The organism is Asticcacaulis sp. AC466, from assembly GCF_000495815.1.
In the GTDB taxonomy this organism is placed as follows: Bacteria; Pseudomonadota; Alphaproteobacteria; order Caulobacterales; family Caulobacteraceae; genus Asticcacaulis.
Map to the genome: position 1 here is coordinate 286530 of NZ_AWGE01000001.1, position 114561 is coordinate 401090.

Here is a 114561-nt window from a genome sequence, read left to right on the forward strand (position 1 = left end):
CGTGGTGACTTCCCACAGGCCTTCATGCTCACCCTCTTCTATCTTGCGCACGGCCACGGCCATTTCACCGAGGTGATATTTGGCGCCGAACGGATGAATCTGCTCGAGCAGGCGCTTGGTCAGGTCGTCGCCGGAAATGATCGGCCAGGCCGGAATGTCGTAGATCGGCTTTTCCGGATACAGTTCGGCGCATTGGCCGCCGACCTTGTCGAGAATGTCGATCAGGTGGCATTTGATATCGAGAAGACCAAGCTCAAACACGCTGAACAGGCCCACGGGCCCTGCGCCAATGACCACCACGTCGGTAGTCCAGGTCTGGCCGGCTTCCAGCGCATCGATGTGATGAAGCGGATTGGCTTCGGCATTCAGGGTCATTTTTTTCTCCACATAGTATCAGGGATTAGTTTTATTAAACTTGAAAACGCTATAAAGAAGCGCTCGCTTAAGGGCAACTGAGGCTAAAGAGGCCAAGTCTGGGGCCAAATCGGGAATAGTTATGTCGCGTGATCGTTTGCCGCCGTTGTCGGCGCTTCGGGTGTTCGAAGCCGCTGCCCGGCATGAAAGTTTCAAGCAGGCGGCCGAGGAGCTGTTTGTCACGCCGGGCGCCGTGTCCCAGCAAATCCGCTTGCTGGAAGAGCATGTCGGCGTTGAGCTGTTTGTGCGCGACGGGCGCCGTGTCGTTCTGTCCGAGGCGGGTAAGGCGTCGGCCCAGATTCTGAAGGAAGCCTTCGAAAAAATGTTCGAGGCGACGCGCCTGATGAAACAAGGCAACCAGAAGGGCCGCGTTACCGTGTCGGCCGCCCCAAGTTTCGCCGCCAAATGGCTGATGCCGCGCCTGTATGACTTTAGTGCCGCTAATGCCGATATCGATATCTGGGTCAGTGCCGATATGGCGCCGGTCGATTTCGCCGTTTCCGACATCGATCTGGCCGTTCGCTACGGCAACGGTCATTACAACGGTTTGAACGTCGAACACCTGCTGGCCGAAGCGGTCGTCCCCGTCTGTTCGCCGCTGTTGTTCGAAGCCGCGCCGATTAAGCGGCCGGTTGACCTCAGCCATCATGTTCTGCTGCACGACGTGGGATTTGAAACCGATCCGTCGTGCCCGGACTGGGCGATGTGGCTGAAGGCGCATGGCGTTGACGGTGTCGATGCCTCGCGCGGCCCCCGTTTCAACCAGTCGTCCATGGTCATCGAGGCGGCGGTTGCCGGTCGCGGCGTCGCCCTGGCCAAGCGCACTATTGCCGAAGCCGACCTGCTGGCCGGCCGGCTGATGGTGCTGTTCGATGAAAACGACAAGCCGCTGGAATACGGCTATTACCTCGTCTGGCCGCAAACCCGCGAACCGACCGCGGCGCAGCTGCGTTTCATGGAGTGGCTGCGTGCCGAAGCCCGCCGCGACGCCAACACGCCAAAGGCCCAGGCGGAAACGCCGGTCTTTGCGGCTCAGGATATTTAAGGAAGCGGCCAAGAGAGAGCACTTTCCAAAGGTGTGACGCACGTTTCGGAGCAAAAGGTGCGTTAGAGTCAAAAAAAGCCCTAGTCGGCCGCCATCCATGGCGGGACCGGCAGGCCCTTTTCGCGCAAGAACGGTGGGTTGAAGATCTTCGAGGCATAACGGTTGCCGTAGTCGCACAGGACGGTGACAATCGTCTTGCCTGGGCCCATGTCCTTGGCCATCTTCATGGCGCCGACAATGTTCAGGGCCGCAGACGTGCCGAGGCACAGGCCTTCGTTCTGGATAAGATCGTACAGGACGGGCAGCCACTCACTGTCGGCCACCTGATAGGCGCGGTCGATGGCGATCCCTTCGAGGTTGGCGGTGATGCGTCCCTGGCCGATACCTTCGGAAATAGAGGTGCCCTCCGATTTCAGTTCGCCGGTGGTATAATAGCTATACAGCGCCGCGCCGAATGGATCGGCCAGGCCGATCTGGATGTCTTTGTTTTTGTCCTTGAGATAGAGGCTGAGGCCGCCCAAGGTGCCTCCCGACCCGACGGCGCAGATAAAGCCATCGATCTTGCCGTCCGTCTGCGCCCATATTTCCGGGCCGGTGCTTTCGATGTGGGCCTGGCGGTTAGCGACATTATCGAACTGATTGGCCCAGACTGCGCCCAATTCCTGGGCCAGCGTTCCGGAATAGCGCACATAGTTGCCGGGATTGGCGTAGGGCAGGGCATCGACCTCGATTAATTCGGCCCCAAAGGCGCGAATGGCGTCCTTCTTTTCCTGCGCCTGCGTGCGCGGAATGACGATTGTGGCCTTGTACCCCAGGGCATTGGCGACGAGCGCCAGCCCGATTCCGGTATTTCCGGCTGTGCCTTCGACGATGCGGCCGCCGGGCTTCAGATTGCCCTTCTTTTCGTGATCGCGAATGATCCATAGAGCGGCGCGGTCCTTGATGGACTGTCCGGGGTTCAGGAACTCCGCCTTGCCATAAATCTCGCATCCGGTCGCCTCGGACGCGGCTTTCAGGCGGATAAGGGGCGTATTGCCGATCAGATCGACAACGGAAGTCACGGTTTTGGCCATAGCGGAAGTCCTTTTGAGGCTTGGCTTGCTATCAGATCGGGACCGCAGACCCAAGCGATGGATTCTAAGCCGGCGATTTAGACATTCTGGTTCAAGCCGACAAGGAAAAGCTTTTGGCGATCACGGCTTTATGTCTATATGGCGCCACCGCCGAAGCGGCCGCGACAACGATTTGAGGACCAGGACAGAAGGCGAATGGCCGTTTTTACCCCCGTATCCCTGGAGGACGCCCGCGCCTATTTGACCGCCTATGATATAGGCGAGCTGATTCATCTTGAGGGCATCGAAGAAGGTGTATCCAATACCAATTTCAAGGTCGAAACGACCTCTGGCCTGTATGCCTTGACCTTGTTCGAGGCGGCGACACCGGAAGACGGCCTCCCGTGGTTTATGGACTATACGCTCTACCTCGATCGCAAGGGCTATCCCGCGCCGGGGCCGGCCCTGACGCGCGAGGGGCAGTCGCTTGGGCGGATAAACGGTAAGCCATGCGCCCTGATCAAATGGTTGCCCGGACGCTGGCCGCGCAACCCGGATGTGCGCCATGCCGCTTCGGCGGGGGAATATCTGGCCAGGCTGCATCTGGTCGGCGGCGACTTTCCTCAGCATCGTGAAAACGCCATGGGGTTGGCCGCCTGGCCCGGCCTGATCGCGCGCTGTGAACCCGGGGCGACCCGGTCAGAGCGTGCTCAGGACATATTGGCCGATTTCCGTGAGGAACTAGCATTTCTTCAAGGCAATTGGCCGTCAGGCCTGCCGACCGGCGCGATCCATGCCGACTATTTCACCGACAATGTGCTGATGAATGACGATGGCCACGTCACCGGCGTCATCGACTATTATTACGCCTGTACGGACGCCTATGCCTACGATCTGGCCGTCTCGCTCAACGCCTGGGGCTTTACGCCCGGCGGGCAAGCCATGCCGAATATGATCTCCGCCTTTTTGAAGGCCTACAATGACACGCGTCCGCTGTCGGAAGCCGAAATCAGTGCCTTGCCCCTGTTTGCGCGCGGCTCCGCCGTACGGTTTACGCTGACCCGACTATACGATCTGCTCAATCACGATCCCTCCTGGGTGGTGAAGCCCAAGGATCCGGAAGCCTTTTACCGGCGGCTCGACTATCATCGTGGCATTCAAACGGGCCACACCTATTTCTGATGGTTTTTTGTTGCCAATTTGTCACGCCAAGTGGTGTTTTGGCAAATTTTCCACGTTCCGTGTTGCGCTGTGCAACGCGGGGCGGTAATGGGGCGCTGTCGTTGCTTTTGTAACGACAGGTTTGGTGGCGAAGACAACGACTTCATCGATCATAACGAAGGTGTCGCCGGTTCGAATCCGGCCATGAGGCGCAAGCATCATGTAGCTCAGTCCGGTAGAGCACTCGTCGTTGTCGCCTGTTCCCCGAACGCCTGCCGGTGGCGCAGATATCGCTTACTTCTTTGAAAACGACAGCGATATCGTTTTTCCCCGGCTATAGGTATTCGAATACTTCGCTGTCACCGATGGCCCGACCTTACACCTAGGCCAGTCGGATACCGGATATTCCCGGAGCGCGAAAATAATTTAGAATTTTGTTGCATTACGCAACAAGTTGCCGTAGTAACCAAATTGTCGCCGGACAGGCCCGCACAGGGAACCATCCGGCAACATGATCAAGTGGCGATAGAGAACGTATTCATCGATCTGGAGAAGCCCGAAAGGGCCGGGGTTCGACTCCCCTTTCCCAAATCCGGTTCCGGCTGGAGGCGGGAGCTACGTCTTCGCAGGTTCCCTTGATTTCACCGGCAGCAGTCGGGCAGCGTACCAGCCCCTCCGGCCGCCTATACAAACACCGCGACTTAGAGCGCCTTTTCGGATCGTGCGACGCACATCCGGATGAAAAGCGCAAAATCGCCCTAAACCCCAGTATTTTAACCCCATTATTCCGGCATGAAACCGGCCGCACGTGGTGTGCGGCATTGGCTGATTTATGCCCAAACGTCACAGGAGAAGGTGCCGGTCATGCGACTGAACATTTTTACCAAGCGCGCCCCTTTGATGACGCATCAAGGGGCCCCCGCCGCGGCTATCTCAGCGGAACAGGCCCTGCGCCGTTCCGTCCTGTCCTGCCTGCTGTGGGAAAACGAATTTTATGAGGACGGCCAGTCCATAGCCGATCGCATCGCGGCTCTGGCCGCCGACGTCGCGCCCGAAACGGTTGCGGCCTTGGCGGTCGAAGCACGCGAACAGTTCAAGCTGCGTCATGCGCCGCTGATGCTTATCTGCGCCCTGGCAAAAGCCGGCGGTCCTTTGGTTGCCGACACGATCGTGCGCGTCATTCGACGTCCCGATGAACTGACGGAACTGGTCGCCCTCTATTTCCGCAATGGCCGCAAGCCTTTGTCGAAGCAGATGAAGCTGGGCCTGGCTCGGGCGTTTACGACGTTCGATGCCTATGCTCTGGCCAAATACGACCGGGCGGGGCCTGTGCGTCTGCGTGACGTTTTGTTCCTGTGCCATGCCAAGCCCAAGGACGCCGCGCAGGCTGCCGACTGGAAGCATCTGGTCGAAGGCACCTTGCCGTCGCCTGACACCTGGGAAGTGGCGCTGTCGGGCGGTGCGGACAAGCGCGAGACGTTCGAACGTTTGTTGGCCGAGCGCAAGCTGGGCTACCTGGCGTTGCTGCGTAACCTGCGCAACATGGATCAGGCCGATGTCGATGAAGGCCTTGTGCGTGAAGCGATCATCGCGCGGCATGGTGCCGATCGCATCTTGCCTTTCCGCTATGTGGCGGCGGCGCGGGCGGCGCCCCGGTTCGAGCCGTTCCTCGACCAGGCGCTGAGCGAGACCATACTCGAAGGTCCGGTCCTCACGGGCCGTACCCTGGTGCTGGTCGATGTGTCGGGATCCATGAACGCGCGGCTGTCGGCGAAATCCGACCTCACGCGGATGGATGCGGCCGCCACTCTGGCCTCCATCATCCCTGGGGACGTGCGGGTTTTCACCTTCTCCGAACAGGTGAAGGAAGTTCCCGCGCGTCGTGGCATGGCGGGGGTAGATGCGGTCATTCAGTCACAACCCCATAGCGGGACCTGGCTGGGCAAGGCGATGGACAAGGTGAACGCGATCAAACACGATCGTCTCATCGTCATCACCGATGAGCAGAGTCAGGATAAGGTTCCCGATCCTGTGGCCGGCAAGGCCTACATGATCAACGTCGCCTCCGCCCGCAATGGCATAGGCTACGGCAAGTGGACCCATATCGATGGCTTTTCGGAAGCGGTGCTGACCTACATCCGTGCAAGTGAGGCAACCGCTCCGGAGTCCCAGGACTTCGGTCCGGGTGAGTCCAGGCTGATGCAAAGGGGCAACCAAACGCCCCAGCGCGAAGGCCAATAAAATGGAGCCGGAGACACTGAGGCAGGCGGCAATTCTTTTGTTCGGTGAGCGTGGCTGGCAGTCGCGTCTTTCCGAAGCCTTAGGGGTTGACCGTTCCTCGGTGTCACGCTGGTTCGCCGGCCTGCCGGTTCCAGGACCGGTAGCGGCGGCCGTCCGGGCCTGGCTGAAACTCTACGAACTGACCGGCGAAAAGCCGTTCGAAATAAATGATTTAATAGACAAGACTTAGCCCTGCCGGCAATCCGGCCAAAAAAGCGGAGATCGCGGGGCCGGAGGTGAGATATGCAAGTTTTTCAAGGGGCCCGGGGCGGGCTCATCAAGGCCTGGATCGATGGCGTTGCTGTTGAGGATCAGGCTCGGCGGCAGCTCGACAATATCGCCGCCATGCCGTTCATCCATAAGCACGTTGCCATCATGCCGGACGTTCACTGGGGCATGGGGGCGACCATCGGTTCGGTGATCCCGACCAAGGGGGCCATTATTCCCGCTGCCGTTGGCGTCGATCTGGGGTGCGGTATGATGGCCGTGCGGACGACCTTGACCGCCGCCGACCTGCCCGACAACCTGGCGGGGCTGCGGACGGCGATCGAAGCACGGATTCCGCATGGCCGGACCGACAATGGCGGCCGTAACGACCGGGGCGCCTGGGGCCAGGTGCCTGAGGCGCAGACTGAGGTTTTCAAAGGCCTGTCCGGCGAATTGCAAACCATCGTCGACAAGCACCCGAAGATTTCCCAATCGGCGGCACGGGCGCATTACCATCTCGGCACCCTTGGGACCGGGAACCACTTCGTCGAAGTCTGTCTTGATGAAAACGATGCGGTCTGGATCATGCTGCATTCCGGTTCGCGCGGGATCGGTAACCGGATCGGGTCCTATTTCATCGAGCGGGCCAAATTCGAGATGAAGCGGTGGTATATCAACCTGCCGGACGAGGACCTGGCCTATCTGCCGGAAGGTTCAGATCTGTTCGGTGACTATATGGGGGCCGTGTCGTGGGCCCAGCGGTTCGCCCGCGCCAATCGGGAATTGATGATGATGGCGGCGCTCGAAGCCCTGTCGGCATCTGTGCCCAAGCGGTTCACCTGCGACTGCGAGGCCGTCAACTGCCACCACAACTATGTGGCACACGAACGGCATTTCGGTTCGGACGTCCTGGTCACCCGTAAGGGGGCCGTGCGGATCACGCCGGAAACCTTGGGTATCATTCCTGGATCGATGGGCGCCAAATCGTTCATCGTACGCGGGATTGATGGCCAAGCCGCCGCGGAAGCCCTGTGTTCATGTTCGCATGGCGCAGGACGGGCGATGTCACGGGCAGAGGCCAAGCGCCGGTTTACCCTGGACGACCATGCGCGCGCCACGGTGGGGGTGGAATGCCGTAAGGATGCTGAGGTAATCGATGAAACCCCGGCCGCCTACAAGGATATCGACGCGGTGATGAAGGCCCAGGCCGACCACGTTGAAATCGTCCATACCCTGAAGCAGGTCGTCTGCGTGAAGGGATAAAAGGCAGCGCCTGCGACTCCGGTCGCAGGCGCTTGTCTGTAGGCTAAGCATCCTGTTTCTGATTTCAGGCAACAATGGTACTTTAGCTAAAAACGGGGGGAAGCACGTGCGAGAAAGCTTGAAAAACGGCGTGTGCTGCATGCTGGCGGTCTTGATGCTGGCGACCGGCGCTCCCGCGATGGCGCTTAGTACTCCGGCACACTCCACCGCCAAGATGCGCCAGCTCAAGGCTGAGGCGCGTGCGGGTGATGTGTCCGCCATGTTGGCTTTGGGAGAGGCCTATCATTATGGTCGTGCGCCGGGCTTTACGTCTGACCAGGCTTGGGCGGTCTATTGGTACGGGCAGGCTGCGCTGACTGGAAACGCCGAGGCGGAAACCCGGCTGGGCGATATTTATTCTGACCCTGAAGACAAGTTTTACAACGAAGCTATGGCGTTTGCCTGGTACGAAAGCGCGGCCGGGAAGGGCTATCTGCCGGCGCAAAGCGCGCTTGCCCGACTATGGGAGCACCCGATTTCTGTCGCGCCCGATTACATCAAGGCCTACGGCTGGTATGTGAAGGCGGCGCAACAGGGCGATGAATCGACTTGGGAGGCGCTGGACGATCTTTATGTCTATGGCGACGCCGTGACCTCCTATGCCGAGGTTTATGACCGGCTGGCGCGAGAAGCTGCGGCCGGTGACGCCGAAGCGCAATGGCGGCTGGGCAGGCGCTTTTTGTTCAGGGAGCCCCAGCCGGATGTTGCTCAGGGTTTGAAATGGCTGGAAATATCGGCCGGGAATGGCAGCGCAAAGGGGTTATATTATTTCGGCGCGGAACTTATTATGGGCCAGAGATTGCCGGAAGACAGCGCGCGCGGCATGCAAATGGAAAAACGCGCCGCTGATATGGGTTTCATTCCGGCGCAACTCTATTGGGCCCATAACTATCCGCCTGAAGGTCAGGCGCCGGACACAGAGATTGAAACCATGATCGCCGACTGGTGGCTCGCCGCAGCGGAGAAGGATGTCTCCGAGGCCCAGGAATCGCTGAGTTACTATTACTTGGCCGGCGCTTTCGTCAGGCAGGATCGCGCCGAAGCCTGGAAATGGCACCTGCTCTCTTTCCGTAGTCCCTATCGCCAGTTGTCATGGCAAAGGGACATTTTTCCAGGGCCTTCAGAAGATGAAAAGGTCGAAGGTCGCCGCCGCGCCGATATCTGGCTTGCGGCTCACCCCGGTCCCTATTGGCCACGCCCCCATTGATCACAGGCCGGGGACTAATTGGCCGCCACCGGGAAGGGTATAGGTCGCGCCGTTAAGGCTTGGATTGCGTGATGTGTCGTAGTGCAGAGTATGGCCCTGGCTGTCGATGCGGGACCGATCGCCGTTCAGCGTTCCGACGGCACTGTCCGCCGTCAAGGTCCAGGTGCTGGTGGCGTCCAGCGTCATGTCGGTGTTATGCGTCGCAATGCCGGTAAAGTGCGAGTCGTCGTTCAGATTGACTGCAATGTGACTTATGGCGTCGGTGACGAAATCGCCGGTCAAGGTCTGATGACGGGCATCAAGCGTGGCGTCGCCACCATTGCGGCCCAGTTCTCCCCATTGATCAGCCGCCGCACGCAGGATAACGCCGCTGGTACTGCGCAGCTCCACCGTGTCCAGCGCGATATGGGCGTGCATATTGGTGACGTAAAACACCGCCCGTCGTCCGTTCGCGGTTCCGCCTTTAAGGCTTAGTCCGTCCCTGACCTGTTCGGCCGTCGCCATCATGTCGGTTACCGGTCGCACGCTTGCGGCCTGGTCTGCCCCGCCATTTGCCGCCCGAGCCCGGCCGTGGTGGCCGTCCATCTGGCCTCTTTCGCCCTGCTGACGCCAGCCAGGCCTGTCGTCCTTGGGTTGGCGACCACCGAATTGGCCGCCATCGGGCTGGCCGTCATGCTCCGACGCATCGCCGGGTTCGGCAGGGCGATACAGCATGACGGCGTAGTCACCGGACAGGTGGCTATCGGTGAAATGGATTGGGTGTGAACCTGTGATGACAACAGCTTCGGCGCGCCGGGCCTCTACGGAAACGCCCGATGCTTCAAGGGGGCGGCTGAGTAAGAACGTAGGTGATAACGGTCCGGCCGTCGTGAAACGTCCGCCGGTTAACCGGACGGGTGGGCCATGCGCCTCAATGGATAAGGCGATAGCATGATCGGATTGCGTCGCAACCGATATATCCGTCGCTTCAAACGAACCGCCTGGGCGGATTTCAATACCGTAGGCGCCGCTACCCGCCGTCGTGAGGTTGGCGCCGGTTGCGCGCAGGCTTGCGCCGTCATCATGGACATAGGCTGCCGTGGCGCCTTGCCCGCGCGTATCGATGCGTCCACCCAGCAGGGTCACGCTGGCGCCGCTATCGATAAGCAGGGCGGAATTCATGCCATACTCGCGGGTATTGTCGACCAGGGTCGCCGCCCCCGAGGTGGTGATTGTCACCGTATCCAGTGTCACCTGGGCATTTCGCAGGGCGTACAGGCCGGACATGTCGGGTTTGTCGGAGGGAATGCTGGTGGCCTTGAACGCCTTGGTTTCACCGGCGACACTCACAACGCCTTGAAGACGCGTGGCCACGGACACGACGGTAGGTGCGGGCCGTGCTATGCCCGGGCTATCCTGTGCGGGCGCCTGCTCGCCCTGACCGCGTTTTCCGCGATGACGTCCGCCGCCCCGGCCTCCGCCTCCGCCCATACCTTGACCCATACCGTCTCCCATGCCCTGGGCCATGACTGACGAGGCCAGTATCAGGCTTGTAAGCGTAAGACCGGTGAGTGCGAGATAGGTGGATGCGCGCATGAAAAAGCCCCTGTTAAGGGGCTTCGCTTATCAGACCATCTGGGCAAGAGTTTGCGGTAATTGTATCAAGGCTGACGCTTAAGCCCGTTGTTAGGCGCGGCGCTGAAACGCCTTGACCGCCTCCATGGCCGCGAACTCATCATTGCGGATGGGGTGGATGGTTTCCTTTTGGCCATGCAGTTTTTGGATCGCTTCCGGAACTTCGGGCGCAAAGCCCAGGGCCGATGTCACAAACGCCGGGAACTTGGCAGCATGGGCGGTCGACAGGGCGATCTGTGGTATAGCCTGGTCCTTGCCGCGCTTGAGGGCGGCGGCCACGGCCACGGCGGTGTGCGGGCAGATGACCCGGTTCCATTGCTTGTAGGCATAGGCGATGGTTGCCTTTGTCTCGTCTTCGGAAATGGAGCTGGCCGTCACTTGAGCGTTGAGCGCGTCCTGGAGATCCGGCGCGATAAAGGCGTTGCCGGTGGCGTTGAAATTGTCGAACAGCCCCTTGGTGCCTTCCGCCTGACGGCCGGAGGCTTCGAAGATCAGGCGTTCAAAATTCGACGGCGCCTGAACGTCCATTGACACCGACGCCGTTTCGACGGCCGGACGGCGGACATAGTGGCCGGTATTGATGGCCTGGGCGAGGGCGTCATTGCTGTTCACGGCGGCGTGGATATGGCCGACATTCCCACCGATCTTGCGGCCGACCCAGCCGGCGAACGCGTCGCCGAAATTTCCGGTCGGCACCACGAATTCCGGATGGTCGGCGCCCGATGCGGCCGCGGCGGCGAGATAATAGGGCACCTGACCCAACAGACGGCCCCAGTTGATCGAATTGACCGACGAAATCAGGCCGTACTGCTTCAATTCCTCTTCGCCCAGCAAGCGTTTGACCATGCGCTGACAGTCGTCGAAATCACCTTCGACGCCGATATTGAGGACATTGTCGGCCTCTACCGTGGTCATTTGCAAGCGCTGGACCGGCGAGACGCGGCCAAGCGGATGGAAAACGACCAGCCGGACATGTTCGGAACCCGCAAAGGCGCGCACGGCCGCCGCGCCCGTGTCACCGGAGGTGGCGGTCACGAGGGTCAGCTTTTCGCCCCGTTGCGCCAGGGCCGCATCGGTCAGGGGGGCAATCATCTGCATCGCCATGTCCTTGAAGGCCAGGGTCGGCCCGTGCCATAGCTCAAGAATCCACAGATTGTCTTCGACCTGGACCAAAGGTGTCTGCCCTGCGCTGTTCAGGAAGGCGGCCCGGGTGCGCGCGGCGGCCTTTTGCACGGCATCTGCCCCCAGGACATCGACGCCGAACAGAGTCAGGAGCTTTTCCGTCAGCAGGCCGTAATCACCGGCCGAAGCGGCGTTCAGGTCGAAATCCGGAACAGGATAGGTTTCAGGCACATAGAGGCCGCCGTCGGGCGCCAGGCCATCGAGCAAAGCGCCGGCGAAGGTCCGGGGTTCACGAAAACCGCGTGTGCCTATATAGTTCATTTTGTTACCATTTTCCCGCTGAACAATCGCTTGCTTAAGCCGGTCCTTGTCCGTAAAAGCGCGCCCTAACACTTTACGTCCGGTTAGAAAACCCCTGATGACATCCGAGGCTTTAAAATCCGTGCTGGCAAATGCCCGCCGCATCACGATCAAGGTCGGTTCGGCCCTGGTGGTCGACAGCGCGACCGGCGTGGCGGATGCCGCCTGGATGCTCGGTCTGGCGCGCGATATCGCCGACCTACGGGCCGAGGGCCGATCGGTTCTTTTGGTGTCGTCAGGTGCCGGCGCGCTGGGGCGTCGTTATCTGGGTCTGAAGCGGGCCAAGCTGAAACTGGACGAAAAGCAGGCCGCTGCTGCTGCCGGGCAGCCCCGTCTGATGAGCGCGTGGGAGGCGGCCTTTTCTCAGGTCGGGCTAAAAACCGCTCAGGTTCTGCTGACGCGCGAGGATACCGAGAAGCGCCGACGCTGGCTCAATGCGCGCGCCACGGTTGATACCTTGTTCGATATGGGGTGCGTGCCGATCGTCAACGAAAACGATACGGTAGTGACCGAAGAAATCCGCTACGGCGACAATGACCGGCTGGCCGCGCGGGCGGCGCAACTGATCCGCTCCGAAGTGCTTATTCTCCTGTCGGACATCGATGGTCTGTATACGGATGATCCACGCCGCAATCCGGACGCGCAGCATATTCCTGTGGTGGAAAAACTGGATGCGTCGATCGAAGCCATGGCCGGAGGCGCCAATGAGCAGGCCGGGGTGGGAACGGGCGGCATGGCCACCAAGATCGCCGCCGCCAAGATCGCCGGGTCAGCCGGTTGCGCCACCCTTATTGCCTTCGGCCAAACAATCCGCCCGCTGTCGAGCATCGAAAAATTCACGGTCATCCGGCCTCAGTCGTCGGCGACGGCGGCCTATAAGTCGTGGATCGCCGGAACGGTGGTCCCGGCGGGCAAGCTGATGCTCGACGAAGGGGCGGTGCGCGCCCTGCACAACGGCAAGAGCCTTCTGCCGTCCGGTATCGTCGATGTCGTCGGCGCCTTCGACAAGGGTGACAGTGTATCGATTGTTTCGCCATCGGGAGCCGAAGTGGCGCGCGGCATCGTCACCTATTCCGCCGCGGCCATCCGCCTGATCCGGGGGCGGACAAGCAAGGATATCGAAAGTCTGTTGGGGTATACGGCCGGGGATGAAGTTATTCACCGCGACGATATGGTGCTGGTCTAGCCACCCGCCGTTGCCGGCCGCGACGGATGATATCGCATGAAACGGTCGTAATTATCAGCATTTGCGCTATATAGGCCCTGAAGAAGGAGCCTTCCGATGGACGACCAAAGCGCCGTATCCCTGACCGACCTGATGACCGCCATGGCCTCGAAAGCCAAGGCCGGCGCGGAAGCCTTGCGTCTGGCCGGCCCGGAGGTCCGCACAAAGGCCATTCTGGAAGCCGCCCGGTCGATCCGTAGCCGTGAAGCGCAGATACTGGCGGCAAACGCGAAAGATCAGCAGTTCGCCCGCGACAAGGGGCTGACCGATGCCATGATTGAGCGCCTTATCCTCAATCCGGCGCGCGTTGAAGCCATGGCCCGGGGATTGGAAGAGGTCGCGGCCCTGCCCGATCCGGTGGGGCGCGAGCTGGCGCGCTGGACGCGGCCCAACGGCCTCGATATCGCGCGCGTCTCCACGCCCATCGGTGTCATCGCCATCATTTACGAAAGCCGCCCCAATGTCACCGCCGATGCGGCGGCCCTGTGCATCCGATCGTCCAATGCGGCCATTCTGCGCACCGGCTCGGAAGCGCTGAATTCGGCCCTGGCTATCTATGCGGCCTTCGAAGACGGGTTCCGCGCCGCCGGTCTGCCCGACACCTGCGTGCAATTGGTGCCGACCTCCGACCGGGATGCGGTAGGCCTCATCCTAGGCGGGCTTGATGGCGCCATCAACCTGATCATTCCGCGTGGCGGCAAGTCCTTGGTGGCCCGAGTAAAGAAGGAGGCGCGTGCGCCGGTTCTGGCCCATCTGGAAGGGCTCAACCACACCTATATTCACGCCGACGCTGATCCGCAAAAGGCCGTGAGTGTCACCCTGAACGCCAAGATGCGTCGCGTGTCGGTCTGCGGCGCGACGGAAACCCTTCTGATAGACGCGGCCGTGGCGAATGTCTTGTTGCCCCAGGTGGCAGAGGCTCTCGCGGCGGCGGGTTGCGAACTGCGCGGCGATACGACGGCGCAGAGCCTGTATCCCATGGCGGCGGCAACCGAAGAGGATTGGCGTACGGAATATCTGCTGCCGATCATCGCCATCCGGGTGGTTGACGGGATCGATGGCGCCATCGCCCATATCAAGACCTATGGGTCCGGCCATACCGAAGCGATCATCACGGAAAATGCTGTTGCGGCTGAAACTTTTCTGAACGCGGTCGATTCCGCTATTGTCATCTGGAATGCCTCGACGCAGTATGCCGATGGCGGCGAATTTGGGTTCGGCGCCGAAATCGGCATCTCGACGGATCGTTTGCACGCGCGCGGGCCCGTAGGTGTCGAACAGTTGAACACCTTCAAATATGTTGTTCGGGGCGACGGCCAAACCCGCCCCTAGTTCCGGTGGCCTTTAGTTCCTGTGATTCTGACGGATGAAAATCGCGATCGTATTGCCGCCGGTCTATGCCTTTTGTGCGCTTTACCCGCATTCCATTGAAACCGTGATCAGGACGCTCGCGGCCGGATTGCCCGCGGAAGATCAGTTGCTGGTCATCTGCGACACGGGCGCTAAGGCCCGGTGCAACATCCCGGTGGTGGAGGTCGCCAATAGCTGGCACCGCTCACGCGACATCATTGCCGCCCTTCGCGCCTACGATCCGGACATTATCGAATTTCACCAAAGTGCCGCCATATTGCGTCCGGTCGCCAAGGCGTTCCGCGACCGGGCAACTGTTTTTTACCGTCATAACTACGTCAAGCCACCAAAGAACCGTATCGATGCATGGCGCGTGACGCGCCGGCTGCGCTATTTCAAGACATTGGTCTTTGTCAGCGACGATACACGCGAAGATTTCTTGAGCCATTTCAGGGGACTGGCCGACAAAAGCGTCACTATTCATAATCCGATCCAGATCGACCAATGGAGCGGCAATCCGGACGACAAGGACAGGACCATCCTGTTTTGCGCGCGCACCGTGCCTGAAAAAGGCCTATCGCCAATGATCGACGGTCTGCTGGACCTGTTGCCGCGCTATCCGCAGTGGCGCGGTGTTTTGTTGCTTGGCGATTTTGCCGCCGGAGGGGCATGGGCAGGCGCACAAGTCGCGCGGCTGGCGCCCATCGCGGACCAGGTGTCGATTCTGAAAAACCAGAGCCTGGAAGACGTGCGCCACCATACGCAGCGCGCGGCGATTGCGGTTATTCCGTCTATGTGGCGTGAGCCGTTCGGCCTTACCGCACTCGAAGCCCACGCGGCCGGCTGCGCCGTCGTGTCGTCGGGCAGCGGCGGCTTGCGTGAAGTCAGCGGCCCCCATGCGGTCTTCCTGGATGAGGTAAGCGGTAGCGCGATAGCCGCCGCCGTCGCAAGCTTGATAGACGCGCCGGACGAACGCAAGGCCTTGGCACGAAATGGGCAGGCGCACGTCAGGCATGCCCACGCCCTGCCGACACGCATGGCCCAGATAGCTGACGTGCGCCGGCGCATGACGGTAAATCGCTAAAGATTTGCGGTCGAGGAGGCTGTCATTTAACTGTCTTGAAATCCCTTTATGGACAGGGTTCTTTCTGTCACAATCAGAACGTTTAACAGGTTTTTGGTTTTGCCGCGCTTTCTGTCCGAAGACCGGGCCATTGGCGCGGTAGTCTCACCTTATCGGGAAGCGCTCTAAAGTTCGGCTTATTTATGGACAAGCGTCAAAGCGTCTGGAAGTTCATTCCACTGGGTACCGTCTTGGGGTGCGCTGTCCTGATTGCGATGGCTTTTTATCCTTCGCTTCATATCTTTCTGGTTTTTGTCGCGCTGCTGATCATTGGCTACACAATGATCAAGTATCTGGTGATGATTGGGGATGCCGAAGAGCGTATCAAGGCGCTGAAGGCGCCGGAAAAGCAGGTTAAGGTCCAGCCCGAAGGGCCAAGTTTTCAGGAAGTGCTGCGCGCGGTCCCCGACCCGGTAATGATCGTTTCGGGCCATGAACCCGACGATATCGCCGCCCGGCGTGTCATCTTCGCCAATGCCGCTGCCCAGATCGTGTTTCATTTGCGCGCCGATGGCGGACCTCTGGTCGGTGCCATTCGTGTGCCGGAAGTGCTGGAATGCGTCGATGAGGCGCTGTTCGGCGGCATCAGCGGTTCCGTCGATTTCGAAACCAGCGGCGGCGCCCGTGATCAGTTCTGGCGCGCGTTTTCCTCGCCGCTGCCTATGGAAAACGTCACCGATGGCCAACGTCTCGCCCTTCTAGTCATCCGCGATGAAACCGATGCGCGGCGCATGGAACGGATGCGGGCCGACTTCCTGGCCAACGCCTCGCATGAGCTGCGCACACCCTTGGCCTCCATCACTGGCTTCATCGAGACCCTGCGTGGCCCTGCAAAGGACGACGAAAAGGCACGTGACAAATTTTTGACAATCATGAGCGCCCAGGCTGACCGTATGGGGCGGCTGATTCAGGACCTTTTGTCCCTGTCGCGCATCGAAATGAGCGAACACGTGCCGCCGTCGGGCGAAGCAGACCTCGTTTCGGCGGTCAAGGATGTCACAGACAGCCTGTCTTTGATCGCCCAGCAGAAGCATGTCCGTCTACATGTCGATGCGCCGCGTCCAGGCCTTTATCCCATTATCGGCGATCGCGATCAGATCCTTCAGGTCGTGCAAAACCTGGTCGATAACGCGCTGAAATACGCGCCCGGCGAGTCTCAGGTCAGTATATCGGTCTGCTTTGACGTGCCCCTGCCGCAGGTTACTTCGCTGAGCGACAAACAGGCGGCGAAGCTGGTGCTGCTGCGGCCGGACCGCAATGTGCATGACCACTATGCCCGCATTACCGTGCGCGACGAAGGGCCAGGTATCAAGCGTGAATTCCTGCCGCGTCTGGCGGAGCGTTTTTATCGTGTCGAAGGTCAGAAAAGCGGCGACCGCCTGGGCACCGGCCTGGGGTTGGCCATCGTCAAGCACATCATCAACCGCCACCGCGGCGGGTTGGTGGTGGAAAGTCAGGGGCCGGTTTCGGCGAACCACGACGATATCCTTGAGCGTGATGGCAAGGTGGCCGCTATTGCGCAACCGACCCCCCGCACATTCACCGCTTTTAGTGCTTACTTCCCCCAGATGCGCGCCTTTGGCGACGCTCCTACGCCGCGTCTGGTCGCTTCAGAAACCGCTGTCGGGCTTAAGGATGCGGGTTAACCCCCTTTTTCAGTCGCCCATTATAAAACTGTCACAAAAACCGCCTAATGGGCTATAGTTCCTGACAATTCAGGCGCCATGGCGTCAGGCTTCAGATCAGGGAATATCAAGGTGCCGATCAAGATGAACAATCATATCGTCAAGACTTACGGCGACGAACTCGACCAGCTTTCCGCTGAGGTTGTCCTGATGGGGGGGCTGGCCGAGGCTCAGGTTGCCGAAGCTGTCGAAGCTGTTGCCCGCCGCGATGTCGCCTTGGCGCAAAGCGTCGTCGGTCGCGATCACAAGCTCGACGAACTGGAAAAAGACATCGAGCGCAAGTGCATTCGATTGATCGCCCTGCGTCAGCCTTTGGCCGAGGATCTGCGTAAGACCGTCGCCGCCATGAAGCTGGCGACCGCTCTGGAGCGCACCGGTGATCTGGCCAAGAATATCGCCAAGCGGTCCTTGGTCATTTCCGAAGCTGAACCGATGACACCGCTGACGCGTTCCATCGAACGGATGGGTAAGCTTGTGTCGTCACGTCTGCGCGACGTGCTGGACGCCTACAAGGGCGGCAAGGCCGACCTGGCCCAGAGCGTCTGGGCTTCGGATACCGAAGTCGATGAACATTACAACGCTCTGTTCCGCGAACTGCTGACCTACATGATGGGCGATCCGCGCACCATCTCAGCCTGCACCCACCTGCTTTTCATGGCCAAAAATCTGGAACGCATTGGCGATTACGCGACCAACATGGCCGAACATATCAATTACGAGCTGACGGGCGAAGACTATGTCGAAAGCCGCCCGAAGGCCAATACGCTGAGCAATCTGGAATAGATTAGAGTGTTATGAAGCCCTACATCATCATTGCCGAAGACGAAGACGCGCTGGGGACCCTGCTCAGCTATAATCTTGAGAAGGAAGGCTACGAAGTCGGTCTGGCGACGGACGGCGACGAAGCCCTGGTGATGATCAAGGAGCGTGTGCCTGATCTTCTCGTCTGCGACTGGATGATGCCGAAGGTATCCGGCATCGAGGTCTGCCGCCGCGTGCGTCAGCAAACCCAGACGCGCAACCTGCCCATAGTCATGCTGACCGCACGCTCGGAAGAGACCGATCGTATCCGGGGCCTGGATACCGGCGCGGACGATTATGTCGTCAAACCGTTCTCCATGGTCGAGCTGATGGCGCGTATTCGCGCAGTCCTGCGCCGCATTCGTCCGGCCCTGTCGGAAGACCGGGTCGAATTCGGCGAGATCAGCGTTGACCGCCTGTCTCATCGTGTTCAGCGTGCCGGCCGCGACATCCATCTGGGGCCGACGGAATACAAGCTGCTCGATTATCTGATGCAATATCCCCGCCGCGTTTTTTCGCGTGAACAATTGCTCGACGCCGTCTGGGGTAATGATGTCTATGTCGAAGCCCGCACGGTTGACGTCCATGTCGGTCGCCTGCGCAAGGCACTGAACAATGGTGCCGATTTCGACCCGATCCGTACGGTTCGCTCAGCCGGCTACTCGCTCGACGTTCAGGGCTAAGGCCCACCTAATTCGTCCCGAGGGCCGTGCGGCGTAGGATCAGGTCTGCCGTCTGTTCTGGCTGGTCCCACATCGGAAAATGCCCGCACCGTTCGAACCAGTGCAGCGTGGCGTGCGGAAATGCGGCCAATGCCCGCTCGGCCTGGGCGGGCAGGCACAGGCGATCCTGGCGTCCCCAACCGATGGTGACCGGACCCGATGATGCCGCCGATGGTCCCGTTTGCATCGGGCTGTTGTACAGGTCGGTGACGAGAGCGGTACAGGTTCCGGTGTTGGCGAAATGCTTCAATTCATCGGCTGCGAAATCGGACGGGAGAGACGAAGCGCGCGCCGACAGTTGCAGCAGGAGCAGGTTGCGCAGGACGGTATTTTTTGCCAGGGCCGGCAGGCCTGCTTTCAATCCGCGCAATAAAAGCCCTGACGCCATCAGACTGGCGTCGAAATAGTTGCGCTCCCATCCTTGCCAAAAGCCGCCGGGATCAAGCGCGACCGCGGCGCCAACCAGACCCCGCCGCGACAGTTCCAGCACCATGCGCCCGCCCATCGAACTGCCAACCACATCAACTCCTTGCCAGCCTTCCCGGTCTAACAAACGTTCGACCGATGCGGTCAAGCCGTTGAATGTACCGCTGTCGCCCTCTGCCGGTGCATCTCCATGGCCGGGCAGGTCAATCACGATCACCTCTCGCGCAGAGGTCAGTCGGGGCAGAACCAGGCGCCAGGATTGCCAGGTACCGCCCAGACCATGAATGAGCAGCAGTTTGGGACCGTTGCCTTGACGATATCGGATCATCGATCTGTCTTGTGGCATTGATCGTCTGGCCTGGTGTGTATTTAGACATGAACCGGTTCGAGGCGTTTCGCGGCCCGATTTGCGCGAAATCCAGCATTATGGCCGCACGCGTAAGGTTTCGATATCTCTATCAGGCCGTGCGGTCTATTTTTACGCCCGGCAGAAGTCTGGGCGGCGCGAGGCTGAGGTCGAAGCGGATTTCCTTACTGCGGTAGTCGATAGTCACGGCCGAAAATTGCCGCAGGTAATCCATGCCGATCAGCAGGGCAGGGCGTTGCCGCAGTTTCCAGACACTGAAATCCGGCACGTCGGCGATCACCAGCGTGCCGTCGGTAAAGGTCAGGTCCTGTAGTCGGATACGTTTGACCGGCAATATATCGCCGGTGAATTCGCCGCCCGTAACGCCGGTCAGCGTCATCGTGCCGCGTGAGCCAAGCTGGCGGTTGCGCGCCTTCAATGCGGTCATCAAGGCGACATTGCCGACCGAAACCTCGGCGCCGGTATCGATGAAGGCAGTGGCGGACATGTTATCGACCAAGCAGTCTATGATACGCAATCGGCCATCGCTGCCCTTGGTGTGTATGTGTGTCGATTCCACGCCGCGTCCGGGTGTGTTGGGCTTTGATTTCGGCTGTTCTATACGCATGAGGCGGTGCTGGAAATCGAAGGTGACACGCGTCCCATTGATGACGTCCAGGCCAAGATAGCCATCGGCGAACAACGAGGTGCGCGGCAGCACGGGCAAGTCTAGACCCGTACGGTTGAATGGCCCAAAGGAGAGGCTGTCTATATGACTGCTCGGGACCTCGATGCGCTTCGATATGCCATCGATGGTCACCGGCCTGCCGGCAGGCAAGGCGAGACGCATGGCGACATTATCCGCGATGACCGATCTTTCGGCGCCGGTGTCGACCACGAAGTGATACGGGCCTTGGCCATTGATTTGCACGTCGATTGTCAGGTGGTTGGCGAGGTCCCTACCGGCCGCTAGATTGGCCGTGTCATGGTCGGCATCCGTGCCCGGTGGTGGCGCGGCCGTTATCGTCTGGGGGAAGGCGTGGCTCGCGCGCAGAGCACCGGCAATGGCCACAGCGCCCGTACAGCCGATCAGGCCGCGTCGCGATGGATGGCGGAATAGGCTGGTCATGGACGTTTCCCCGGCCGGGTTATATTTTCAGGCCAGGGATTAGCATAACGCTGTTTTTCAGACGTGCAATCTCCGCATGTGTCAGAGCCCCAATCCGGCGCGCTGGCGGGCGGCATAGAGGTCAGTGCCCGGCGTGGTATAGGCCTCAAGCACGGCTACGGCATCCAGTCGGTGAACGTCGGTTATTACGTCAATGCCGCGCCCGCGGTAGGTGTCAGCCCAGTCGCCGCGCTTGTCGCCTTCGTCGAACTGAACGCGGCGGTCGTCGGCGGCGCGGGCGGAGCAGACAAGACGCCGAACCCCCGTCCAGGGAATGGCGCCGCCACACATGGCGCAGGGTTCGGAACTGCTGACCAGCTCACAGGCGCTGATCGGCACGTCGCCATTGGCCAGCCGACGTTCGGCCAGGCAGATCGCGACCATTTCGGCATGCAGGATAGACGACTTCTCACGCAGGGCCAGGTTGACGCCAAGCGCGACAAGGCGACCGGTGCTCATTTCGAACACCGCAGCGGCAAAGGGGACGCCTGTGCCTTCCATGACCGTGCGTCGAGACATCTCGATCACGAAAGCCGCGCGTGCCTCGATGGTTGCGAAAATTGGCGCGGCTTCATTGATCTCATCGACCCAGGCGGGCGTGGAAAAGCTGAAGCCGGCCATGATTTACAACCCGACCAGAAAGGTTTTGGAGCAGTACTCGCAGGTGATGTGCACCTTCCCGTCGGCTTCGAGCATTTCAGCCTGTTCCTCGGGGCTGAAGGACTGCACCAGACCTTCGACACGGTCCTGGGAGCAGCGGCATAGCTTATGTATGTGCTTCGGGGCCGATAGCCGCACGCCGTCCTCATGGAACAGGCGGTAGAGCAGGCGGTCGGCGGACAGGTCGAAATCAGTCAGCTCTTCCTCGCCCAGGGTTTCGAACAGGGCGCGGATATGCTGGAAGGACTCTTTGGTTTCGCCACGGGTTTCATCGGCGGCGATGGCCTGGATCATGGCGCCGGCGGCGCGCCAGTGACGCCCGTCCAATCCGGTTGTCTCGCTGACGGCCAGCTTGATCTGGGTCGGGACCTGCTCCGACTGGGCGAAATAATGTTCGGCACACAGGGCGAGGCTTTCCCCTTCGATCGGAGTAATGCCCTGATACCGCTCACCATGATCTTCCGGATCGAGAGTCATGATGAAGGTGCCCTTGCCCAGAAGGCTTTGGGCGCCGAGGCTTTGGAACTTGTTTTCATTATTAGCGATAAGGGCATCCAGTTCGGCGCGGTCGAAGCGGCAGAAGCCCCGCAGGCCGCCGCGCGTATCGTAGTCGGCCACGACATAGCGCACAACGCCATCGCCCTGGGCCTGAAGGATCAGCCGGCCCTCGAATTTCAGCGATGCCCCGACCAGCACGGCCAGCACGCAAGCTTCGCCAAGCAGGTTGGCGATCACCGGCGGATAATCGTGCGCCTTTAGGATCTGGTCTATCGTGTCGCCCAGCCGGACCACACGCCCGTGGACAGGATGCGCCTCGATGACGAAGCGGGCGGAATAGTCTTCGGTGGGGTCGATGGTATCAGGCATGAATTCAGTAGATTTCGTTGCAGAATTTACGGGTTTTGCAGGCTTTTGGGTCATTGGACAACAGTTTTAAAGAATTAAGCCGCCACATGCCATAATAAATGGCGAAGGCGGTTGTGCGGGGGGCACTTTTATCTTATTTGGCGCGCGACTGTAAAAGCCGGGCGAACGGCTCCTGTGAGCCTTTGACGCCCTTAGATAGGCGTGACCGCTATGAATGCAAGCTTCCCCCAACCGACCCTCGCCACCCTGGTGCTCGATTTTGATTCGACCTTCACCTCGGTCGAGGCGCTCGATATCCTGGCGGAATTGCTGTCTGCGGCTGATCCGGCCCGGGCGGCGGATGTCGCCCATATCAAGAGCCTGACCGATCAGGCGATGTCCGGCGAAATCTCCTTTGCCGACGCGCTCAACCGCCGCGTCCAGATTCTCAAGCCGACGCGCGATGACATCGCCGCCCTTATCGAAGTGCTGAAAACCAAGGTGTCGGTGTCCATCGAACGCAACCGGGCGGTTTTCGGAGAAAACCCGGGCAAGTTCCGGATTATTTCCGGTGGCTTTCACGACTTTATCGACGCGGTCGTCGCCGATTATGGCATCGCCGCCGAATATGTGCTGGCCAATCGCCTGATCTGGAATGAAGACGGTGTCGCGACGGGTGTCGATCAGACCAACCCGCTCAGTCAGGATGGCGGCAAGATTACCGCTGTCGGCCAATTGGGCCTGACCGGCGATATCGTCATGATCGGCGATGGCTGGACCGATTTCGAGGTGTACAAGGGCGGCGCGGCCTCGCGTTTCTATGCCTTCACGGAAAATGTGGCGCGCCCGAAGGTGGTTGCCGCCGTCACGGGCGATACCGCACATGTCGCCGTGTCGTTCGACGAAGTCCTACACGCAGAAGGATATCAGGGCCGCTACAGCTTCCCGCGCTCCAAGTTGAAGGTGCTTCTGCTCGAAAATATTCACCCCGAAGCGATACGCGCCTTCCGTGAGGAGGGCTATGATGTGACCACCGTAAAGGGTGCGTTGGACGAAGACGACCTTATCAAGGCGTTACAGGGTGTGCACATTCTGGGCCTGCGGTCGAAGACCAACCTGACGGCAAAGGCGGTCGAAGCCGCAGACAAGCTGATGGCTGTCGGCGCCTTCTGCATCGGCACCAATCAAATCGACCTTGAGGCGTGTTCGAAAAAAGGGATCGCGGTCTTCAACGCCCCCTATTCCAATACACGGTCCGTGGTGGAAATGGTCATGGGCCTGACGGTCATCCTGACACGGAATATCTACGACAAGTCGGTACAGATGCACGGCGGCAAGTGGGACAAGTCGGCCACCGGCGCCCACGAAGTGCGCGGCAAGACCTTGGGCATTATCGGTTATGGTGCCATCGGCTCGCAATTGTCGATCCTGGCCGAAGCCTTCGGCATGCGCGTCATCTATTTCGATCTGGCGGAGAAGCTGACGCTCGGCAATGCGAAGCGTTACCGTTCGCTGGACGCGCTGCTGGCCGAAGCCGATGTGGTGTCGCTCCACGTCGACGGTCGCGCGGAAAACAAGAATATATTCGGCGCGGCGCAATTCGCGCGCATGAAGGACGGGGCGCTGTTTATCAACCTGTCGCGCGGTCATGTCGTCGACATCGACGCTCTGTCTCAGGCGCTGCAATCGGGTAAGATCTATGGTGCCGCCGTCGATGTGTTCCCGGAAGAGCCGCGCACCAATGACGATCCCTTTGTCAGTTCGCTGATTGGCCTGAAAAATCTTATCCTGACGCCGCATATCGGCGGTTCGACCGAGGAAGCACAGGAAGCCATTGGCCAGTTTGCGTCCGAACGCCTGCTGAATTTCCTCAATCGTGGGGATACTACCTTCAGCGTGAACATGCCGCATGTTCAGTTGTCGGAAGTTGATGGCCGCCATCGTTTGCTGCACCTTCATAAAAACGTGCCGGGTGTGCTGGCTGCCATCAACCAGATCATGGCCAAGCATGATCTGAACGTGCTGGCTCAGCACCTGAAGACCAACGAAACTCTCGGCTATGTGATCGTCGATGTCGACCGCGGCTATCCGAAGGAGGCCTTGGACGAATTGAAAGCAGTCAACGGCACGCTGAAGTTCCGCTCATTGCAATAGTCGGCGTCGGCTGATCGGTGGGCCCACGTTCAGGGTGCAATTAGGTCTGCTATCGTCCTGTGGGCGATAGATTGGGCCAACACATCATCAGTGTTCGGATGGACTGTTATTCACAGTTCAAGAGTGGACGGGGGTTTGCCGTTCGTCGCGTCACGTTTAAACGGTTGTGTCTATCGCGCGGTTTGGCGCAGTGTAGATGCGTAAGGACTCAATCGAAATAGAGCACTTCGTCCGGTTCTTCGGGCTTAGGCACTTCCTGGATTACCGCTGCGGGGCCATTCGTCACACGTAGCCATGCATCGTACACTTCCTGAGGCACCTTTGCGGGACGCGCGTCGCCCGGTGCCAGTTTTTGAATGAAGTTAAACTTCAGACCCATGCGGTTCGCCATCGACCAGGCAGCGGACCCGCGTTTGACCATTTGGCTGTTCAGGTCGATCAGCCAAATTTCGGATGGAATATGCGACAGGGCTTCCATGGCAACACGGGCGCCGGTGGCGCTCGAATCCAGGATGCGGCAGTTGATGATCTGGTGGTCGGAGAGAAACAGCAACACCCCGGTGTCGTCCCGCACATGACGGGGTTCAGACCGGCGATCACTATATTGATCTGGCATGATCACTTCCACCCCATCGCTCGATTGCGGTCGGCCGGAGAAGCTTGGCGTTGCGGACTTTACCGTCGAAGGTTGGCGCGAGGGTGTGTTCATGGGCATCAGTCTGAATGTATAAATATTTAGCGCCACGGCATGTGCACATGGCTGATCGATAAGCGGACGCATTACAGATACTGAGCAATGCCAATGGATTTGGCTGGAGCTCACACGACGCCTGGTGTTTTCACATTGGCGCATGTAACCTTGCTGTGCGGAACTTTAACGCCTGATAGTTTATAAAAAATGAGTCGGTGCCCAAAAGAGATGCGGCGCATGCAAAATGCCTGTGGATTTAAATCTATGGCGACCCTTGACTTTTCATAGGACAACAGGCATTTACCGGCTCTCGCTTATGCGAAATAACTATTTCGGCATTTTCGCCGTTAATCTGGCCGCGTGAGGTATGCCTTTTTGAAGGTACATACCGCCAGTTCCCAAGAACGGTTTACCAAACCTTCTGCCCCTAACAAAAATACCGAAGTCCGTGACACGCGAACGCTTCGACCCTCACCTCCCGATCTGTGATGGCACAGATGCGGGTAAGGGCCGTTGTGAAGGCGTGTGCTTTCGCGAAGCCCGAAGCTTTTGAAAGATCTACGTGACCAAAACCTTTTCCGATCTCGGCCTGTCCGCCACCCTGCTGCTGCAACTGGAACGTTCCGGCTATACCACGCCGACGCCGATCCAGGCCCAAGCCATTCCCCACCTGCTGAACGGCCATGACCTGCTGGGCATCGCCCAGACCGGCACTGGCAAGACGGCCGCCTTCGCCTTGCCCATCCTGCAAAAGGTGCTGTCCGAGCGCAAGATGCCCGTGACGCGCCAAACGCGCGTCCTGGTTCTGTCGCCGACGCGCGAACTGGCTTCGCAAATCGCCGACAGCTTTGCGCAGTATTCGCGCGGCACCGGCCTGCAGATCGCCACCATCTACGGCGGTGCCAAATATGGCCCGCAATATAAGGCCCTTAACAACGGTCTCGATATCCTGGTGGCCACGCCCGGCCGCCTGATCGACCATATCGAACAAAAGACCGTCGATCTGTCGGCTGTTGAATTCTTCGTTCTGGACGAAGCCGACCAGATGCTCGACCTGGGCTTCGTCAAGCCGATCCGCCAGATCGCCTCGCGCATCAAGGGCGCCCGTCAGAACCTGTTCTTCTCGGCCACCATGCCGAAGGAAATCGGCCTCCTGGCCTCCGAACTGCTGAAAGACCCGAAAAAGGTCGAAGTCACACCGGAAGCGACGACAGCCGAACGCGTTGAGCAAAGCGTCATTTACATCGAGGCGGTGCGCAAGCGCGCCCTGCTGACCGAACTGTACGCCGAAGACAAGCTGTCTCGCACCCTGGTCTTCACCCGCACCAAGCGGTCGGCTGACAAGGTTGCCGCCTATCTGCAAGCCGGTGGTATCGAAGCCGCCGCGATCCACGGCGACAAGTCGCAAGGTCAGCGCGAACGCGCCCTTCAAGCCTTCAAGGCTGGTAAGGTACGCGCCTTGGTCGCCACCGATATCGCTGCGCGCGGTATCGACGTCGACAGCGTCTCGCACGTCATCAATTATGAGCTGCCGAACGTGTCGGAAGCCTATGTTCACCGCATCGGCCGTACTGCCCGCGCCGGCAAGACCGGGATCTCTATCAGCTTCTGTTCGGACGACGAACGCAAGATGCTGAAGGATATCGAACGCATGACGCGCCAGCGCATCCCGTCGTTCGACCGCCGTAAGGACCAGGCTTTGAAGCTGCTTGACGAAGCCATGCTGGCGTCCGGCGTTGCTGAAAAGCCGACCACTCCTGACCGTATTCCGGCCAAGAAGGAAGCGCGCCACATTGATGGCGATGCTGAATTCGTCCATAAGCGTCAGCGCAGCCGTCCGGGCCGTCCGGAACGCACCGACCGTCGCGAGGGCGGTTCGTCCTTTGGCGATCGCAAGTACGGCGCCAAGAAGCGTGATTTTGCCGAACGCCCCGCCAACTATGATCCGATGGCGGCCGAACGTCCGGCGGCTCCGGCTGGCGCGAAGAAGCCTTTCGTCAAGAAGGATTTCTCCGAGCGTCCGGCTTTTGGCGGCCAGAAGGATTTCGCCGATCGCAAGCCCCAAGGCCGGAAGAAGCCGTGGGAAGACCGCAACGCCGATGCGCCGCGCGAATTTAAGCCCCGTGAAGACAGGCCCCGTGAAGACAGGCCGCGCGAAGAGCGAGCCGAACGTGGGGCGCATTCGTCGGAACGCCGCACCGAGCGTGGGCCGAAGCCCGAATTCCGTGGCGACCGTCCGGCCAAGCCGGCCGATTTCCGTGGCAAGAAGCCGCAGACCCGCAAGGACAATGCCAGTGGCAAGAATGCCTTTGGCGGAGACCGCAGTCACTACAGCGAAGCGCCACGTCCGAAGTCCGAAGGCGCGCAGTTCAAGCGCCGCAATCGCGCTTAAGACTCGTCGCCTGTCGAATTTGTAACGCGGCCAAAACGCGTGACAATTCAATTTGTTCATCAAGAGCCGTCCGGCGGTTGCGCCGGGCGGCTCTTGTGCTATTTTCACGGTTGTGTGATGTATGGTTTTCGCCTTTAATAGACATGTGCGGATACGCCGTACGCAATGCTCTGAGGACATCCGCCCCATGACAGCCAAAGCCGCGAAGGCCCTGTTCGCAAGCCTTGCCGTCGTCATGACATTGGGCGCTACTGCCATCTTGACCTCGTGCGATCGCAAGGCCCCGGAAGACAACGCGCCGATGGCCATCGTGGCCAAGACCGTTGATCCGCATTCCTATGCTCGCCCGCAGGAGGCGCGGGTCAGTCATGTCGATCTCGACCTCACGGCCGATTTTCAGACCAAGACTCTGGCGGGTACAGCGACTCTGACCCTGATCACCGAAGCCAATGCCAAACAGGTCATACTCGACACGCGCGCGCTGGATATTGAGGCTGTCACAGATGCTTCCGGATCGCCGCTGAAGTTCACGCTGGGCAAGGGCAATGCCATGATGGGCAAGCCGTTGACGATCGAATTGCCACAAGGGGCGCAGAAAATTGTCGTCAAGTATAAGACGACCAAGGACGGGACGGCTCTGCAATGGCTGTCACCGGAGCAGACCGCCGGCAAGAAGTTGCCCTTTCTGTTCAGCCAGGGCGAAGAAATTCACACCCGTACCTGGATCCCGACTCAGGATTCGCCGGCCATTCGTCAGACCTACACCGCGCGCATAGTGGTGCCGCGCGACCTGATGGCGGTCATGAGCGCCGAACGCCTGACACCTGAGGGCGAAAAAGTACAGGGCCATGCAAATCAGCGAGCGTATCGCTTCGACATGAAAGAGCCGGTGGCGCCCTATCTGATCGCCATTGCGGTCGGCGACTTGGGTTTCGCGCCTGAAGGGTCGCGTACAGGCGTCTATGCCGAAAAGGCGACGCTGGCGGCGGCGAAGGCCGAATTCACCGATATGCAGGCTATGCTTGAGGCGGCGGAAAAGTTGTATGGACCGTATAGGTGGGGCCGTTACGATGTCCTCGTCCTGCCACCGTCCTTCCCATTCGGCGGCATGGAAAACCCGACCCTGACCTTTGCCACCCCAACCATTCTGGCGGGTGACAAGTCCCTGGTGTCACTGATTGCGCATGAACTGGCGCATAGCTGGTCAGGCAATCTGGTCACCAACGCGACCTGGGAAGACTTCTGGCTCAACGAGGGCTTTACGGTCTATTTCGAAGGCCGCATCATGGAAGAGGTTTATGACAAGGACCGCGCCGACATGCTGCGCGTGCTTGGCTGGCAGGACCTGCAAGCGACGCTCAAGGACCTCAACGACAGCGGCAAATCAGATTTCACGCGGCTGCATCCCGACCTGCGCAATATCGATCCTGACGATTATTTCAGTGATGTGCCCTATGAAAAGGGTGCGGCCTTCCTGCGCATGTTAGAGGCCCATTTCGGCCGCAAGAAACTGGATGCCTATCTCAAGGGTTATTTCCAGCGCTTCGCCTTCCAGAGCATGACCACCGACGCTTTCCTGGTCGATCTGCGCACGCATCTTCTGCATAACGACAGTGACCTGGAAAAGCAGCTCAAGATTCGCCAGTGGCTATACGACAAAGGGATGCCGGACAACGCGATCCCGCCAACCTCAGAGGCGCTCAACGAAGTATCGGCGCAGGTAGCGGCCTTCATGGAAGGTGCGTCGGCGAAATCTCTTAGCGTCCAGGGCTATAGCTCTCCGCAGTGGCAATATTTCTTGACGCACCTTCCGGACAATCTGTCTCCGGACCAGATGGCCGATTTGGACGCCGTCTACGGGTTCAGCAAGTCGCACAACTCGGAGATTCTGTTTGCATGGCTGCAACAGGCAATCAAGCATCAGTACCAGCCCGCCCTGCCGGCGGTGCGTGAGTTCCTTGTCTCGCAAGGCCGCCGCAAGTATGTCGTGCCGCTTTACAAGAGCCTGATGGCACAGCCGGGATGGGGCGTCGATATGGCCAAGTCGGTCTATGCCGAGGCAAGACCCGGCTATCACGACGTTACGCGCGGCACTGTGGACGATATCGTGAAATAGACGCCGGGCGTGCGCGGCGGTATAATCGCTAGAGCTTTCGTCGGCTCAGTTGAGCCGCCTCATGCCGAAAAATGGGGTCCACTTTTCGGCATGAGGCTCTAGCGCTTTACATCGAAGCCATCGTCGCTCAGGAAGGCTTCCAGGTCGGCCGGGGTCGCCAGGCTGGCGTCACCCGGTTGGGCGTGTTTCAGGCAGGCGCAGGCAATGCCGTAATCCAGAGCCTTTTCATCCGTCGCACCGGTCAGCAGGCCGTGCATGACACCGGCGGCAAACGCGTCGCCGCCGCCTATGCGATCGACGATGCGCTCAATGCTATAAGTGTCGGTTTCCAACGACCGGTCGCGCAGATACATCAGGCCGGTCAGGCGGTTATGATCGACATTGACCTGCTCCCGGCGGGTGCATATCAGACGCTCCAAATTTGGAAAACTGGCGAAGGCATGATCGGCGGCGGCGCGTTCATCAGCAAAGCGCTGGCCAGAGACCAGTTCGATATCGCGGTAGCCGCCGAAGATTAGATCGGCCTGGGCCATCAGCTGCGTAATATAGGCCGGCGCATCGCCGCCCCAGTCGGCCCAGAGTTTGGGGCGGTAATTGCAATCGAACGACACCTGAACGCCCAGCGTGCGCGCCTGCTGCATGGCGTTGAGCGCGGCGGTAACGCAGTTTTCCCCCAATGCCGCCGTCACGCCCGAGACGTGGAGCCAACTGGCATCTTGTAACAGGGCGGGCCAGTCGAGCTGGCTGAAGTCGGCGACCGCAAAGGCGGAGCCGGCCCGATCATAAACGATATCTGACGGGCGATGAATCGCGCCGGGCGTCAGGAAATAAAGCCCCATGCGTTGCGGCCCGCGGGTGATGTTTTGCGTGCCGACGCCCCATCGGCGCAATTCGTTGATTGCCGCCGTACCCAGGCCATTTTCGGGTACCCGGCTAACCATCCGGGTATCATGGCCCAGACGGGCCAGGCCCACGGCGACATTGGCTTCCGCCCCGCCGACAACCGGTTGAAGCGGCGCCAACGCCTCCAGGACATGCCCGCCGGTAACGCTCAGGCGGATCAGCAGTTCGCCGAAACAAACAAAGCTCTTGGACATGCGGGTTCCTCGATCAGGCGATTTCAGTGTGGCGGGTGGTCAGAGGTTCGACACGCAAACGGATTTGCGCCTCTTTGATGCCCGAGAACGTAATAACAGAAGTTTGACCCGCTGCAATGCTGTGCACGCCCGTAGTCTGGCCGGTGGACACCAGTTGCCCCCGTTTGAGCGGACGGCCGCGTTGCGCCAGGTGTCCGGCCAGCCAGGCCAGCGCCTGAAACGGGCCACCGGGCATGACGAACAACCCGCCTTCGCCAACAATCTGGCCGTCGATTTCGGTCTTCGATTTGAAATTTTTCAGCGCGTCCGGCGACACAGTATCTAGCGTGGTGTCGGAATCGATTTCCAGCAGCTTGGGGCCGAGGATTTCGCCGAAATTGTTGCCGAAATCCGACGCGGTAACGGTCGGGCCTAATTCATTGATCTTGGGGAAGGGGGAGCCCGCCACTTCGACGCCGGCGAACAGGGCGTCGCAAAGGCGCAGGGCCTCTTCTTCGCTATATTCTGTTTTTTCCGGATCGGCGTCGTGGTCGATGCGCAGGACAAATTCGGCTTCGACCGCCGCGAACCCGCCGGTAAATACGGGATAGACCAGTTCTTCGCCGGTGTAGTCTTTCAAGGTGTTGGCAAATATGGGACCGGCCATGCGTTCGCCGTGCCGGGCCTGAAAATCGGGATGGATGCGGGCGATCTTCCAACCGACGAGCGGTTGGTGCCAGGCGTCGAGGGCGGCGTCCTGGATGCGGTAGGAATCAGCCATCGCCTCAGGGATATCACCAGGATATTCGACCAGGGCCGCCGCGGTCTTGCGGGCGGTAACAAAGCGGTGGGCGATATCTGCGTGCGTCATCTGGCTTACCTTACTTTTCTGGTGGGGCGGAACCTATGTGATACCGGTGTCATGATCAACAGCAAAAATGCCAACCAGGACCTGTGTCCCTAGCTGATTACAAAAAAATAGCGGGCGATGTCACACCGCGACCGGCTGGCTCGTCTCTCTTTCACCCACACAGGAGAGACTATCATGAATTTCAATCGTCTGAATATCGCGGCCTTGGCTGCCGAAGGATATAACGGCATGACCGCCGTCGAAACCTATCTGCACGGTGCCCTCGATGCGAAACTTATCAGCTTGGTCAAGCTGCGCGTCTCGCAGATCAATGGCTGCGCCTTCTGCCTGCACATGCATCGCGAAGAGGCGTTGAAGGCTGGCGACACGGATGTCCGCCTCAACATTCTCAATGCTTGGCAGGAATCACGCATGTTCACAGCCAGGGAGCGTGCCGCTCTGGCCTGGGCGGAAGCTCTGGCGCGGATTGCCGAAGATCGCGCCGAGGACGCCACCTATGCCCAGGTAAAGGCAGAGTTCAGCGACAAGGAGATGGCCGATCTGACCTTGTGCATCGCCATGATCAACGCCTGGAACCGGATTGCCATCTCCATGCGCTTCCTGCATGCGGCGGATAAGGCGGCGTGATATCCGTAGCGGAGTCCAGTCTTCAAGGAAGGAGCAACCATGGACGTCGACTGGTTTGAAAGTGAGCGCAGATACCTGCTCGGCGTCGCCTATCGTATGCTGGGTACGATGGCCGAAGCGGAAGACGCCGTGCAGGATACGTTCCTGCGCATCCGCGATACCGACCCGGCTGGGATCGCCTTCAGGCGTGCCTATCTGACCCGTATTGTCACACGTATCTGCCTGGATGTGCTCAAGTCGGCACATCGGACACGTGTCGACTATGTCGGTCCGTGGCTGCCCGAACCGCTGCACGACATCAGTGATTTCACCGGAGCGTCATCGGCCTCGGAGCTGGCCGACGACTTCTCCATGGGCCTTCTCTATGCCCTTGAACGCCTGACGCCGCTGGAACGCGCCAGCTTTCTGCTCCACGACGTGTTCGATATCGGCTTCGCGGATATCGCCGCGACTCTGGACCGATCCGAGGACAGCTGCCGCCAACTGGCCTCGCGCGCCCGGGCCCATGTGCGGTCCAGCCGTCCCCGTTTCAAGGTGGCGCCGGACGATGAACGGCGCTACCTCGAAGCCTTTGTCACGGCTTCGCAAAAGGGAGATGTCGCCGCGCTGGAAGCCATGTTGGCCCAAGACGTTAAGCTGTATTCCGACGGCGGCGGCAAGATATCGGCCGCCATAAACATCCTCGAAGGACCGCGTCGCGTCGGCGCCTTCATGGCGGGCATTTATCAGAAATTCCGCAATCATACGACGGCGCGGCTGCGTTACGACCGTGTCAATGGCGCGATGTCGTTGCTCACGACGCACGCCGATGGCTACACGGACGTCATGAGCCTCGAAATCCAGGACGGACAGATTCAGGCCATCTGGTTCCAGCGGAACCCGGATAAGCTGACCCGTGTGAATTAGCGTGGAAGGCAAGGAAACCCAGACGCTAGTTGCCCAGGAGCGAACTGGCGTCAATCCGGTGGCTTTAGAGCTTGTAGGCAGCCTTCGGCAGATTGTAGGTCAGGTCCTGTATAACGTCGCTTGCGTCCTCAATGGGCAGGCGATGTTCGGCTACCAGGCGTGCCAGGAAGTTGGCGTCGATGCGGCGGGCGACATCGTGGCGGGCCGGAATGGATAGGAAGGCGCGCGTGTCGTCGTTGAAGCCGACCGTATTATAGAAACCGGCTGTTTCGGTGACCTGCTCACGGAAGCGCGTCATGCCTTCGGGGCTATCGTGGAACCACCAGGAGGGGCCGAGCTTAAGGATCGGATAGTGGCCGGCCAGCGGTGCCAGTTCGCGCGAATAGTTGGTTTCGTCCAGGGTGAACAGGATGACGGTCAGGGTCTTCTCGTTGCCGAAAACGTCGAGCAAGGGCTTGAGCGCGTGGACATAGTTGGTCGGCAGAGGGATGTCGCAGCCCTTGTCGCGGCCATAGGCGTCGAACACCTGCTTGTTATGATTACGGAATGAGCCCGGGTGAATCTGCATGGTCAGGCCGTCGTCGAGCGACATGCGCGCCATTTCGGTCAGCATCTGGGCACGGAACAGTTCGGCATCTTCTGGCGACACATGCTTTTTAAGGACGCGGTGGAATAGGTCCTTGGTATCCGAATGCGACAGATTGGCCGTTTGGGCGGTGGGGTGGCCGTGGTCGGTCGAGGTGGCGCCGTAGGTTTTGAACACGTCACGACGCTTGCGGTGCGCGGCCAGGTAGCCCTTCCAGCTATGGACATCCTCACCCGTCAGGTCGGCGAACAGCTTCAGCTTGTCGTGGAAATCCTCGTGCTCGGGATCAATGACCGGGTCCGGACGATAGGCGGTCACAACGCGGCCCTTCCAGCCGGAGTCCTTGATTTTCTGGTGGTGTTCCAGGGTATCGGTCGGCCCTTCGGTCGTAGCCAGCAGTTCAATATTGAAGCGCTCAAACAGGGCGCGCGGGCGATAGTCCGCCGTCGCCAGCAGTTCGCCGATACGATCGAAATACAGATCGGCTGTCGTTTCATCGAGCGCGACGTTAAAGCCCATGATTTCGGCGAATACATAGGACATCCACATATAGGTGGGTGTGCCGCGGAACAGGTGCTGGTTGGCCGCGAAGATATGCCATGCCTTGCGGGGATCGGCGGCAGACGGACCGGCCTTGGAACCGACGCCGACCGCATCCATGTCGATGCCCTGGCTGTACAACATGCGGTAAATGTAGTGGTCGGGGCTCAGGAACAGCGCAGTGGCGTTTTCGAACGGCTGATTGTCGGCGAACCACGACGGATCGGTATGGCCGTGCGGCGACAGGATCGGCAGGCTCTTTACGCTGGCATATAACTCGCGGGCAATGGCGCGCTGTGTGGGATCGGACGAGAATAGGCGATCAGCATGAAACGAAAGGGGCTTGGGCATGTGGCAACCTTGGTAGCGTGTTTTATGCGGCGTACAGGTAGACGCTGGTGCCCGGTTTGACAACCATTATTCATATGATGATCTGACCAAATATCAGCGCGGCGCCGGTCCGGACGACCCGCGAACGACCAGGGCAGCGTCGATTATCACAGTGGGCTTCACGGTGCCCTCGGTCTGGATCAGGGTCTCGGCGGCGATGCGCGCCATGTCTCGGGTGGGGAGGCGAACCGTGGTCAGCGGCGGATAGATGCGCGTGGCGATGGGCGCGTCGTCGAAACCGATAATGGTCAGGTCTTCCGGGATACGCAGCCCCTTTTCAAAGGCGGCCCGATAGGCGGCGGCGGCCATTTCGTCGTTGGCGCAGATCAGGGCTGTCGGTGGATTGGCGTGGCTGAGCAGGGTGCGGGCGCCCGCATAGCCGGACTCGAAGCTATAATCGCCGGGAACTTCCAGTTCCGGCGCGATTGTCACGTCGTGCTCAGCCAGGCCGGCGTCGAAGCCGGCGCGGCGTTCGTGGGCCGATGGGTAGGCTAGATTGCCGCTAATATAACCAATGCGCGTGTGGCCCAGTTCGCCGACATGGGCACCGGCTTGGCGGCAGCCTTCGCGGTCGCGCGATACGATTTGTTGCGCATGGATGGGCGGGGTGGCATCCTCGCCCGACCGCGCGGTGATGCGGATATAGGGGATGTCCAGTTCGTCCATGAGCGCCAGCAGGTCGCGATCTTCGGCGATGGGCGGCAGGATGATGACTCCGGCCAGACGTTGCGATTCGACGAAGTTGCGGATGTCTTCCAGGAAGTTAGCGCTACGCCAGTCGCATGGGTGAACGACCAGTTCTGTACCCGAGCCGCGCAGGCCGTCGAGCGCGCCCATCTGCATATTGACGATATATTGCGCATTGGGATTGTCGTAGACCAGCCCAAGCAGGAACGACCGCCGGAATGCCAAGCCGCGCGCCTGCGGGTCCGGCCGGAAGCCGACGCGGGCGATAATGTCGTTTACGGCATCACGTGTTTCCTCGCGCACACTTGGCGAATTGTTGATGACGCGCGATACGGTCTTTTTGGAGACCTGCGCCAGATGCGCCACATCGTTGATGGTCGCCTTTTTGCGGCGTTTCAGGAAATCTTCAACGGCGTCCTTCGCGGCGGGCTCGCGGGAGGTTTGGGCGGAGGAGGAAAGTTTTGCCATGATGCGTTTTTTGCGGTGCGTTTTTTGATTATGTTGTATGATGAATTTCGAAATGGCGTTGACTATTGTCAATGTACGGGTAAATGAGCGCGGGTAAACGGCTTTTTGTCCGCTGAACAGGCCTTTGAGGGGCTTGTGTCGGTTATTTTTGTCATGAGCGTCAAACGTCAGTCTCCGGATGTATATTTGCCGGCTCCGTGACACCGGTATCATAATGTAAGTCGGGCGTGCATGCACGTTCTTTTTGATGGAAGAGTTTTATGCCAGACGATCAGGCCGGGGGTACGGGGTTGAATGGAGCCGCGCCGCTGCAATGGTTGCGCGTCAGTCCGCGCGATTCCGTTGCGGTCGCGCTGAACGACCTGCCAGCCGGGGCGGAGATCACCGGTGATGGCTATGCGGTCACCTTGCGAGACGATGTCCCCAAGGGGCACAAGATCGCCGTCAAGGATATGGCGGAAGGTGAGACGGTTCTGAAACTTGGTTTCGCCATCGGCAAGGCCTCGCGCGACATCGACGTCGGCGAACATGTTCATGCCCATAACCTGGTCACGGCGCTTAGCGGTGTCGAAGATTATAGCTACCAGCCGGATGCCCCGGCAGCCGTGCCCGCGCTGACAGAGGCGACGTTTCAGGGCTATCGGCGCAGTTGGGGCGGGGTCGGCATCCGTAACGAAATATGGATTCTGTGCACCGTCGGCTGCGTGGCTAAGACCTCCGAACGCCTGGCGCGTATCGCCTCGGAACGCTTCAAGGGTCGGGTCGACGGCGTCTACGCCCTGACCCATCCGCTCGGGTGTTCGCAACTGGGTGACGATCTCGATCACACCCGCAAACTGCTGGCCGGCTTGGCCATGCATCCCAATGCTGGCGGCGTGCTGATCGTCGGGTTGGGCTGTGAAAACAACCAGTTGTCTGCCTTGATCAAGGAGATCGACCGGCCGGCTGACCGCTTGAAATATTTCGCGGCCCAGATGGTCGAAGACGAACACGAGGCCGGCCTGGAAGCCTTGGAAGCCCTGGTCAGTGCAATCGAACGGGATCAACGCGAAACCTGCTCGGTCCGGGATCTGGCCATCGGCGTCAAATGCGGTGGATCGGACGGCTTTTCGGGCCTGACGGCCAACCCCCTGGTCGGCCTGGTCGCCGACCGAGTCGCCTTCGCCGGCGGCATGGCCATCATGACGGAAATTCCGGAAATCTTCGGTGCCGAACGCCAATTGATGGCGCGTGCCAAGGACGAGCAGGTGTTTCGTCAGGTCGTCGACGTCGTAAACGACTTCAAAAACTACTTCCTTGCCCACAATCAGCCGGTTTTTGAGAATCCGTCGCCGGGTAACAAGGCGGGCGGCATTACGACCCTGGAAGAAAAATCTCTCGGCGCGGTGCAGAAGGGCGGGCATAGCCCTCTGAATTCGGTCCTGCGCTATGGCGAGCGGGCGCGCGAAGCTGGTTTGTCGTTGTTAGAGGCGCCCGGCAACGACGCGGTGTCGTCGACGGCCTTGACGGCGGCGGGCGCGGTCATCGTCCTGTTCACGACAGGCCGGGGTACGCCGCTGGGCTTTCCGGCACCGACGCTCAAGATCGCCTCCAACACAGCCCTTGCCGAGAAAAAGCCCCATTGGATCGATTTTAATGCTGGACAAGTTTTGGAAGGTCTGACCATTGGTCAGACCGCCGATAAGCTGATGGACCTGATCCTGAAAACCGCGTCCGGACAGCCGGCCTGTAATGAAAAGAACGATGAGCGCGAAATCGCCATCTGGAAAAATGGGGTGACCCTCTAATGCGTTTGTCTCTCGCCACAGTGCCCGCGACCCGTGCCACAAAGCCTGCCTACGATCCTTCCGCGCTCGACATCGGTGTGGTCCATTTCGGCCCCGGCGCTTTTCACCGCGCTCACCAGGCCGCCTATTTCGACGCCTTGGCCGCCGCGGATCCGCGGTGGGGGATTTGCGGCGTGTCGCTCCATTCGACTGGTGTTCGCGATGCCCTGACGCCGCAGGATGGCCTTTACACCCTGGCCATTCTTGACGCGGAGATCAGTTATCGGGTGATCGGCGCCATCCGCGAAGTGCTGGTGGGGCCGGAAGATGTCGAAGCCGTGTTTGAGCGCCTCACGCGCCCGTCGGTTGGCATAGTGACATCGACCGTGACGGAAAAAGGCTACTGCCTGGGGCCTGATTTCACGCTCGATTTTCAGCACGCGGACATTGTTCATGACCTCGCCAATCCGCAAACGCCAAAATCGTTTATCGGCTACGTTGCCGAAGGGTTGCGCCGCCGCAAACAGGCTGGACTGAAACCGTTCGTTCTCATTCCCTGTGACAATCTGCCGAAAAACGGTCATCGCCTCAAGGCGGCTGTCGTAGCCTTCGCCGCGCGGTTCGACGCCGGCCTGGCTGACTGGATCGACGCCGGTCTGGCGTGCCCCTGCACGATGGTGGACTCCATTACGCCGGCTACGGACGATGCCTTGCGCGCCCGAGTCGCCGATGTGACAGGCCTGGAAGACGCGTGGCCGATCCAGCGCGAAGCCTTTACGCAATGGGTCATCGAAGATCACCTCCATGAGGGTGGTCCGGACTGGACACGTGTCGGCGTCATTCTGACCGACAATGTGCCGGCCTATGAGCGTGCGAAGCTGCGTCTGCTCAATGGTCCGCACTCCACCTTAGCCTATGCCGGTTTGCACAAGGGTTATGACAGCGTCTCCCAGGCGATGGATGATGCCGAATTGGCGCAGACCGTCCGCGCCCTGATGATCGAGGATGTCGTACCGCTTCTGGAGGCGCCGAAAGGTCTCGATCTGGTGGCCTATAGCGAAGATATCCTGACACGTTTCCGCAATCCGGCCATAGTCCACAAGCTGTCCCAGATTGCGTGGGACGGGTCGCAGAAGCTGCCGATACGTATCCTCAGTTCCTTGTCAGAGGCGCTGGAGCGCGGGCATGACATCACGCGTTTGGCGCTTCCGCTGGCGGCCTGGATGCGCTTTGTCCGTCTCAAGGCGGTCAAGGCGGAAGCCATAACAGATCCCTTGGCAACGGACCTGATCGCTATCGGTTTGACCTGTAAGGATGTGGTATCCGACGTAGGATTGTTCCTGGCGCTGCGCTCAGTCTTTCCGGAAGACCTGGCCAATAATCGCACGGTCATCGCCGCGATCGAAGGGGCCTACACGCGTCTACTCGCCCAGGAAGGTGTTTTTGCTTGAGGTCATGACGGGGGCGGCCTAAACCGGTGGTAGAGGAGACCGCCATGACCGACATCAGCGAGACCGATAAAGCATTTTTAGGTGGCGGCCGTATCCACAATGACCGGCCGTTCAAAGCGGTCGGCATCGCCGTACTGACCATTTCCGATACGCGGGACGAAGACAGCGACACGTCGGGTGATGTGCTGGCGCGCCGGATCGAGGCCGCCGGCCATGTCGTGGCCGAACGAGGCCTTGTGCGGGATGATATCGAGGCCATTCGCGCCAAGGTCATGGCGTGGGTGGGATCAGGCCGGGCCGACGCCATCATCACCACGGGCGGGACGGGCATAACGGGCCGCGATGTGACGCCAGAGGCCATCGAACCCCTGCTGAACAAACGGATCGAAGGGTTTTCAACCCTTTTCCACATGCTCAGCTACCAGACGGTCGGCCTATCCACCCTGCAATCGCGGGCGCTTGCCGGTATTATCGATGGCATTTTCATCTTTTGCCTGCCGGGCTCGAACGGCGCGGTCAAGGATGGCTGGGACAAGGTCATTCGCTGGCAACTCGACAGCCGGCATGGTCCCTGCAACATGGTCGAGCTCATGCCGCGGCTGACCGAAACATGAAGAACATAGCGGTTGATGACGCCATAAACCGGGTGCGTGCGGGGGCCTTGACGCCTGTCGTGGAAACGGTCGTCCTGGCGAAAGGCCCGGGACGCGTTCTGGCGTCCGACATCGCTGCCACGCGGGATCAGCCGCCATTCAATGCGTCCGCCATGGATGGCTATGCCGTCCGGCGGGACTCGCTTCTGCCGAAGGCGAAAATACTTACGCTTAATGTTGTGGGCGAAAGTTCCGCTGGGCGGGCCTATCCCGGCGCCGTGGCGATAGGGGAGGCAGTTCGCATCTTTACCGGCGCGCCGATTCCCACCGATTGCGATGCCATAATCATCCAGGAACAGGTAGCGCAGCGCGATGGCGTGATCGATATCGGGCCAGAGGGGCGTCATCCCGTGCAGGGCCATATCCGCCGCGCCGGACAGGATTTTCGCGCCGGAGACATATTACTCGAAGCGGGTGTCCGGCTTGATCCGTGGTGTTTGTCCCTGGCGGCGGCGGCGGGCCGGGACACGCTTGATGTCCATCGTCGGCCGAAAATCGTCGTCCTCTGCACCGGCGATGAACTGGTCCTGCCGGGGAAAAAGCCGAAGGCGGATCAAATATACGAATCGGCCTCGCACACCCTGATCGCGCTGATCAAACAATGGGGCGGCAAGGCACGCTATCTCGGCGTTCAGGCCGACGACGCCAAGGCGATTCAGAAAGCGCTGAAAAAGACCGATGCCGACCTGATCGTCACAGTCGGCGGGGCCAGTGTGGGGGATTACGACCTCGTCAAACCTGCCCTGCAAAAACTCGGACTGAGCCTCGATTTCGAAAGCGTGTCCGTCAGGCCGGGCAAGCCGACCAGTTTCGGCGTTCTAACAAATGGTGTACGCGTGCTAGGCCTGCCCGGAAATCCGGCCTCTGCCTTTGTAACCGCACAATTGTTTCTCAAGCCCTGGATTGAATCCTCGCTGGGGATGACGCATGCGCCCGCCTTCATTACCGCTATCAGCCAGACGCCTCTGCCGGCTGCAGGACCACGTGAAGCCTATCTGCGCGCGCAACTCAGCAGTTCACCCCAAGGGCAGTTGCAGGTTACGGCCTTTGACGACCAGGATTCGTCTCTGGTTAGCGTGTTCGCGCGCGCTGACGTGCTGATCCGATTGCCGGCCAATGCCCCATCGCAAAAGGTCGGTGCGCGGGTCGATGTGCTGCCGCTCGACCGGCTGTAAAAAAGACACGCTCATTTCCTAATTTTATTCGGTCTTCGCTCGACCTCTGGACGAAGAGGGTTCGCGCATGCACACATAGGGCATGACCCTGCAAAGCAATTCCCGGCTCGATATCGCCACTGGCTTCGCCACGGATATCGGCAAGCGCGACGAAAACCAGGACTTTGCCGCCCTGTGCCTGGAGGACGGCCAGCGTCACCATGGCGCGGTTGCGGCGATGGCGGACGGGGTGGGCGGACGTAAAGGGGGCCGCGTCGCGGCGGAATTGTCCGTGCGCACCTTTATCGACGATTACCTTGGCCAGTCGGAGCTGTTGTCGCCACGCAAGACGGCGGCGCGCGCCTTGGAAAGCATCAATTACTGGCTGTTCCGCGAGGGGCAGAAGAACGAAGCGCTGAAAGGGATGTGCGCCGCCTTTACCGGCATCGTCATCAAGGGACGGCGACTGCACAGCTTTCATGTTGGCGATACGCGCCTCTATCGCCTGCGCGAAGGCCAACTGGAACTGCTGACGCAAGACCACAAGCCCGAGGGGGCAGAAGGCAGCAATTTCATCAGCCGGGCTGTTGGCGCCGAAGAGGCCATTCGCATCGATTACGGCGCGCACGATATCCTGCCGCATGACCGGTTGATGCTTTGCTCGGACGGCGTGCATGGCTTTGTTAGCCAGGCGCAGATTCAAACCCTGCTGGACGGCCGCGCGTCTCCGGATGAAACGGCGCAGCGGCTAGTATCGACGGCCATAGCGCACGGCGGCGACGACAACGCCACGGCTATGGTGATCGACATTATCGATTTGCCGCCGGCCACCATCGAAGATCTCAATCTCGCCATCGCCAAGCTGCCCATGATCGAGCCGCCATCGGTCGGCGAAACCATCGACGGCTTCAAGCTGGAACGACAACTGGCCGACGGCATATACAGCCGTGTGTTTCGCGCGCGCGACCAGCGGGAATTCCGCACCGGCATCAGTCCACACGTTGTTCTGAAATTCCCCAAGCCGCACACCATCGGGTCGGAAACGTCGGCGCGGTCAGCCTTCATGCGCGAGGCCTGGGTGGCGTCGCGGGTCCAGCATATGTGGATCGGTGCGGTGCTTGACCTGGCGCCTGGCCGCCAGAGCTGCCTGTATGTCGCCCAGCCCTATTATGTCGGGGAAACCCTGGAGCACCGGATCAATCGCGCGCCGAAGCTGCGGCTGGAAGAAGGAGTTGCCATTGGCACCAAGCTGGCTAAGGCGCTCGGGTCGCTGCATCGCGCGGGCATCATCCATCGCGACGTAAAGCCGGAAAATATCATTCTGATGGCCGATGGCGGTTTCAAGCTGGTCGATCTTGGCGTGGCGCGCATTCCCGGCATCGACAAGGATGCGCTTTTCGTGCCCGGCACGCCAAGTTACAAGGCGCCGGAATTGTTCGAAGGCAAGCCTGGCGACGAACGATCGGATATCTTCGCGGTGGGTGTGACGCTTTATCGTATGTTCACAGGCGGCGACTATCCGTTCGGAGAGATCGAAACCGGCCAGACGCCGCGTTTCAACCGTCCGGAGCGGTTGACCAGCAAGCGCAGCGACCTGCCGGCCTGGCTCGACAGCCTGATCCTTCAGTCCCTGGCGCCGAATCCGGCCGACCGTTTTCAGGACGGCTTTGAAATGGCTTTCAAGCTGGAAACCGGGGCCTATGGCGCTGAACCGGACTTCTTTCGTAAACATTCGTGGGTGGGCCGTAACCAGGTCGGCATCTGGCGTGGTATCAGCCTGATCCTGGCAATCTGTCTGGCTGTGTCGATCGCAACCGCACGGACGGATATTGTGCTACCCGCCTGGACGCATCAGGTTCTGGACAAACTCGCCAAGCCGTTCGGCTGACGGCTAGAGCAAAATGATTTTAAATCGAATCATTATTTCGCTCTAGATATTTGATTTTGCATCATATTTTTCCAAAAAGTGGTGTCCACTTTTTGGCATGATGCTCTATGGCTCGGTGACGACGTCGCGGTGTTGCGGCGCCAGGGCGGCCAGAAGCTGGTTTTGCGCCCGGAACGGAATATGTTTCCGGTCCATGGCAATCTGGAGGTCTTCGACCAGGGCCAGGAAATCCGCCTGGTGAACACCGAGCTTGGCGTGCACCGTCTTCATGTCCTTGCCGGTATAGGTGCAGCCGCCCCCCAGGATCTGGCAGAACTGCGACACCAGTTCCACCTTGACACGTGTCTGGTCTACGGCGACGAAGAAGTCCTTGGTGCGCGGATCGGCCAGCAGGATGACCATGAAGTCGTCCATCAGTGCGACCAGACCGTCATGCCCGCCAAAGTCGGCATATAGCTTGCCATCGCTCGAAATGACGGGGGCGGTGGCGGCGCTGGGTGCCGACGCAGGATGGGTCTGAGCGAAAGCGGGCACCGAACAGAACAGCAGCATCCCGGCCATAACCCCTAAAGAGACGGATTTCATGATGGCGCGTATCCTTTAGAAGCCGCCTTGCAGGGAGACGTATAGCCCCGACTGCCGGCGCGTGACGATATTGCCGAGATCGGCATAGGCGAGGGTAAGCGACAGGTGTTTGTTCAGGGCGTAAGCCGCGAAGATGTCCACGGCGGCGCCTTCCTTAGCAACGCCGAGATTGTCCGGCTTGGTGCGAAATTCTGCACCGACCGCCAGATGCCGGTTGACGAGGTATGCCACCGAGCCTTCGGCCTGGAGGTGATAGGTATTGTCCTGCCCGCCATACCCCAAAATACCGAACTGGTTGGCCTTAGTGGCACGTAAGGTGCCGTTGACCAGTACGCCTTGCGCCAGCAACAGCTTTGTCGCACTAATATAATAGTCCGTAGACTGATCATCTCGTGCGCCCAGGGCTTTGACTAGGTTGCCGTTCTTATTGGATTTGAATTGCGCCCCGAGGGCGATCTGCGGCAACCAGCTGTCCTGCTCCAGGACGGCATCACCGGTCAGCTTGACCTTTACGCCGATGGTATCTTGCGAAATGGTATAGCCGGCGCCCAGGCCCAGCGCCGCACCGACCTGCTGGGTGTCGAAATCTTGACGGGCATAGGACAGCTCGACGCGATCATGAATGCCGATCAGCGCGCCATAGGACGTGATCTTGTAATCCTGCGTACCGATAGTGGTGTAATAGGCATTGGCGCCGGTCTGGTCACGGCTACCGTAGCTACCGATAACCGCCCAGGGTGTCAGACCGCCGCCTGCCGCGCCTTCGACCTGGCTGACGCCACCGGTCAGAAGCAGCTTGCCGCTGGCATAGGTGAAAAAATCTTCGGCCTGAGCGCGCCCTGCGTAGACTAGAGTGGCGCAGACGAAACTGGTGGCGATTGCCATCCGGCTAAATACGGTTTTCAATACGTGGTCCCATGGTGGCGCATTGGCAAAATACGTGCCTGAACTTGTTTAAGGCTTGCTTTATGGGGGGCGGTTTTTCACAGAAACGCTTTTGTTTGCGGAATTCGCGGCGGAAATCGCACGATTTTGACCTTACAAAAATGTAATGTTTCCGGCTTGCGGGGCTGTGCTAACCGTGCCAACTGGTTTCTCGTTTAATTATCTGCGCAAGGGCTTCCGGGTCGCCTAACCCGCCTTGCGCGCAACCCGGACACATCATGCGCCCTGCTTTCCTGAAATGCGGCCTGCTCGCCGCTGGCCTGCTTCTGGCTTCTACTGCCCTTACACCCGCCCTGGTCCAGGCCGCGCCTGCCGCCGCCGTCGCCATTGTTCCCGACGCCAATGCGCCCAAGGGCAAGCTGTCCGACGCGGCGCGACCCTTGTCCTATAAGCTGGACCTGACCATCATCCCATCCAAGCCGCGTTTTTCCGGGCACGTCGAAATTGACGTCAATGTAAAGGCGGAGACCAAGTCTTTGTACCTGCATGGCCGCGACCTGAAGGTGTCGAAGGTTGTTGCCCTGGTCGATGGCAAGACGATCAATGCCAAATACACCCAGGTCGATGATCTGGGCGTCGCGCGTGTCGATTTTGCCAAGGCCGTTCCGGCCGGCAATATTGCTTTGGTGTTCGATTACGATGCGCCGTTCGCCAACGATGCCGCCGGTCTGTACCGCGTTCAGGTCGATGGCCAATGGTACGTCTGGTCGCAGTTCGAATCCATCGATGCCCGCGCCGCCTTCCCGTCGTTCGACGAACCGGGCTTCAAGACGCCGTTCCGGGTGTCGATCACGACCGATCCCGATCTGGTCGCCCTGACCAATGCGCCGCAGGACGGCGTGGTGAAGGCCGACAAGCTGCTCCAGCACCTGTATTACAGCACGGAAAAGCTGCCGACCTACCTGATGGCCTTTGTCGTGGGCCCGTTCGTCACCGCCGAAGGCGTGGTGCCGCCCAACAAGTATCGCAGCCAGCCGCTGCCGATCCGTATTGTCGCGACGAAGCCAAACGCCGACAAGCTGAAATATGCGCTGGATGAAACCCCGGCCATTGTTGAGCACCTGGAAAACTATTTCGGCCAGGCCTTCCCTTTCCCGAAGCTTGATCAGGTCGCGTCGCCTATCATGCCGGGCGCAATGGAAAACGCCGGGATCGATATCTATGGCGACAATATCCTGCTGTTGGCGGACGGTGCGCCGACGACCCAGAAGCAGGCGTTTGGCATGGTCGTCGCGCATGAATTGTCGCACCAGTGGTTCGGTGACTATGTCACACCGGCCTGGTGGGATGACATCTGGCTCAATGAAAGTTTCGCCAACTGGATGGGCTTCCGTATCGGCAACGAATGGCGGCCGGAATTGAATATCGGCGTCGGCGCGGTCAAGGAAGGCTTCGAAGCCATGACCGACGATGCGCTTAAGGTCGGGCGTCCCATCCATCAACCTATCACGACGAGTGGCGAAATCGATTCTGCGTTCGATAAGATCACCTATGGCAAGGGTGGCCAGGTTATTTCGATGATTGCGGGCTATCTCGGCGATGAGCGTTTCAAAGCCGGCGTCCGTCTGCACATGTCTCGCCATCCCTATGGCAATGCCACGTCGGAAGATTTCTTCGGCGCTTTGGCCGATGCTGCGCAGAATCCTGGCGTTCTGGCGTCCATGAAGAGCTTCGTCGACCAGCAGGGCTTCCCGGTTGTCAGCTTTACCCGTCAAGGCGGCTGGCTGGTCGCCAGTCAGGAACGCTATGCGCGCCTTGGCACCACCCTGACGCCGCAAACCTGGACGATTCCGCTGTGTATCCGCCGCGGCGAAGATGTCGGCTGCGCGCTGCTGAAGGAGCCCCAGGGCAATCTGGGCCAGGATCAGGCCGGCGCCTTCATGCCCAATGCCGGGGGGACCGGCTATTATCGCTTCAACCTGGCCGTTGAGGACTGGGATCTGTTGCTCGCTACGGGTGACAAGCTGTCTGGGCCCGAAGGGGTCGCCACGGTTGACAGCCTGTGGGGCCAGTTCTACGCGGGCAAGCTGCCGGCCGCCGAGCTGATCAAGGCGGCGCGTCTGCTCAGCACCAACCCGGATTCGAATGTCGCCGTGGCTGGCGGCGAGAATCTGTCTTACCTCCACGAACGCGGTATCGTGCCGGCTTCGGCCGAAACCGATTATCGCCGTGTCATGGGAAGCATTTATGGTCCACGCCTGACCGCCCTGGGTTTCGATCCGAAGGCGGGCATCTATGGCGCCGACGCCCCGGATCGGTCCAAGCTGCGGCACAGCCTGGTCGATCTGATGGCTGACGACGCGCGTGATGCTACGGTTCGCAAGCAACTGAGTGACGCTGCGACGGCCTATATCGGGGGGGACCTGAATGCGCTTGACCAAGGTTATCGCGGCCTTGCCTACACAGTCTATGTCGATGAAGGCGGCCTGCCTGCGGCCAAGAGTCTGCTGGAGCGCGCTCTGACAGCTAAGGACGAAGGCGACCGTGCCGCCGCTTTGCGGGCGGTTACTGCCGGCGCCAAACCGGAAACGGCGACTTGGGTCCTTGGATCTTTGAGCGACGCGCGCCTGCGCAACTCTGACAAACTGGTCCTTATCGGCGGTCTGATGAGCGCTACGGCAACGCGTGATATGACCTATGACTGGCTGAAGGCGAACTATGAAGCCTTGTCCGCCGGCGCGGGTATCTTCTCCGCCGGGCGTATCGCGGCTCTGCCGGGCCATTATTGTTCGGCGGCCAAGGCCGATGAGGTCGAGCAGATGATGCGCGCAAAGGTAAAGGCGGCCGGACGTGGCGAACTGTCGTTCGATCGGATGCTGGAAAGCATGCGGACCTGTAACGTCTTGCTCGACGCCAAGGCCGGTGAAGTCGCCGAGGCCTTCAAAACGGCGCAATAACGCCGGACAGGCCGGCCACAAAGATAGATGAAAAACCCTCGTCACGCGTGACGAGGGTTTTTTATTGTCGCGACGGCAACCCTGTGCCATGACTTTGCAATAATGAAAGCAACCGCTCAAAAAGCGGCACGGTGACGAAGACAAATTCGCGCCGAATATGGGAAGAGACATCAATGGCTAACGCGCAGGCGGGTGAGCAAAAGCAATCCATGTGGCTGGTGATCGGGGCGTCATCGCTCGGCACCATCTTCGAATGGTTCGATTTTTATATTTTCGGCACTCTGGCGGCCATTATGGGCACGCACTTTTTTGAAGTGAAGGGGATTAACCCGACCACCTCCTTCATCTTCGCCTTGCTGGCCCTGGCTGCCGGCTTCATCGTCCGTCCGTTTGGCGCCATGGTCTTTGGTGGCATGGGCGACAAGGTCGGCCGCAAGCACACCTTCCTGGTCACCATGATCATCATGGGCCTGTCCACCTTCCTGGTTGGTGTCCTGCCGACCTATGCCCAGATCGGTATAGCCGCGCCCATCATCCTGATCGGCCTGCGCCTGGTCCAGGGCCTGGCCATGGGCGGCGAATACGGCGGTGCGGCGACCTATGTCGCCGAGCATTCGCCGGACAACAAGCGTGGCCAGATGACGGCGTGGATTCAAACCACAGCGACCCTTGGTCTTTTGCTGGCGCTCGTCTCCATTGGCGTAACGCAACATTACATGTCCGAGGAGGCCTTCAAGGCCTGGGGGTGGCGTCTGCCGTTCCTGTTCTCGATCGTGTTACTGCTTGTATCGATCTGGATTCGCATGAAGCTCAATGAAAGCCCGGTCTTCCAAGCTATGAAGGACGAGGGGCGCACGTCGAAATCACCACTCAGCGAAGCCTTTCTGAAATGGAGCAACCTGAAGATCGTCTTGATTGCTCTGTTCGGCCTCGTGGCGGGTCAGGGCGTCGTCTGGTACACCGGCCAGTTCTATGCCCTGTTCTTCCTGCAGAAAATGCTCCACGTCGAACTGGCGACCTCCTATTGGCTGATCGGTGCGGCCCTGTTGATCGGCACGCCCTTCTTCATCATCTTCGGCTGGTTGTCCGACCGTATCGGCCGCAAGCCGATTATCCTGGCGGGTCTGGTCCTGGCCGCGATCGGTTATTTCCCGTTGTTCCAGATGCTGACCGGCGCGGTCAGCCCGGCGCTGGAACACGCTCAGAAGGCCTCTCCGGTGGTGGTGGTTGCCGATCAGGCGGCCTGCGCCGTCCAGTTCGATCCGGTGGGCAAGGCCAAGTTCCTGCAATCCTGCGACATCGCCAAGTCCTATCTGGCCAAGGGCGGTATCAGCTACAGCAATCTAGCGGCGCCGGCCGGGACGGTGGCCAGCGTGCGAATTGGCCAGACGGTTGTTCCATCCTTCGAAGGCAAGAGCCTGAGCGGTGATGCGCTGAAAGCCGCCCAGGCTGACTTCGCAAAGGCTGTCGGCGGCGCCTTGAAGACGGCGGGATATCCAGCCAAGGCAGATAACGCCGCCATCGACTATCCGAAAAGCATCGGCATCCTGACCCTGCTCGTCATCCTGGTCACCATGGTTTACGCCCCGATGGCCGCGGCCTTGGTCGAGATGTTCCCGGCGCGTATCCGTTATAGCGCGATGTCCTTGCCCTACCATTTCGGCAACGGCTGGTTTGGCGGGTTGCTGCCCTTCATCACCTTCACCATCGTGGCCGCAACCGGCGGGATTTATGACGGGCTATGGTATCCCATCGGCATCGCGGCGGTGACCGCCGTCATCGGTTTGTTGACCGTCAAGGACAACCGCCACGTCGATTTCAAAGAATAGCTTCACGAAAACGTTGAGCTGAAAGGGCCCCCGGTTGATTGACCGGGGGCCTTTTTTTGGCCATCTTCTGGCTTCGGGCACGCAATGATATACGGTCGTCCCGTACAGTGCCGCGTATTTCTTTCATTTCAAAGGCGACACAAATGGCTGATGACTTACCCCCCACCGTGCAAGCTCCCGATCCCAATCCTTCCGCCAATCCGAAAAATCCCAACAACCTGATCGAACGTATCCAGGCGATCCTGCTGAAACCGTCGCCGACCTGGGATGTTATCGAAGGTGAAAATCCATCTGTCCGGCAGCTTTATACCAGCTATATCATGCCCTTGGCCGCGATCGGGCCCATCGCCAGCGCCATAGGGTCCGTGGTGTTCGGCCTTGGCATACCCGGCTTCATGTCGATCCATGTCTCGCCGATTTCGGCCCTGCTCAATGCCATCGTCAGCTATGTCCTAAGTCTGGCCCTGGTCTATGTCGTGGCGCTTGTCATCGACGGATTGGCGCCGAGTTTCAATGCGCAGAAGAACTTCATACAGGCGTTGAAGTTGGCGACCTACAGCCTGACCGCGGGGTGGGTCGCGGCGATTTTCTTCATCATTCCCTCGCTCGGCCTGCTGGCCATCCTCGGGGGACTCTACGGCATCTATCTTTTCTATCTCGGCCTGCCCAAGTTGATGAAAAACCCGCCGGACAAGACGATCGTCTACATGATCGTCACCGCCGTTGTTTACATCGTCCTGGCCATCGTGATCAAGGCGATCGTCAGTGCCGTTTCCGCTACGGCACTTTTGGCGACGGGTGGTATCAATCCCCTGGCCGCCAACAGCCACGTTTCCGGCGTCGTGACCGTGCCGGGCGGTAGCATCGATCTCGGCAAGGCCCAAGCCGCCGCCAATCAGATGGTCGCCCAGGCCTCCGCCACCCAGAACGGACAAACCGTTGTCAAGCTGGCGGACGCCGGCGCCTTGCTGAGCCTGATCCCGGCCAACTTCATGGGCGCTGCCCGTACCGACGATAACACCAGTTCAGGCGGCGTTGGCGGCATGGCCGTTTCGACTGCGGAAGGCACCTATGCCGTTAATGGCGGCACCGTGCGGGTAAAGGTCAGCGATCTGGGCAGTATTTCCGGCTTGGGCGCCATGGCTGCGGCGATGAATGTCAACACATCATCGAGTAGCGCCACCGGTTATGAAAAGGTCGGCCATGAGAACGGCAATCTGGTGACCGAGGAATGGGATGGGAGTTCGAAACACGGGTCCTACGCGATGGTGACGGAAGGCGGCCGCATTTCGGTTGAGGTCGAAGGTGACAATGTCGACATGGCCACGCTGAAATCGGCGGCCGGGGCTATAGACATCAACCGGGCGGTCGCTCTTACACGCTGATTGTAGATTATTTGCTTAAGTGGATTGCCGGATCGACGTCTGTCTCCGGCAATCCCAAAAACCTCCAGTAATACGGATAAACACCGTCGCGAGTCATGGTGCTGTGCCCTGATCCGCGCATGCGGATAAATACCTTAGGGCTGTTGGCGAGCGCAAACAGACGTTCGCCGTCGCTGAACGGCACCACGGTGTCCCTGTCGCCATGCGCGACCAGGACGGGCATGTGGACCTGACCGATCCGTTCGCGGTTGAGGAATTTGTCCTTCATGAGAAAAGCAACGGGGATATAGGGGTAGCGTTCCGCGCCGACATCGCTGGCGGCGGTGAAGGGGGCTTCCAGGATCAGAGCGCGGGCGTGGCGTTGCGTGGCCAGGTAGGTGGCCGGGCCGGTGCCCAGGGAATGGCCATGGATCACGATGTCGCCATCCTTGAAGCCCTTTGCTTTCAGCCAGTCATAGGCCGCTAGGCTGTCGATTTCGAGCCCCTTTTCGCTTGGCGTGCCGGTCGACTGCGAGAAGCCGCGATAGGCGAGCGCCAGATAGCCGACGCCCTGTTTGTGCATTCTGAGGTAGCGCCATTTGCCGTTGGTCAGGCTTGCTCCTTGCCCGTGCAGGAACAGTATGACCGGCTGACCGGGTTTGGGCGCTTCATACCAGGCTTGCAGGGTCTCGCCGTCCGGCGTCCGTATGCGGACGTCTTCTATGGGAAGGCCGCGAATGTCGGGCGCATCTATAGTGGCCTTGTTGGCATACAAGATCTGGCGCTGATGGACGTACAGATACCCAGCGGCGCACAGCCATGTCGCGAAAGCCGTCGCCAGAAGACCCAATAGGGCAATCCATAAAAGTCGAAAGCGCAGAGCCATCAAAATACCCTTGCCACGGTCCCCTTGCCCCGTTTCGGCCGATTTTGCTGTGTCGCAATCAGCATGGGAATGGCCAGCGCGCTGGATACCAAGCCGGCCAGGGACACCCATCCTATCCAGTCCATCAAGACGCCGTCCGTATTGCCGCCCTTTTGTGTCAAACTCATGATGGGCAGCAACAGCCTGAGGACTAAGGCCCCGCTCGGGCAGGTCAGCAGACGCGTACACCACCAGGCCAAGATCAACGGGCGGTTCTTCGGTGGATTGATGGCGAGGATGGGGCGCACCGGCAGCCAGTACCCAAAGACCGGCAAAAACCAGCCGATCCAGTCCCATGGCGCAGACACAGGAAATTTTCCCACCCGACGGGCATTGGCCGATAGGCGGCCCGTCCAGGCCGCCATTAGCCCGAGCAAGACCAGGCGGACCAGCGTTTGGGCACTCCATACGGCATTTGCCATGCCAGATAATTCGTTGAGGCCTGGCTGACTGCCGTGGGATGCGGGCCAGCCGGCAGTGACTGAGACGATCAGGATGAGAAGGGACAGGATGAAATCGGTGCCTGTGAGGAGGAGCAGGAATGCCCAGAGCCCCGTTCTCGTATCGCCGCGCATCTTGATCCCCCTTGCTTCGGCGTAAGTATCGCGAGCTTGCCGGGCCCGCGCAATACTGCCTTTTTGCAAACTGGTTTACAAAACAAACTTGTTGATGTAATTGTTCCGGCATCGGGGCGCCGCCCCTTCACCTCAGGAGGCTGTCATGGCTACTGACTATATTTCCCGTCGTTTTCACGATCTCGACGCGGTTCGCGGACTCGCGCTGCTACTCGGCGTCGCCCTGCACGCCAGCATGTCTTTTCTCGAACCGCAGGTCTGGGTTATCAAGGATGCCAGTTCCGAACCCGGTCTCGGTATTCTGTTCTACGTCATCCATATGTTCCGCATGACGACCTTCTTTGTCATGGCCGGATTTTTTGGTCACATGCTCATGGACAGGCGTGGCCTGGGCGGCTTCATCAAGAATCGCCTGATCCGTGTCGGCGCACCCTTCATCCTGTTCTGGCCATTGGTCTTCGCGGCGATCGTGACCGTGATGGTGATGGCCTATGCACCGGCCGCCGGGTCGGTGGGGGCGCCGCCGCCCCCGCCGCCAGGCTTGACGGTCAATACGGTGCCGTTGACACATCTGTGGTTTCTTTATGCCCTGTTGTGGTTCTACGCGATTGTGGTTATCGCAAAGCTGTTGGGGGACATCACGCGCGCAGGCGGGCCCCTTGGCCGGATGTTCGATGCCGTTGTGCGTCCGCTGGTCAAAAGCGACCTAATCGGCGCCGTGCTGATCATACCCGCTTTCGTCACGCTTTATGTCTCGCCGTCCTGGTTGGCCTGGTTCGGCATACCGACCCCCGACACGGGTCTGATTATCAATAGTCCGGCTTTGGCAGGACACCTGACGGCATTCGGTTTTGGCTGGTTCCTGCATCGCAATGCCGATTTACTTGGTCACCTGGCTGCGCGGTGGTGGGCCTATCTGCCCGCCGCCGGTCTCGGCACGGTCATCTGTCTGACCCTGGTCGGGTCGGTGCCGGTCGTGGCGCCGGTCAAGGGCAGTGTCCACCCTGTCTATCTTGCGCTTTATCTGCTTACGGGATGGTCATGGACGTTGGGTCTGATTGGTGCGGCGCATGCTGTCCTGAAGCGGGAAAATCCGGTATTGCGCTATCTGTCCGACGCGTCCTACTGGGTCTACATCATTCATGTTCCCGTGCTGATGGGGTTGCAACTCGCCGTCAGAGATCTGTCGGCGCCGGCTGAGCTGAAATTCGCGGGCGTCCTGCTCGTGACGGTGATGATCGGACTGGCGACCTATCAAACTATGGTACGGTACAGTTTCATCGGGGCGATTCTCAACGGCCGCCGCAGCAAATCGAAGACACGAGCGCAGGAGGTGACGGCGTGAGCGAGAAGAAAGATACGTTTGAGGCTGATCTCGCCTTTATGCGCAGTCTCGTCAGCGAAGGCGGCCGGGCCGAAATGTCCGGCGGTATCGTTTTTTTTTGGGCGGGCCTTTTCTACGGGCTGCAATGTCTGGTCCAGTGGGCAAACCTGGTCGAACTGATCCGGCTGAACGCGCTGGGGCAGTTGTCTGCCGCCATTTTGCCAACGGTGGCCCTGCTGGTGCTCATCGGCTGGGTTATGTGGCGGGATCGAAAGCAGGGTCCCAAAGGGGTCGCGACCCGCGCCATGAATGCAGCCTTCGGCAGCGCCGGCCTTGCCAACTGCTTTATCGTTGTGGTCTTCGGCTATTGGGCCGTGAATGAAAAGAGCTTTCTGATTTGGGCACTTTATCCTGTGGTGATCTGCGCCATACAGGGTGCGGTCTGGTATACGGCTTACATGATTCGCAAAAAGATTTGGCTGGCCGGGGTGTCCGCCGGCTGGTTTATTACCACGCTCGTCCTGGGTGTTCTGGCGAAAAGTCCGCACTATGTTCTGGCGATCGGCATAGCCTTGATTGTTCTGATGTCAGGGGCGGGACTCACCATGATGAAGCTGGCCAAAAAGTAGAGACATGGCAGGCTTCGACGTCAATCGGCTGGATGATGCCATCCACGGGCGCCTGCGCCTGGGGATCATGGCCTATTTGATGGACGCCGAGGCTGCCGATTTTAACGAGCTTAAAAACGTGCTGGAAGCCACCCAAGGCAATCTGTCGGTTCACCTTCGCAAGCTCGAAGAGGCAGGCTATGTTGAAATCGTCAAAAGTTTTCAGGGCCGAAAGCCGTTGACGCGGGCGCATATCACCTCTGTCGGCCGTGCGGCCTTTGCCCGTTACCTCGATGCGTTAGCGCAACTGGTCGAACGCCGTTAGATCGTTTGTGCTTACGTTTCTTGGCGTGTATTCCGGCGCTTTGGGCTTGAAAATAAGCGTAACGGTGACGAAGCTTATAATAAGCAAAAGGCCCCACGCACCCATCTTTTGGATCGATACCATATGCCAGGCCGCGCCGGGATAGGCCCACGTGTGGGTGAGGGTGCCGATATTCTCTGCCAGCCACAGGAAGAACGCCGTAAGGGTGCCTGCCAGCAGAAACGGCATGCGCCGGACCGCTCGATCAACGCGAAAATAGATCCATGACCGCCAGAACATAACCCCTATCACGCCGAAGATCACATAACGGAAATCCCAGATGAAATGATGGCTGAAAAAGTTGACATAGATGACGATGGCCAGGACATAGGTATGCCAGGCCTTGGGGTAATGCGAGAACCGCATGTCGAACACGCGGATCGATCGCGCGATGAAAGAGCCCACACTGCCGTACATGAAGCCGGTGAACAGGGGCACGCCCATGATGTGAAAGACGGAGCCTTCGGGGTAGGCCCATGAGCCCATGTGGGTTTTGAAGATTTCCATCACCGTGCCGGTCACGTGATAAAGGAAGATGACCTTGACTTCGTCGACGGTCTCAAGCCGTGTCCATAGCAATAATCCCTGGATGATGAGCGCGGCGAACAGCAGAAAATCGTAGCGATAGATCGGCGCATTGGCGGGCCAGACCCAGTGGGTGACAATCATGAGCCCCAGCATCGCCGCGCCGAACAGGCATGACCAGGCCATTTTCAGCCCGAACAGGATAAATTCCGCCAGCGGTCCAGGCAGGCGGCGCAATGTAGCCCGGATCAGCTGCCGCACCGGCTGCAGAAACGGCGCCAGAGGATGGACGATGGCATCACTCATACTGGGCCTTTCACCTCGATAACGGACGCGATGTCTAGACGGACCATATCAGGTGTCGAGAAAGGCCTTGAAAGCGTCGGCATAGTCGGGATGCCATCGCGACAGGGGGGGACGATTGTGAATGATATCGCCGGCCGCCCACGCTATGCGTTTTTCATCAAGTGTGCGTGTCACATCATTGTCGGGACACAGGATATAGAAGTCGCCGCGCCCGATGCCGTCCAGCATGAAATCGACCGTCTCCTCGGGCGTCCACGCACCGGCTGGCTTGTCGGTACGCTCGCCTTTCGTCAGCCCCGTCCAGACGAAGCCTGGGATGAGCAGGTGCGCCGTTACAGCGGGGTTCGGGCCGTTGCGCAATTCGTGCTGTAGCGCTTCGGTAAACGCCTTCACACCGGCTTTCGAAACGTTGTAGGCCGGATTGCCCGGGGGAGTGGTAATGCCCTGCTTGGAGCCGGTATTGATGATCAGGCCGGGCTTTCCGCGGACGACCATGGCGGGGGCAAAAGCCTGGGTGCCATGGATGACGCCGCCCAGATTGGTGTCCAGCGTGCGTTGCCAGTTATCGTCGGTCAGCACCGAACTGTCTGGACCGACGGCGGCATTGTTCATCAGGATGTCGATGTCCTGGAAATCGCGCGCCAGATCGAAAAGGGTGTCGCGGTCGCTGATATCAGCTTCGATGGCCGCCACGCCATGTGGCGTTCGGACATCGGCGGCTATGGCCTCGCTGGCCGCTTTCAGGCGGTCCTGACCCAGATCGACGAGGTGGACAGTCAGGCCCATGGCCGCAAACCGTTTGGCGGCCGCGAGGCCGATGCCGGAAGCCCCACCGGTGATGAGAGCCCTGTTGCCGGATGTGAAAGAGGGATGACTCATGCTGTTGCCTTTTGAACAGGCCCGCTAGTTTGATCTGGAGCGGGTGAAGGGAATCGAACCCTCGTATTCAGCTTGGGAAGCTGCTGCTCTACCATTGAGCTACACCCGCCTGTCCAGAGTCCGAGGCAGAGGTGGCTAATGCCATGACCTGTGCCGCGTCGTCAACAGCGCCGATGCGTTTCTGGTGCATGGAATGCGCTCCAAAGGCCGGGGGCTGTGGCCACGGGCAGGTGCGTCGTCCACCGTTTTTTGTATCGGTTGCACCTACATTTATTCGTTTGTTAACGTTTCTCGCTTTGATTGAGAGGCGGGCGGACATACGGTTTGGGTTGCTGGTTTGTTTGCCATCTTCGAGAGATTTGGAGGGACACCGATGTCCGCAGGGGCGGCGCCGTCTGGCGTCAATTTTGCTGTAGGTCGTAATATTCGCGCCCGTCGGGAGGCCTTGCGGCTGTCCCAGATGGAACTGTCCGATATGGCAAACATCGGTCTGACGCGGCTCCAATCTTATGAAGCGGGCACAGAGCCGCTGAACGTCGCTGAACTGCTCGATATCTGCCGGGGGCTTGATTGTACACCTGAAAGCCTTCTGCCCGCTGGCGGCAAACGATCAAGGGAAATGCGTGGCGGAGAATATGTACCGCGGTGGATGGCCGATGCCCGCGCCCTCAACGCCCTGCACCCCACTTTGTTCGATACCTTAAAACGTCTGCCGGAAAACCGGCTGCGATTGATGCTGATCAGTATGCAGGGCATGTGCCACGCGCAGACGGGACATGTGCCCGAGTCAGATGCACCGAAACAGGCGTCTGCCTGAAGGCGATACGCCTGAACGTGAAACCTGTGCGCAAATCGCCGACGCAGCCTTGTAAACCGGCCGCCAGGGTCCACCTGTATGGGGACCTTCCCCTTTTCAGGATATCCCCATGTTTCGATGCGAAGCCTACGCAGCGCCCGCCCACGACAAGCCGTTGGCGCCCCTCACCATTGACCGCCGGGATGTGACGCCCGAAGACGTGCAGATCGACATTCTCTATTGTGGCGTTTGCCATTCGGACTTGCATATGGCGCGCAACGAATGGGGGTTCAGCAGCTATCCCGTCGTGCCGGGCCATGAAATTGTGGGGCGCGTGTCAAAGGTGGGTTCAGCCGTGACCAAGTTCAAAGAGGGCGATCTCGTCGGCGTCGGCTGCATGGTCGATTCCTGCCGGACCTGCTCTAATTGCCAGGAAGGCCTGGAGCAATATTGTGAAGTCGGCAACATCCAGACATACGGCGCTCCAGATAAATATCTTGGTGGCACGACCCACGGCGGCTATTCAAAAAGTATAGTGGTGTACGAAGGCTTTGTCCTGCGCATTTCCGATAAGCTGGATTTGGCGGCGACCGCGCCTTTGTTGTGCGCCGGTATCACCACCTGGTCGCCGTTGCGCCATTGGAAGGTCGGGCCGGGCCAGAAGGTCGGCATCGTCGGTCTAGGTGGCCTGGGCCACATGGGTGTCAAATTCGCCCATGCCCTTGGCGCGCACGTGGTGTTGTTCACCACCTCCGCCTCGAAGGTCGAGGACGTGAAACGTCTTGGCGCTGATGAAGTGGTGATTTCGAAAAACGCCGATGAAATGGCGGCGCACGCCGCATCGTTCGACTTCATTCTCGATTGCGTTTCGGCCGAGCATGACATGAACGCCTATCTCGGGCTGCTGAAACGCGATGGCACGCTGTGCCTGGTCGGGGCACCGGAAAAGCCGATGTCGGTCCACGCCTTCCCGTTGCTGATGGCGCGCCGCCGTTTGGCGGGTTCGGGTATTGGGGGGATTGCCGAAACGCAGGAAATGCTCGATTTCTGCGCCGAGCACGGCATCACCTCGGATGTTGAGGTCATTGATATAAAGGACATCAATGCCGCCTATGAGCGGATGCTGAAGTCGGATGTCAAGTATCGTTTCACGATCGACATGAACAGCTTGTAATTGCAGAAAGATTCCCCATCTAATTGATATCGGCGGCGGCCCCTGCAAAGGGCCGCCGTTTTGATTCCGCTCCGCCGTCAGGTGGCCGGCATCTGCTGTGGCGTTCACAAGGCGCGCTGGCGTAACAGTTACTGCAAAAGGCGGTGACGGCGATTGTTCCTCGAAAATGAAATGAATTCGCGGCGATTCCGGTCGCGGTTATCCACATATGTGGATTATAAAAATACAACATCTAGATATGTGTGGACAGTCTTAAATTCGCTCCACACCATATATTGCGGTTTTTAACATTTCGTTTACCATCTGTTGATGGCTGGGGATCAGGTCCCTTTGGGCAAATCTATATCTTGTGTTTCGAATGCTTTCGAACCGCAAGTAAGATGGAATAGCATGGGAGAGTGAGAGTATGAGCTGGACCGACGAACGCGTTGAAACCCTGAAGAAGCTTTGGCAGGAAGGCCATTCCGCCAGCCAGATCGCCAAACAGTTGGGTGGCGTCACCCGCAATGCTGTTATCGGCAAGGTGCATCGCCTCGGCCTGTCCGGCCGCGCGGCGCCGTCGCAGCCGACCCGCCCTCTGTACAAACCGGCCCGTCCGCCACGTCCGGCGGCAGCCAGTCCCGCGGTCAATGGGTCGGAACGCCCCGCTGTGCCGTCGAATTTGCGACGTACCGAACCGGTTGCCACGCGCCCCGTTATCAGCCAGCCGATCGTTCCCTATGTCGAAGAGCCCGGCACCGCGACCGTTCTGACCTTGGGCGCCAAAATGTGCAAATGGCCGATCGGTGATCCGTCGTCCGACAGCTTCTCCTTCTGCGGCCGCCGGTCCGATGACGGCACGCCCTACTGCGTCGAACACGCCCGCGTCGCCTATCAGCCTTCGCAAAAGGCCAAGAAGCGCGACGGCGGCACTGACTTGTCACGGTCTCTGCGCCGTTACCTGTAAAACGACCTGTTCCAGCTTAACAAAAACCCCGCAGTTTCGGCTGCGGGGTTTTTTGCGGGGTGTGTGGCGGTGATTAGTTCAGCGTGCGCCGGGTGTTTGGCAGATCGAGTGAGAAGGTCGGGATGATCACCTTCAACGGGCGCCCTTGTTCGTCTTCGAACATGTAATAGCCGCTCATCGATCCGGATGGGGTGGGCAGCGGGCAACCGGACGAATAGCTGTACGTCTGATGCGGCTTCAGTATGGGTGCTTCACCCACCACGCCCGGACCATTTACGTATTCGACGTGCCCGCGCGCATCCATGATCGTCCAGTGGCGCGTCTTGAGCTGCACAGTCTCGTCGCCGCCGTTCATCAGGGTAATGTGATAGGCCCAGACATAGCGCGGTGTACCCGTTTCCGCACCGTGGTCTTCGGGCGGCACGTAATCGACTTCGACGCGGATGGTTATGTCGTGACTGGTGTGTTGATAGAACATGGCCGGTGATAATGACTTGCTGAGTCGTAGAAGCTCTCTTAAATGGTCATTCCCTGTAAGAAAAGAGATTTACGCCGCGATGCTCAAGCCTGTTCCCCTGGACGACGCCGAACCCCAGGGCATTTTGCCTATGCAAAGCCTGTCGGCATTGGCCGACTCCGGTGCCGTCATGAGCGCGGATGCCTTTGACGCCGATCAGATTCAGCCGGCCAGCATCGACCTGCGCCTGGGCGATCGCGCATGGCGGGTGCGGGCGTCCTTCCTGCCGCGCGGGCGCAGGGTGGAAGATCGGCTGCGTGACGTGCAGATGCATGAGATGGACTTGACGCGCGGCGCGGTCTTCGAATCCGGCTGCGTCTACATCGCGGAACTCAAGGAAAGTCTGAGCCTGCCCCAGGGTATCAGCGCGCGCGCCAATCCGAAATCCTCGACCGGACGTGTCGATGTCTTTGTGCGCCTGTTGTCGGATTTCGGCTCGCAATTCGATGATGTCGCTGATGGCTATAGTGGGCCCCTCTATCTCGAAATCGCGCCGCAGACCTTTTCCGTCTTGGCCCGGTCGGGGACGCGCCTTAACCAGCTGCGTTTGAAACGCGGTCAGTCGCAGGTCTTGCGCACCAGTGACTGCGGCGTAGACCTGACCGGTGATCTCGTCGGATTCCGCGCGCGGCGCCATGCCGGCATTATCGACCTCGATCACATTGCGGGCCACGATCCGAAGAAATTCTGGGAACCGCTATATCAGGCCGGCGGCGAACTGCTGCTCGATCCGGGCGAGTTCTATATCTTGGCCTCGAAGACGAATGTCGAAATTCCGGTCATGGAGGCGGCCGAGATGTTGCCGATCGATCCCGGCGTCGGCGAATTCCGCGTCCACTATGCCGGTTTCTTCGATCCCGGCTTCGGCACGGAAGAAGCAAACGGCCAGGGATCGAAAGGGGTGCTAGAAGTGCGCTGTCACGAGACGCCCTTCCTGCTCGAAGATGGCCAGACCGTCGCCCGTCTGGTCTATCAGCCCCTGACGGCCAAGCCGGACAAGCTGTACGGGCAGCTAGGCTCCAATTACCAGAAGCAGGGCCTGAAGCTCAGCAAGCATTTCAAGCCCTGGTAGGCGGGATATCGCCGATGGCAGGGCTATCCCTTGGCTTCGTCCAGGTGCAGGTCTTTTGCGCCGGCTTCATCCCCGCCGTCCTCGCGCTTCAGGCGGCTGAAGACCAGGGTTGAAACCAGGGTAAAGCCGCCCAGGACGAAAAATGCCTTGTGCAGACCATCGAGCATCAGGCCTGGGTTTGAGGTGGCTTCGCTCGGCAGGAAAAATACCGTCGTCAGCCCCGCCGCGGCCACCCCGAACGATACGGACAATTGCTGTAGCGTGCTGGCGATTGTGCTGGCGCCGCTCGACTGATCGCGTGGGACGTCCGCATAGACCAGGGTGTTCATGCTGGTGAATTGCAAAGATGTCAGCACGCCGTACACCATCGCCTGCGCCACAATCACCCAGATTGGTGTGCCGCGCCCGATGGTTCCGAACATCATCAGCATAAGTCCGAGCGCCAGGGTGTTGAAAATCAGAACATTGCGATAGCCGAAGCGTTCCAGGACGCGCGGCAGGAGGAATTTGGTGCTCATAGAGGCGATGGCCTGCGGCATGATCAGCAGGCCCGATTGCACCGGCGTCAGGCCCAGGCCGACCTGGTACAGCATCGGCAGAAGAAACGGGGCGCCGCCGATGCCTAGGCGGGTAATGAAGCTGCCGCTGACGCTGGTGGCAAACGTCCGTATGCGGAATAAGGTCATATTGAGCAGCGGAAAGGCCGTTTTGGCCGCGTGCATGCCATAGCCGAACAGAAGTAAGAACGAGATGGCGAGCAGGCCGAATATGCCGCCCAGGCCCAGCCGATGTTCGCCGAAGACTTCCAGCACGTAGGAGAGCAGGGCGACACCGGAACTGAACAGAATCAGGCCCAAAACGTCGAGCGGTCGGGACGTGGCGCTGTGATAGTCGGGCAGGTTTAGCCAGACCAGCGCCGCGCCGATGATGCCGACCGGAATATTGACGAAGAAGATGACGCGCCAGTGCAGGTAGTCGACGATCAGGCCGCCGATCAACGGCCCCAGCATCGGCGCCACCAGTGCAGGCACAGCGACGAAGCTCATGGCACGTACCAGATCGGCGCGGGAAAAGGTTTGCACCATAACCAGCCGCCCAACTGGCGTCATCATCGCCCCGCCCATGCCCTGCAATACGCGGCAGGCCACCAGGACGTGGATGTTGGTCGACAGGCCGCACAGCAGCGACCCAAGAGTAAACAGGCCGATGGCGGCGGCAAACACGCGGCGGGTGCCAAAACGATCTGCCATCCAGCCACTGATTGGTATGAAGACAGCGAGACTGAGCGTGTAGCTCGATAACACGGCCTTCATACTGAGCGGTGTGACATCCAGCGATTTAGCAATGACGGGCACACCGGTATTGAGGATAGTGGTGTCCAGCGCTTCCATGAAAAAGGCGACGGCGACCAGCCAGGGCAGAAGACGCTGGGCCATATCTGGCGCCGGAGAGGGAAGGGCGCTCGACACGTCTGAATCTCCTGGGTTGTTCGGGTTTATGCCTAAGGTAAAATTCTGGATAGGCAACCGTCCATGTCGCTAATAAGAAAACAATATCAGAAAAGCGACATCTGAGGGTCGCCACCGCGAAAGCGTGAGAAATCCATCGGGCGGCTGGGTTTATCCAGACCGTACCGTTTGACCGCAAGGGTAAACCGCTTGCGGATCATATCGGCATAGACGCCCGTGCCCATCATTCGCGTTCCGAACTCGGCGTTGTACAGCTTGCCTCCGCGCGTTTGGCGGATCAGGTTCAGCACCTTGTCGGCGCGGTCCGGGACGTGGGTGCGTAGCCATTCTTCGAACAGGTCCTTCACCTCATGCGGCAGGCGTACCAGGTTAAAGCCGGCGCGATAGGCGCCGGCGTCGGCGGACGCCTTCAATATGGCTTCCAGTTCATGACAGGTCAGGCCGGGAATGACGGGTGCCGCCAGCACGCTGACCGGAATGCCGGCCTCGTGCAGGTGCCGTACCGTGTCGAGCCGTTTCGACGGCGTGGCCGCGCGGGGTTCCATGAGGCGGGCAAGGTCACGGTCAAGCGTGGTGATGGACAGGCATGCTTTGAACAGGTTCTCCCGCGCCATGGGCGCCAGTATATCGAGATCGCGCAGGATGAGCGCCGATTTGGTGACGATGTTCACCGGATGGCGGAATTCGTACATGACCTCGAGCAGGCTGCGCGTCAGCCGCTCTGACTTTTCTGTCGGCTGATAGGCATCGGTATTGATGCCGAGCATCAGCGGCGCCGGTGTGTAATTGCGCGCGGACAATTCTTCGCGCAGACGAGCGGCGGCATCGGGTTTGCGGAAGATACGCGTTTCGAAATCCATGCCAGGCGACAGGTCGAGATAGGCATGGGTGGGCCGTGCGAAGCAGTAGATGCAGCCGTGCTCGCACCCCTTGTACGGGTTTATAGAGCGGTCGAAGCCGATATCAGGCGATGTGTTGCGGGTAATGACGTGGCGGGCGGTATCGATGCCAAGGATTGTCGGTTGGCGCGCCCGCGCCCATTCTTCGCGATCATGATCGCTCCAACCATCATCAATCTCGTACCGGTCAGCCGCATCAAACCGCGATGACGGCCGGTTGGATACGGATCCACGTCCCTTGCGCGGCAAGGGAGGCAGGGCTTGCGGACCCATCGTGTCGTAAAGGGTGGACATGCCGTCACTATAGTCGCGACTTGGAACAAATCAAGAACAAGTTGACGCGGCTATGGCCCGGTATTGAAGAACTGGCTGCACATGGCCACCAGCCGGTCGTGCGCGCCGTAGGTGAAACGGAACACGCCGGTCGAATAGATCATGATGAACAGGCCGCGCGATGTGCGGTCGTTGACAACGTAAAGCTCGGTCGTCAGGTCATTGGGATCGTTTGAGGCGACATGGGCAGCGCCAATGTCCTCGCGCAGGATGGTGTCGACCTCGAGGCGGGTCATACCCAAGCGTACCCTGTTGCGCATTTCGATGTCGCTGGTGACTATGGCGTCGCTGGGCGCGTAACCGGTAGCGCGACAGTCGTCGACGGGCGGCGCCATTACGGCACCGGTCAGCCAGACCGTCAGCAAAACTCCCGTGCTCACCATAGACACGCCTCCAACCCTGCGGACCCTAGCACAGGCCGCCCCAGGGTCAATTGGCCGATCAAGCCGCCTTTTTTGTGGCCTTTTTCGCCGGTGGCGGCGTGAAGGGTTTTACGCCGTCATCATATATGATGGTTCCGGGGCGAGCGGGGTCAAGCGAGAAGGCGGGTTTAAGTGGGCTTTTGTGGCCCTTGAACCCGCCGGTCGCCATCTTGTACAAGCGGGCGAACACGACCTTGAACGGTTCCAGGATTTTGGGAGACGACGCCAGGCTGGGGTTGAGACCAAATAGGCGGCGCAAGAGGCCGTTGGCGTAGATGACATTGGCGCGCCATAGGGCGCGGGGTGTCATGAACTCGATCGACAGTGACACGTTGACCATGTCGCCGTTGACGATGCGATGCGGCGCATTTTGCGGCCAGGTCAGCATTTCGCCGGGCTTTAGATCGTGGATCAGCGCTTTGCGGTCGAAGGCGGCTTCATAGGGCAGGTTTTCGTCGCTTTCGCGCAGGGCAATGCCTTCAATCTGGCGATCGGTGAAGAATCCGGCGTCGGCGGGATAGAGGTAGACGGTCTTCACGCCGCGGATCTGCCACAACATGACCATGGGCATGTCGAGGTGATATACGACGTGGGCATTGGGTGAGGAGATCAGAAGGCCTAGGTCAGTTTTCAGATTATGCGTTCCGGTTTTTTCTGCCACTTCCTTGAAAATGGCATCGCACAAGGCGCCGACGGCGGGATCGGCATGGTTGACACGGCGCAGATTGAGCCAAAGGCGTCCGGCCTTTACGGCCTCCATCAAGGCGCGGCCGTCCAGCTCGGTTCCATCGCTGGCCGTCTTGCGGCCCAAATACCATTCACCGAAAATGGTCGGTTCATAGCCCATGGTAAAGACTTCGACACTGTCGCGCGGATACCGATCGATCAGGGTGATAAGGGCCTCTTCGCTGAACAGTTCGCTGTCGGCGACGCTCTGGGTGAAGACCAGATTTTCGCGGGTGAAGGCGCGCTGTGTCTCAGGCGTCCAGTTGATGAGGGTCATGATCTAAACCTTTGTCGTTTTCAGACGGCTTGCGGCGCAATCTGGCGTTTTTTAAGCAGGCTGGCGCCGTAAAACTTCATTTTGAAGGGCGGAAACCACAGGGTCTTGCCCAGCCCGCGTGCGGCCTTGTCGAGGATGAAGGCGCGGCGTGGGTGACGCACGACGAAGGCGAACAGGCTGGCCATCCCGAACAGGGCGGCCTGAACCACGCCCTGTACCATCCACCCGGCGCAGGCGATAAAACGCCCGTTGGTTCCGGTGGAATGGCTGGGGCCTTGCCCGTAGGCAAAGCCGCGTCTCAGCGTGTAGCTGAAGGTAGCGCGGTGCGGCGGCACGTCTTCGAAGACCGGTGCTTCCGCTGCCCAGGCCATAACCTTGCCGTCTGCTTTCATGGCGGTGAACAGGATATCGTCTTCGCCGCCCATTTCGTTTTGCAGAACGCTGAAAGGCGTTTTAGAGGGCAGGGCGGCGGCGCGCAGCAAGGCGTTGCCGCAGCCGTAGTAGTAAGACAGCAGGCCTGATTGTTCCGGGCCAAATCGCGAAAAGAAATGGGTGAAATAGGCGGCGTGCGGCGAACCGGAGTTTGGCACGCGGGCGGTCACCGGACCGAACACAACATCGGCGTCGAAGCGGCGCTGGGTGGCGACCATTTCGGCCAGCCAGCCTTCGGGCGCTTCTTCGTCGTCGTCGAGAAAGGCGATGAAGGCGCAGTCGCAGGCGGCGACGGCGGTGTTACGTGCGTTGGCGACGCCGGTCGCGGGTTCATGCAGGAAGGTCACCGGAAAGGGCGCGTCGAAGGCCGCGACCTGTGGACGGGCTGAGGCTTCCGGGCTGTTGTCGCATACGATGAGGTGGCTGACTCCCGTTTGAACACAGATGGAGCGCATGGCCGTGGCCAGACCCTCCGGCCGGCGGAAGGTTGGAATGATGACGCACACGCTGGCCGCGCTGTCTGCGGCCGTTGGCGATTTCAATGGGAAAGCGCCGGTATCCGGCATCAATCGGCTCCTTGCGATGTCCTCAGCCGGCGCGGTGCGGCGGCAAAAGCGTAGGCCACGCCCCTGGCGCGGCTGACAAAATCGAGTTCAAGACAGGCGATCTGGTCGAAGCGCCGGTTCAGACGGGTAACGGCATCGGCCACGCGTCCGCCCATGGCGCCCTGGACGCGGATGGCGACATTCGCCAGCCCGGCGCCGAACCGCGCGGAGGAAGACGCGCCGTAGATGCGCGTATGGCGCACATCATAGGCGGTATTGCTGAAGGAATCCTTGTAATGGCTCTGACCGGTCGACAAATCGTAATAGCTGACGCCGTTTTCCTTGAGTACCGCCTGGCAATCGGTCAGGAAGATCGAGCCCGGAGAGAAGACACCGAAGGTCGGATCGTAGCTGGAAACCCACGGATGCATACGGTCGCGGAGCCGCAGGCCATAGTGGAACATGACCGGGGTGCCGCCGATGGTCATGGTCAACAAGGAGCCGTGCAGGCCGGTCTCGGGGGCGTTGTACAGACGTTCGAACAGGTCTGTGGCCCATGGCGGGGCCAGGAAATCGTGCAGACCGTTCCGCTCGATCTGTTCCCGCTTCAGGCGCATCATCTGATCATAATGGCTGCGGTCGCGGTCCGTCAGGATGAAACCTACATCGCCGTGCATTTCGATCATGTTGCGGCGATGGCGGTTTATGTTCTTGCGGTGCTTGCGCGTCACATTGTTGGTCGTCTCATCAAAGCTGAGGTCGATGCCATAGGCCGTGTCTGCTTCGCCGCCTGATTCGCCAAAGACATTGTGAGGATCGACTAAACCTATGGCTTGAAAGCGGTCTATGCCCGCCATCTTGAGCGCCTGACGGCCGTCGATCCCCGGATTGGGAAAGGTGATCAGGGCGCTGTAATCGGCGAAGGGCGCGCCAGCGGGACGGGCAAACCGATGCGGCCGGCGATGATGGGGCAGAAACCCAATGACCTTGCCCATACGACGAAAAACCGCGACGTGGACGTCGTCGCGCACACTGGCGACGGCCTGTGTCCATTCCGGTGACAAAAGCGGAGACCTGAAAAGGTCCGTCGCCTGACACATGGCCCGCCACAGACCTAAATCGAGATCACTTAACGCGCTCGCCTTAATCACTTCACATGTCAAACGCATTGTTACCTTCGATACAAAAACAACCTCACTGCGCCGCATCCTGCAAGCTTTGCGCCACAAACCCTGTGCCAGGAAGGGATTTGTCCGCCAAAAGGGGCTATGGCTTTGGTGAGGCCGCAGAGACGTGGTGATGCCATTTGGGGCGATACCATTCGGGCGGTCGCGCCGGCCTTGATCACCCGCGCGAAGACGCTGTTCTCGCTGGACATGGGCGTCGAAAGCTTGTTTGGTTTGAGCTTCCTACTGATTCCCCCTTTCCTGTGGGCGCCGCATGTATGCGTGGATCATCGGGTGATGGAGGCATCGCAAGCCCGTCGTGATAAATCGCGTCAAAATCCCGCGTGCTGAACGCGACTGGTCCGGGGCCGGATGGCTTGCCCTGCGGATCGAAGACATTTTTATGCCATAGCTGTCAAAGGACTATCTATGCTCAATATGCTCAAGACCGGCCTGCTGTCGGCGACCGCGCTGCTCGGTGCATTCCTGGCGCCGATGGCTCAGGCCACAACGGCAGAGACCGTGACCTTGGCCGCGTCGCCAGCCACCGACGCGAAACCCGCCTTGTGGGTCATAAAGGATGCCGATTCCACCATTTACCTGTTCGGCAGCATCCACGTCATGAAGCCGGGCACCAATTGGCTCAACCCGCAGGTCCAGAAAGCCTTCGATAGCGCCCAGGATGTGTGGTTCGAAGTGCCCAATCTCGACGATCAGGCCGCGGCCGCTGCCATCGCCCAAAAATACATGATCGATCCGTCCGGCAGCCTGACCGCCGGTCTGACTCCGCAGGAGATCACCCAGCTTGATACCCTGCTCAAGCCGATGGGCGGCAGCACGGCTGCGTTCAAGAATCTGCGCAAGTGGGCGGTCGGTTTGGTGGTTACCCTCCAGCAGATCAATGAACTCGGTTATTCGCCTAAGGAAGGCGTCGATGTGACGCTCATGGCCAAGGCGCGCCAGGCGAACAAGGGCGTTCGTGGCTTCGAAACCTTGCAGCAGCAGATTGAATTGATGGTGCCAACGAGTGATGAAGAAGAACTGAAGGGTCTGCGCACTCTGTTAAAGGACAGTGGCACGGTCGATGCCGACATCCGCAACCTGTTCGACGCGTGGACGCGCGGCGACGAAGCCGGCCTGGAAACCTTCCTTGTGGACAAGATCAAGACAGAGGACGCCAATGTCTACCAGCGCCTGATCGTCCAGCGCAATGCGGCCTGGGAACCGCAGATTGAGACTATCCTGGCGGGCAAGGGCACGACGTTCATCGCCGTGGGGGCCGGTCACCTGATCGGACCGGATAGTGTGATCAACATGCTCAAGGCCCATGGCGTAAAGGTGGAGCGTGTCCGGTATTGAGACACCTGTATCGATCTGATCCTTAATAAAAGGTTAAAAAGCGGCCCGACACTTGCAGGCGAGTACTTCCGGTATGTTTCAACCGGGAGTCAGCCATGCAGATTGCCAATTTAAATGAGTCTCAGTCACCCAAAACCGGCCAGCTAAGCTGGATGCTCGACAGCGGGCTGGCCATTGTCGCCGCCGTCGCCATCGTTGCCGTCATCGTGCCGGCTGGCATTTGGCTGCACAGGTCGCAAAATCCCGACGTCACGATTAAGGCGTTCGCGGTGGAAACCGATCCCGACGTGACGGAAGCGCAGGCGGGCCCGACCGGATCCCCGCTCCTGTGGGTTTTGAAAGAGGCGGATTCGACCGTATACCTGTTTGGTGCGCCCGATGCCGGGGCGGTGAGTGGCGCGGGGATGACCGGCTGGATGGACCGGCGCTTGTTCACCGCTTTTGACGGCGCCAATCGGGTGTTTTTTGAATCCGCAAATTATCCCCAAAGCCGTCCGGGTGAGAAGGTGATGCCTGGCCCGGAAAGCGTGCTCTTCCACCGCGCCCGCCACCTGACGATAAAGACCGAGGCGCTGGGCAGCGGGGTCGGCGGCGTGTCCTTGCCGGCGGCCGCCTGGCGGCTGGGGGACGAGAAGGCCATGACTGAGCGGCTTATGCTTGGGGCGCAGTCCAACCCGGATGCCTATGCCGCCTTGGTTCACCGCAATACCCTATTGGTGCCGCGTATGGAGTCGGCGATTTCCGCCGGAGGGGTCAGCTTTGTTACGGTCGGTACGTCACACCTGATCGGCCCTGACGGCGTGGTGAAGCAATTGCGTAAACGGGGGCATCGTTTGACGCGGCTGGATTCGGTGGTGACCGTCAGGCCAGCCATGTAACCTGCCCTGTAACCCGTTAGTAAGGTTGGTGGGCTATACAATCTGGGGCTGTTTTTTGGCCTGGATTATGTCATGGGGGTCTGCAATGCAGGTCAATGCGCTTCGCCAGTCGCTGAAAACGGCCGTGTCGGCAAAGCCGTCACCGCCAGCGTGGCGAGGGCCGGTCCTTATCGGCGTCGTGGCGTTGGCGGTGGCCGCCGCCGGGGTTTTCGGCGTCGGTCAGTGGCATCGGGCAACGCCGGCAGCTCCTCCAGTAGCGCGTTCCCTGACGCCGGCTGAACGCGATGCCGCCGAAGCTCAGGCAGGTCCGACCGGATCGCCACTGCTGTGGGTCGTCAAGACTGGCGACGCCACGCTCTATCTGTTTGGCAGCATCCACATGCTTCGACAGAATCTGAACTGGATGGATTCGCGCTTGTTTCAGGCGTTCGATATGTCTGACGAAGCTTGGTTCGAATTGCCCGATCTGGAATATCAGCCCAAGTTCAAGGGCTTCAAGGCGACGGCCTATGCCAGCCGTCCGGTCTTGCTCGACGGGCTCAGCGATCTTGAAAAACATCAACTCGAAACCATCGTCAATCGGTACAACTATACGCTCGACGACCTGGTGCGGGTTAAGCCGTCCGCCATGGCGGGCTTTATTTCGCAAATGGATTTGGTCGCTGGCGGCTTCAGCGTCGATCGGGGCGTGGATTACAACTTGTTCCGGCGGGCTAAGTCGTTGAAGATGAAGATTGACGGCTTTGAATCCAATTCGGTCCATTACAGCTATCTGTCCGATCGAGAGGCACCAACCCAGGCGGAAGGCACACGAGCGCTCAAACAGGCGCTGGCGGCGCATTTCGGTACGGGGGTGGTGCCTGATGAGATACACGTGCTGTCTGGGCACTGGCGCGCGGGCGATCAAAAGGCCCTGACCGAATCCGTCAATCGCATGGCCAAGGAAACTCCGGAGGTTTACAAGACCCTGCTGGTCAAACGCAACAGCCTGTGGATGCCTCGCATCGAGGCCATACTGAAGGGCAAGCATCGGGTATTTGCCACGGTCGGCGTGGCGCATCTGGTTGGCCCGGACGGCCTGGTGGCGCAGTTGCGGGCGCGCGGATATGAGGTGACGCGTCTCGACCCGACTCCTAAACCCTGACAGGGTTAAATCAAGCCGATCGCCATAGCGGTCAGGACGCTGTGCTGAAGCTGGCCGCCGCGAATGAAGCGATCATTGGCCAGAATATCAGCCTGGCGGCGGGCGTCTTCGGCTGCGGCGATTTCATCCCCCTTTTCCATATCGTAGCGGGCGGCAATAGCGGCCGATAGAGCGGTCAAGGCGTCAGGAAGTGTGGTGCCGACGCCTTCCAGATCGTCCTGGCGGACGCGAAAGCCACCGCCGGCAAGCAGGCTGATCGTAGGTGTAGTCATAGCGCTTTCTTTCATATGAAACCTTTATGACACAAAGGCTAGCGCTTGAATATAGCCTGTGAATATCATTGACAACCGGGCGATTTTTCTACAAAAGGCGCGCCTAAGCCCCAAAAGCTTAGATTTGTTTGTCCCTTCCGTAGCCGCGGCGGGGATTTTCTCTTTTGGGATGTTATGACCATGGCTCAATCTGAAGATCATTTGTTCGGTGTGTATGCGCGGGCGCCTATCGAGGTAGAACGCGGCGAAGGAACCCGACTGTATGACCGATCGGGCCGTGAATATCTCGATTTCGTGCAAGGCATTGCCGTCAACGGCCTGGGGCATGCGCCGCAGGTCCTGATCGACGCCATGACCGAGCAGGCGAAGAAGCTGTGGCACGTCTCCAACATCTTCACCATTCCGGGGCAGGAAACGCTGGCGGCCAAGCTGTGCGATGCCTCTTTCGCCGATCAGGTCTTTTTCACCAATTCCGGCACGGAAGCGGTGGAATGCGCGCTTAAGCTGGTGCGTAAATATCATACCTCGAAGGGCCATCCGGAGCGCATCGACGTCATCGGTTTCGAAGGCGCCTTCCACGGCCGTACCTATGCTGCTGTGACCGCTGCGGGTAATGAAACCTATCTGGCCGGATTCGGTCCGCGCCTGCCGGGCTTTGTCCACCTGTCGCTGGACGATCATGCCGCCATCAAGGCGGCCGCTGAGGCGCCGACGGCCGCCGCCATCATTGTCGAACCCGTTCAGGGCGAAGGCGGCGCCCGTGCGCTGACCGACGCCGAACTGACGTACCTACGCCAGCTTTGCGATGACAATGGTCTGCTGCTGATTTTCGATGAAATCCAGTGCGGCATGGGCCGCACCGGACGGATGTGGGCCTATGAGCATTCCGGTGTCGCTCCGGATGTGATGACGGTCGCCAAGGCGCTTGGTGGTGGTTTCCCGATCGGCGCCTGCCTTGCCACGCGCGACGCGGCGTCCGGTATGGTCGTCGGTTCGCACGGCTCGACCTTCGGCGGTAACCCCCTGGCCATGGCGGTCGGCCTGGCGGCATTCGATGAAATCGCCAAGCCCGAGTTGCTCGAAAACGTTCGCAAGCAGGCGGGCTACCTCAAGCAGCAACTGGAAGGCCTCAAGGCGGCCTGGCCGGACATGATCGAGGACGTGCGGGGCAAGGGGCTTTTGGTTGGCATCAAGCTCAAGCCGAACAATCGTGAAATCATGGGGCTGGCGCGCGACAACGACCTTTTGATCGCGGGCGGATCCGACAATTGCGTGCGCATGTTGCCGCCGCTCAACCTCACCGAGGCAGATGCCCGCGAGGCCTTGGCGCGATTGGAAAAAACCTTCGCCGCTGCCCGCGCAAAGGCCAGGGAAACGGCTTAAGCCCACTAAAAAGCCCCCTCATTTGCCGTGAGACATACCGTCTGCACAGGGCGGATGCGGGGGGCATTTTCAAAAATCCGAGGGAGTCACACATGACCCGCCATTTTCTCGATATCTGCGATCTGACCACCGAAGAGCTGCGCGCCATCGTCGACGATGCGCACGCTCGCAAGCGCCTGCGCAAAGACTGGCCCAAGGGCAAGCCCGACGCCGACGCGCCGGCGCGTGAACGTGTTCTGGCCATGATCTTCCAGAAAAATTCCACGCGCACTCGCTTTTCCTTTGACGCCGCCATTCGCCAATTGGGTGGTCAGGCCATCATTTCGACCGCCAACGACATGCAGTTGGGACGCGGCGAGCCGATTGAGGACACAGCCAAGGTGCTGTCGCGCATGGTAGACGCCATCATGATCCGCGCCAACGATCACGACGACGTGCTACGCCTGGCCAAGGTGTCCGAAGTGCCGGTGATCAACGGCCTGACCAACCAGTCGCATCCGTGCCAGATCCTCGCCGACATCATGACGATCGAAGAGCATCGCGGCGCCATCGAGGGCAAGACCCTGGCCTGGGTCAGTGACGGCAACAATGTTTGCAACAGCTTCATCCATGCGGCGGCGCGTTTTGGCTTTACGCTGAACATTGCTTGTCCGGCGGGTTACAAGCCGTCGCAGGAGGCCATGATCTTTGCCTCGGAATCGCGTGCCAATGTCATGGTGACCCAAAGCCCCGAAGACGCCGTGCGCGGTGCCGACGTGGTAATGGCGGATACGTGGGTGTCGATGGGTGATCTGGATCACGACGAGCGTCTTGAAGCCTTTCAGCCCTATCAGGTCAATGCTGAGCTGATGAGGCTCGCCAAACCCGATGCCCTGTTCCTGCACTGCCTGCCGGCCCATCGTGGCGAGGAGGTGACCGAAGATGTCATCGACGGTCAGCAATCGGTCATATGGGACGAAGCGGAAAACCGCATACATGCGCAAAAAGCCGTTTTGGCCTGGTGTTTTAGCGCATAGGTCCCGACAAGCCCGATGTGAGCTTGCGAGTCATTGTTCCGCACGGGGCGAGTCGCTACGCCTTTGGGAATTGCGGTGGCGGGGCGGTCTGGACACCAATAAGGTTGAGCACGTGCACAATCAGGAACATGGTGGCCGTGAAGGTCAGTAGCATTAAAAAGGTCCACGGCACCATCCGTGGGCCTTTTTTTGGATTCATCGGGCGAGTGCCCATGAAGCCGAAAAAGGTTGTTAAAAGGGCGGCGACCACCGTCAGAATCGCTGTAATCGGTAAATCAAGTTCCATGCTTCGCATATGTATGGTAAATGCGCGGCCGGCAAGACGGGCCGCGGGCAAGGGCGGTATTTCCTACAGTTTGTGGCTTTTCGCGCTACAGGCAAATTGCTTGGGGCAAGTTTCCACAGAAGATTAATGTTCATCCATATGTGGTAGTTAACAAAGTGTTTACACTCAACATAATGTTGTCTACGCTCGCTACCTGACGAAGTTAGGGGAACCGCATGAGCGCGAACGCACCTTGGAGTGTGAAGGGTATAGATGCCAAGGCGCGCGAAGTCGCCAAGGATCTGGCGCGCCGCTCAGGCATGACCCTTGGGGAATGGCTGAACCAGATGATTCTCCAGGGGGAGGATGTCGCGGCCTTGATTTCCCGCGAACGTAGTCGCGCTGAAGCGCCTGTCCATGCAGTGCGGCGCGGGCCCGAACCTCAAATTCAATACGACGAAGAAGACTACGAAGCCGAAATCGCGCCGCGTGCCCGTCGTGCACCGATCTATCGCGAGGTCGGCTATAACGAACTGTCGGGAGGCCGCATGGCCCGCAATGAAGACCGTAACGACGGCCGCAAGACGGCCGCGCCTTTTTCGTCTGCGGCTCAGCCGTTGTCGTCACGCGACCTGCGTCGCAAGTCTATCTTCGAAGATCGCCCGCGTTATGATGATGGTCATCGCGCCGAAGAGGCCGAGTATGAAACGGCGTCAACCGATCTGAATCGTGTTGCGCGTGCGCTGGAAACCCTGGGGTCGCGTATAGAAAATTCCGAAACGCGGTCTGCCACCGCCGTGCGTGGCGTGTCGCACGCCGTCGAATCTGTGCTTAGCCGCCTGGAACGCTCAGAAGCGGCCCATGCCGAAACCAAGGATCGTATCGAGGAGCAAACCCAAGGCGTATTGTCTTCTTTCGAACGTATCGCGCGCGCCGAAGAAGATCAGGGCGCCATTGCCCGCCGTCTTGAGCAGGCCGAGCGTCTGATCGATGCCCAGGCCGAACGTCTTGAGGGCCTGTCCGGCCACCTGCGTGAAGAGCGCGATCGCGTCGCAGGGCTTGAAGACCGTTTGAAATCGCCGGAGGCCGGTGAGCCTCTGCGCGCCGTTGAAGGGGCGCTTGGCCGTCTGGCGAACCAGCTTTATGAAGGTGAAGCCCGTACACGCGACACATTGAAGGATGTGCGTGGCGACATGGTCGGCCTCTCGCATCGTATTGCCCAGGTCGAGTTGCGCGATCCGGATCGGTCGGCGCAAATTCTGATCGACAAGGTGGTCGCGCAGTTGGCGCACCGTCTTGAAGCGGCCGAGGCCCAGACCACCGGCGCCATCAAGACCCTGGAGCAGGCCTTCAAATCTTTGGATGGTCGCCTGAACCGCGTCGAAGATGGCGGTGATGTTTCCGATCCGGAAGCTATGCGCTCATTGACCGGCCTGGCTGCCGATCTGTCTCGCCGCGTCGAGGAGTCGCGCCAGGACCTGCTCAACGCTTTGCAGACAGGTAAGCAGGAAACCATCGAGCTGGCGGTCAAGGTCGTCGGTGAGCGTATCGAGCAGTCGGAAAAGCGGTCGGCGGACGCCATCGAGCGCCTCGGCAAGGATGTGGTCCGCATTGCCGATACCTTCAATCGTCGGGTTGCCAGCGTCGAAGCGACAAATCGTGATGGCTTGTCGCGCCTGGGTGGCGATGTTCAGCGCTTGAGCGACTCCATCGAAGGCCGTATCGGCCGTAGTGAAAATCAGCATGCCCAAGCGCTTGAGCGCCTCGGTGGTGAGATCGCCCGTATTTCAGAGCGCCTGAACACCAAGCTGGTCGACTCGGAACGCCGCACGGCGCAGGTGTTGGGGGCTGTCAGTGAGCAACTGGAACAGAACCGCGACCATGTGCGCAGCGACCTGTCCGAGCGCATCCGCCAGAGCGAAGCTCGCACGGCCAAGCTTTTGGAAGACACGCGGACCCGGATCGACGCCCGTCTGGCCAAGGTACAAACTGAGAGCCTTTTGAAGGAAGCCGAACCGCGTGCGGCTCGTGCCGTAGCGCCGGAGCCTGAGCCTCGTGTACTGCCAAATCCATTCGAAAACGTGGCGGCAGCCTTCACCCCCGACGTCAAGGCCGCGCCAATCCCCGAAGCCGTGATCGACGGGTTTGAAGAGCCGGAGCAGGATGTTTACACCGCTCAATTTGATGCGCCTGAACCGGATATGGCAGAGACGCCCCAGGATGAGCGTTTCGACCTGACCGGTGAGGTTCTGAGGCCTGTTACGCGCTTCGCCAACAGCGACTTCAAGCCCGACTTCGATCCGTTCGAGGAAGATGACCTTGAAGCCGATCTGGTGGCGCCGGAACCCGCGCCACTGCATGTCGAAAAATCAGCAGCCCAGGCTGTTTCGCCGGCTATTGATGAAGACGACAGTGATCCGTTTGCCGATATTGAAGTTTCGCGAAAAACAGCACCGCGCTCGGTGAGTTTTGCCGAAAGCCATCCAGCCCCGTCAACCAGCAGCCAAAGTCCATTTGATGATGACGACGATCTGCCGGTTGGTGAAGCGGTGTCCATGTCAACACGCGACGCCTTGGCAGCTGCGCGGGCGGCTGTGCGCGCCAGCATGGAAGGCGATAGTCTTGGCACGCTGAAATCCGGCCCGTCGCGCAGCCGGGGCATCAAGCCTGACCCGTCAGGCAAGGGCAAGGCTGTTGCCAAGCCGGGCAGCACGTTCAGCAATACGCTGAAGGCGTCTTCCATCGCCATGGGTCTGGTTGCGGTCGGTGCGACTGGGCTGGTCGTCGCCAACAAGCTGTCGGATGACAAGAAGGCACCCATCCCCATCGTCGCCTCGGCTTTGACGGTAAGCCAGCCGAGCGATACGCCCAACCTGGCCAATTTGAAAACTCGCTATGAGCTGGCCGATCAAGCCTTGCGCGCCAAGGATCCGAAGGCGGTGGAAGCCTTGAAGATGGTCGCAAATCAAGGCTACGCCCCGGCGCAATATCGCCTGGGCCAGATCTACAAGGGTGACGAAAAGATCATTCCAATCGACCTGAGCGAGGCACGTGCCTGGTTCAAGCGTGCGGCCGAAGGTGGCGTGCCCAATGCCATGTTCACGCTCGGCGCCATGTATTATGAAGGTGATGGCGGTGTCCAGGATCGCCCCACCGCAGCAATGTGGTTCCGCGAAGCCGCCAAGCGGGGCGTTGTGGACAGTCAGTTTAACCTGGCAACCCTTTATCAGCGTGGCGATGGCGTCGCATTGAACCTCAGCGAGGCCTACAAGTGGATGCGTATTGCCGCCAATAATGGTGACAAGGATGCGCCGAAATATGTCGACGATCTGGCGGCTCAGCTCAGTGAAAGCGAGCGGACGCGTGCAGATATTGCCGTTGCCAACTTCACCCCAATCAGCGACGGAACACCCCTGCTGGCCGCTCCGGCAGGGTTAGAAGGTAGATAATTCGCATTTTGTTCCAATGTGACTTGTGCCACGCAGTCGCCGCGCGTTAAGATTCCTGCGTGAGTGACGACGTAACCCTGACAGCTTCCGATGCGCCCGTCTGGTGGGCTGAGTACGCCCCGAAGGCGGCGCTGGGCTATTCGCCGGTTCGCGCCTGCATAGCGGGGGATGAAAATCGCGATATTTCGCCAACGGAACTGCGTGAACTGTGGGGGCGGCAACCCCTGATCGTTGCCAATGCTGCGCTTTTGCGGACGCGCCTGTTTGGCAATCGTAGTCACCGGGAAGCGCGCCATTTCGATGTGCTGGAGTTGTTCGCCTTCGTTCGCCCTGCGCACTTCTGTGCGCCGTCTGTCGCCGGCCTGGCCCTGGCCTGCGGCTACGCCGAACCGCAAACGCCAGAGGCGCAGGCGCACGTCCTGTTCGACGTCATTACCCATTTATGTGAACTATTGAAGTCGTCGCCGCTCGGTGTCCGGCTTGTCGCCCAATCCGGTATACGGCTTATGGAAAAGCAGGGATGGGCGTGGGCGCCCATGCTTCAGGCCGTGCTGGATGCCACTGAGATTCCGCCGGACTATATTGCCCCGCCAGCCCTCGACGTTTGGTCATTACTGGAAGAGTGGGAGGATCAGGCGCCCGAAGGTCAGCCGCGTACGGTCTCCTTAAGCGAAGAAGAGGTGGGGGCAGCGCTTGACGCCGATTTGGCGCGCGCGGGTCTCGATGAACGGCGGCCGGAGCAGCGTGCCTTTGCCATGCGTGCACGCGACATCTTTGCACCGAAGTTCGTCAAGGACCAGCCGAACATGTTGCTGGCCGAAGCCGGCACCGGCGTGGGCAAAACCCTTGGTTACCTGGCGCCGGCCCATGCCTGGGCGCGCAAGGCGCAGGGCCAGGTGTGGATTTCAACGTTCACAAAAGCGCTGCAAAAACAGATTTATAACGACACGCACGCCTTGTTTGAACATCCGTCAGAACGTGCCGAACAGGTGGTGGTACGTAAAGGACGCGAAAATTATCTCTGTCTTCTCAATTTTCAGGAAAGGTTGAATAATGCCCACAGCCAGCCCGAACTGATCATGGCTGTGCTGATGGCGCGCTGGGTCCTTTATAGTCGCGATGGCGACATATTAAGCGGGGATTTCCCCACCTGGCTGCCATCTCTTTTGCCGCCGACGTCGCCGGCCCATGTCTTTCAGACCCTGACGCCCTCGGCGCTGGTCGATCGGCGCGGCGAATGCACCTATGCCGCCTGTCCGCACTATCGTGTCTGCTTCATCGAAAAGTCGGTGCGCAAGGCCAAATCCGCGTCGCTGGTCATTGCCAACCATGCCTTGGTGATGGCGCAGGCGGCCTACGACCTGCGTGACATCGCGCGGGCAGAAATGCAGGCGGAACTGAATGGCGAGGACGTCCAGGACGAAGTGGCGGTGCCGGCCCTGTCGCGTCTCATATTCGATGAAGGCCACCATGTGTTCGAAGCCGCCGATTCGGCCTTCGCCACGCGACTGTCCGGTCTGGAAGCCTTCGAACTGCGCCGTTGGATTCGCGGCAATGAAGGCCGGTCTCGCAGAGGACGCGGGCTTGAGGCACGTCTGGGCGATCTGCTGGCCGGCGACGATGCCTCGAAACAGGCCATGCAGGAACTGGTGCGTGCGGCCGCCTTACTGCCGGCGGAAGGGTTTTCCCAACGCATTACCGTGCGAACCCAGGATGGCGGCGGGCTCGACCCGGTGGGGCCCGTTGAAGCGCTTTTGGTCGAAGTTTACAAGCAGATAGACATACGTCTGGGTGAGGTGCGCGTGCGCACCAAGTTTTCACCGGACAATGAGCAGGGCGGCGAATGTGAGGCCCATCCCTGTCTGGAAGGCGTTGCACTGGCGGCCAAGACGGCGGCGCGGGCCCTGGCGGCTATCGAAGCGCCTTTGTTGGCCCTGGTACGCGCCTTGGAAGACCGGCTGACGACCGGTGGGACGGAACTGGAACCGGCGGACCGTATCCGGATCGAAGGCGCCCTGCGCGGGCTTGAGCGGCGGGCGCGAATGCTGCTGCCGGCGTGGCGCGCCTTGTTGCAGCAAATGACCATGGACGAGGACCCGTTACAGGATCCGTCTCTGCCGGGCCGGAGCCCGGAGGCGGCGCAGACCATCGACTGGTTTTCGACCGAAGTCATTCGTGGGCGTGTGGTCGATGTCTGCTTGAACCGGCACTATGTCGACCCATCCCTGCCTCTGGCTGAATATGTGCTGAAGCCGGCGCACGGCGTGCTGATTGCCTCCGCGACGTTAAGTGACGGCACGCGTGAAGCGTCGGAAGGCGATATCTTTGGCCTGGCGCGGCAACGGACCGGCGCCAATCATCTTGTTATGGGTGCAAAGACGGTCCGCGTCGCGTCACCGTTTGATTATGCCTCCCAGGCGCGTTTGTTCGTAGTTACCGACGTATCGCGCGAAGACGCACGCGCTGTTGGCGCCGCTATGCAGGCTCTATTTATTGCTGCCAAAGGCGGCGCGCTCGGCCTGTTCACCGCTATCAGGCGTTTGCGCGCCGTCTATGAGCAAATCAACCGGCCGCTGGGTGAACAGGGGCTTTCGCTTTACGCCCAACATGTCGATCCGCTGGACGTCTCCGACCTGATCAGCGTCTTCCGCGCCGAACATCATTCCTGCCTGCTCGGCACTGACGCCGTGCGTGACGGCGTCGATGTGCCTGGTCAGGCCCTTCGCCTGATTGCGTTCGATCGTATTCCCTGGCCGCGGCCGGATACTTTGCACCGGGCCCGGCGCCAACATTTCGGCATGAAGGTCTATGATGACGCCCTGACCCGTGCCAAGCTGGCCCAGGCCTTCGGCCGCCTGATCCGCCGCCGCGACGACAAGGGCGTGTTCGTCATGCTCGATTCCGCCGCGCCGACACGCCTGTTTTCCGGTCTGCCCGAGGGCGTGCTGATCCAGAGGTGCACCCTGGCCGAAGCCATTGCCGCCATTGAGATGTTCCTCTATCCCAATTGACCTTTGCCAGGCTCTGTGGCTTTTGGTTAATGTACCAGTCCGGGGGAGCCGCCATGTCTGACACCAACGACATCACCCTGCCGCCGAAGCCGCAGAAAAAGCCCAGCCGTATAGGTCTGTTCGGGCCGTTCGCGGCCTTGCTCCTCGTCTTCGCTGCGTGGTCCGGCTACTGGTTCTATACCGCCAATCAGGTGCAGGCTCGCGTGCTGGCCCACCAGAAGAGCCTGATCAATGCCGGCTATCAGGCCAGTTTCGATCCTGTCCAGGTGCGCGGCTATCCGTACCGGATGTATCTCGATTTCCGCAATGTCACCGTGGTGTCGCCGGTCGGGCGCGGTTTTTCTGCGCCTGTCGTGCAGGCCGAGGCCAATGCCTACGCCCTCGATAAATGGATCGCGGAGGCGCCCGAAGGCCTGACCCTATTCCGTGGCCGCCCGGCGGGTGTCGACCTTGGCAAGCTGGTCATTACCGGCCGCAGCCTGAAGGCCAGCGTTTCCGGGCTCAATCACCCGATTTACAACGTCGCTCTCCAAGGCGTGGGCCTGACTTTGACGCCGTCCGATCCGGCACATCCGTTCACCTTTTCGTCGGCGGAAAACTTCGAGGCCTATCTGCGTCCCAATGCGGCCGATAGCGATGCCGCCGATATGCTGATCCGCGTCATCGGCGCCAAGGGACAGCCGCACAGCCTGGTCGGCGATCTGTCGCCGCAAAAGCCGTTGTCCCTTCATGTCGAAGCGACGGTCAACCGTATGAAGGCGTTCCAGGGCGAAAACTTCGCCGACAGCCTGAAGACATGGAGCGCCAATGGCGGTGCAATCAAGGCGTATAAGGCCAAATTGACGGCTGGCGATCTCAATGTCTTCACCACTGCCGACACCCTGACGCTTGACACGACATCACACCTTCAAGGCAAGATGAATGTTGAGATGTCAGGTACGTTCAATCCTATCGACGTATTGGGGGCCTTGCGCCTGATATCCCAGGAAAATATGACCCTGGCGCGGCCGGTGTTGAACCTGACCCTGGCGACCCAGGGCACGCAGAGGTTCGTTGTTGAGTTTCATAATGGTGGCGCCTATGTCGGCAGCCTAAAAGTTTCAGATGCACCTATACTGCCGTAATACTGCAACTATGCGTATTTTGGCCTAAACAAGACTTGAGAACGCAGATGTAAGCGCTTAGGTTGGCCGCCTGCGCCTAACCCGGAACCTGTGCCTTGAGTAGTTTAGCCGACCTTCGCACCCAGATCGATGCCCTCGATACTGAGCTTTTGCGCCTTATCGATGCGCGCGCCGCCCTGGGGCAGGCCATAGGCGAAGCCAAGGCGAAGGAAGAGGGGACGAACCGGCAAGTTTCACTCCTGCGGCCCGACCGTGAGGCCCTGCTGATCCGCAAGCTGATCGCCATGCCGCGAAAGGCCGCCTCCGAAGCCGTGGTGGTGCGTATCTGGCGGGAGCTGATTTCTGAAAACCTGCGCATTCAAGGCGCGGCGCACGGCGGTCTTCACCTGAATATGAGCGCAGGCGAACATTCCAAGGAAGTCCTTGTGTGGGCGCGCGAACGGTTCGGTTTTGCCCCGTCCTTCGGTTATGTCAACGATGCCACGGCCGCCATTCAGGCGGCGCGCGATGTCCGTCAGATTTCCGTCCTGTCGCTTGATCCCCGTAGCGGCGCGTGGTGGGCCCGACTGCTGGCCGAACCGAAGGTGCGCATTATCGCCGCCTTGCCGGAATTGACGTTGAAAATTGCGGGCGCCCGGCCACATGCCGTGGCGCTCGCTGCTATTCAGCCGGAACCCACGGGCGATGACCTGACATTCTGGGTCAGCGATTCCCGCGAACACGAAAATAAAATCGTCGAACATCTTAGCCTGCGCGGTTTCGCGGCCGAATGGCTTTGCACCGCGCAGGGTTTGAAGCTATTTGGCCTTATCGGCTACGTGCAGGAAAACGACGAGCGCCTGGCGGCGGACAGCCTGGGCAGCCTGTCGGGCATTATCGGCGCGGCGCCTCGTATTTAGAGACTTAAAAACATGACCAACAAAATTGCTCCCGCCCCGAAAGCGGGCATATTGGATATCGCCCCCTATGTCGGCGGCAAGTCGAAGATCGACGGTGTGGCCGAACCGATCAAGCTGTCGTCGAATGAGAACGCGCTGGGCTGTTCGGCGCGCGCCATCGAAGCCTACGAAAAGGCGAAGGAAAAGCTGTTCCGCTACCCGGACGGCCACGCCGCACCATTACGCGCCGCCGTCGCCCAATATCACGGACTGGAACCGGAACGGCTCGTCTTCGGTAACGGATCGGACGAAGTCTTTGCCCTTTTGAACCAGGTCTATCTCGAAGCCGGTGACAATATCGTCACGGGTGAGCATGGTTTCCTGGCCTACCGCATCAGCGCCCTGGCGTGCCAGGCCGAGGTAAAGCTGGCTGAAGAACCGGACCAGCGCGTGTCGATAGATGCCCTGCTGGACCTGGTCGATGACCACACCAAGATTGTTTACATCTCCAACCCGGCCAATCCGACGGGGACGTGGAACACGCCCGAAGAACTTGCCGACCTGCGCGCGCGCCTTGACCCGTCGATCCTGTTGGTCATAGACGAAGCCTATGCCGAATTCGTCGATGAACCGACCTGGGCGACGGCTTTCCCGCTGGCTCGTCACGCCGATAATGTGATCGTAACGCGCACCTTTTCGAAAATTCACGGTCTGGCCGGATTGCGGATCGGGTTCGGATACTGTCCGGTCGATGTCATCGCCGCTATCGACCGCATCCGCCTGCCGTTCAATGCCAACCTGCCGGCGCAATTCGCCGCCGTGGCAGCACTTGAGGACGCGGTACACATCGAAGCGTCGCGCCAGCAAATCCTCAACTGGCATCCCCGCCTGCGTCAGGCGATCGCAGGCATGGGGTTCGATATCCGCAAAGGGATCGGTAATTTCGTCCTGATCTATTTCCGCGATGCCGAAGAAGCCGCCCGTGCCAATGAATTCCTCATGTCGCAGGGATTGATTGTGCGTCATGTCGCAAATTACGGCCTGCCGCAGGCCCTGCGCGTCACCATTGGGAAAGACTCGGAAAACGAGGCCTTTCTTGAGGCGCTGAGCCGTTTCGCCGCCACGCGCTAAAATCGACAATCGCAAACCCGTCTGCGCATAAATGTCGCGGGGTTTGCGGTTTCGCGTTGTGCTATCTATACTGGCCGTTCGCGTTGCAGAAGAGTAGCCATGCCTGATCAAACCGCCCCAGCCCCTACGTTAAAAGTCGCCTTTGGACAGGGCTTCCTGAAGGATTGCTGGTGGTTCGCTGCCCTGTCCAGCGATCTTATTGCCGGTAAACTGCAACGCTATGTCTTTCTGGGTGAACCTGTCCTGCTGGGTCGCGATCTGGATGGTCGGGTTTATGCTATCCGCGATATCTGCCCGCACCGCGCTGCGCCTTTGTCGGCGGGGGAAATGGTCCGGGACGGTCGCGGCGGCGCTTGCGTCGTGCAATGTCCGTATCATGGCTGGACCTTCGATACGTCTGGAACCTGCAAATCCGTGCCGTCACTCACGCCGGATCAGGAAATGGACGTGGAGAAGATACGCGTGCGCAACTACTCGGTTCGCGAACAGCAAGGCATCGTATGGATATACATGACCGCCGATGCCCGTCGTCCGACCGAACCCGATCATGAGCCGCCGCACTTGCCCGGTGTTGTCGGCGGCAAGCCTATTATCGTCGAGACCATGGATTTCGATTCCCATATCGATCACGCCGTTGTCGGTCTTATGGACCCGGCGCATGGCCCCTATGTGCATCAGCAATGGTGGTGGCGCTCGGCCAAGAAGCAATTGTCCAAGACCAAGGCGTTCGAACCGCGGGAATTCGGGTTTTCGATGATCCGGCACAAGCCATCATCTAACAGCCGTGCATACAAGATTTTGGGCGGCGCGCCAGCAACCGAAATCACCTTCCGGCTGCCCGGCATCCGCTATGAGCACATAGAGGTGGGGCCAAAGCAGGTGCTGGGCCTGACCTGCCTGACGCCGCTCGACGATAAGACGACGCGCATCACCCAGATCTTCTGGTCCGATCATGGGCTGTTCCGTTTTATCTCACCGCTGTTCCGCTATGGCGCCAAGGCCTTCCTCAAGCAGGACGGCGATATGGTGAACCTGCAAAACGAGGGTCTGAAATACGACCCGTCGCTGTTGTGGATCGATGACGCGGACACCCAGGCCAAATGGTACCAGCAGCTCAAGAAGGAATGGATGGCGTCGCGCGCCGAACAGCGCCCCTTCGTCAATCCGGTCAAGGCCACCACCCTGAAATGGACATCGTAAACCGGCCTTGAGCCGAAATTTACCATTTCCTGCTTTGATGCGGTCCTGTTCCGGAGACCGCCTTGGCCGACGCCTCAAAATTTTCGCAGCTGCGTGACGCCCATTGGCTCGACGCCAAGAGCGTCCGTTTCTGGGCGCTTATGCTGCTGTTGGTCGATCTGTTTCCTATCATCTTCCGGCTGTTGACCGGAGATGGCCTGATCGACAGGAACGGGATGCCGTTCGGCGGCGACTATATCAGCTTCTTTGCTGCCTCCAGACTGGCCTTGTCGGGCCATGCCGCCGATGCGTGGCGGCCGGAATTGCACCATGCCGCCGAAACCGCCGTGTTCAGCCGCGACCTCGGTTACTGGGCCTTCTTCTATCCGCCGCCCTATCTGTTGCTCTGCCTGCCTTTGGGGCTGGTCTCGTACGGCTGGTCGGCGGTCATCGCGCTCGGGACCACCACCGGCCTCATGCTGGCGATAGTTCGCACCTGGCTTGCGCGCATGATGGTGGGAGTGAAAGCAGACGGGGCCCGGGCGATATGGCTGCCTCTGATCGCCTTCCCCGGCATATGGATGAACATCGCCTGTGGCCAGAACGCCGCCCTGACGACGGCCATCATGGCGGGCGGGTGTCTGCTTTTGCAACGGGCGCCAGTTGCGTCGGGTTTGGTATTCGGCCTGCTGATCATAAAGCCGCAACTGGCGCTCGCCTTGCCGTTTGTGCTGGCCGCGTCCGGGCGCTGGAAAACCTTTTTCGCGGCGGGCGTAAGCGCGTTTGCTCTGTGCCTGGCGGCGTGGCTCGTTTTCGGTACTGAGGGCTATCTGGCATTTTTTGCCAATAGCGCGCTGGCTCGGGCGACCCTGGATCAAGGGTTCGTCGACGCCGCCAAGATGCAGAGTCTGTTCGGCGCTTTGAAAACCCTGGGCCTGCCCAATGTGGTGGCTTACGTGGCGCAAATCCTGCTGGCCGGGATTGTTTTGGCCCGCGCTGGCTGGATAGCCGTACGGCTAAGGCCCGATGCCCTGGCCTTCGGCGCACTGCTGGCTTCAGCCAGCCTGCTGGTTAGCCCCTTCCTGCTCGATTACGACCTGTTGATGATCGTTCTGCCCTTAGGCTGGCTGATCCTTACCGGCGTGCGAGAGGGGTTCCGCCCTTATGAAAAATTGCTTTGCATATGGATATTCCTGCTGCCCGCCGTGGCGCGCGGACTGGCCGAGATCGTGCACGTACCGCTTGGCGCGCTGAGCGTATGCCTATTGTTCTGGCTGGTTCAGGGACGCATGGCAAAAACGGCGGACATGAACATGTCCGCCGTTTTGAAACCGTCAACCTGATATGTATCAGGCAGAAATACCGGCAATGACGATGCGGATCTGAGCGGTCAGGTCTTCGGCCATTTTGTTCAGGTCGTAGCCGCCGGCATCGTCGCTTGCCTGGTAGGCACGACGCAGGTTGGCAAAGCACAGATCTTCTAGCACTTCGGCAGCGCAGTTGATATCGGCGCCGGCGGGTATTTCTTTGCGTTCGTGGGCCTGAGTCAGTGTATCTTGCAAGACCACACGTACCTGTTCGCTCATCTTGCCCACTTCATTCGGCGTCGACTGATCGTGGCTCCACTTCATCACGAAGGCCGACAAGACGATGCGGGCATTGTGTTGAGATGTTTCGTAGGCGCGCATCAACTGCCGATGAAGGCGCACGACCAGGGGCAGGGACGCGTCATGCGCGTTACGCATCGCGCCGATGACCTTCGCGTTTTCTTCCTCCAGCACCGTCATGAAGATTTCGTTCTTGTCGGCGAAATTGGCGAAAAGGGCACCCGTCGAAAGTCCGGCGGCGCGGGCGATGTCGCGCAATGTCGCCGCTTCGAAGCCGCGCTCTCGGAAAAGAGTCGCCGCCGATTCTAAAATTTTCAGGCGGTTACGCTCTTTGGACTTGGCGCGATTTCCAGTGGTCACGGTCACGATCTCTGCAGCTGGCGACGCTGTTTTCGAGGCGGATTGCTCATTGGGGTCGTACATTACGCTATAACTCACACACAAAAAATGAAGTTTACCTTAAGGGAAGTTTTTCTCTAAGGTGTTCCCTACTTAGTATGCAGGACGGCCTATTACAATGGATGCAATAGTTATTTCTGTGCGTTGCAATAGATGACGCACATCGTTTTAGTTGAACGGTTTGCGTGAGGCGTTCCGTCGCGGGGGCTTATAAAAATCTCGACTTTTTACGATAAAAGCGCGATATGACGACATGATCGATATTCTGCGTATTCTTGCCCTGGTCGCCATGTTCGCCGTTCTGGTAGTCTTGGGTGTGGGCATTTTCAGCTTGCTTCGTGGCGGTAAATTTCGTGAGAACTGGTCGAATAAGCTGATGCAGCTTCGCGTACTGTTGCAGGCGATTGCGATTGGATTGCTGGTGCTTCTTGCCTGGTTCATGAAAAACGGGCATTGACGGCGTCATTCGATTACGAGGCCTCATGGTCAAGCTCAACAAGATTTACACCCGTACTGGCGATGACGGTACGACGGGATTGGCCGACGGATCGCGCCGGCCCAAGGATGATGCCCGTCTGAGCGTTATCGGCAGCGTCGATGAGGCCAATGCAGCGATCGGCCTGGTGCGACTGTATGTCACACAGGACCTTGCGCTGGATGCCTTGCTGGCCCGGGTTCAAAACGACCTGTTCGACCTCGGCGCCGATCTGGCGACGCCATCGGATGACATCTCCTGGACTCCGATCCGCGTACAGGCGGCGCAGTTGACCGCTCTGGAGGTCGCTTTGGACAGCTATAACGCGCCGATGGCACCCCTGACCTCGTTTATCCTGCCGGCTGGATCGCCGCTGAGCGTCCACCTGCATCTGGCTCGCACGATTGTTCGCCGCGCTGAACGCGATTGCGTCAGCCTGGCGAGAACCGACGCGGTCGGGCCGGAGGCGCTGAAATATCTTAATCGCCTCTCCGACCTGCTGTTCGTCCTGGCCCGTCATGCCAACGATCAGGGCCGCGCAGACGTGTTGTGGGTGCCTTCAAAATAAAGGAATTCTGATGTCGAAACTGTTTTTCGCCACCGGCGCTGCCGTGTTCTTGTGTCTGACACAATGTAGCCCGTACAAGGCGGACGGCGGTAAGGGCGGCCAGGATTTTGCCCCCAGTCCAGCCCACGCGTTTGACGTGAGTGCGGATATTACACCGGCGGCGGCGGCCCGGCTGAAGTCGCTGGGCGATGGTCTGGTCATCGATGTCAGCTATTACGGGTATCCGACGCCCGCCTCCCAGTCCAAAGCCAATCAAATCCACCAAATCGACCTGGGCCAGGAAAAGGTCGGCGTCGCTCCGGAGGCGCCTAAAGCCCATATCGCGGGTCGTCTGAACGTCGCAGGTATCGCCGATATCGCCGGCGGTGACGTGATGGTCCTGGTAAATGGCTATAGCGTTACAAAGGTCGGCGCCAAGGACGATCAGGTCAAATGTGCCTATTACCGTGATCGCCTGACCATGGCGCAGAAGAGTGCGCCGACGCTCAAATGCGATCTTGAAAAAGCCGACTGATTACTTTGGTGTCGCTGTCGCGCCGGACGCTGCTTGATGGGAAGCGGCATCCTTGGCGGCGCCGTTTACCGCTCTGGCATTGCTGGCTTTCAGCGCGTCGTCGTGGAAATCGATCTTTGCCGGTTCGCCGTTCTTACGTCCGGTGATTTGGGATATGGCGATCGGCGCATAGCATTGGCGGTCTTTCCAGGAAAACCAGCCGCCGGAGCCTTCGCATTTGCGGCTGGGGATGCCGTACAACAGGCTGTAACCGACGACGCTTATGCTCAGCACGCCCAAAAGGATAACGAAGAGGTATTTGAGTTTGCCGATCTGGCTGGGCATGCGGGGACGCTTTCTGGGGGACGTTTTCGAAAGTCTAACTTGACGCTCACGTAAAGTTGTGGCTTATCCTGTTATGCGCCAAACGGCTTATAAGGGCAATTGAAAATCACTGCGCGGTCGCTGTCAGACCACTGGCCGATCGTTGTCAGGTCACTGGCCCGGCCGTCAAAGGCACCACGAAAACGGCTGTGAAGCCCAAACAACAATTGACTTTGCGGGCGTGGATCGTCATTTGATCCGCAACCGAATCCGCCCCTTTAAGGGGCGACAGGAAACGAGCCACAGAGGTTAAATGCCATGAAGATTTTGGTCCCGGTCAAGCGGGTGCTGGATTACAACGTCAAGGTCCGCGTGAAGGCGGATCAGTCGGGTGTCGATCTGGCCAATGTCAAGATGTCGATGAACCCGTTCGACGAAATCGCGGTCGAAGAAGCGACCCGCCTGAAGGAAAAGGGTATCGCTACCGAAATCGTCGCGGTCTCCATTGGGCCCGCTCAGGCCAAGGATACCATCATCACCGCCCTAACCATCGGCGCCGATCGCGGCATACTGATCCAGACGGATCAGGACGTCGAGCCGCTGGCGGTCGCCAAGTTGCTCAAGGCCGTGGCGGAAGCCGAAAAGCCGGATCTGATCATTATGGGCAAGCAAGCCATCGACGGCGACAACAATGCCACCGGTCAGATGCTGTCCACACTGCTCAACTGGCCGCAGGCGACCTTTGCGTCCAAGGTCGTGATCGAAAACGGCGAAGCCCAGGTGACACGCGAAGTCGATGGCGGGCTTCAAACGCTCGGCGTCACGCTGCCGGCGGTCATCACGACCGATCTTCGCCTCAACGAACCGCGCTACGCGTCTCTGCCCAACATCATGAAGGCCAAGAAGAAGCCGCTGGAAATCAAGACGGTTGCCGATTACGGCATCGATGTGACGCCGCGCCTCAAAGTCGTCAAGGTCACCGAGCCGCCCAAGCGGTCCGCCGGCAAGAAGGTGGCGGATGCCGCCGAACTGGTCGCCAACCTCAAGTCCGCAGGAGTTCTGTAATATGACCGTTCTCGTTGTTGCCGATCATGATGGCGCCCATCTGCGCGATACCACGCAAAAGACCGTAACCGCCGCCCTGGCCCTGTCGTCCGACGTGGATGTCCTGGTCTATGGGGAGGGCGTACAGTCGGTTGCTGATGCCGCCGCCGGAATTGCCGGCGTGCGCAAGGTGCTGCTCAGCCAGTCCGCCGACCTGAAGCAAGACATTGCTGAGGACGTTGCGGCCCTGGTCAGCGGCCTCGCTGCCAATTATGACGCTATCGCCATTCCGGCTTCTTCCGCGGGTAAGAACTTTGCACCGCGCGTCGCTGCGCTCCTGGATGTGTCGCTGCTGTCGGACGTCATCGAAGTGGTCGACGCCAATACCTTCGTCCGCCCGATCTATGCTGGCAACGCACTGGAAACCGTGCAGACGTCGGAAGCCAAAAAGGTCATGACGGTGCGCACCACGGCCTTCAAGGCGGCGGGCGACGGCGGATCGGCAGCGATTGAAACTGTCGCGGCCCCAGCGTCGAAGGCCGGCACGCGTTTTATTTCGGAAGAAAAGGTCGTGTCCGACCGTCCGGAACTGGGCGCGGCCAAGATCGTCGTTTCGGGTGGACGGGCGCTTGGTTCGGCCGAAGAATTCAAGGCCGTGCTCGATCCGTTGGCTGACAAGCTCGGTGCCGCCGTTGGTGCGTCGCGCGCCGCCGTTGACGCGGGCTACGCGCCCAACGATTACCAGGTCGGTCAGACCGGCAAGGTGGTCGCCCCTCAAGTCTATATCGCCATCGGTATCTCCGGTGCGATCCAGCACCTGGCCGGTATGAAGGACTCCAAGGTCATTGTGGCCATTAACAAGGATCCGGAAGCTCCGATCTTCAGCGTTGCCGACTACGGCCTGGTCGCCGATTACAAGACCGCCGTGCCCGAGTTGCTGAAGGCGTTGGGCTAGGCTCACGCCACGAAAAGCGGCAAAGGGAAGGGCGAATGTCCTTCCCTTTCTTTTTGCGTATTGCGTTGCCGCCGGGCGCGCTTTATCTCCTATATCCATACAGTTTCGTTACCGGCGGTTCCGTCTCCGGACTCCGCTTCGGAACGTGCCAAGGACAGTTACATGAATATCAAGACCGTAGGGATTATCGGTGCCGGACAGATGGGCGCGGGCATCGCGCAGGTGTGCGCGCAATCGGGTTACGACGTCATCCTGTTCGACGCCTCCGCCGACGCCGTCAAGGCCGGCATGGCGCGCATCGAAAAAGGCCTGAACCGCCTGGTCGAAAAGGAAACCATCACGGCTGCCGCTGCGTTGGACGCGCTCAAAAAGCTGCTTCCAGCCGCCTCGATATCGGAACTCGCGCCGTGCGATCTGGTGATTGAAGCCGCCACCGAAAAGGAAGAGGTGAAGAATGCCATTTTCCGTTCGGTCTGCGAACACCTGAAGCCGGAAGCCTTGCTGGCCTCGAACACCTCGTCCATCTCCATCACTCGGTTAGCGGCTGCCAGCGATCGGCCCGGCAAGTTCATTGGCCTGCATTTCATGAATCCGGTGCCGGTCATGAAGCTGGTCGAAATCATCCGTGGCATCGCCACCGACGCCGACACCTATGAGATCGCGGTCGATTTCGCCAAGTCGCTCGGCAAGACGACGGCCAATTCCGAAGATTTTCCGGCTTTTATCGTCAATCGCGTTCTGATCCCGATGATCAACGAGTCGATCTATACTTTGTATGAAGGCGTCGGCACGGTCGAAGCCATCGACACGGCGCTGAAGCTGGGGGCCAACCATCCCATGGGGCCGTTGGAGCTGGCGGACTTTATCGGCCTCGATACCGTTCTGGCCGTCATGAACGTGCTCTATGACGGCCTGGCTGACAGCAAGTATCGTCCGTGTCCGCTCCTGACAAAATACGTCGAAGCCGGCTGGCTGGGCCGCAAGACGGGACGTGGTTTCTACGACTATCGCGGCGAAAAGCCGGTGCCGACGCGTTAATGGGCGGCACAGGGCTCAGCTATCGTCAGCCCGAACTGCGCTGGATGTTCATTTCCGGCATTACGGCCCTGTGTCTACACGGCCTGTGCTGGTTCGTCGCGACGCTGTTGCGCGGTCACGAAGATGTGGCGGGCGAGGTCCAGCGCCAGATGACGTTGGCCCTGTTTTGGATGATCGGGGTTTTGGTCATCTGGAAGATGGCGCCGTCGCCGTCACGCCTCCACGCCACTTTCACCGTTTTGATATGTGCCCTGTTCGTCTGCGTGCTTGGCTCGGTCGCGGCGCTGTCCAATCTGGTGTTCGTTCAGCACTATCCGCTGAACGAAATGGTAAAGCCGTTCGTCATTCTGAGCCTGCTTCTGGTCCTGATGCAGATGTCGCTGGCTGTGCCATCGGCCATCCTGTTGCAGGCCCTGGCGCTCAGGCGCGTTCCGCCGCCGAATCCATGACGCCCGCTGTGCAGACCCATGCTCGGTCTCGCATCCAGGCGCTCGACCATATTCGCGGCCTCAGCATATTGGGCATATTGCTGGTCAACGCCATTGCCTTCGCGCAGCCTTTTGACGTCTACGGTCTGCCGTCGGCATCGCCGGTTGCGCTGACACATGCGGACCTTGCCACTTGGTGGGTGATCGAGACTTTTTTCAAGGAAAAGTTCATTACCTGCTTTACCCTATTGTTCGGGGTTAGCGTCTATTTGGTCGGCCGCGACAACAATCCCAATGACCCGGTCTACCGTACGCCGCTTTTCCGGAGATTGGCGTGGCTTGTCCTGTTCGGATTGGTCCACGGTGCGCTGATCTGGCACGGCGATATCCTATTGTCCTATGCGGTTACCGGCCTTGTCTTCTGGCGCTGGCAGGCGGCGAGTGCGCGCCGGCTCCTGTTGTGGGGCGCGGGCCTGTTTATCCTTGGTACGCTCACCCTGCTGGGCGGCAATATTGCCGAAGACCTCCAAGGCATAGTGCGCGCGCCAAACGTCGCCGAGGTCCCGGCGATTGTGACCCACATGCGCGGAAGCATCTGGGACTCGCTGGGTCAGAACGCCACGACCTGGGGCCAAACGATCCTCCCGGAGCTTCTCGGCTTCATGCCGACAACTTTGGGGCTCATGATGATTGGCCTGGGGCTGTTCAAATCCGGCGTACTGGCGGGGACGGCGAAGGCGCGCCTATATATTGCCCTGATGGCGGCAGGTGCTGTCAGCCTGGTCCTGATCGGTTGGCAAGCCTCGGTTACTTTGGCGGAATGGTTTCCATTCCCCAAGACGTTCGGGCTCTATGGCCTCGCCAACTCCCTGTTGTGCCTGCCGGTCGCGCTCGGTTATGCCAGCGCGCTCGTCCTCGCTGGGCGGACACGGATAGGTGCCATTTGCCTGTACCCTCTGGCTTGCGCGGGGCGGATGGCCTTTACCAATTACCTGACCCAAAGCCTGATCATGACCGGGCTGTTCTACGGTGGGCGCGGCCTGGGTCTGTTCGGGACGATGAATCATGCTGCCCTGGTGCCGATCGTTGTCGCGGTCTGGGCTGGCCAACTGGTTGTCAGCACCATCTGGATGTCGCTGTTCCGCTATGGGGCGTTCGAATGGGGCTGGCGCTGTCTGACCTATGCGCGGTGGATGCCCCTTACGAAAACCTGACGGCTATTCGGCAAGAAGCTTGTCAAGCAAGGCCTGGACTTCCTTCGTATCCCATTTGGCTTCGCCGTCCAGCCGGGCAACCATGCGGCCCTGCTTGTCGAGGATCAGGGTGCCGGGCATGCCGGAAATCTTGTATTTCGACGGCGCCTGGAAGCTTTGGTCGGCATAGACCTCAAGAGGCTGTTGCACATCCATGAAGGATTTGACGTCGGCGAACTGTTCTTCCGTATCGACACTGAGGGGCAGAACCTTGACGCCCTTGCCGGCATACAGGGTTTGCAGGTGCGCCAGGGTCGGCATTTCAAAGCGGCAAGGGGCGCACCAGGTGGCCCACACGTTGAGCACCACGACCTGGCCCTTGAAATCGCTCAGATGCACCGGCTTCTTATCGCGATCGATGAAGGAGATGTCCTCAATGACCTGCGGCGTCTCATAGGTCGCCATCTTGGCGAGCGGTCCCTTGGCGTAGACGGCCAACGGGCCTTTTGCTTGAGGGATAGCGGCCGTGGGGCCGGCCACCGCAGGCAAGGGCGCCTCAGGCGTTGGTGTGGCAATCATGGGCAGGATGAGGCGCCAGGCGACCAATGCGATGATAATAGCCAGCACGACCGTAACGACAACAACAACGGCAACTGGCACGGCGCGCTTTTTCCGGATGATTCCGGCCTGAATCCCCTTGGGTTGGGGCGTATCGTCGTCTATAGGCTTCACAATCGGCGTTACGGCCGGTTGCCCCTGTACGTCAGTCCCCATGGACGCCGGCTTCTGCGCGTCGTCCCTATTCAATTCAGGTTCCGTCATGACCGATCATTCCGCCGATAAGGGCCCAGCCGTTCAACCCCCGAAGACAGAAGGCGCGGGGCAAAAAATGTGGGGTGGACGTTTCAGTGCCCGACCCGATGAGATTATGCAAGCCATCAATGTCTCCATCGATGTCGATAAACGCCTTTGGCAACAAGACCTTGCTGGCTCCAAGGCGCATGCCGCCATGCTTGCTAATCAAGGTATCATAGATTCCGAAGATGCCAAAATCATCCTGAATGGGCTGGATACCATAACCGGTGAGATCGAGGCGGGTACGTTCCCGTTCCGGGCCGAATTCGAAGACATCCACATGAATGTCGAAGCGCGCCTGCGCGAACTGGTTGGACCGGTCGCCGGACGCCTGCATACTGCCCGGTCGCGCAACGATCAGGTGGCGACGGATTTCCGTCTGTGGGTCCGCGATCAGGTCGATGACACCATCCGGCAACTCGGCGCGCTTCAGGACGCCCTTTTGACCCGCGCCGAACAATATGCCGACGCCCTCATGCCGGGCTTCACCCATTTGCAACCGGCCCAGCCGGTCACCTTCGGTCATCATTTGATGGCCTATGTCGAAATGTTTGGCCGCGACCGCTCGCGGTTTCAGGATGCGCGTGTGCGCATGAACGAAAATCCGCTCGGTTCGGCGGCGCTGGCCGGGTCGCCCTTTCCGATCGACCGGCATATGACGGCGCAGGCCTTGGGCTTTGACCGGCCGATGGGCAATTCGCTTGACGGCGTATCGTCCCGCGACTTCGCCTTGGAATCTCTCAGCCACGCCGCAATCTGCGCCGGCCACCTGTCGCGCCTGGCCGAAGAAATCGTTATTTGGACGACGCCCTATTTCGGCTTCATCCGCCTGTCGGACGCCTTTTCGACGGGATCGTCGATCATGCCGCAAAAGCGCAACCCCGATGCCGCTGAACTGGTCCGCGCCAAGACGGGTCGCATCAATGGCGCGCTGATCGCGCTAACCACGGTAATGAAGGGTCTGCCGCTCGCCTATTCCAAGGATATGCAGGAAGACAAGCCGCCGGTGTTCGAGGCCTTCGATGCGCTTGATCTGGCCATTCGCGCCATGACCGGCATGGTGCTCGATCTCGAAGCCAATACAGAGCGGATGAAGGCGGCTGCCGGTGCTGGATTCTCGACGGCGACCGATCTAGCCGACTGGTTGGTCCGTACGCTGAACATTCCCTTCCGCGACGCGCACCATATTACCGGCGCGGCTGTAAAGCTGGCGGAATCCAAAGGTGTGGATTTGGCGCAACTGCCCCTAAGCGATTTGCAAAATCTGGAAGCCAGGATCACGGATGCGGTGTATAAGGTATTAACCCCCGAGGCTTCGGCCGCCTCCCGCCAGTCCTATGGCGGCACAGCGCCGGACCAGGTTCGGCTGCAAATCCAGCGCTGGAAGGATCAACGCGCATGATGCCCCCCCGTAAGTCCCGTTTCGTCATGCTGGCGGCGCTTGCCGCTGTCGCGTCGGTAGCCATTTCCGCCTGCGGCAAGCTCGGCACCCTGGAACAGGCACCGCCGATTATGAACAAGAAGGCGGAACAATCCTGGTCCGCATCGAAGAACGCCGATGGCGGCGTTACCCTGACCACCGACTCGTCGTCCTCACGGGCGTCTGAACGCGCCACGCCGGATGCGGATTCGTCAAACAGCATGGAAAATCCGTATACGGTCAATAAGCGTATCGCCGACGCACCGCTCGAAGGTTTCGGCAATAATACGCAAGTCGTCAATTCACCGACGCACTGACAGATCCTCGGGTAGATGAACCATTTCGATTACCAAGACGGCGCGCTGCATTGCGAGCAGGTGTCGCTGACAGAGCTGGCCGAACGGGTCGGCACGCCGTTGTACGTCTATTCTTCGGCGACCCTGGAGCGGCACTACCGCGTGTTTGCGGACGCCTTGGCGTCAAAGCCGGAATTGCACAGCCCCAAAGGCGAGGCGCCGCTGGTGGCTTTTGCCTGCAAGGCAAATTCCAACCTGTCCGTTCTGGCGACCCTGGCCGCTCAGGGCGCGGGGGCGGATACGGTGTCGGAAGGCGAAATCCGTAAGGCGCTCAAGGCCGGTGTTCCGCCGGAAAAGATCGTCTTTTCCGGTGTTGGCAAGACCGATGCCGAAATGGCCTTCGCGCTTCAGGCCGGTATCTATCAGCTTAATGTCGAAAGTCGGCCAGAACTCGAACGCCTGGCGCGCGTCGCCGCGGAATTAAACCGTGTCGCGCCGTTCGTCATCCGCATCAATCCGGGTGTCGGTGCCGGTGGCCACGAAAAGATCACGACGGGCGGGGCCAAGGACAAGTTCGGCATCTCGGCTGCCGAGGCGCTGAAACTCTATGCCGATGCCGCTGGTCACCCGAATCTGGCCCCCATGGGCATTGCCTGTCATATCGGCAGTCAGATTCTCGATCTGACACCGTTGCAAGAAGCTTTCAGCCGTATGCGTGGCTGGGTCGAAGACCTGCGCGCGGGCGGTCTGAGCGTAGAACGCCTCGATCTGGGCGGCGGCCTGGGCGTGCCCTACTTCAATCAGAAGGAACCGGCGACTGTCGCCGATTATGCCGAAATGGCGGCGCTTTCGGTCGGTAATCTGGGGGTGCGGTATACGTTCGAGCCGGGCCGCCTGATCGCGGCCAATGCCGGCGTGCTGATTTCCAAGGTCGTCCACGTCCATGAACGGGCTGATTCCGGCCAGAAGTTCCTGGTACTGGACGCTGCCATGAACGATCTGATCCGCCCGGCCCTGTATGATGCCTTCCACGACATCCGTCCGGTCGCGCGTCCGGGTAACGAAACCGCCAGCTATGACGTGGTTGGACCAGTCTGCGAAACCGGCGATACGTTCACGCGTGGCCGCGAAATGCCGGTGATGCAGACAGGCGATCTGGTCGCCTTCATGTCGGCGGGCGCCTATGGTGCGGTCATGGGAAGCGAATATAATTCACGTCCGCTCGCGCCTGAGGTGTTGGTGCGTGACGGTGATTGGTACATAGTACGTCCTAGGCCGAGCTATGATGAGATGATGGCGCGTGAACCGATGCCTGCCTGGTTTGCCGCCGAACCGAAGGCTAAGATTGCGTAACAGAGGTCTGGCAGGCAACACTTTGGACAAGGTCTTGGGGGACTTATGCAGAGTAACAAATCGCCGTTCGCGCCCTTGAATCGGGGGCTTTTCTTTACCCAGATGACCATGATGTGGGAACGCATCCTGCCGGCCCTGTTTCCCTATGTCTTGCTGGTCATCCTGATTTTGGTTGCTGGTCAGTGGGGTTTGTTCCGTAACCTGCCCAAGCCTGTGCATCTGGCCATTATGGCGGCAGGCCTAGTTATAACCCTTGTTGCATCGGTGCGCGCGGCTCTGCGTTTTCGGATGCCCACCTTTACCGAAATCAATACCCGCCTCGCCGTCGATAACGGTTTGCGTCCGGAACGTCTATTGGCCATGCGCCATGAGCGGCGCCAGCCGAAGTTGCGCATCGGCAAGGCCAAGGCTGGCATTGCCGCCGCCGATCCCTTTGCCTTGCGTTATGTCGCTTTGGCGGGGGCTATTCTCGGTGTCCTGATCCTGGGGCCCGTGCCGGTCCAGCAGGTCGCCAGCGGCTTCTGCGTTTTCGGCGATATGCCGGAATCGTTTGCCAGCATGCATCTGGCGCTAATCGGCAGGTAAGACGACCTAACTTAGTCCAAAGCGCCGATATAGGGTAGGGCGCGATACTTACCGCCATCGTCGAGTCCGTAACCGACCAGATACCGCGCCGGCGCTTCCCAGGCGGTAAAGTCGGCTTCCATCTCGCGGCGCGCGCCATCCTTCAATGGGTCCGGCTTGCGGGCGAAAACGGCGGTCAAAACCTCAGACGCGCCGGCTTCCAGCGCGATTTCACGTGCAATCTTGAGGCTGGCGCCTGTGTCCAGCACGTCGTCCATAATCAGCACTTGACGACCCTGAACGGAGCGTTGCAAGGGCGCGCGGATCAGCATGGTCCCGCTTTCGTGGCTGTCGGCGTAGGAGGACAGCCATAGCGCGTCGAAGGCAATGTCGCGGCCGGCACGGTTCAAGGCGCGCGACAGATCGGCAGCGAACCAGATGCCGCCGGTCAACAGCACGACGCCGACACAATCAGACTTCACATAATCGACCATCAGATCGGCCAGGGCCTGAACCCGGCCCTGAACTTCATCGGCCCCCAACAGGACAGGCGGCAGGATAGGGCCTGACATCAATGACCGCCCGCCGCATGGGCCGCCGGTGCCGGTGCGGCATCATGGCCGGCCTGTTGTTGCGTCAGCCCTGTACGCAGGCTCGGTGTCGGCATGTTTGAGACGGCGCCGTGGCTATTTGCCGGCGGGGCATCATGGTCCATCGGACCATCGGTTTGCGCAACCTCTTCATGGTTTTGCGCGGCCGCCTCTTCATGACCAGCCGGTGCCGCCTCATGCTCTGATGGCGCGTGCCCGCCCTTTTTTTGTGTCTTTTCCTGCTTCATGGCAACCAGGTCGAAATCGACATCGAGCGAAGACGTCAGGTTCTTGGGGTCGGCGACATCGAAAACCAGCGTACGTGTCGCGTGGGGACCGACCACCAGTCCGTCGGCCGGCATGAGCAGCGAAGAAAATTCCTGAAGCTTGGCGTCAAGCAGTTTTACGCGGACCGGCGGGACCGGCACGGCCTTGCCGCTGGTGTTATTGACCTGTGCCTTGACCGTCACCACGAAACGTCCGCCCTTGAAACCGGCCTGGCCGTCTATGGTGCCAAAGCGCAAAGGGGTTCCTTTGACGTCCATGCCGACCATGGCATAGGCGCCGGCGACGCTGGGGAACATGCGGACTATATCCACGCGCAGGAAATAACCGAGTACCAGAAGCAGAACCAGCACGGCGCCCAGGCCGCCCCAGATCATGCCCTGCGCTGTCAGCGCCTTGACCCGCTTCTGGTCATTCAGCATGGCGCGATATTTCAGCGGCAGCTTCTTGGCCTTGACCTCATGTAACTCCTCGGCCGGTTCCTTCTGCTTTTTGACGTCGGAGAAGGACAAGTCGATCGGTTTTTCGGGAATTTCGGCGTGCCAGGTCGTCTTGCAGGCGGCGCAGCGGACGGTACGTCCGCGCGGCCCCAATTGGGCCTCGTTGAGCGTATATTTCGTCGCGCAGTTGGGACAGCTAAGAATCATCGCCAGAACTAGGACACCGAATCAAACTTCCCCATTAACCATCTTGGGGTTTTTTAACCTTTTAGCCGCAAAAGTCTTAACAACTGATCAAGCGAATCCTGTAAGCCATTTTGCATGACGCGACCGCCCGAACGGACCTCCCGCCCGCCTGTGACCGCACCCGACGCAGATGTCGTGGTGGCGTTTCGGGACGTGTCTCTGGGCTACGACCTGGGCATGCCAAAGACCTTGTCGCAGGGCGTCAACGAAGATGATCTGATACTAAAACACCTGAATTTTCAATTGCCTGCGGGATCTTTTCACTTTCTGACCGGACCGTCGGGCTCTGGCAAGACGTCCTTGCTCAAGATGATTTACCTGGCGCAGAAGCCGACATCGGGCACAATCGAATTGCTCGGAGAAACGGTCCGGCATCACGACCGCGCTCAAAGCGCCGCGCTTCGGCGCCGTTTCGGCATCGTTTTTCAGGAATTTCGCCTGCTCGACCATCTTAACGTTTTCGACAACGCGGCTCTGCCCCTGTTTGTGCATGGCGAACACTTCAAGGATTACCGCGATGACGTGACTGAGTTGCTGAATTGGGTCGGTCTGAAAAATCGTCTCGACGCCATGCCTCACGTCTTGTCCGGCGGAGAGAAGCAGCGCCTGGCCATCGCCCGCGCGGTGGTGACGCGGCCGACCCTGATCCTGGCCGACGAACCGACGGGCAATATCGATTACGCCATGGGCCTGCGCATCATGCGCCTGTTTATCGAACTGAACCGGCTGGGTGCCACGGTGCTTATCGCCACCCATGACGAAAGCCTGGTCCGCGCCTCGGGCATGCCAGTGCTGGAACTAAGGGGCGGGCAGGTTCATAAGCGCGATCTAAGCAAGGCGGCCCCGGTGGAAACGCCCGTCGGAGACCGGCGATGATCGGGCCTTTGGTATCGCATCTGCGCGCCCTGCGAGCCGGACGTTTGTTGCCGCAGCAGGATCAGCGTGAAATCGCGCTGCATTACGTTATCGGTGTCTTGTGCTTTCTGGCGTGCATGGCCGCGCTTATGGTCATGGCGTCCGACCGCGCGGCGCATGGCTGGTCGCGTGACATTCGCGCAGAGGTGACGGTTCAGGTGCGCCCGACGGGCCTGGAAAGTGGCTCCATCGCAGCGGCGAAAGCCGCCGAAGTGCTGGCCGGGGTCAAGGGCGTGGGACAGGTAACCGCCATTGAGCCCGAAAAGGCCAAGGCGCTTATCAAGCCGTGGCTAGGGGACGCCGTCATCGATGATCTCCCCATTCCAAACCTCGTTGAGGTCAGCCTCGATCCCAAAAGTCCGGCGACGCCGCGTGCGCTGATGGACGCGTTGGCCGCCGCCGACATCGATGCGTCCATCGACGATCATTCGACCTGGCTCAAGGATATCGAGCAGAGCGCCTTAACCATACGTCTGATTTCGCTCGGTATTTTCGTTGTCATTTTTTCCGCAACGGCGGCGGTCGTCGGCTTCGCGACGCGTGCCGGCTTGACCGCGCGCGCCAATATCGTCGAAGTCCTCGCCCTGTGCGGCGCCAGCGATACCTTTATCGCGGAACGGTTTCAGTGGCGCTTTGCGCGCATGGCTTTTGAATCGGGCCTGCTGGGGGCAGCGATAGCGGCGGGCGTCATGGCGGTCATAAAAGCCACAGGTTCCTCACAAAGCTTTGCGATAGCTCTTCCCTTTTCGTGGCTGGACCTGTTAATATTAATTCCGTGTCCATTCCTGGTGGCGCTGATTGGCGCTGTCACGGCACGGATGGTCACTTTGCGTCTGCTGGCCATTCATGGCTAAAACAGGCATGGCAAAAGGGACGAGGCGGGCGAAGGCAGGGGACGGGTTAATGAAGCACATGCGTACGCTCATCGCCCTCTTTGTGGCGCTGCTGTTGTGGACGGCGGGCCTCTTCGTCTTCGCTGATCGCGTTATCGATTCCACACCCGCTCAGGAGCCAGAAGAAGCCGCCGACGCCATTGTGGTGCTGACGGGCGCATCCGATCTGCGCCTTAAGGAAGGCATGCAGCTACTGGAACGCCGCAAGGGCCAGCGTATGTTTATTTCCGGCGTGAACCCTGAGGTCAAGCGACCGGAATTGATGAGCGTTACCGAAGGCTCGAAGCGTCTTTACGAGTGCTGCGTCGATCTGGGTTACGAAGCCGAAAACACGGTCGGTAATGCCAAGGAAATCGCCGAATGGGCGCGCGGTCATGACTTTTACACCTTGATCGTCGTCACGTCCGACTATCACATGCCGCGTTCATTGCTGGAACTGAAGGCGGACATGCCGGGGGCCACGCTCATTCCTTACCCTGTAGCCACGCCCGATGTCGACGCGCGTGGATGGTGGAAATCCCGCAAGGGCCAGCGTATTATTGTGCTGGAATATTGCAAATATCTGACCATTCTCGGGCGCGACGCCATACTCAGCCTGTCGCGCAAATTCGGCGACAAGGGTAGCGTGCCCGCGCCCAAGGCGGGGTCGGAAGATCACCTGGTCACGTCTGCCTCCACCGACATTAGTGCCTCTTTGAAATCTGGGGGCTCCAAGCCTCATTCTGGCAAGTCCGATTCTGGCAAGTCCAAAGCGGACGCAGTGGAAAAAACGAATTGAAATTCAATCTGATAACGCGTTTGCGTTCGCTACTCTTCATGCTGTGGCTGTATGGCTCCATGGCCTTTTTTGCGATTGTCATGTCGCCGCTTCTGCTGTGGCGGCCAGCGGCCTTACAGGTGGTGCGGTGGTGGGCAGGTGCCGTCCTGTTCGGCGCCCGTGTCATCGTAGGCATCAAGGTGGAATTTCGCGGACTGGAACATCGTCCCGACGGCCCAGCGCTGATCGCGGGCAAGCATCTGTCGATGCTGGATACCATCGCGCCCTTCGTCGCGCTGAGCCAAACCTGCTACGTGTTGAAAAAGGAACTGATTTATCTGCCTTTTCTCGGATGGTTCGCGTGGCGAACACGCATGGTGGCGGTGAAGCGTGAAGATGCCGCCAAGGCGCTCAAGGGCATGGTGGTCGCTTGCCGGGACCGCCTAAAAGAAGGCCGTCAAATCCTTATCTTTCCCGAAGGCACGCGGTCGAATATTGGCGATGACGCGACCTATAAGCCGGGCGTGGCCGCACTTTATCGCGACCTCGACGTACCCTGCCATTTGCTGGCTACCAATTCGGGCCAGTTCTGGCCTGGGCATGGCATAGATCGCAAACCCGGCACGGTGGTGTTCGAATTCCTGCCGCCTTTGCCGGCGGGTCTGAAGCGGGGCGAACTCATGACGCAGATGAAGGCGCAGCTTGAGGCCGCGTCGGCGCGGCTGGTCGAAGAAAACAGATGAGCCGCGATCCGGTCAAGGCGCAACTCGATGCCTATAACGCCAAGGACATAGACGCCTTCATGGCGTGCTGGGCGCCGGACGCGGAAATCTATGCCCATCCCGACACGCTGCTTGCAAAAGGCCATGACGATATCCGCAACCGCCACCTGCTGCGGTTTCAGGAGCCAGACTTGCTTGCCCGTCTGGTTAGCCGACTCGTCCTCGGCGAAACCGTTGTCGATACCGAAATCGTGACGCGCAATTTCCCGGAAGGGCGAGGCGAAATCGATGTCGTCGGAATCTATGAGGTCGGTGACGGATTGATCCGCAAGGCCTGGTTTATCATCGGTGCGCCCCGGTTCTAAACGGCGTTGCCCTCGGCATCGACCGCGCCCATGGCCTTCAGCCGTGCGCGTAAAGGCGCCAGACCCGTCGCATATCGCCGCCATACGCCGACGCCTTCGGCATTGATAGGTTTGCGAACCTGGGTGGAGCTGGCTGAAGCTACCGCCCCCGTGGTTTCATGAGGGCTGAGGCAGGCGGGTTCGAACGGTAGCCCACAAGCCGCCAGAACGCGGCGAATTTCGGTCTCGGGCGCCGCTATCAGGGCTTCCAGCGATACATCGATCAGGCTATCGCCCAGGCAGGCCTCCCAGTGACGCATCAGGTCACGATAATAGGCGTAATGATCGGCCAGGTCGTCCTGGCCGAACGACCACCCTGCGGCGAAATGCAGCTTGTAGGCGCCAAAAAGAGCATCCATCGGACTGCGGCGCATATGGACAAATACCGCATCGGGAAAAGCCAGTTTGATCAGGCCGGCATAGTCCGTATTGTTCGGGAGCTTATCGATCATGACCGGCCGGCCGTTGTCGAGATATGCGGTTTCTCGGTCATAAAAAGCCGCGAAAGCGTGCGGATCGATGCGCGATGCGGCCGTGATGACGGATTCGTCGAGCAGCGTCTTGGACTGGCTTTTCGACACCGTCTTGACGGCGGCCGGAAAGGTTTGCAGTTCCCCCGGCGTTTGAACCTGAGAATGGGCAGCCAGGATGCGCTCCATCAGCGTGGTGCCGGACCGCGGCAGACCGATAATGAAGATGCGCCGTGGGGCTGTCGTGGGTTGGGGCTTCGCTGTCGATAGCCGGAACCGCTCGACCGGCAGATGTGTTCGCCAGGCGGTCAGGATTTCGCGCTCCAGATCGGCGGACCATGCCGGATTGCGCAGGGTGGCGGGCTCTTCCCGTGCAGCGGCGGCGCCAATCTGCAAGGCATCCCAGGCAGCGCTGTAATCGCCAAGGTCGTCCAATTCCTTGAACAGGGCATATCCCTTGCGCGCCCGGTCGCGGGGGGCGGTCGCGGGCAGTGCCGTCAGGCGCTCGACATGGTTCGTTTGTGGCGTCCATCGCCTGAGCCGCGCCAGGGCCAGATGGGCGCCCGTATGGGGTGCCAGGGCGATGGCTGCTTCGAAACTGGCCTCGGCCTCGTCGATCCGGCCCAGAAACTGTTCGGCTTCGCCCCGGCTGAACCAATAGGCGGCAATGCGCGGTTCCAGCGTCGTTACCCGTTGCAGAAGCGGCAGGGCTTCGGCTTCGCAGGCTGCCAGCGTTAGGGCATTGGCGAGGATGTACAGGGTTTCAGGGTCACCGACCCCGATCGCCAAGGCCTGGTGAACCGCCTCCCGGGCGTCGGAATGGCGTCCAAGCGGTGACAGGGCCCGGACGCGCTGAGCCAGGAAACGCGGACGGGCGCCATGATCGGAGGGCAGCTGATTGAGGGCTTGGGACAGCACCTCATCGGCTTCGACGTAGAAATAGCTGTCGAGGGCGGCAAGCCCCCATAGCCACCAGGCCTGAAGCTTAGCCGGGTCAAGGTCAATCGCCCGCCGCGCCGCCGCTATGACAGCGGGGAGGTCGCGGCGTTGCATGGCCTGGCCGGCTTCCTGAACAGCGGCGTCGGCCGGATGGGTGATGAAACCAGTCACGCGTGCGCCTATTTGTGGCTCGTATCCGGACAGCCGGCCTGGCTGCAAACCCCGCTGTCCGACCAGGCGATCAGCCGGACAACCATGTCGCCGGGTTCTGTGCGTGGGTCGATGTTTATCGACAAGACGTGACCGGCGGTCTTGGCGGTGACTGTTGCAATCTCTTCTCCGAATGGATTGCGAATGACGGCTACGGCCTGACCGGCCTTTACGTCGTCGCCCAACTTGACCTTGATTTCGGCCCAGCCGCCGCGCGGGCTGGCGAGATCGGTCACCACATTGCCGACAAACGGCGCGGGGTCGCTCAGGTCCGCTTTGCCGGCCAGCATACCCTTGCCGATCATGACATTACGGATACCGCGTAAGGCGCGTTCGATCATGGGGGTGTCGAATTTTTCAGGCGCACCCAATTCATAGGTCACGGCAGGGATGCCCGCCGGATTGAGCATGTTTTCGACCGTTCCTTCGATGCCGGCATCCATGCCGATGACATCGGGGCGCAGCCAGTCGGCAATCTGGCGCGCCTCTGCGGTCTGGGCGAAGACATAGCCAGGATAGGCGCCGCCGCGCGATTGCGTATGCAGGTCGATGGCGAAATCTGCATTGCCTATGAAGATGTTGCTCCATAACCGGCCGGCGAAGCGGCTGGCCGGACCGCCATTGTCGGCATTGCCAGGCATTATCCGGTTCAGGTTTTCGCCGTTGGTACCGATTTCGTCGGAGGTGAAGCCGCGTGTCGAATGCATGAGGCCGGGCGTGTTGAGGCCCGGAACCGCTACAAGCGTACCGGACAGGGTCTTGGGATCCAGGGTCTGGGCCAGGTGCTGAACCACCGAGATGCCGTTCAGCTCATCACCGTGAATACCAGCGGTTATCAGCATTTTCGGTCCAGGCTTGGCACCTTTCACGACGACGACCGGGACGTACCAGCCCTGACCTATGGCATTGTCGGTAACGCGGAACCATAGTTTCGTCACCTGGCCCGCCGGAAGGTCCGAAACATCCAGTTTGTCGATCACCGCGGCACCGTCGAGCCGGTCGCCGGTATAGACGGTCGCGGCAATGGTCGGCGTGGAGGTCACCAGAGGCAGTGACGTAAATAGGAGCAGCCCGGCAAGGCCCGTGAAAAAGTGCGATCTCGCCATAGGCAGTTCAATTCCAGTCTTGTGTATCGGATCAGCTTTTTTGCGTCGACAGCCAGGTGACGAAGCGTTCGATAATAGTGGTCGATATGGCTTCCATGTCCGGCTTGACGACATCGAAGTTAGCGCTGCGCGCAAGGAAGTCCAGAATATATTGCTCTTTTTCGACACTATCGAGGAAGGCGGACTCTTCGGCGGTCATGGTTTTGGGATCGGCGACGCGCGACGGGTCTGCGCCCTGAGCGATGGCGTCTTGAATATACTTGATTTTCGAAATTTTAAGGATGACCTGAAGCTGCGCCGCCGTCAGGTCGCCTGTGTTGGCGACGGCGAGTTTATGGAGCAGGGCAGGGCGTTGCTCGCCTATTGTTATCCCTGTAATTTCCGCCAGCTTCAACTTTTGTGCTGAGGTAAAGTTGCTCATGGATGGGGCGTTGATCAGGGCCTGTTGCATGCTCAGTTTCATCACATCGACGACACCGAGGTTGGAATAGATCTGCTCGATCGTCTCTATAGCGCCCGCCTCTGCCGTGGTGGCTGCGACGGCAGAGTTTGGCAAGGCGGCGGACAAAGGCACCAGGTAAAACCAAATAGCTGCCAGCAGAAGTCGAATGGTCATGATTGGTCTCGGAAAATCCAAATGGATAGAAAAATAGGCTACCCGGTTCAGCGGGTGGATTCGTAAGCCTTGATGATCTGGTATTGCGCCAGCCGGATATCGAGTTCCGCGGCGCTGTCCACCTTGCCGTCATCATGCAAGCGCATGTTTGTCAGCTTGCGTTGAGCGTCCGTGTCGTAAGCCGCCAGCAATTGCAACAAATCCGCCTTAGTCAGGTTTTGCGCCTGGATAAGCGCATTCATGCGGATGATCTTGTCTTCCAGTTCGGTTTGGGCCACGGCGGCGATGGCGGCCAGACGATATTTGTCCGATTCAGACATTTTTGAGAAATCGATGTGGCGAGCCACTTCCTGAATAATCAGGCGCATATGAGTCGTGCCGACAAAATGACGGATCAGTGCATCCGTACCATCGATCTTATACACCGCCTGAGCCAGCGCTATCCGTTCCTCGACGGCCGGGTCGAGCGCGGGCGTGGCGGCGTAGGTGGCGACGGCATCGGCTGTTTTCCGGTCGGATTTCTGGAATGCGGCCACCATGGCTATAGCGGTATCATGCACGAAGGCGTTGGTCACAGGGACCGACGGTGCCACACCCTGGCCGGCGGCAAGGCCGTAGGTGATTTCGGCAGGAGTTGATTCGGGGGCGCCGACATTGAGAATGGCCAGCATGCCTCGGCTGCGCGAAGCGGTCTGAGACGGCACTTCCGATCCAGCGACGGCGAGGCTGGGGGCGGGGGTTACAGTCGGTGCGGCGCTGGCTGTGACCGGTGCTGGCCCTGCTTGGGTCATGGCCAGCATGACGCCATTGACTATGGCGGCCTGTACATTGGTCGGTGTCCGCGCCGGCATGACGGGCGATTGCGCCAGATAGGCCGCGACCTTTTTTGACTGCTCCGGCGTCAGCGGCACGCCCGCGGCCTGAGCGGATGGAATACCCGACGCGATCGTCGTAGCGGCCATGACGCCCGCAATCAGCGTATGAAAAGAAATCGACACAGACCTATCCCCCAAAAGTCGTCTATCCGCGCATGCATTTCGTTTAATTGGTCGTCTAACTGGCCTGCGATGCGGTGAATGTCTTGATGATCCGGATGACCGCCTCGATCATATAGTTTTGCACCTGCGCAGCGGAATCATCCTGCGACATGAACTTGCCGGCATTGTATTTGGCGGCGGCAATGGAGGAGTTGGCGGTGATCAATTGCTGAATTTCGTCCAGGCTGAAATTGGGCGCCTGGGCTTCGGCAATGTGCTCGATCAGGTCGTTTTGGGTCTGAATCAGGATCGTATCGGCGATCTTGTTGTAACGTGCATCCTGTTCCGGCGTCAGGGCGGTCAGGCCGGCGCGATCTATGACGACCAGCCGCGTCGCGATCTTGGTATTGGTGATGACCTGACGGACGTTGCGCGATACGCCGTTCAATTCCATCAGTTGCTTGTACAGCTCGATCTTGTGCTGGACCTTGGCGTCTTCGGCGGTGTCGTTCAATTGCGCGACGGCAGAGGTCGCGACGTCACCAGCGGCAATTGCATACTGGTTTGACGGCGCAGCGGGCGCGATGTCTTGAGCATTGGCGGATGCGGAAAGCATTGGAAGCGCGATTGCGCCTGTGACGCCAACGAGCACCAAAGCCTTGAAAACCTGCCTGAACACGGCACCCCTCCGCTTAATCAAAGATTAAGCATCAAGATTAACGCTAAAAGACGCACCGTGGCAATGGGGGAATACCTGAAAGGCGAACGGGCCACCAATCGCCGGCCCGGGTGTGGCTTTAGAGTTGCGCAGTTTTAGCGCTCTCTGGTCAGACCAGGGTGCCGTGGCAATGCTTGAACTTGCGGCCGGAGCCGCAAGGGCACGGACCGTTGCGCGACGTTTGTTCCCAGCCGGTAGGCAGGGCCGACGGCGGCAGGTTGGCACGCTGTTCTTCGGTCAGGTCGTCGGTCAGTTGGGCGGCGCGTTCGTTCAGGCCAGTGAGCGGATCGAGATGCACTTCCTGGAACTGGCGGCGTTGTTGCGGCAGGGACGGGGCGACCGGCTCCGGCGCGAACTCTTCGGCCGGTTGTTCGAAGCGGATTTCCATCGTCATCAGCCAGCGGGTGACCGAGTGACGCAGATTGATCAGCAAGGTTTCGAACAGGGTGAAGGCTTCGGTCTTGTACTCGTTCAGCGGGTCGCGCTGGCCGTAGCCCCGCAGGCCGATGACGGCGCGCAGGTGATCGAGGTGCATCAGGTGTTCACGCCAGTGCATGTCGATCATTTGCAGCAGGAATTGCTTTTCAAGCGCCTTCATCTGCTCAGGGCCGAGCAGGCGCAGGCGCTCTTCCATCTTTTCTTCGGCCAGCTTCTGGATACGCTCTTCGAATTCCTCGTTGGCGATGCCTTCTTCCTGCGCCCAGTCTTCCAGCGGCAGGTCGAGGCCGGTCAGGCCGAGAATCTGTTCCTTAAGGCCCGCAATGTCCCATTTTTCGGCATAGGCCTTAGGCGGCATATGACGTTCGACCAGATCGTGAATGGTGTCGGTGCGGAACTCGCCGATCAGTTCCGACAGATCGTCGGAATCCATGAAGTCCTGGCGCTGCTCGAAGACGGCCTTGCGCTGGTCATTGACCACGTCGTCGTATTTGAGCAGGTTTTTGCGCATTTCGTAGTTGCGTTGTTCCACGCGCTTTTGCGCGGTGGCGATAGCGCCGTTCAAAAGCTTGTGCGTAATCGCTTCGCCTTCTTCGACCCCCAGCGACTTCATCATCGCATTGAGGCGGTCGCCCGCGAAGATACGCATGAGGTCGTCTTCGCACGACAGGAAGAATTTCGACCGGCCTGGGTCACCCTGACGGCCGGTACGGCCGCGCAGCTGGTTGTCGATACGGCGGCTTTCGTGGCGTTCGGTGCCGAGGACGAACAGACCGCCCAGTTCCAGCGCCTTTTGCTTCAGGCCGGCGACCTGGGTTTCGATTTCGGCCTTCTTGGCAAGAATCTGGTCGGGCGAAACGGTAACACCCGCAGCGTCCTGTTCCGACAGCCACTTCTGGACGCGCATATCGACATTGCCACCGAGCTGAATGTCGGTGCCGCGACCGGCCATGTTGGTGGCGATGGTAACGGCGCCAGGAATGCCGGCGTCGGCGACGATTTCAGATTCCTGTTCGTGGAAGCGTGCGTTCAGAACATTATGCGGCACACCCTTGCCCGACTTCCAGACGATGTCATAGGCGTCTTCGCCGGCCTTAAGGACTTCCTTCTTGTCGGCATTGGCGAAGGCGGGCTTCAGCGTGCGCGACTGTTCGACCTTGTAGCTGTAGTTGTTGAGGAAGGTCGAAATCTCTTCCGACTTTTCGATCGAAGCCGTGCCGACCAGAATAGGTTGGCCCTTGACGTAGCAATAGGCGACCTGGGCCGCGATGGCGGCGTATTTTTCCTGCTCCGTGCGGTAGACTTCGTCGTCATCGTCGATACGCTGGATCGGGCGGTTGGTCGGAATTTCAAGCACGTCCATCTTGTAGATGTCGCCGAATTCCTGTGCTTCGGTGGCTGCCGTGCCGGTCATGCCGGACAACTTGCCATACATGCGGAAATAGTTCTGGATCGTCACCGAGGCTAGGGTTTGGTTTTCCGGCTGGATATCGACGTGCTCCTTGGCTTCGATCGCCTGGTGAAGGCCTTCGGACAAGCGGCGCCCGGTCATCATGCGGCCGGTGAATTCGTCGATCAGGATGACTTCGCCGTCCTTGACGATGTAGTCCTTGTTCAGCGTGTACAGCGTATTGGCGCGCAAGGCCTGGTTGGCGTGGTGGACCAGCGAGATGTTGATCGGATCATAGAGACCGGCCGAATCTTCGGCCAGGTGGCCGCCCGCCTCGAGCATTTCTTCGAGACGCTCGGACCCGAGTTCCGACAGGAGCACCTGACGCTGCTTTTCGTCCAGTTCGAAGGTATCCGGGTCCTTGATGAGGTCCAGGATGGTGGCGTTGAGAATCTTGTATAGCTCCGACCGGTCTTCGGTGGGGCCGGAGATGATCAAGGGCGTACGGGCTTCGTCGATCAGGATCGAATCGACTTCGTCGACGATCGCGAAATTGTGGCCGCGCTGAACCATTTCATTGGTCGAATAGGTCAGGTTGTCGCGCAGATAGTCAAAACCGAATTCGTTGTTGGTGCCATAGGTGACGTCGGCGGCGTAGGCCTGCTTGCGCTGGGTCTGGTTGAGGCCCTGAACGATGACGCCCGTGGTCAGGCCGAGGAAACGATAAACGCGGCCCATCCAGTCGGCGTCGCGCTTGGCCAGGTAGTCGTTGACCGTGATCAGGTGCACGCCATTGCCGGTCAGGGCGTTGAGGTAGACTGGCGCGGTGGCGACCAGGGTCTTGCCTTCGCCGGTACGCATTTCGGCGATGCCGCCCTTGTGCAGGATCATGCCGCCGACCAGCTGGACGTCGTAATGCCGTTGACCGATGGCGCGCCAGGCGGCTTCGCGCACGACACCAAAGGCTTCGTCCATCAACGAATCAAGCGTGGCGCCCTTGGCTAGGCGTTCGCGGAACAGAACGGTCTGATGTCTCAGTTCCTCATCGCTCATCGCCTTGTACTTCGGCTCGAGCGTAGTGATGCGCGCTGCGCGCGCAATCATCGACTTGACTTTGCGGTCGTTGGACGACCCGAACAGCATTTTGGCAAGAGCCAGCATGAGAAACCTTAACTGATTGTCGTAACAGTCCAGCCGGCCCAATCTGGCCAAATTAGCCTGTCAGCTGTAGAGAGTTGCGAAAAAAGGCGTGAAATCCGTTTTATTTATCTGTTGTATTCGTAACGTGACGGAAACGAGTTACAGGTGAAAATAAGGGCGGACTTGCGCTTTTCAAGCACGGGCACTGACTTAAGCGGCTGGATAGTGTATGTCAATGTGGCTTAAGGTTCGCGGATGGTATGCCGGTCGGGGACTGGTTGTGTGGGGACAATGTCATGATTAAGCCAACGGGTCACTTTAAGCGATCGGGTTTTGGGGGAGCGGCGATCTTACTGCTGTTGATCGCCCTAACGATGACGGTAGCCGCCTGTAACAAGGGACCTGTGAGCAATGAAAGCCCGCCCGAACCTGGTGATGTCGCCGTGGCGCGAATCGACGGGGAAACCATCTGGACCTCTGATGTGCGCGCCGAAGCGATCGCCCAGGGGCAGATCGGTCCAGGCGAACCGCTGGATGTCACGTCGGATCTGTTTTCGCGGACCCTGGAAGAAGTGATCGACCAGCGCCTGCTGGCGGCGGCGGCCACCAACCGGGGGCTTGAGAAATCAACAACGGCACAGCGCCGCTTGCGCGCCGCACATGACCGGATTCTGGGCGACATGCTGGTGGAAAACAGCATCGACCGCGATATCGACGAAAAAACGGTCAAGGAACATTACGACGAGCAGGTGAAGTTGTCCAAGCAGTCCGAGGAAATCCGGACGCGCATGATCCTGCTGCGCACCCGCCCGGAAGCCGAAGCGGCGCTGAAGCAGATTCAGGCGGGGTCGTTGTTCGAAGCGATGGCGATGGAAAAATCTATCGACCAGGGCACGCGTTTCAATGGCGGGGACATGGGCTATTTCACCACTGACATTATGCCTCAGGCCTATAAGGGCGTGCTGACGACTGCCAAGGTCGGCGATACGGTCGGTCCGGTTCAGGTGGAAGGCGGCTGGGCGATCCTACGGGTCGAAGACCGTCGCCCGGAACAAATGCCTACACTCGAAGAAGAGCGCCCGATCATCATGCGTTACCTGATCTACAACCAGGTTGCCGGTATGCTCAATGGTTTGCGCAAGAAGGCCAAGGTGGAATTCCTCATTCCCAAGCCCGTCAAGACCAGTCCGGAACCGGCGGCCGCGTCGGCGGCCGAAGGGGCGGCATCACCCGCCACGGCAGAAGCGTCCCAGTCGGCTTCGGCCAGCGTGTCGGCGTCTGCATCGAGCGCTGCGCCGGCCAAGAAGGGGCAAAAGACCTGAGCGGTCTTTAAGTTATCAGATCAGCGCTTCTGCGCGCGGTTCGACCGGTGCCGGCTTGGCTGTTTCGACCGTAAAGGAGTCGGCGGTGGGCAGGGCGTGCGCCTTGGCCCAGGCCACGATCAGGCGAACGATAAAGGTCTTTATGGTTGTCATGTGCTTTACTCGCGTCCTTAATTCTTTGCCGCGCCGGGCGCGAATCCGAACGAAACCAGAGCCATCAGCATGGCCTCGATATATTTGTTCATGTCTTAAACTCATACAATTCTAAATGACAGCGTTGTCATAACATATTTCGCACCTGCGAAAAAGAGCTCGGACGATCACAATTGGAATTATCGTTTGTAACGGTTTGTGTCGTCGTCAAATGGCCGCCGTTTTAGCTATGGTATCCTGAGGCACACTCTGTTAAGGCCAAAATCTGTACCGCCCGCTATCTGCCCGTATTAAGGAGCCGCGCCCGTGACCCAGCCGCCCGCCTCGAAGACCCCATCCGCCAGCCGCCCGACCAAGCGAGCCGCCGAAGGTCTTGCTGGTGGATTGGCCGGTGGTCTTGAACGCGCGCTCGATCCCCTGACCAGCGCCGTAAAACGCGCCGTTCAGACCGGTGCCGACGCCGTCGCCAACCTGACCCAGGCCCCCGGGGGGGAAGCGGAGCCGGCGGCGAAACCAAAGGCGGCCGCACCGGGCAAGCCCGGCTTGGCCGTGTCGCCCCTGGCTGTCGCCTTGCCAGACATGCCGCCGGTCGGCGGTGTGCAATTGTCGACCACTCAGTCCGGGTTCTACAAGCACGATCGCAAGGACACCTTGCTGATGAAATTTGCCGAGGGCACGACCTGCGCCGGGGTGTTTACGCGCCACACCATCGGGTCGGCTCCGGTTGACTGGTGCAAGAAGCAGCTTGAAGCCAATGAGGGGCAGGATGTTCGCGCTCTTGTCTGCAATGCCGGCTGCGCCAACGCCTTTACGGGCAAGCTGGGCGCCGATGCTGCCCGCCGCACAGCCTCTGCACTCAGCCGCCGCATCGATTGCCGTCAACGCGACATCATGCTGGCCTCGACCGGCGTGATCGGCGTGGTGCTTGATGACGCCAAGATTGCTGCCCGCCTGTTCGACCTGGAAAAGGACCTGCGCGCCGATGCCTGGGCTGACGCGGCCGCCACTATCATGACGACCGATACCTTCCCTAAGGGGGCTCATGAAACGGCGGTGATTGACGGCGTAACCGTGCGCATCAACGGCATCGCCAAGGGATCAGGCATGATCGCGCCTGATATGGCGACCATGCTGGCCTTCATTGCCACCGATGCTACCCTGTCGCCGGGTGTTCTGCAAAGCTTGCTGGCCCTGTTTACACGCACCACCTTCAACTCCGTGACGGTCGACGGTGACACCTCGACCAACGACACCTGCCTGCTTTTTGCCACTGGCGCTGCCGGTGCGCCCAAGATCAGCCGGGCAGGCGACAAGCGCCTCGCCGATTTCAAGGCCAAGCTGGAAAAGGTCATGCATAGCCTGGCGACGCAACTGATCCGTGACGGCGAGGGCGCGACCAAGTTCGTAAAGGTCAATGTCACCGGCGCGTCTTCGCCGGCGTCGGCGCGCAAGATCGCCAAGTCGATTGCAGAAAGCCCTCTGGTCAAGACGGCCTTTGCCGGCGAAGACGCCAACTGGGGCCGTATCGTCATGGCGGTGGGCAAGACCGAGGAGCCGGTGGACCGGGACCGGATCAGCATCCGGTTCGGCGATCTGGTCGCGGCGGAAAATGGCGCCGTGTCGCGGACCTATGATGAAGCGGCGATGAGCGCCTACATGAAGAACGCCGAACTTGAAGTCAGCGTCGATGTCGGTGTCGGTCGCGCCCTGGCGCACGTCTATACCTGCGACCTGACGCATGGCTATATCAGCATCAACGGCGATTACCGAAGCTAGAGACCCATAGTGTTCATCTGACGCCGAGTGGCGTCCGCCCATTTCCTTTTCGGATACCCTCATGAAGACCGTTCTTGTCGTTGCCGCCGCCCTCGTCGATTCCGATGGTCGTGTGCTGATCGCTCAGCGTCCGGACGGCAAGCAACTGGCGGGCTTGTGGGAATTCCCTGGCGGCAAGGTCGAACCGGGGGAGACACCGGAAAACGCCCTGATCCGCGAATTGGAAGAAGAACTGGGCATCGTCGTCAAGACGGCCTGCCTGGCGCCGTTTGTCTTCGCCTCGCATACCTATGACGACTTCCACCTCCTTATGCCGCTTTACCTGATCCGCCGCTGGGAGGGCGAGCCGGAGGCGAAGGAGCACAAGGCGATCAAGTGGGTGCGCCCCAACGATATGCGCGCCTATCCCATGCCGCCGGCCGATGATCCCCTGGTCGCCTGGCTCTGCGACCTCATCTGACCGTTAAGTGTTTTTGAAAACCCACTCTTAGGGAAGTTGGCGTAACCTTGTTATCGTGGCGCGTGCAATGACGCATGGGCAGCTATGCGGGCGAAGATCGTTGATTGCGGATCGCCTGGGGATTGCTTGCGGTGCAGGCGATGCGGGAGACGCGTATGAAAAACAGCCACAAACGGACATCGTGGTTGCAGGTGGTGAAACTGGCAGGCGTTCTGGCGGTCGGCATCATTGTCTATGCCGGCCTGATCCTGATTGATACGGCGTAATCGTCGCCATCGGCCTAGCCACGACTTTGCTTTACAGCCCGACGGCTAGATCTTTCCTTCCTGGACACCCAGGGCATCGGCCAGGCGCATCCGAGCCGAGCCGGGACGCAACGGCTTTTGCTGGCTGTTGTGCGCTTTCCAGCCCGACAGGGTGATCAGCTCAAAGGTCGCCGGAATACGGCCCTCCGCGTCGGCGAAACGCTCGAAATAGAGCGCCGATGCTTTTTCCAGAATGGCGCGGTTCAGTCCCTTGCGGGGGCGTTGATGCAGGATATTGCTTTCGCCCATGGCGCGCAGGTCGGCCATCAAACGCAGAGGATGTTCGTAGGTCACCACGACACGGTCGGAATCGACGACCGGCATATTAAAGCCTGTACGCTTCAATAACTCTATCAGATCAGGACTTTCCGCATACGGAGCGATACGTGGGCCGTAGCCGCCGCGCACCTCGATCTCGGCATCCATCAGGCAGCCGCGCAGTTCCTTCAACGTCTCACCGCCGAACAGCGAGCCGATGAACAGGCCGTCAGGCTTAAGCGCCCGGCGTACCTGAACCAGAACGCCGGGGAGATCGTTGACGCTATGCAGGCCCAAGGCGTTGACGACCAGATTGAGAGTGTCGTCGCCGAAGGGCAGGGCTTCCTCGTCCATAACAAGGCGGGCCGCACCGCCTTGCCGGTCCGATAGGCGCGATGACAGCTCCCCTTCGATCAGCAGACCGATCTTGCTCTCCACCGGTGTGCCCGCCAGGGCGCGGCCGAAACTGCCGTCGCGCGCGCCCATGTCGAGCGCCAG

Annotated in this window: 105 protein-coding genes and 1 tRNA gene (2 of these 106 running past the window's edge); 64 read left to right on the top strand and 42 right to left on the bottom strand. The window is 59.8% G+C overall.

Annotation, left to right across the window (positions count from 1 at the left end; translation table 11 throughout):
* Positions 1-375 carry the 5' portion of an NAD(P)/FAD-dependent oxidoreductase gene (locus AEAC466_RS24385; protein WP_023456316.1) on the bottom strand. The gene continues 732 nt to the left of window position 1, outside the view, so 375 of the gene's 1107 nt are visible here — the first part of the coding sequence; its start codon is at positions 373-375; its stop codon lies beyond the left edge, outside the window.
* Between the two features lie 121 nt (positions 376-496).
* Between AEAC466_RS24385 and gcvA the strand changes: the two genes are divergently transcribed.
* Positions 497-1459 carry a transcriptional regulator GcvA gene (gcvA, locus tag AEAC466_RS24390; RefSeq protein WP_023456317.1) on the top strand — a complete coding sequence of 321 codons (963 nt, stop codon included), beginning with the start codon at positions 497-499 and terminating at the stop codon, positions 1457-1459.
* A gap of 80 nt (positions 1460-1539) precedes the next feature.
* Here the strand turns inward: gcvA and AEAC466_RS24395 are convergent, their stop codons facing one another.
* Complete coding sequence (locus tag AEAC466_RS24395) at positions 1540-2532, bottom strand: cysteine synthase A (RefSeq protein WP_023456318.1); 993 nt, start codon at positions 2530-2532, stop codon at positions 1540-1542.
* A gap of 195 nt (positions 2533-2727) precedes the next feature.
* On the opposite strand from AEAC466_RS24395, the gene thrB reads away from it, so the two are divergent.
* The 5 genes from thrB to AEAC466_RS24420 all read left to right on the top strand — a co-directional run bounded on the left by thrB (position 2728) and on the right by AEAC466_RS24420 (position 8668).
* Positions 2728-3693 carry a homoserine kinase gene (gene thrB / locus AEAC466_RS24400; protein ID WP_023456319.1) on the top strand — a complete coding sequence of 322 codons (966 nt, stop codon included), beginning with the start codon at positions 2728-2730 and terminating at the stop codon, positions 3691-3693.
* An 843-nt stretch (positions 3694-4536) separates the two neighbouring features.
* The gene (locus AEAC466_RS24405; RefSeq protein ID WP_162148914.1) at positions 4537-5913 is read left to right on the top strand and encodes a TROVE domain-containing protein; all 1377 of its coding nucleotides are present in this window, start codon (positions 4537-4539) and stop codon (positions 5911-5913) included.
* A gap of 1 nt (position 5914) precedes the next feature.
* A complete protein-coding gene (locus AEAC466_RS24410) occupies positions 5915-6142 on the top strand; it encodes a transcriptional regulator (protein WP_023456321.1) in 228 nt (75 codons plus the stop codon).
* 53 nt (positions 6143-6195) lie between these two features.
* Positions 6196-7422: an RtcB family protein gene (locus AEAC466_RS24415; protein ID WP_023456322.1), complete on the top strand. Its 1227-nt coding sequence runs from the start codon at positions 6196-6198 to the stop codon at positions 7420-7422.
* Positions 7423-7528: 106 nt separating this feature from the next.
* Entirely contained in the window at positions 7529-8668 is a 1140-nt protein-coding gene (locus tag AEAC466_RS24420; protein ID WP_155913444.1) for a tetratricopeptide repeat protein, read from the top strand.
* Here AEAC466_RS24420 and AEAC466_RS24425 read toward each other — a convergent pair whose 3' ends face one another.
* Together AEAC466_RS24425 and thrC are read right to left on the bottom strand one after the other, a co-directional pair.
* Positions 8669-10243: a hypothetical protein gene (locus AEAC466_RS24425; RefSeq protein ID WP_023456324.1), complete on the bottom strand. Its 1575-nt coding sequence runs from the start codon at positions 10241-10243 to the stop codon at positions 8669-8671.
* A gap of 90 nt (positions 10244-10333) precedes the next feature.
* A complete protein-coding gene (thrC, locus tag AEAC466_RS24430) occupies positions 10334-11725 on the bottom strand; it encodes a threonine synthase (protein ID WP_031238023.1) in 1392 nt (463 codons plus the stop codon).
* A 97-nt stretch (positions 11726-11822) separates the two neighbouring features.
* On the opposite strand from thrC, the gene proB reads away from it, so the two are divergent.
* From proB to phoB, 6 genes are all read left to right on the top strand, one after another.
* Positions 11823-12950, top strand: coding sequence for a glutamate 5-kinase (gene proB, locus AEAC466_RS24435; RefSeq protein WP_023456326.1), 1128 nt, complete (start codon positions 11823-11825; stop codon positions 12948-12950).
* Positions 12951-13046: 96 nt separating this feature from the next.
* The gene (locus AEAC466_RS24440) at positions 13047-14321 is read left to right on the top strand and encodes a glutamate-5-semialdehyde dehydrogenase (RefSeq protein ID WP_023456327.1); all 1275 of its coding nucleotides are present in this window, start codon (positions 13047-13049) and stop codon (positions 14319-14321) included.
* A 34-nt stretch (positions 14322-14355) separates the two neighbouring features.
* Positions 14356-15423, top strand: a complete 1068-nt coding sequence (locus tag AEAC466_RS24445) for a glycosyltransferase family 4 protein (protein ID WP_023456328.1) — start codon at positions 14356-14358, stop codon at positions 15421-15423.
* A 182-nt stretch (positions 15424-15605) separates the two neighbouring features.
* Complete coding sequence (locus tag AEAC466_RS24450) at positions 15606-17108, top strand: sensor histidine kinase (protein WP_023456330.1); 1503 nt, start codon at positions 15606-15608, stop codon at positions 17106-17108.
* A 123-nt stretch (positions 17109-17231) separates the two neighbouring features.
* Complete coding sequence (phoU, locus tag AEAC466_RS24455) at positions 17232-17930, top strand: phosphate signaling complex protein PhoU (RefSeq protein WP_031238027.1); 699 nt, start codon at positions 17232-17234, stop codon at positions 17928-17930.
* A gap of 11 nt (positions 17931-17941) precedes the next feature.
* Positions 17942-18631, top strand: a complete 690-nt coding sequence (phoB, locus tag AEAC466_RS24460; RefSeq protein ID WP_023456332.1) for a phosphate regulon transcriptional regulator PhoB — start codon at positions 17942-17944, stop codon at positions 18629-18631.
* A gap of 7 nt (positions 18632-18638) precedes the next feature.
* Here phoB and AEAC466_RS24465 read toward each other — a convergent pair whose 3' ends face one another.
* The 4 genes from AEAC466_RS24465 to AEAC466_RS24480 all read right to left on the bottom strand — a co-directional run bounded on the left by AEAC466_RS24465 (position 18639) and on the right by AEAC466_RS24480 (position 22137).
* Positions 18639-19424 (bottom strand): alpha/beta fold hydrolase, encoded by a 786-nt coding sequence (locus AEAC466_RS24465; protein WP_023456333.1) that lies wholly within the window; start codon positions 19422-19424, stop codon positions 18639-18641.
* A 130-nt stretch (positions 19425-19554) separates the two neighbouring features.
* Complete coding sequence (locus tag AEAC466_RS24470) at positions 19555-20571, bottom strand: aspartyl protease family protein (protein WP_023456334.1); 1017 nt, start codon at positions 20569-20571, stop codon at positions 19555-19557.
* Between the two features lie 81 nt (positions 20572-20652).
* Positions 20653-21231, bottom strand: a complete 579-nt coding sequence (locus tag AEAC466_RS24475; protein WP_023456335.1) for a nucleoside deaminase — start codon at positions 21229-21231, stop codon at positions 20653-20655.
* Between the two features lie 3 nt (positions 21232-21234).
* Positions 21235-22137: an Hsp33 family molecular chaperone gene (locus tag AEAC466_RS24480; protein ID WP_031238028.1), complete on the bottom strand. Its 903-nt coding sequence runs from the start codon at positions 22135-22137 to the stop codon at positions 21235-21237.
* Positions 22138-22347: 210 nt separating this feature from the next.
* Here AEAC466_RS24480 and serA point away from each other — a divergent pair, with 210 nt between their 5' ends.
* On the top strand, positions 22348-24270 hold the full coding sequence (serA, locus tag AEAC466_RS24485) for a phosphoglycerate dehydrogenase (RefSeq protein WP_023456337.1): 1923 nt from the start codon (positions 22348-22350) through the stop codon (positions 24268-24270).
* A 208-nt stretch (positions 24271-24478) separates the two neighbouring features.
* Here the strand turns inward: serA and AEAC466_RS24490 are convergent, their stop codons facing one another.
* Positions 24479-24979 (bottom strand): hypothetical protein, encoded by a 501-nt coding sequence (locus AEAC466_RS24490; RefSeq protein ID WP_023456338.1) that lies wholly within the window; start codon positions 24977-24979, stop codon positions 24479-24481.
* A gap of 544 nt (positions 24980-25523) precedes the next feature.
* Here AEAC466_RS24490 and AEAC466_RS24495 point away from each other — a divergent pair.
* On the top strand, positions 25524-27353 hold the full coding sequence (locus AEAC466_RS24495) for a DEAD/DEAH box helicase (RefSeq protein ID WP_023456339.1): 1830 nt from the start codon (positions 25524-25526) through the stop codon (positions 27351-27353).
* 187 nt (positions 27354-27540) lie between these two features.
* Positions 27541-29469, top strand: a complete 1929-nt coding sequence (locus AEAC466_RS24500; protein ID WP_023456340.1) for a M1 family metallopeptidase — start codon at positions 27541-27543, stop codon at positions 29467-29469.
* Positions 29470-29567: 98 nt separating this feature from the next.
* On the opposite strand, the gene AEAC466_RS24505 is transcribed toward AEAC466_RS24500, so the two are convergent.
* Both AEAC466_RS24505 and AEAC466_RS24510 read right to left on the bottom strand, forming a co-directional pair.
* A complete protein-coding gene (locus AEAC466_RS24505) occupies positions 29568-30566 on the bottom strand; it encodes a sugar kinase (RefSeq protein ID WP_023456341.1) in 999 nt (332 codons plus the stop codon).
* A 13-nt stretch (positions 30567-30579) separates the two neighbouring features.
* Complete coding sequence (locus tag AEAC466_RS24510) at positions 30580-31416, bottom strand: 2-keto-4-pentenoate hydratase (RefSeq protein ID WP_023456342.1); 837 nt, start codon at positions 31414-31416, stop codon at positions 30580-30582.
* A gap of 174 nt (positions 31417-31590) precedes the next feature.
* Between AEAC466_RS24510 and AEAC466_RS24515 the strand changes: the two genes are divergently transcribed.
* Positions 31591-32043 (top strand): carboxymuconolactone decarboxylase family protein, encoded by a 453-nt coding sequence (locus AEAC466_RS24515; RefSeq protein WP_023456343.1) that lies wholly within the window; start codon positions 31591-31593, stop codon positions 32041-32043.
* Between the two features lie 39 nt (positions 32044-32082).
* A complete protein-coding gene (locus tag AEAC466_RS24520) occupies positions 32083-32949 on the top strand; it encodes a sigma-70 family RNA polymerase sigma factor (RefSeq protein WP_023456344.1) in 867 nt (288 codons plus the stop codon).
* A 64-nt stretch (positions 32950-33013) separates the two neighbouring features.
* Here AEAC466_RS24520 and uxaC read toward each other — a convergent pair whose 3' ends face one another.
* Together uxaC and AEAC466_RS0121895 are read right to left on the bottom strand one after the other, a co-directional pair.
* Positions 33014-34426 (bottom strand): glucuronate isomerase, encoded by a 1413-nt coding sequence (gene uxaC / locus AEAC466_RS24525; protein WP_023456345.1) that lies wholly within the window; start codon positions 34424-34426, stop codon positions 33014-33016.
* Positions 34427-34519: 93 nt separating this feature from the next.
* The gene (locus AEAC466_RS0121895) at positions 34520-35620 is read right to left on the bottom strand and encodes a LacI family DNA-binding transcriptional regulator (protein ID WP_035429047.1); all 1101 of its coding nucleotides are present in this window, start codon (positions 35618-35620) and stop codon (positions 34520-34522) included.
* Positions 35621-35880: 260 nt separating this feature from the next.
* Between AEAC466_RS0121895 and AEAC466_RS24530 the strand changes: the two genes are divergently transcribed.
* The 5 genes from AEAC466_RS24530 (at position 35881) to AEAC466_RS24550 (ending at position 42532) form a co-directional block, all read left to right on the top strand.
* Complete coding sequence (locus AEAC466_RS24530; protein WP_023456347.1) at positions 35881-37407, top strand: UxaA family hydrolase; 1527 nt, start codon at positions 35881-35883, stop codon at positions 37405-37407.
* Positions 37407-38837, top strand: a complete 1431-nt coding sequence (locus AEAC466_RS24535; protein WP_023456348.1) for a mannitol dehydrogenase family protein — start codon at positions 37407-37409, stop codon at positions 38835-38837. The genes AEAC466_RS24530 and AEAC466_RS24535 overlap by 1 nt, the downstream gene beginning before the upstream one ends.
* A gap of 44 nt (positions 38838-38881) precedes the next feature.
* Positions 38882-39451, top strand: a complete 570-nt coding sequence (gene moaB / locus AEAC466_RS24540) for a molybdenum cofactor biosynthesis protein B (RefSeq protein WP_023456349.1) — start codon at positions 38882-38884, stop codon at positions 39449-39451.
* Entirely contained in the window at positions 39448-40665 is a 1218-nt protein-coding gene (locus tag AEAC466_RS24545; protein ID WP_023456350.1) for a molybdopterin molybdotransferase MoeA, read from the top strand. Before moaB ends, AEAC466_RS24545 begins: the two co-directional genes overlap by 4 nt.
* Before the next feature lie 82 nt (positions 40666-40747).
* Positions 40748-42532: a bifunctional protein-serine/threonine kinase/phosphatase gene (locus AEAC466_RS24550; RefSeq protein ID WP_023456351.1), complete on the top strand. Its 1785-nt coding sequence runs from the start codon at positions 40748-40750 to the stop codon at positions 42530-42532.
* A gap of 105 nt (positions 42533-42637) precedes the next feature.
* Here the strand turns inward: AEAC466_RS24550 and AEAC466_RS24555 are convergent, their stop codons facing one another.
* Both AEAC466_RS24555 and AEAC466_RS24560 read right to left on the bottom strand, forming a co-directional pair.
* Positions 42638-43117 (bottom strand): group I truncated hemoglobin, encoded by a 480-nt coding sequence (locus AEAC466_RS24555; protein WP_023456352.1) that lies wholly within the window; start codon positions 43115-43117, stop codon positions 42638-42640.
* A 15-nt stretch (positions 43118-43132) separates the two neighbouring features.
* Positions 43133-44023: a DUF3034 family protein gene (locus AEAC466_RS24560; protein WP_031238036.1), complete on the bottom strand. Its 891-nt coding sequence runs from the start codon at positions 44021-44023 to the stop codon at positions 43133-43135.
* Between the two features lie 257 nt (positions 44024-44280).
* Here AEAC466_RS24560 and AEAC466_RS24565 point away from each other — a divergent pair, with 257 nt between their 5' ends.
* The 3 genes from AEAC466_RS24565 to AEAC466_RS24575 all read left to right on the top strand — a co-directional run bounded on the left by AEAC466_RS24565 (position 44281) and on the right by AEAC466_RS24575 (position 50173).
* Positions 44281-46959 carry a M1 family metallopeptidase gene (locus AEAC466_RS24565; RefSeq protein WP_023456354.1) on the top strand — a complete coding sequence of 893 codons (2679 nt, stop codon included), beginning with the start codon at positions 44281-44283 and terminating at the stop codon, positions 46957-46959.
* A 173-nt stretch (positions 46960-47132) separates the two neighbouring features.
* Positions 47133-48788, top strand: a complete 1656-nt coding sequence (locus AEAC466_RS24570) for an MFS transporter (RefSeq protein ID WP_023456355.1) — start codon at positions 47133-47135, stop codon at positions 48786-48788.
* 143 nt (positions 48789-48931) lie between these two features.
* Positions 48932-50173 (top strand): Yip1 family protein, encoded by a 1242-nt coding sequence (locus AEAC466_RS24575; RefSeq protein WP_023456356.1) that lies wholly within the window; start codon positions 48932-48934, stop codon positions 50171-50173.
* A 7-nt stretch (positions 50174-50180) separates the two neighbouring features.
* Here AEAC466_RS24575 and AEAC466_RS24580 read toward each other — a convergent pair whose 3' ends face one another.
* A complete protein-coding gene (locus AEAC466_RS24580; RefSeq protein ID WP_023456357.1) occupies positions 50181-51038 on the bottom strand; it encodes an alpha/beta hydrolase in 858 nt (285 codons plus the stop codon).
* Entirely contained in the window at positions 51038-51652 is a 615-nt protein-coding gene (locus AEAC466_RS24585; protein WP_023456358.1) for a hypothetical protein, read from the bottom strand. The genes AEAC466_RS24580 and AEAC466_RS24585 overlap by 1 nt, the downstream gene beginning before the upstream one ends.
* Before the next feature lie 145 nt (positions 51653-51797).
* Here AEAC466_RS24585 and AEAC466_RS24590 point away from each other — a divergent pair, with 145 nt between their 5' ends.
* The 3 genes from AEAC466_RS24590 to AEAC466_RS24600 are packed head-to-tail and all read left to right on the top strand — an operon-like array spanning position 51798 to position 53909.
* A complete protein-coding gene (locus AEAC466_RS24590; RefSeq protein ID WP_023456359.1) occupies positions 51798-52997 on the top strand; it encodes an acyltransferase family protein in 1200 nt (399 codons plus the stop codon).
* A complete protein-coding gene (locus AEAC466_RS43540; RefSeq protein ID WP_023456360.1) occupies positions 52994-53605 on the top strand; it encodes a hypothetical protein in 612 nt (203 codons plus the stop codon). The genes AEAC466_RS24590 and AEAC466_RS43540 overlap by 4 nt, the downstream gene beginning before the upstream one ends.
* Positions 53606-53609: 4 nt before the next feature.
* The gene (locus tag AEAC466_RS24600; protein ID WP_023456361.1) at positions 53610-53909 is read left to right on the top strand and encodes a winged helix-turn-helix domain-containing protein; all 300 of its coding nucleotides are present in this window, start codon (positions 53610-53612) and stop codon (positions 53907-53909) included.
* Here AEAC466_RS24600 and AEAC466_RS24605 read toward each other — a convergent pair.
* The 3 genes from AEAC466_RS24605 to AEAC466_RS24615 form a co-directional block, all read right to left on the bottom strand.
* Positions 53883-54779: a DUF817 domain-containing protein gene (locus AEAC466_RS24605; protein ID WP_023456362.1), complete on the bottom strand. Its 897-nt coding sequence runs from the start codon at positions 54777-54779 to the stop codon at positions 53883-53885. The genes AEAC466_RS24600 and AEAC466_RS24605 overlap by 27 nt on opposite strands.
* 48 nt (positions 54780-54827) lie before the next feature.
* Positions 54828-55658, bottom strand: coding sequence for an SDR family NAD(P)-dependent oxidoreductase (locus AEAC466_RS24610; RefSeq protein ID WP_023456363.1), 831 nt, complete (start codon positions 55656-55658; stop codon positions 54828-54830).
* Between the two features lie 35 nt (positions 55659-55693).
* Positions 55694-55767 (bottom strand) — tRNA-Gly (locus tag AEAC466_RS24615).
* A gap of 264 nt (positions 55768-56031) precedes the next feature.
* Between AEAC466_RS24615 and AEAC466_RS24620 the strand changes: the two genes are divergently transcribed.
* From AEAC466_RS24620 to gcrA, 3 genes are all read left to right on the top strand, one after another.
* On the top strand, positions 56032-56475 hold the full coding sequence (locus AEAC466_RS24620; protein ID WP_023456364.1) for a helix-turn-helix domain-containing protein: 444 nt from the start codon (positions 56032-56034) through the stop codon (positions 56473-56475).
* Between the two features lie 109 nt (positions 56476-56584).
* The gene (locus AEAC466_RS24625) at positions 56585-57628 is read left to right on the top strand and encodes an NAD(P)-dependent alcohol dehydrogenase (protein WP_023456365.1); all 1044 of its coding nucleotides are present in this window, start codon (positions 56585-56587) and stop codon (positions 57626-57628) included.
* Positions 57629-58034: 406 nt separating this feature from the next.
* On the top strand, positions 58035-58574 hold the full coding sequence (gene gcrA, locus AEAC466_RS24630) for a cell cycle sigma 70 cofactor GcrA (protein WP_023456366.1): 540 nt from the start codon (positions 58035-58037) through the stop codon (positions 58572-58574).
* Between the two features lie 73 nt (positions 58575-58647).
* On the opposite strand, the gene apaG is transcribed toward gcrA, so the two are convergent.
* Positions 58648-59052 (bottom strand): Co2+/Mg2+ efflux protein ApaG, encoded by a 405-nt coding sequence (apaG, locus tag AEAC466_RS24635; protein WP_023456367.1) that lies wholly within the window; start codon positions 59050-59052, stop codon positions 58648-58650.
* A gap of 79 nt (positions 59053-59131) precedes the next feature.
* Between apaG and AEAC466_RS24640 the strand changes: the two genes are divergently transcribed.
* On the top strand, positions 59132-60163 hold the full coding sequence (locus AEAC466_RS24640) for a 2'-deoxycytidine 5'-triphosphate deaminase (RefSeq protein ID WP_023456368.1): 1032 nt from the start codon (positions 59132-59134) through the stop codon (positions 60161-60163).
* Positions 60164-60186: 23 nt separating this feature from the next.
* Here the strand turns inward: AEAC466_RS24640 and AEAC466_RS24645 are convergent, their stop codons facing one another.
* From AEAC466_RS24645 to AEAC466_RS24670, 6 genes are all read right to left on the bottom strand, one after another.
* Positions 60187-61632, bottom strand: coding sequence for a DHA2 family efflux MFS transporter permease subunit (locus AEAC466_RS24645; protein ID WP_031238043.1), 1446 nt, complete (start codon positions 61630-61632; stop codon positions 60187-60189).
* 86 nt (positions 61633-61718) lie between these two features.
* Positions 61719-62825 carry a PA0069 family radical SAM protein gene (locus AEAC466_RS24650; protein ID WP_235074101.1) on the bottom strand — a complete coding sequence of 369 codons (1107 nt, stop codon included), beginning with the start codon at positions 62823-62825 and terminating at the stop codon, positions 61719-61721.
* A gap of 50 nt (positions 62826-62875) precedes the next feature.
* A complete protein-coding gene (locus tag AEAC466_RS24655) occupies positions 62876-63247 on the bottom strand; it encodes a hypothetical protein (protein WP_023456371.1) in 372 nt (123 codons plus the stop codon).
* Positions 63248-63305: 58 nt separating this feature from the next.
* Entirely contained in the window at positions 63306-64289 is a 984-nt protein-coding gene (locus tag AEAC466_RS24660; protein WP_023456372.1) for a hypothetical protein, read from the bottom strand.
* A 20-nt stretch (positions 64290-64309) separates the two neighbouring features.
* Entirely contained in the window at positions 64310-65287 is a 978-nt protein-coding gene (locus tag AEAC466_RS24665; protein WP_023456373.1) for a glycosyltransferase family 2 protein, read from the bottom strand.
* Entirely contained in the window at positions 65287-66435 is a 1149-nt protein-coding gene (locus AEAC466_RS24670) for a GNAT family N-acetyltransferase (RefSeq protein ID WP_023456374.1), read from the bottom strand. The genes AEAC466_RS24665 and AEAC466_RS24670 overlap by 1 nt, the downstream gene beginning before the upstream one ends.
* 426 nt (positions 66436-66861) lie before the next feature.
* Between AEAC466_RS24670 and AEAC466_RS24680 the strand changes: the two genes are divergently transcribed.
* The 3 genes from AEAC466_RS24680 to AEAC466_RS24690 all read left to right on the top strand — a co-directional run bounded on the left by AEAC466_RS24680 (position 66862) and on the right by AEAC466_RS24690 (position 69813).
* Positions 66862-67791 carry a TraB/GumN family protein gene (locus tag AEAC466_RS24680; RefSeq protein WP_023456376.1) on the top strand — a complete coding sequence of 310 codons (930 nt, stop codon included), beginning with the start codon at positions 66862-66864 and terminating at the stop codon, positions 67789-67791.
* 95 nt (positions 67792-67886) lie between these two features.
* Positions 67887-68669: a TraB/GumN family protein gene (locus AEAC466_RS24685; protein ID WP_023456377.1), complete on the top strand. Its 783-nt coding sequence runs from the start codon at positions 67887-67889 to the stop codon at positions 68667-68669.
* 67 nt (positions 68670-68736) lie between these two features.
* A complete protein-coding gene (locus AEAC466_RS24690; RefSeq protein ID WP_155913446.1) occupies positions 68737-69813 on the top strand; it encodes a TraB/GumN family protein in 1077 nt (358 codons plus the stop codon).
* Positions 69814-69818: 5 nt separating this feature from the next.
* Here the strand turns inward: AEAC466_RS24690 and AEAC466_RS24695 are convergent, their stop codons facing one another.
* On the bottom strand, positions 69819-70085 hold the full coding sequence (locus tag AEAC466_RS24695; RefSeq protein ID WP_031238047.1) for a hypothetical protein: 267 nt from the start codon (positions 70083-70085) through the stop codon (positions 69819-69821).
* Between the two features lie 180 nt (positions 70086-70265).
* Here AEAC466_RS24695 and AEAC466_RS24700 point away from each other — a divergent pair, with 180 nt between their 5' ends.
* Both AEAC466_RS24700 and argF read left to right on the top strand, forming a co-directional pair.
* Positions 70266-71468, top strand: a complete 1203-nt coding sequence (locus tag AEAC466_RS24700) for an aspartate aminotransferase family protein (RefSeq protein WP_081714517.1) — start codon at positions 70266-70268, stop codon at positions 71466-71468.
* A 92-nt stretch (positions 71469-71560) separates the two neighbouring features.
* Complete coding sequence (gene argF / locus AEAC466_RS24705) at positions 71561-72484, top strand: ornithine carbamoyltransferase (protein WP_023456381.1); 924 nt, start codon at positions 71561-71563, stop codon at positions 72482-72484.
* A gap of 55 nt (positions 72485-72539) precedes the next feature.
* On the opposite strand, the gene AEAC466_RS24710 is transcribed toward argF, so the two are convergent.
* A complete protein-coding gene (locus AEAC466_RS24710) occupies positions 72540-72770 on the bottom strand; it encodes a hypothetical protein (protein ID WP_023456382.1) in 231 nt (76 codons plus the stop codon).
* 215 nt (positions 72771-72985) lie between these two features.
* On the opposite strand from AEAC466_RS24710, the gene AEAC466_RS24715 reads away from it, so the two are divergent.
* The 7 genes from AEAC466_RS24715 to AEAC466_RS24745 all read left to right on the top strand — a co-directional run bounded on the left by AEAC466_RS24715 (position 72986) and on the right by AEAC466_RS24745 (position 84864).
* Positions 72986-76198 carry an SEL1-like repeat protein gene (locus tag AEAC466_RS24715; RefSeq protein WP_023456383.1) on the top strand — a complete coding sequence of 1071 codons (3213 nt, stop codon included), beginning with the start codon at positions 72986-72988 and terminating at the stop codon, positions 76196-76198.
* A 59-nt stretch (positions 76199-76257) separates the two neighbouring features.
* On the top strand, positions 76258-79209 hold the full coding sequence (locus tag AEAC466_RS24720; RefSeq protein WP_023456384.1) for an ATP-dependent DNA helicase: 2952 nt from the start codon (positions 76258-76260) through the stop codon (positions 79207-79209).
* Between the two features lie 53 nt (positions 79210-79262).
* Positions 79263-80333, top strand: coding sequence for a DUF2125 domain-containing protein (locus AEAC466_RS24725; protein WP_023456385.1), 1071 nt, complete (start codon positions 79263-79265; stop codon positions 80331-80333).
* Positions 80334-80428: 95 nt separating this feature from the next.
* On the top strand, positions 80429-81232 hold the full coding sequence (locus AEAC466_RS24730; protein WP_023456386.1) for a chorismate mutase: 804 nt from the start codon (positions 80429-80431) through the stop codon (positions 81230-81232).
* A 12-nt stretch (positions 81233-81244) separates the two neighbouring features.
* Positions 81245-82342, top strand: coding sequence for a histidinol-phosphate transaminase (gene hisC / locus AEAC466_RS24735; protein ID WP_023456387.1), 1098 nt, complete (start codon positions 81245-81247; stop codon positions 82340-82342).
* Positions 82343-82441: 99 nt separating this feature from the next.
* Entirely contained in the window at positions 82442-83542 is a 1101-nt protein-coding gene (locus tag AEAC466_RS24740) for an aromatic ring-hydroxylating oxygenase subunit alpha (RefSeq protein ID WP_023456388.1), read from the top strand.
* A gap of 62 nt (positions 83543-83604) precedes the next feature.
* On the top strand, positions 83605-84864 hold the full coding sequence (locus AEAC466_RS24745) for a glycosyltransferase family 87 protein (RefSeq protein ID WP_023456389.1): 1260 nt from the start codon (positions 83605-83607) through the stop codon (positions 84862-84864).
* A gap of 6 nt (positions 84865-84870) precedes the next feature.
* Here the strand turns inward: AEAC466_RS24745 and AEAC466_RS24750 are convergent, their stop codons facing one another.
* Positions 84871-85551, bottom strand: coding sequence for a TetR/AcrR family transcriptional regulator (locus AEAC466_RS24750; protein ID WP_023456390.1), 681 nt, complete (start codon positions 85549-85551; stop codon positions 84871-84873).
* 229 nt (positions 85552-85780) lie between these two features.
* On the opposite strand from AEAC466_RS24750, the gene AEAC466_RS24755 reads away from it, so the two are divergent.
* The 3 genes from AEAC466_RS24755 to AEAC466_RS24765 are packed head-to-tail and all read left to right on the top strand — an operon-like array spanning position 85781 to position 87084.
* On the top strand, positions 85781-85984 hold the full coding sequence (locus AEAC466_RS24755) for a twin transmembrane helix small protein (protein WP_023456391.1): 204 nt from the start codon (positions 85781-85783) through the stop codon (positions 85982-85984).
* A 25-nt stretch (positions 85985-86009) separates the two neighbouring features.
* Positions 86010-86570, top strand: a complete 561-nt coding sequence (locus AEAC466_RS24760) for a cob(I)yrinic acid a,c-diamide adenosyltransferase (RefSeq protein ID WP_023456392.1) — start codon at positions 86010-86012, stop codon at positions 86568-86570.
* 10 nt (positions 86571-86580) lie between these two features.
* Positions 86581-87084 (top strand): hypothetical protein, encoded by a 504-nt coding sequence (locus AEAC466_RS24765; RefSeq protein ID WP_023456393.1) that lies wholly within the window; start codon positions 86581-86583, stop codon positions 87082-87084.
* Here the strand turns inward: AEAC466_RS24765 and AEAC466_RS24770 are convergent, their stop codons facing one another.
* Positions 87085-87408: a hypothetical protein gene (locus tag AEAC466_RS24770; protein WP_023456394.1), complete on the bottom strand. Its 324-nt coding sequence runs from the start codon at positions 87406-87408 to the stop codon at positions 87085-87087.
* Between the two features lie 297 nt (positions 87409-87705).
* Here AEAC466_RS24770 and AEAC466_RS24775 point away from each other — a divergent pair, with 297 nt between their 5' ends.
* The 5 genes from AEAC466_RS24775 to AEAC466_RS24795 all read left to right on the top strand — a co-directional run bounded on the left by AEAC466_RS24775 (position 87706) and on the right by AEAC466_RS24795 (position 92066).
* Positions 87706-88452 (top strand): electron transfer flavoprotein subunit beta/FixA family protein, encoded by a 747-nt coding sequence (locus AEAC466_RS24775; protein ID WP_023456395.1) that lies wholly within the window; start codon positions 87706-87708, stop codon positions 88450-88452.
* Position 88453: 1 nt separating this feature from the next.
* Positions 88454-89386, top strand: coding sequence for an electron transfer flavoprotein subunit alpha/FixB family protein (locus tag AEAC466_RS24780; RefSeq protein ID WP_023456396.1), 933 nt, complete (start codon positions 88454-88456; stop codon positions 89384-89386).
* Between the two features lie 162 nt (positions 89387-89548).
* Positions 89549-90424 carry a 3-hydroxybutyryl-CoA dehydrogenase gene (locus AEAC466_RS24785; protein WP_023456397.1) on the top strand — a complete coding sequence of 292 codons (876 nt, stop codon included), beginning with the start codon at positions 89549-89551 and terminating at the stop codon, positions 90422-90424.
* On the top strand, positions 90424-90873 hold the full coding sequence (locus tag AEAC466_RS44710) for a hypothetical protein (RefSeq protein ID WP_023456398.1): 450 nt from the start codon (positions 90424-90426) through the stop codon (positions 90871-90873). The genes AEAC466_RS24785 and AEAC466_RS44710 overlap by 1 nt, the downstream gene beginning before the upstream one ends.
* Positions 90870-92066 (top strand): DUF418 domain-containing protein, encoded by a 1197-nt coding sequence (locus tag AEAC466_RS24795; protein ID WP_023456399.1) that lies wholly within the window; start codon positions 90870-90872, stop codon positions 92064-92066. The genes AEAC466_RS44710 and AEAC466_RS24795 overlap by 4 nt, the downstream gene beginning before the upstream one ends.
* A 3-nt stretch (positions 92067-92069) precedes the next feature.
* On the opposite strand, the gene AEAC466_RS24800 is transcribed toward AEAC466_RS24795, so the two are convergent.
* Positions 92070-92867 carry a TlpA family protein disulfide reductase gene (locus AEAC466_RS24800; RefSeq protein WP_081714495.1) on the bottom strand — a complete coding sequence of 266 codons (798 nt, stop codon included), beginning with the start codon at positions 92865-92867 and terminating at the stop codon, positions 92070-92072.
* Here AEAC466_RS24800 and argH point away from each other — a divergent pair.
* From argH to AEAC466_RS24820, 4 genes are read left to right on the top strand one after another with little or no spacing between them, the layout of a single operon-like run.
* Positions 92866-94302 carry an argininosuccinate lyase gene (gene argH, locus AEAC466_RS24805; RefSeq protein ID WP_200863932.1) on the top strand — a complete coding sequence of 479 codons (1437 nt, stop codon included), beginning with the start codon at positions 92866-92868 and terminating at the stop codon, positions 94300-94302. The genes AEAC466_RS24800 and argH overlap by 2 nt on opposite strands.
* Entirely contained in the window at positions 94299-94637 is a 339-nt protein-coding gene (locus AEAC466_RS24810) for a hypothetical protein (protein ID WP_023456402.1), read from the top strand. The genes argH and AEAC466_RS24810 overlap by 4 nt, the downstream gene beginning before the upstream one ends.
* 15 nt (positions 94638-94652) lie before the next feature.
* The gene (gene lysA / locus AEAC466_RS24815; protein ID WP_023456403.1) at positions 94653-95969 is read left to right on the top strand and encodes a diaminopimelate decarboxylase; all 1317 of its coding nucleotides are present in this window, start codon (positions 94653-94655) and stop codon (positions 95967-95969) included.
* Between the two features lie 45 nt (positions 95970-96014).
* The gene (locus AEAC466_RS24820) at positions 96015-96554 is read left to right on the top strand and encodes a DUF4175 family protein (RefSeq protein ID WP_023456404.1); all 540 of its coding nucleotides are present in this window, start codon (positions 96015-96017) and stop codon (positions 96552-96554) included.
* 11 nt (positions 96555-96565) lie between these two features.
* Here the strand turns inward: AEAC466_RS24820 and AEAC466_RS24825 are convergent, their stop codons facing one another.
* Together AEAC466_RS24825 and AEAC466_RS24830 are read right to left on the bottom strand one after the other, a co-directional pair.
* Complete coding sequence (locus AEAC466_RS24825) at positions 96566-97105, bottom strand: phosphoribosyltransferase (RefSeq protein ID WP_023456405.1); 540 nt, start codon at positions 97103-97105, stop codon at positions 96566-96568.
* Positions 97105-98055 (bottom strand): MJ0042-type zinc finger domain-containing protein, encoded by a 951-nt coding sequence (locus tag AEAC466_RS24830; protein ID WP_023456406.1) that lies wholly within the window; start codon positions 98053-98055, stop codon positions 97105-97107. The genes AEAC466_RS24825 and AEAC466_RS24830 overlap by 1 nt, the downstream gene beginning before the upstream one ends.
* 114 nt (positions 98056-98169) lie before the next feature.
* Between AEAC466_RS24830 and AEAC466_RS24835 the strand changes: the two genes are divergently transcribed.
* From AEAC466_RS24835 to AEAC466_RS24855, 5 genes are read left to right on the top strand one after another with little or no spacing between them, the layout of a single operon-like run.
* Positions 98170-98970, top strand: a complete 801-nt coding sequence (locus AEAC466_RS24835; protein ID WP_023456407.1) for a cell division ATP-binding protein FtsE — start codon at positions 98170-98172, stop codon at positions 98968-98970.
* Positions 98967-99863, top strand: a complete 897-nt coding sequence (locus AEAC466_RS24840) for a cell division protein FtsX (protein WP_023456408.1) — start codon at positions 98967-98969, stop codon at positions 99861-99863. The genes AEAC466_RS24835 and AEAC466_RS24840 overlap by 4 nt, the downstream gene beginning before the upstream one ends.
* A gap of 49 nt (positions 99864-99912) precedes the next feature.
* On the top strand, positions 99913-100680 hold the full coding sequence (locus tag AEAC466_RS24845; RefSeq protein ID WP_023456409.1) for a YdcF family protein: 768 nt from the start codon (positions 99913-99915) through the stop codon (positions 100678-100680).
* 11 nt (positions 100681-100691) lie between these two features.
* Positions 100692-101402 carry a lysophospholipid acyltransferase family protein gene (locus AEAC466_RS24850; protein WP_031238060.1) on the top strand — a complete coding sequence of 237 codons (711 nt, stop codon included), beginning with the start codon at positions 100692-100694 and terminating at the stop codon, positions 101400-101402.
* A complete protein-coding gene (locus tag AEAC466_RS24855) occupies positions 101399-101746 on the top strand; it encodes a nuclear transport factor 2 family protein (RefSeq protein ID WP_023456411.1) in 348 nt (115 codons plus the stop codon). Before AEAC466_RS24850 ends, AEAC466_RS24855 begins: the two co-directional genes overlap by 4 nt.
* On the opposite strand, the gene AEAC466_RS24860 is transcribed toward AEAC466_RS24855, so the two are convergent.
* The 6 genes from AEAC466_RS24860 to secA form a co-directional block, all read right to left on the bottom strand.
* Positions 101743-103365: a tetratricopeptide repeat-containing sulfotransferase family protein gene (locus AEAC466_RS24860; protein WP_023456412.1), complete on the bottom strand. Its 1623-nt coding sequence runs from the start codon at positions 103363-103365 to the stop codon at positions 101743-101745. The genes AEAC466_RS24855 and AEAC466_RS24860 overlap by 4 nt on opposite strands.
* Before the next feature lie 8 nt (positions 103366-103373).
* Positions 103374-104510 (bottom strand): succinylglutamate desuccinylase/aspartoacylase family protein, encoded by a 1137-nt coding sequence (locus tag AEAC466_RS24865; protein ID WP_023456413.1) that lies wholly within the window; start codon positions 104508-104510, stop codon positions 103374-103376.
* A gap of 31 nt (positions 104511-104541) precedes the next feature.
* Complete coding sequence (locus AEAC466_RS24870) at positions 104542-105126, bottom strand: hypothetical protein (RefSeq protein ID WP_023456414.1); 585 nt, start codon at positions 105124-105126, stop codon at positions 104542-104544.
* Between the two features lie 47 nt (positions 105127-105173).
* Positions 105174-106124: a hypothetical protein gene (locus AEAC466_RS24875; RefSeq protein WP_023456415.1), complete on the bottom strand. Its 951-nt coding sequence runs from the start codon at positions 106122-106124 to the stop codon at positions 105174-105176.
* Positions 106125-106179: 55 nt separating this feature from the next.
* Positions 106180-106782 (bottom strand): hypothetical protein, encoded by a 603-nt coding sequence (locus AEAC466_RS24880; protein WP_023456416.1) that lies wholly within the window; start codon positions 106780-106782, stop codon positions 106180-106182.
* A gap of 148 nt (positions 106783-106930) precedes the next feature.
* On the bottom strand, positions 106931-109810 hold the full coding sequence (gene secA / locus AEAC466_RS24885) for a preprotein translocase subunit SecA (protein WP_023456417.1): 2880 nt from the start codon (positions 109808-109810) through the stop codon (positions 106931-106933).
* Positions 109811-110085: 275 nt separating this feature from the next.
* On the opposite strand from secA, the gene AEAC466_RS24890 reads away from it, so the two are divergent.
* Positions 110086-111111: a peptidylprolyl isomerase gene (locus tag AEAC466_RS24890; protein ID WP_081714520.1), complete on the top strand. Its 1026-nt coding sequence runs from the start codon at positions 110086-110088 to the stop codon at positions 111109-111111.
* Positions 111112-111126: 15 nt separating this feature from the next.
* Here the strand turns inward: AEAC466_RS24890 and AEAC466_RS44370 are convergent, their stop codons facing one another.
* The gene (locus tag AEAC466_RS44370) at positions 111127-111264 is read right to left on the bottom strand and encodes a hypothetical protein (protein WP_023456419.1); all 138 of its coding nucleotides are present in this window, start codon (positions 111262-111264) and stop codon (positions 111127-111129) included.
* A gap of 306 nt (positions 111265-111570) precedes the next feature.
* On the opposite strand from AEAC466_RS44370, the gene argJ reads away from it, so the two are divergent.
* A complete protein-coding gene (argJ, locus tag AEAC466_RS24895; protein WP_023456420.1) occupies positions 111571-113040 on the top strand; it encodes a bifunctional glutamate N-acetyltransferase/amino-acid acetyltransferase ArgJ in 1470 nt (489 codons plus the stop codon).
* A 61-nt stretch (positions 113041-113101) separates the two neighbouring features.
* On the top strand, positions 113102-113500 hold the full coding sequence (gene mutT, locus AEAC466_RS24900; RefSeq protein WP_023456421.1) for an 8-oxo-dGTP diphosphatase MutT: 399 nt from the start codon (positions 113102-113104) through the stop codon (positions 113498-113500).
* Positions 113501-113811: 311 nt separating this feature from the next.
* On the opposite strand, the gene AEAC466_RS24905 is transcribed toward mutT, so the two are convergent.
* Positions 113812-114561 carry the 3' portion of a methyltransferase domain-containing protein gene (locus AEAC466_RS24905; protein ID WP_023456423.1) on the bottom strand. It continues 150 nt past the right edge of the window, so the window shows 750 of its 900 coding nt (coding positions 151-900); its start codon lies off the right edge, out of view; its stop codon occupies positions 113812-113814.

Bases quoted from the DNA above. Each gene is read 5' to 3' on its own strand.
- uxaC (WP_023456345.1), bottom strand. From the start codon at position 34,426: ATGCCCAAGCCCCTTTCGTTTCATGCTGATCGCCTATTCTCGTCCGAT.
- AEAC466_RS24695 (WP_031238047.1), bottom strand. From the start codon at position 70,085: ATGACTACACCTACGATCAGCCTGCTTGCCGGCGGTGGCTTTCGCGTC.
- AEAC466_RS24535 (WP_023456348.1), top strand. From the start codon at position 37,407: ATGCGTTTGTCTCTCGCCACAGTGCCCGCGACCCGTGCCACAAAGCCT.
- AEAC466_RS44370 (WP_023456419.1), bottom strand. From the start codon at position 111,264: ATGACAACCATAAAGACCTTTATCGTTCGCCTGATCGTGGCCTGGGCC.
- AEAC466_RS44710 (WP_023456398.1), top strand. From the start codon at position 90,424: ATGGGCGGCACAGGGCTCAGCTATCGTCAGCCCGAACTGCGCTGGATG.
- AEAC466_RS24440 (WP_023456327.1), top strand. From the start codon at position 13,047: ATGGACGACCAAAGCGCCGTATCCCTGACCGACCTGATGACCGCCATG.
- gcrA (WP_023456366.1), top strand. From the start codon at position 58,035: ATGAGCTGGACCGACGAACGCGTTGAAACCCTGAAGAAGCTTTGGCAG.
- AEAC466_RS24670 (WP_023456374.1), bottom strand. From the start codon at position 66,435: ATGCGTTTGACATGTGAAGTGATTAAGGCGAGCGCGTTAAGTGATCTC.
- AEAC466_RS24505 (WP_023456341.1), bottom strand. From the start codon at position 30,566: ATGTCCAAGAGCTTTGTTTGTTTCGGCGAACTGCTGATCCGCCTGAGC.
- AEAC466_RS24700 (WP_081714517.1), top strand. From the start codon at position 70,266: ATGGCTCAATCTGAAGATCATTTGTTCGGTGTGTATGCGCGGGCGCCT.
- AEAC466_RS24835 (WP_023456407.1), top strand. From the start codon at position 98,170: ATGACGCGACCGCCCGAACGGACCTCCCGCCCGCCTGTGACCGCACCC.
- AEAC466_RS24640 (WP_023456368.1), top strand. From the start codon at position 59,132: ATGCTCAAGCCTGTTCCCCTGGACGACGCCGAACCCCAGGGCATTTTG.
- AEAC466_RS24425 (WP_023456324.1), bottom strand. From the start codon at position 10,243: ATGCGCGCATCCACCTATCTCGCACTCACCGGTCTTACGCTTACAAGC.
- proB (WP_023456326.1), top strand. From the start codon at position 11,823: ATGACATCCGAGGCTTTAAAATCCGTGCTGGCAAATGCCCGCCGCATC.
- AEAC466_RS24715 (WP_023456383.1), top strand. From the start codon at position 72,986: ATGAGCGCGAACGCACCTTGGAGTGTGAAGGGTATAGATGCCAAGGCG.
- AEAC466_RS24890 (WP_081714520.1), top strand. From the start codon at position 110,086: ATGATTAAGCCAACGGGTCACTTTAAGCGATCGGGTTTTGGGGGAGCG.
- AEAC466_RS24530 (WP_023456347.1), top strand. From the start codon at position 35,881: ATGCCAGACGATCAGGCCGGGGGTACGGGGTTGAATGGAGCCGCGCCG.
- AEAC466_RS24580 (WP_023456357.1), bottom strand. From the start codon at position 51,038: ATGGCTCTGCGCTTTCGACTTTTATGGATTGCCCTATTGGGTCTTCTG.
- AEAC466_RS24690 (WP_155913446.1), top strand. From the start codon at position 68,737: ATGTCATGGGGGTCTGCAATGCAGGTCAATGCGCTTCGCCAGTCGCTG.
- AEAC466_RS24655 (WP_023456371.1), bottom strand. From the start codon at position 63,247: ATGGTGAGCACGGGAGTTTTGCTGACGGTCTGGCTGACCGGTGCCGTA.
- AEAC466_RS24555 (WP_023456352.1), bottom strand. From the start codon at position 43,117: ATGAAATCCGTCTCTTTAGGGGTTATGGCCGGGATGCTGCTGTTCTGT.
- AEAC466_RS24445 (WP_023456328.1), top strand. From the start codon at position 14,356: ATGAAAATCGCGATCGTATTGCCGCCGGTCTATGCCTTTTGTGCGCTT.
- AEAC466_RS24685 (WP_023456377.1), top strand. From the start codon at position 67,887: ATGCAGATTGCCAATTTAAATGAGTCTCAGTCACCCAAAACCGGCCAG.
- AEAC466_RS24755 (WP_023456391.1), top strand. From the start codon at position 85,781: ATGATCGATATTCTGCGTATTCTTGCCCTGGTCGCCATGTTCGCCGTT.
- AEAC466_RS24610 (WP_023456363.1), bottom strand. From the start codon at position 55,658: ATGAGTCATCCCTCTTTCACATCCGGCAACAGGGCTCTCATCACCGGT.
- AEAC466_RS24775 (WP_023456395.1), top strand. From the start codon at position 87,706: ATGAAGATTTTGGTCCCGGTCAAGCGGGTGCTGGATTACAACGTCAAG.
- phoU (WP_031238027.1), top strand. From the start codon at position 17,232: ATGAACAATCATATCGTCAAGACTTACGGCGACGAACTCGACCAGCTT.
- AEAC466_RS24865 (WP_023456413.1), bottom strand. From the start codon at position 104,510: ATGGCGAGATCGCACTTTTTCACGGGCCTTGCCGGGCTGCTCCTATTT.
- AEAC466_RS24510 (WP_023456342.1), bottom strand. From the start codon at position 31,416: ATGACGCACGCAGATATCGCCCACCGCTTTGTTACCGCCCGCAAGACC.
- AEAC466_RS24410 (WP_023456321.1), top strand. From the start codon at position 5,915: ATGGAGCCGGAGACACTGAGGCAGGCGGCAATTCTTTTGTTCGGTGAG.
- AEAC466_RS24795 (WP_023456399.1), top strand. From the start codon at position 90,870: ATGACGCCCGCTGTGCAGACCCATGCTCGGTCTCGCATCCAGGCGCTC.
- AEAC466_RS24565 (WP_023456354.1), top strand. From the start codon at position 44,281: ATGCGCCCTGCTTTCCTGAAATGCGGCCTGCTCGCCGCTGGCCTGCTT.
- AEAC466_RS24585 (WP_023456358.1), bottom strand. From the start codon at position 51,652: ATGCGCGGCGATACGAGAACGGGGCTCTGGGCATTCCTGCTCCTCCTC.
- AEAC466_RS24545 (WP_023456350.1), top strand. From the start codon at position 39,448: ATGAAGAACATAGCGGTTGATGACGCCATAAACCGGGTGCGTGCGGGG.
- phoB (WP_023456332.1), top strand. From the start codon at position 17,942: ATGAAGCCCTACATCATCATTGCCGAAGACGAAGACGCGCTGGGGACC.
- AEAC466_RS24760 (WP_023456392.1), top strand. From the start codon at position 86,010: ATGGTCAAGCTCAACAAGATTTACACCCGTACTGGCGATGACGGTACG.
- AEAC466_RS24820 (WP_023456404.1), top strand. From the start codon at position 96,015: ATGCAGAGTAACAAATCGCCGTTCGCGCCCTTGAATCGGGGGCTTTTC.
- AEAC466_RS24590 (WP_023456359.1), top strand. From the start codon at position 51,798: ATGGCTACTGACTATATTTCCCGTCGTTTTCACGATCTCGACGCGGTT.
- AEAC466_RS24810 (WP_023456402.1), top strand. From the start codon at position 94,299: ATGATGCCCCCCCGTAAGTCCCGTTTCGTCATGCTGGCGGCGCTTGCC.
- AEAC466_RS24625 (WP_023456365.1), top strand. From the start codon at position 56,585: ATGTTTCGATGCGAAGCCTACGCAGCGCCCGCCCACGACAAGCCGTTG.
- serA (WP_023456337.1), top strand. From the start codon at position 22,348: ATGAATGCAAGCTTCCCCCAACCGACCCTCGCCACCCTGGTGCTCGAT.
- AEAC466_RS24550 (WP_023456351.1), top strand. From the start codon at position 40,748: ATGACCCTGCAAAGCAATTCCCGGCTCGATATCGCCACTGGCTTCGCC.
- AEAC466_RS24520 (WP_023456344.1), top strand. From the start codon at position 32,083: ATGGACGTCGACTGGTTTGAAAGTGAGCGCAGATACCTGCTCGGCGTC.
- AEAC466_RS24620 (WP_023456364.1), top strand. From the start codon at position 56,032: ATGTCCGCAGGGGCGGCGCCGTCTGGCGTCAATTTTGCTGTAGGTCGT.
- AEAC466_RS24480 (WP_031238028.1), bottom strand. From the start codon at position 22,137: ATGCCTGATACCATCGACCCCACCGAAGACTATTCCGCCCGCTTCGTC.
- mutT (WP_023456421.1), top strand. From the start codon at position 113,102: ATGAAGACCGTTCTTGTCGTTGCCGCCGCCCTCGTCGATTCCGATGGT.
- AEAC466_RS24515 (WP_023456343.1), top strand. From the start codon at position 31,591: ATGAATTTCAATCGTCTGAATATCGCGGCCTTGGCTGCCGAAGGATAT.
- AEAC466_RS24870 (WP_023456414.1), bottom strand. From the start codon at position 105,126: ATGACCATTCGACTTCTGCTGGCAGCTATTTGGTTTTACCTGGTGCCT.
- AEAC466_RS24750 (WP_023456390.1), bottom strand. From the start codon at position 85,551: ATGTACGACCCCAATGAGCAATCCGCCTCGAAAACAGCGTCGCCAGCT.
- AEAC466_RS24855 (WP_023456411.1), top strand. From the start codon at position 101,399: ATGAGCCGCGATCCGGTCAAGGCGCAACTCGATGCCTATAACGCCAAG.
- AEAC466_RS24765 (WP_023456393.1), top strand. From the start codon at position 86,581: ATGTCGAAACTGTTTTTCGCCACCGGCGCTGCCGTGTTCTTGTGTCTG.
- argF (WP_023456381.1), top strand. From the start codon at position 71,561: ATGACCCGCCATTTTCTCGATATCTGCGATCTGACCACCGAAGAGCTG.
- AEAC466_RS24845 (WP_023456409.1), top strand. From the start codon at position 99,913: ATGAAGCACATGCGTACGCTCATCGCCCTCTTTGTGGCGCTGCTGTTG.
- AEAC466_RS24725 (WP_023456385.1), top strand. From the start codon at position 79,263: ATGTCTGACACCAACGACATCACCCTGCCGCCGAAGCCGCAGAAAAAG.
- argH (WP_200863932.1), top strand. From the start codon at position 92,866: ATGACCGATCATTCCGCCGATAAGGGCCCAGCCGTTCAACCCCCGAAG.
- AEAC466_RS24785 (WP_023456397.1), top strand. From the start codon at position 89,549: ATGAATATCAAGACCGTAGGGATTATCGGTGCCGGACAGATGGGCGCG.
- thrB (WP_023456319.1), top strand. From the start codon at position 2,728: ATGGCCGTTTTTACCCCCGTATCCCTGGAGGACGCCCGCGCCTATTTG.
- AEAC466_RS24575 (WP_023456356.1), top strand. From the start codon at position 48,932: ATGGCTGATGACTTACCCCCCACCGTGCAAGCTCCCGATCCCAATCCT.
- thrC (WP_031238023.1), bottom strand. From the start codon at position 11,725: ATGAACTATATAGGCACACGCGGTTTTCGTGAACCCCGGACCTTCGCC.
- secA (WP_023456417.1), bottom strand. From the start codon at position 109,810: ATGCTGGCTCTTGCCAAAATGCTGTTCGGGTCGTCCAACGACCGCAAA.
- AEAC466_RS24450 (WP_023456330.1), top strand. From the start codon at position 15,606: ATGGACAAGCGTCAAAGCGTCTGGAAGTTCATTCCACTGGGTACCGTC.
- AEAC466_RS24605 (WP_023456362.1), bottom strand. From the start codon at position 54,779: ATGAGTGATGCCATCGTCCATCCTCTGGCGCCGTTTCTGCAGCCGGTG.
- hisC (WP_023456387.1), top strand. From the start codon at position 81,245: ATGACCAACAAAATTGCTCCCGCCCCGAAAGCGGGCATATTGGATATC.
- AEAC466_RS24600 (WP_023456361.1), top strand. From the start codon at position 53,610: ATGGCAGGCTTCGACGTCAATCGGCTGGATGATGCCATCCACGGGCGC.
- AEAC466_RS24500 (WP_023456340.1), top strand. From the start codon at position 27,541: ATGACAGCCAAAGCCGCGAAGGCCCTGTTCGCAAGCCTTGCCGTCGTC.
- gcvA (WP_023456317.1), top strand. From the start codon at position 497: ATGTCGCGTGATCGTTTGCCGCCGTTGTCGGCGCTTCGGGTGTTCGAA.
- AEAC466_RS24830 (WP_023456406.1), bottom strand. From the start codon at position 98,055: ATGATTCTTAGCTGTCCCAACTGCGCGACGAAATATACGCTCAACGAG.
- AEAC466_RS24770 (WP_023456394.1), bottom strand. From the start codon at position 87,408: ATGCCCAGCCAGATCGGCAAACTCAAATACCTCTTCGTTATCCTTTTG.
- AEAC466_RS0121895 (WP_035429047.1), bottom strand. From the start codon at position 35,620: ATGGCAAAACTTTCCTCCTCCGCCCAAACCTCCCGCGAGCCCGCCGCG.
- AEAC466_RS24680 (WP_023456376.1), top strand. From the start codon at position 66,862: ATGCTCAATATGCTCAAGACCGGCCTGCTGTCGGCGACCGCGCTGCTC.
- AEAC466_RS24825 (WP_023456405.1), bottom strand. From the start codon at position 97,105: ATGTCAGGCCCTATCCTGCCGCCTGTCCTGTTGGGGGCCGATGAAGTT.
- AEAC466_RS24570 (WP_023456355.1), top strand. From the start codon at position 47,133: ATGGCTAACGCGCAGGCGGGTGAGCAAAAGCAATCCATGTGGCTGGTG.
- AEAC466_RS24490 (WP_023456338.1), bottom strand. From the start codon at position 24,979: ATGAACACACCCTCGCGCCAACCTTCGACGGTAAAGTCCGCAACGCCA.
- lysA (WP_023456403.1), top strand. From the start codon at position 94,653: ATGAACCATTTCGATTACCAAGACGGCGCGCTGCATTGCGAGCAGGTG.
- AEAC466_RS24395 (WP_023456318.1), bottom strand. From the start codon at position 2,532: ATGGCCAAAACCGTGACTTCCGTTGTCGATCTGATCGGCAATACGCCC.
- AEAC466_RS24665 (WP_023456373.1), bottom strand. From the start codon at position 65,287: ATGCCGGATACCGGCGCTTTCCCATTGAAATCGCCAACGGCCGCAGAC.
- moaB (WP_023456349.1), top strand. From the start codon at position 38,882: ATGACCGACATCAGCGAGACCGATAAAGCATTTTTAGGTGGCGGCCGT.
- AEAC466_RS24660 (WP_023456372.1), bottom strand. From the start codon at position 64,289: ATGACCCTCATCAACTGGACGCCTGAGACACAGCGCGCCTTCACCCGC.
- AEAC466_RS24800 (WP_081714495.1), bottom strand. From the start codon at position 92,867: ATGACGGAACCTGAATTGAATAGGGACGACGCGCAGAAGCCGGCGTCC.
- apaG (WP_023456367.1), bottom strand. From the start codon at position 59,052: ATGTTCTATCAACACACCAGTCACGACATAACCATCCGCGTCGAAGTC.
- AEAC466_RS24780 (WP_023456396.1), top strand. From the start codon at position 88,454: ATGACCGTTCTCGTTGTTGCCGATCATGATGGCGCCCATCTGCGCGAT.
- AEAC466_RS24840 (WP_023456408.1), top strand. From the start codon at position 98,967: ATGATCGGGCCTTTGGTATCGCATCTGCGCGCCCTGCGAGCCGGACGT.
- AEAC466_RS24465 (WP_023456333.1), bottom strand. From the start codon at position 19,424: ATGATCCGATATCGTCAAGGCAACGGTCCCAAACTGCTGCTCATTCAT.
- AEAC466_RS24470 (WP_023456334.1), bottom strand. From the start codon at position 20,571: ATGACCAGCCTATTCCGCCATCCATCGCGACGCGGCCTGATCGGCTGT.
- AEAC466_RS24405 (WP_162148914.1), top strand. From the start codon at position 4,537: ATGCGACTGAACATTTTTACCAAGCGCGCCCCTTTGATGACGCATCAA.
- AEAC466_RS24475 (WP_023456335.1), bottom strand. From the start codon at position 21,231: ATGGCCGGCTTCAGCTTTTCCACGCCCGCCTGGGTCGATGAGATCAAT.
- AEAC466_RS24650 (WP_235074101.1), bottom strand. From the start codon at position 62,825: ATGTCCACCCTTTACGACACGATGGGTCCGCAAGCCCTGCCTCCCTTG.
- AEAC466_RS24740 (WP_023456388.1), top strand. From the start codon at position 82,442: ATGCCTGATCAAACCGCCCCAGCCCCTACGTTAAAAGTCGCCTTTGGA.
- AEAC466_RS24415 (WP_023456322.1), top strand. From the start codon at position 6,196: ATGCAAGTTTTTCAAGGGGCCCGGGGCGGGCTCATCAAGGCCTGGATC.
- AEAC466_RS24710 (WP_023456382.1), bottom strand. From the start codon at position 72,770: ATGGAACTTGATTTACCGATTACAGCGATTCTGACGGTGGTCGCCGCC.